The 112,975-nt window shown below is 72.0% G+C and carries 102 protein-coding genes and 3 pseudogenes (1 of these 105 cut by a window edge); 50 read left to right on the top strand and 55 right to left on the bottom strand.

All coding sequences use genetic code 11. The features are described 5' to 3' along the window. Positions 1–540: the 3' portion of a TerD family protein gene (locus AB0E05_RS26770; protein ID WP_361967904.1), read on the top strand. Its footprint begins 36 nt before the window's first position; 540 of the gene's 576 nt are visible here — the last part of the coding sequence; the start codon falls outside the window, past its left edge; the stop codon is at positions 538–540. A gap of 197 nt (positions 541–737) precedes the next feature. Beyond that, a complete protein-coding gene (locus AB0E05_RS26765; protein WP_361967902.1) occupies positions 738–1,028 on the top strand; it encodes a DUF6191 domain-containing protein in 291 nt (96 codons plus the stop codon). Between the two features lie 19 nt (positions 1,029–1,047). Here AB0E05_RS26765 and AB0E05_RS26760 read toward each other — a convergent pair whose 3' ends face one another. Next, positions 1,048–1,872, bottom strand: coding sequence for a class I SAM-dependent methyltransferase (locus tag AB0E05_RS26760; RefSeq protein WP_361967900.1), 825 nt, complete (start codon positions 1,870–1,872; stop codon positions 1,048–1,050). Positions 1,873–1,942: 70 nt separating this feature from the next. Here AB0E05_RS26760 and AB0E05_RS26755 point away from each other — a divergent pair, with 70 nt between their 5' ends. Further along, positions 1,943–3,835 (top strand): prolyl oligopeptidase family serine peptidase, encoded by a 1,893-nt coding sequence (locus tag AB0E05_RS26755; RefSeq protein ID WP_361967898.1) that lies wholly within the window; start codon positions 1,943–1,945, stop codon positions 3,833–3,835. 27 nt (positions 3,836–3,862) lie between these two features. Continuing rightward, positions 3,863–4,672 carry an SURF1 family protein gene (locus tag AB0E05_RS26750; RefSeq protein WP_361967896.1) on the top strand — a complete coding sequence of 270 codons (810 nt, stop codon included), beginning with the start codon at positions 3,863–3,865 and terminating at the stop codon, positions 4,670–4,672. 422 nt (positions 4,673–5,094) lie between these two features. Here the strand turns inward: AB0E05_RS26750 and AB0E05_RS26745 are convergent, their stop codons facing one another. From AB0E05_RS26745 to AB0E05_RS26710, 8 genes are all read right to left on the bottom strand, one after another. Further along, a complete protein-coding gene (locus AB0E05_RS26745) occupies positions 5,095–5,376 on the bottom strand; it encodes a hypothetical protein (RefSeq protein WP_361967894.1) in 282 nt (93 codons plus the stop codon). Between the two features lie 5 nt (positions 5,377–5,381). After that, positions 5,382–6,431 carry a hypothetical protein gene (locus tag AB0E05_RS26740; protein ID WP_361967892.1) on the bottom strand — a complete coding sequence of 350 codons (1,050 nt, stop codon included), beginning with the start codon at positions 6,429–6,431 and terminating at the stop codon, positions 5,382–5,384. Between the two features lie 71 nt (positions 6,432–6,502). Continuing rightward, a complete protein-coding gene (locus tag AB0E05_RS26735) occupies positions 6,503–7,252 on the bottom strand; it encodes a SigE family RNA polymerase sigma factor (RefSeq protein ID WP_361967890.1) in 750 nt (249 codons plus the stop codon). Positions 7,253–7,727: 475 nt separating this feature from the next. Continuing rightward, complete coding sequence (locus tag AB0E05_RS26730; protein WP_361967888.1) at positions 7,728–8,795, bottom strand: aspartate-semialdehyde dehydrogenase; 1,068 nt, start codon at positions 8,793–8,795, stop codon at positions 7,728–7,730. Next, on the bottom strand, positions 8,792–10,063 hold the full coding sequence (locus AB0E05_RS26725; RefSeq protein ID WP_361967886.1) for an aspartate kinase: 1,272 nt from the start codon (positions 10,061–10,063) through the stop codon (positions 8,792–8,794). Before AB0E05_RS26725 ends, AB0E05_RS26730 begins: the two co-directional genes overlap by 4 nt. Before the next feature lie 444 nt (positions 10,064–10,507). Next, positions 10,508–11,164, bottom strand: coding sequence for a DUF5063 domain-containing protein (locus AB0E05_RS26720; RefSeq protein ID WP_361967884.1), 657 nt, complete (start codon positions 11,162–11,164; stop codon positions 10,508–10,510). Further along, complete coding sequence (gene recR / locus AB0E05_RS26715) at positions 11,157–11,756, bottom strand: recombination mediator RecR (RefSeq protein WP_361967882.1); 600 nt, start codon at positions 11,754–11,756, stop codon at positions 11,157–11,159. The genes AB0E05_RS26720 and recR overlap by 8 nt, the downstream gene beginning before the upstream one ends. 142 nt (positions 11,757–11,898) lie before the next feature. Beyond that, positions 11,899–12,234, bottom strand: a complete 336-nt coding sequence (locus AB0E05_RS26710; protein WP_361542918.1) for a YbaB/EbfC family nucleoid-associated protein — start codon at positions 12,232–12,234, stop codon at positions 11,899–11,901. Between the two features lie 304 nt (positions 12,235–12,538). Here AB0E05_RS26710 and AB0E05_RS26705 point away from each other — a divergent pair, with 304 nt between their 5' ends. Continuing rightward, entirely contained in the window at positions 12,539–13,288 is a 750-nt protein-coding gene (locus tag AB0E05_RS26705; protein ID WP_361967880.1) for an SLATT domain-containing protein, read from the top strand. Positions 13,289–13,523: 235 nt separating this feature from the next. Here the strand turns inward: AB0E05_RS26705 and AB0E05_RS26700 are convergent, their stop codons facing one another. From AB0E05_RS26700 to AB0E05_RS26685, 4 genes are all read right to left on the bottom strand, one after another. Continuing rightward, positions 13,524–14,417: a GNAT family N-acetyltransferase gene (locus AB0E05_RS26700; protein WP_361967878.1), complete on the bottom strand. Its 894-nt coding sequence runs from the start codon at positions 14,415–14,417 to the stop codon at positions 13,524–13,526. Positions 14,418–14,522: 105 nt separating this feature from the next. Then, positions 14,523–15,173, bottom strand: coding sequence for a hypothetical protein (locus AB0E05_RS26695; RefSeq protein ID WP_361967876.1), 651 nt, complete (start codon positions 15,171–15,173; stop codon positions 14,523–14,525). A gap of 85 nt (positions 15,174–15,258) precedes the next feature. Further along, positions 15,259–17,880, bottom strand: a complete 2,622-nt coding sequence (locus AB0E05_RS26690; protein WP_361967874.1) for a dolichyl-phosphate beta-glucosyltransferase — start codon at positions 17,878–17,880, stop codon at positions 15,259–15,261. Further along, on the bottom strand, positions 17,877–18,566 hold the full coding sequence (locus tag AB0E05_RS26685; RefSeq protein ID WP_361967872.1) for a GntR family transcriptional regulator: 690 nt from the start codon (positions 18,564–18,566) through the stop codon (positions 17,877–17,879). Before AB0E05_RS26685 ends, AB0E05_RS26690 begins: the two co-directional genes overlap by 4 nt. A 95-nt stretch (positions 18,567–18,661) precedes the next feature. On the opposite strand from AB0E05_RS26685, the gene AB0E05_RS26680 reads away from it, so the two are divergent. Both AB0E05_RS26680 and AB0E05_RS26675 read left to right on the top strand, forming a co-directional pair. Then, on the top strand, positions 18,662–19,114 hold the full coding sequence (locus AB0E05_RS26680; RefSeq protein ID WP_361967870.1) for a hypothetical protein: 453 nt from the start codon (positions 18,662–18,664) through the stop codon (positions 19,112–19,114). Between the two features lie 951 nt (positions 19,115–20,065). Continuing rightward, entirely contained in the window at positions 20,066–21,571 is a 1,506-nt protein-coding gene (locus AB0E05_RS26675; protein ID WP_361967868.1) for a TerD family protein, read from the top strand. A gap of 48 nt (positions 21,572–21,619) precedes the next feature. On the opposite strand, the gene AB0E05_RS26670 is transcribed toward AB0E05_RS26675, so the two are convergent. Then, positions 21,620–23,008: an aspartate aminotransferase family protein gene (locus tag AB0E05_RS26670; RefSeq protein WP_361967866.1), complete on the bottom strand. Its 1,389-nt coding sequence runs from the start codon at positions 23,006–23,008 to the stop codon at positions 21,620–21,622. A 423-nt stretch (positions 23,009–23,431) separates the two neighbouring features. Further along, positions 23,432–23,980 (bottom strand): RICIN domain-containing protein, encoded by a 549-nt coding sequence (locus tag AB0E05_RS26665; protein WP_361967864.1) that lies wholly within the window; start codon positions 23,978–23,980, stop codon positions 23,432–23,434. 247 nt (positions 23,981–24,227) lie between these two features. Between AB0E05_RS26665 and AB0E05_RS26660 the strand changes: the two genes are divergently transcribed. The 4 genes from AB0E05_RS26660 to AB0E05_RS26645 all read left to right on the top strand — a co-directional run bounded on the left by AB0E05_RS26660 (position 24,228) and on the right by AB0E05_RS26645 (position 28,973). Beyond that, positions 24,228–25,919, top strand: a complete 1,692-nt coding sequence (locus tag AB0E05_RS26660) for a serine/threonine-protein kinase (RefSeq protein ID WP_361967862.1) — start codon at positions 24,228–24,230, stop codon at positions 25,917–25,919. Between the two features lie 86 nt (positions 25,920–26,005). Beyond that, positions 26,006–26,776 carry a hypothetical protein gene (locus AB0E05_RS26655; RefSeq protein ID WP_361967860.1) on the top strand — a complete coding sequence of 257 codons (771 nt, stop codon included), beginning with the start codon at positions 26,006–26,008 and terminating at the stop codon, positions 26,774–26,776. 323 nt (positions 26,777–27,099) lie between these two features. Then, on the top strand, positions 27,100–27,888 hold the full coding sequence (locus AB0E05_RS26650) for a hypothetical protein (protein ID WP_361967858.1): 789 nt from the start codon (positions 27,100–27,102) through the stop codon (positions 27,886–27,888). A 32-nt stretch (positions 27,889–27,920) separates the two neighbouring features. Next, positions 27,921–28,973 (top strand): HD domain-containing protein, encoded by a 1,053-nt coding sequence (locus AB0E05_RS26645; RefSeq protein ID WP_361967854.1) that lies wholly within the window; start codon positions 27,921–27,923, stop codon positions 28,971–28,973. A 97-nt stretch (positions 28,974–29,070) separates the two neighbouring features. Here AB0E05_RS26645 and AB0E05_RS26640 read toward each other — a convergent pair whose 3' ends face one another. Then, the gene (locus AB0E05_RS26640; RefSeq protein ID WP_361967852.1) at positions 29,071–29,658 is read right to left on the bottom strand and encodes a 3'-5' exonuclease; all 588 of its coding nucleotides are present in this window, start codon (positions 29,656–29,658) and stop codon (positions 29,071–29,073) included. A 232-nt stretch (positions 29,659–29,890) separates the two neighbouring features. Here AB0E05_RS26640 and AB0E05_RS26635 point away from each other — a divergent pair, with 232 nt between their 5' ends. Both AB0E05_RS26635 and AB0E05_RS26630 read left to right on the top strand, forming a co-directional pair. Continuing rightward, the gene (locus AB0E05_RS26635) at positions 29,891–34,591 is read left to right on the top strand and encodes an RHS repeat-associated core domain-containing protein (protein WP_361967850.1); all 4,701 of its coding nucleotides are present in this window, start codon (positions 29,891–29,893) and stop codon (positions 34,589–34,591) included. Between the two features lie 28 nt (positions 34,592–34,619). After that, entirely contained in the window at positions 34,620–35,168 is a 549-nt protein-coding gene (locus AB0E05_RS26630) for an SMI1/KNR4 family protein (RefSeq protein WP_361967848.1), read from the top strand. Positions 35,169–35,836: 668 nt separating this feature from the next. Here AB0E05_RS26630 and AB0E05_RS26625 read toward each other — a convergent pair. Continuing rightward, the gene (locus AB0E05_RS26625) at positions 35,837–36,214 is read right to left on the bottom strand and encodes a helix-turn-helix transcriptional regulator (RefSeq protein WP_361967846.1); all 378 of its coding nucleotides are present in this window, start codon (positions 36,212–36,214) and stop codon (positions 35,837–35,839) included. Positions 36,215–36,349: 135 nt separating this feature from the next. Continuing rightward, positions 36,350–36,664 (bottom strand): hypothetical protein, encoded by a 315-nt coding sequence (locus AB0E05_RS26620; protein ID WP_361967844.1) that lies wholly within the window; start codon positions 36,662–36,664, stop codon positions 36,350–36,352. 266 nt (positions 36,665–36,930) lie between these two features. Between AB0E05_RS26620 and AB0E05_RS26615 the strand changes: the two genes are divergently transcribed. From AB0E05_RS26615 to AB0E05_RS26605, 3 genes are all read left to right on the top strand, one after another. Then, positions 36,931–37,770 (top strand): helix-turn-helix transcriptional regulator, encoded by an 840-nt coding sequence (locus AB0E05_RS26615; RefSeq protein ID WP_361967842.1) that lies wholly within the window; start codon positions 36,931–36,933, stop codon positions 37,768–37,770. Then, positions 37,767–38,003, top strand: a complete 237-nt coding sequence (locus tag AB0E05_RS26610) for a DUF397 domain-containing protein (RefSeq protein WP_361967840.1) — start codon at positions 37,767–37,769, stop codon at positions 38,001–38,003. Before AB0E05_RS26615 ends, AB0E05_RS26610 begins: the two co-directional genes overlap by 4 nt. 156 nt (positions 38,004–38,159) lie before the next feature. Beyond that, entirely contained in the window at positions 38,160–39,251 is a 1,092-nt protein-coding gene (locus AB0E05_RS26605) for a methyltransferase domain-containing protein (protein WP_361967838.1), read from the top strand. 14 nt (positions 39,252–39,265) lie between these two features. On the opposite strand, the gene AB0E05_RS26600 is transcribed toward AB0E05_RS26605, so the two are convergent. Then, positions 39,266–39,865, bottom strand: coding sequence for a hypothetical protein (locus AB0E05_RS26600; protein ID WP_361967836.1), 600 nt, complete (start codon positions 39,863–39,865; stop codon positions 39,266–39,268). On the opposite strand from AB0E05_RS26600, the gene AB0E05_RS26595 reads away from it, so the two are divergent. The 5 genes from AB0E05_RS26595 to AB0E05_RS26575 all read left to right on the top strand — a co-directional run bounded on the left by AB0E05_RS26595 (position 39,848) and on the right by AB0E05_RS26575 (position 47,938). Next, positions 39,848–40,237, top strand: coding sequence for a TetR/AcrR family transcriptional regulator C-terminal domain-containing protein (locus AB0E05_RS26595; RefSeq protein ID WP_361967834.1), 390 nt, complete (start codon positions 39,848–39,850; stop codon positions 40,235–40,237). The genes AB0E05_RS26600 and AB0E05_RS26595 overlap by 18 nt on opposite strands. A 40-nt stretch (positions 40,238–40,277) precedes the next feature. Next, positions 40,278–42,152, top strand: a complete 1,875-nt coding sequence (locus AB0E05_RS26590) for an ABC transporter ATP-binding protein (protein WP_361967943.1) — start codon at positions 40,278–40,280, stop codon at positions 42,150–42,152. A 241-nt stretch (positions 42,153–42,393) separates the two neighbouring features. After that, entirely contained in the window at positions 42,394–43,320 is a 927-nt protein-coding gene (locus tag AB0E05_RS26585) for a DMT family transporter (protein ID WP_361967832.1), read from the top strand. 266 nt (positions 43,321–43,586) lie between these two features. Continuing rightward, positions 43,587–47,063 carry a hypothetical protein gene (locus AB0E05_RS26580; protein ID WP_361967830.1) on the top strand — a complete coding sequence of 1,159 codons (3,477 nt, stop codon included), beginning with the start codon at positions 43,587–43,589 and terminating at the stop codon, positions 47,061–47,063. Positions 47,064–47,095: 32 nt separating this feature from the next. After that, positions 47,096–47,938: a hypothetical protein gene (locus AB0E05_RS26575; RefSeq protein ID WP_361967828.1), complete on the top strand. Its 843-nt coding sequence runs from the start codon at positions 47,096–47,098 to the stop codon at positions 47,936–47,938. A 103-nt stretch (positions 47,939–48,041) separates the two neighbouring features. Here AB0E05_RS26575 and AB0E05_RS26570 read toward each other — a convergent pair whose 3' ends face one another. Then, positions 48,042–48,902 (bottom strand): NAD(P)-dependent oxidoreductase, encoded by an 861-nt coding sequence (locus tag AB0E05_RS26570; protein WP_361967826.1) that lies wholly within the window; start codon positions 48,900–48,902, stop codon positions 48,042–48,044. Next, positions 48,899–49,408: a RidA family protein gene (locus AB0E05_RS26565; RefSeq protein ID WP_361967824.1), complete on the bottom strand. Its 510-nt coding sequence runs from the start codon at positions 49,406–49,408 to the stop codon at positions 48,899–48,901. The genes AB0E05_RS26570 and AB0E05_RS26565 overlap by 4 nt, the downstream gene beginning before the upstream one ends. Positions 49,409–49,500: 92 nt before the next feature. Between AB0E05_RS26565 and AB0E05_RS26560 the strand changes: the two genes are divergently transcribed. The 3 genes from AB0E05_RS26560 (at position 49,501) to AB0E05_RS26550 (ending at position 51,758) form a co-directional block, all read left to right on the top strand. After that, positions 49,501–50,487, top strand: a complete 987-nt coding sequence (locus AB0E05_RS26560) for a LysR family transcriptional regulator (RefSeq protein ID WP_361967822.1) — start codon at positions 49,501–49,503, stop codon at positions 50,485–50,487. A gap of 176 nt (positions 50,488–50,663) precedes the next feature. Then, entirely contained in the window at positions 50,664–50,960 is a 297-nt protein-coding gene (locus tag AB0E05_RS26555) for a hypothetical protein (protein WP_361967820.1), read from the top strand. A gap of 99 nt (positions 50,961–51,059) precedes the next feature. Next, positions 51,060–51,758, top strand: a complete 699-nt coding sequence (locus tag AB0E05_RS26550) for a DUF998 domain-containing protein (protein ID WP_361967818.1) — start codon at positions 51,060–51,062, stop codon at positions 51,756–51,758. 193 nt (positions 51,759–51,951) lie between these two features. Here AB0E05_RS26550 and AB0E05_RS26545 read toward each other — a convergent pair whose 3' ends face one another. Further along, entirely contained in the window at positions 51,952–53,007 is a 1,056-nt protein-coding gene (locus tag AB0E05_RS26545) for a helix-turn-helix domain-containing protein (protein ID WP_361967816.1), read from the bottom strand. 117 nt (positions 53,008–53,124) lie between these two features. Between AB0E05_RS26545 and AB0E05_RS26540 the strand changes: the two genes are divergently transcribed. Beyond that, positions 53,125–54,021 (top strand): alpha/beta hydrolase, encoded by an 897-nt coding sequence (locus tag AB0E05_RS26540; RefSeq protein WP_361967814.1) that lies wholly within the window; start codon positions 53,125–53,127, stop codon positions 54,019–54,021. An 8-nt stretch (positions 54,022–54,029) separates the two neighbouring features. Then, positions 54,030–54,419, top strand: coding sequence for a cupin (locus AB0E05_RS26535; RefSeq protein ID WP_361967812.1), 390 nt, complete (start codon positions 54,030–54,032; stop codon positions 54,417–54,419). A 7-nt stretch (positions 54,420–54,426) separates the two neighbouring features. On the opposite strand, the gene AB0E05_RS26530 is transcribed toward AB0E05_RS26535, so the two are convergent. Further along, the gene (locus AB0E05_RS26530) at positions 54,427–55,938 is read right to left on the bottom strand and encodes an MFS transporter (RefSeq protein WP_361967810.1); all 1,512 of its coding nucleotides are present in this window, start codon (positions 55,936–55,938) and stop codon (positions 54,427–54,429) included. 50 nt (positions 55,939–55,988) lie between these two features. On the opposite strand from AB0E05_RS26530, the gene AB0E05_RS26525 reads away from it, so the two are divergent. After that, a complete protein-coding gene (locus tag AB0E05_RS26525) occupies positions 55,989–56,732 on the top strand; it encodes a TetR/AcrR family transcriptional regulator C-terminal domain-containing protein (protein WP_361967808.1) in 744 nt (247 codons plus the stop codon). Between the two features lie 68 nt (positions 56,733–56,800). On the opposite strand, the gene AB0E05_RS26520 is transcribed toward AB0E05_RS26525, so the two are convergent. The 3 genes from AB0E05_RS26520 to AB0E05_RS26510 all read right to left on the bottom strand — a co-directional run bounded on the left by AB0E05_RS26520 (position 56,801) and on the right by AB0E05_RS26510 (position 60,966). Further along, positions 56,801–58,474, bottom strand: a complete 1,674-nt coding sequence (locus AB0E05_RS26520; protein WP_361967806.1) for a TlrC/CarA/OleB/SrmB family ABC-F type ribosomal protection protein — start codon at positions 58,472–58,474, stop codon at positions 56,801–56,803. 281 nt (positions 58,475–58,755) lie between these two features. Then, positions 58,756–59,331: an RICIN domain-containing protein gene (locus AB0E05_RS26515; RefSeq protein ID WP_361967804.1), complete on the bottom strand. Its 576-nt coding sequence runs from the start codon at positions 59,329–59,331 to the stop codon at positions 58,756–58,758. Between the two features lie 351 nt (positions 59,332–59,682). Beyond that, positions 59,683–60,966 (bottom strand): adenylosuccinate synthase, encoded by a 1,284-nt coding sequence (locus AB0E05_RS26510; RefSeq protein ID WP_361539398.1) that lies wholly within the window; start codon positions 60,964–60,966, stop codon positions 59,683–59,685. Positions 60,967–61,130: 164 nt separating this feature from the next. Here AB0E05_RS26510 and AB0E05_RS26505 point away from each other — a divergent pair, with 164 nt between their 5' ends. From AB0E05_RS26505 to AB0E05_RS26495, 3 genes are all read left to right on the top strand, one after another. Next, positions 61,131–61,994, top strand: a complete 864-nt coding sequence (locus AB0E05_RS26505) for a diacylglycerol kinase (protein WP_361967802.1) — start codon at positions 61,131–61,133, stop codon at positions 61,992–61,994. A gap of 237 nt (positions 61,995–62,231) precedes the next feature. Then, complete coding sequence (locus AB0E05_RS26500) at positions 62,232–62,597, top strand: hypothetical protein (protein WP_361967800.1); 366 nt, start codon at positions 62,232–62,234, stop codon at positions 62,595–62,597. Beyond that, positions 62,594–63,256 (top strand): nucleotidyl transferase AbiEii/AbiGii toxin family protein, encoded by a 663-nt coding sequence (locus tag AB0E05_RS26495; protein WP_361967798.1) that lies wholly within the window; start codon positions 62,594–62,596, stop codon positions 63,254–63,256. Before AB0E05_RS26500 ends, AB0E05_RS26495 begins: the two co-directional genes overlap by 4 nt. 260 nt (positions 63,257–63,516) lie before the next feature. Here AB0E05_RS26495 and AB0E05_RS26490 read toward each other — a convergent pair whose 3' ends face one another. Continuing rightward, on the bottom strand, positions 63,517–64,164 hold the full coding sequence (locus AB0E05_RS26490; protein ID WP_361967796.1) for an isochorismatase family protein: 648 nt from the start codon (positions 64,162–64,164) through the stop codon (positions 63,517–63,519). Positions 64,165–64,307: 143 nt separating this feature from the next. Then, positions 64,308–64,781: a MarR family winged helix-turn-helix transcriptional regulator gene (locus tag AB0E05_RS26485; protein WP_361967794.1), complete on the bottom strand. Its 474-nt coding sequence runs from the start codon at positions 64,779–64,781 to the stop codon at positions 64,308–64,310. Positions 64,782–65,101: 320 nt separating this feature from the next. Here AB0E05_RS26485 and AB0E05_RS26480 point away from each other — a divergent pair, with 320 nt between their 5' ends. The 7 genes and pseudogenes from AB0E05_RS26480 to AB0E05_RS26450 all read left to right on the top strand — a co-directional run bounded on the left by AB0E05_RS26480 (position 65,102) and on the right by AB0E05_RS26450 (position 71,886). Then, on the top strand, positions 65,102–65,767 hold the full coding sequence (locus AB0E05_RS26480) for a helix-turn-helix domain-containing protein (RefSeq protein ID WP_361967791.1): 666 nt from the start codon (positions 65,102–65,104) through the stop codon (positions 65,765–65,767). Beyond that, on the top strand, positions 65,764–67,119 hold the full coding sequence (locus tag AB0E05_RS26475; RefSeq protein WP_361967789.1) for an MFS transporter: 1,356 nt from the start codon (positions 65,764–65,766) through the stop codon (positions 67,117–67,119). The genes AB0E05_RS26480 and AB0E05_RS26475 overlap by 4 nt, the downstream gene beginning before the upstream one ends. Before the next feature lie 412 nt (positions 67,120–67,531). Then, entirely contained in the window at positions 67,532–68,326 is a 795-nt protein-coding gene (locus AB0E05_RS26470) for an SAM-dependent methyltransferase (RefSeq protein ID WP_361967787.1), read from the top strand. Then, a pseudogene (locus AB0E05_RS26465) lies at positions 68,323–68,922 on the top strand (HAD family phosphatase); the annotation flags it as partial. The gene AB0E05_RS26470 and the pseudogene AB0E05_RS26465, both read left to right, overlap by 4 nt. 730 nt (positions 68,923–69,652) lie before the next feature. Further along, entirely contained in the window at positions 69,653–70,264 is a 612-nt protein-coding gene (locus tag AB0E05_RS26460) for a hypothetical protein (protein ID WP_361967785.1), read from the top strand. A 13-nt stretch (positions 70,265–70,277) separates the two neighbouring features. Further along, complete coding sequence (gene cyaB / locus AB0E05_RS26455) at positions 70,278–70,838, top strand: class IV adenylate cyclase (protein ID WP_361967783.1); 561 nt, start codon at positions 70,278–70,280, stop codon at positions 70,836–70,838. 203 nt (positions 70,839–71,041) lie between these two features. Next, positions 71,042–71,886 (top strand): annotated as a pseudogene (locus AB0E05_RS26450) (glycosyltransferase family 2 protein). A gap of 464 nt (positions 71,887–72,350) precedes the next feature. Here the strand turns inward: AB0E05_RS26450 and AB0E05_RS26445 are convergent. The 4 genes from AB0E05_RS26445 to AB0E05_RS26430 form a co-directional block, all read right to left on the bottom strand. Continuing rightward, positions 72,351–72,935 carry a DUF4352 domain-containing protein gene (locus AB0E05_RS26445; RefSeq protein WP_361967781.1) on the bottom strand — a complete coding sequence of 195 codons (585 nt, stop codon included), beginning with the start codon at positions 72,933–72,935 and terminating at the stop codon, positions 72,351–72,353. A gap of 219 nt (positions 72,936–73,154) precedes the next feature. Then, positions 73,155–73,469, bottom strand: coding sequence for a hypothetical protein (locus tag AB0E05_RS26440; RefSeq protein ID WP_361967779.1), 315 nt, complete (start codon positions 73,467–73,469; stop codon positions 73,155–73,157). A gap of 121 nt (positions 73,470–73,590) precedes the next feature. Then, positions 73,591–73,827 (bottom strand): hypothetical protein, encoded by a 237-nt coding sequence (locus AB0E05_RS26435; RefSeq protein WP_361967777.1) that lies wholly within the window; start codon positions 73,825–73,827, stop codon positions 73,591–73,593. Positions 73,828–74,243: 416 nt separating this feature from the next. Then, positions 74,244–75,413, bottom strand: a complete 1,170-nt coding sequence (locus AB0E05_RS26430; protein ID WP_361967776.1) for a helix-turn-helix domain-containing protein — start codon at positions 75,411–75,413, stop codon at positions 74,244–74,246. 118 nt (positions 75,414–75,531) lie between these two features. On the opposite strand from AB0E05_RS26430, the gene AB0E05_RS26425 reads away from it, so the two are divergent. Continuing rightward, the gene (locus AB0E05_RS26425) at positions 75,532–76,068 is read left to right on the top strand and encodes a flavoprotein (protein ID WP_361967774.1); all 537 of its coding nucleotides are present in this window, start codon (positions 75,532–75,534) and stop codon (positions 76,066–76,068) included. Between the two features lie 597 nt (positions 76,069–76,665). Here AB0E05_RS26425 and AB0E05_RS26420 read toward each other — a convergent pair. Then, positions 76,666–76,944: a hypothetical protein gene (locus AB0E05_RS26420; protein ID WP_361967772.1), complete on the bottom strand. Its 279-nt coding sequence runs from the start codon at positions 76,942–76,944 to the stop codon at positions 76,666–76,668. A 182-nt stretch (positions 76,945–77,126) separates the two neighbouring features. Between AB0E05_RS26420 and AB0E05_RS26415 the strand changes: the two genes are divergently transcribed. From AB0E05_RS26415 to AB0E05_RS26390, 6 genes are all read left to right on the top strand, one after another. Next, positions 77,127–77,654 carry a hypothetical protein gene (locus AB0E05_RS26415; RefSeq protein WP_361967770.1) on the top strand — a complete coding sequence of 176 codons (528 nt, stop codon included), beginning with the start codon at positions 77,127–77,129 and terminating at the stop codon, positions 77,652–77,654. 106 nt (positions 77,655–77,760) lie between these two features. Further along, entirely contained in the window at positions 77,761–79,116 is a 1,356-nt protein-coding gene (locus AB0E05_RS26410) for a histidine kinase (RefSeq protein WP_361967768.1), read from the top strand. Next, on the top strand, positions 79,113–79,781 hold the full coding sequence (locus AB0E05_RS26405) for a response regulator transcription factor (protein ID WP_361967766.1): 669 nt from the start codon (positions 79,113–79,115) through the stop codon (positions 79,779–79,781). The genes AB0E05_RS26410 and AB0E05_RS26405 overlap by 4 nt, the downstream gene beginning before the upstream one ends. A 197-nt stretch (positions 79,782–79,978) precedes the next feature. Beyond that, positions 79,979–81,184 (top strand): cytochrome P450, encoded by a 1,206-nt coding sequence (locus AB0E05_RS26400; protein ID WP_361967764.1) that lies wholly within the window; start codon positions 79,979–79,981, stop codon positions 81,182–81,184. Between the two features lie 150 nt (positions 81,185–81,334). Beyond that, positions 81,335–82,318 (top strand): DUF1648 domain-containing protein, encoded by a 984-nt coding sequence (locus tag AB0E05_RS26395; protein WP_361967762.1) that lies wholly within the window; start codon positions 81,335–81,337, stop codon positions 82,316–82,318. 1 nt (position 82,319) lies between these two features. Next, the gene (locus AB0E05_RS26390) at positions 82,320–82,676 is read left to right on the top strand and encodes a GntR family transcriptional regulator (protein WP_361967760.1); all 357 of its coding nucleotides are present in this window, start codon (positions 82,320–82,322) and stop codon (positions 82,674–82,676) included. A 47-nt stretch (positions 82,677–82,723) separates the two neighbouring features. Here the strand turns inward: AB0E05_RS26390 and AB0E05_RS26385 are convergent, their stop codons facing one another. Continuing rightward, the gene (locus AB0E05_RS26385) at positions 82,724–84,241 is read right to left on the bottom strand and encodes an ABC transporter permease (protein ID WP_361967941.1); all 1,518 of its coding nucleotides are present in this window, start codon (positions 84,239–84,241) and stop codon (positions 82,724–82,726) included. A 92-nt stretch (positions 84,242–84,333) separates the two neighbouring features. Continuing rightward, entirely contained in the window at positions 84,334–85,278 is a 945-nt protein-coding gene (locus AB0E05_RS26380; RefSeq protein ID WP_361967758.1) for an ABC transporter ATP-binding protein, read from the bottom strand. Positions 85,279–85,383: 105 nt separating this feature from the next. On the opposite strand from AB0E05_RS26380, the gene AB0E05_RS26375 reads away from it, so the two are divergent. Then, positions 85,384–85,878 carry a MarR family transcriptional regulator gene (locus tag AB0E05_RS26375; RefSeq protein ID WP_361967756.1) on the top strand — a complete coding sequence of 165 codons (495 nt, stop codon included), beginning with the start codon at positions 85,384–85,386 and terminating at the stop codon, positions 85,876–85,878. A 92-nt stretch (positions 85,879–85,970) separates the two neighbouring features. Here AB0E05_RS26375 and AB0E05_RS26370 read toward each other — a convergent pair whose 3' ends face one another. The 10 genes and pseudogenes from AB0E05_RS26370 to AB0E05_RS26325 all read right to left on the bottom strand — a co-directional run bounded on the left by AB0E05_RS26370 (position 85,971) and on the right by AB0E05_RS26325 (position 97,137). After that, the gene (locus tag AB0E05_RS26370; RefSeq protein WP_361967754.1) at positions 85,971–87,587 is read right to left on the bottom strand and encodes a HAMP domain-containing sensor histidine kinase; all 1,617 of its coding nucleotides are present in this window, start codon (positions 87,585–87,587) and stop codon (positions 85,971–85,973) included. Then, positions 87,584–88,300, bottom strand: coding sequence for a response regulator transcription factor (locus tag AB0E05_RS26365; protein ID WP_361967752.1), 717 nt, complete (start codon positions 88,298–88,300; stop codon positions 87,584–87,586). Before AB0E05_RS26365 ends, AB0E05_RS26370 begins: the two co-directional genes overlap by 4 nt. Before the next feature lie 300 nt (positions 88,301–88,600). Then, entirely contained in the window at positions 88,601–89,437 is an 837-nt protein-coding gene (locus AB0E05_RS26360; protein ID WP_361967750.1) for an NAD(P)H-binding protein, read from the bottom strand. A gap of 69 nt (positions 89,438–89,506) precedes the next feature. Continuing rightward, a complete protein-coding gene (locus AB0E05_RS26355) occupies positions 89,507–90,421 on the bottom strand; it encodes an alpha/beta hydrolase (RefSeq protein ID WP_361967748.1) in 915 nt (304 codons plus the stop codon). A 624-nt stretch (positions 90,422–91,045) separates the two neighbouring features. Next, positions 91,046–92,293, bottom strand: coding sequence for a kynureninase (kynU, locus tag AB0E05_RS26350; RefSeq protein ID WP_361967746.1), 1,248 nt, complete (start codon positions 92,291–92,293; stop codon positions 91,046–91,048). After that, the gene (locus tag AB0E05_RS26345) at positions 92,286–93,146 is read right to left on the bottom strand and encodes a tryptophan 2,3-dioxygenase family protein (RefSeq protein WP_361967744.1); all 861 of its coding nucleotides are present in this window, start codon (positions 93,144–93,146) and stop codon (positions 92,286–92,288) included. The genes kynU and AB0E05_RS26345 overlap by 8 nt, the downstream gene beginning before the upstream one ends. Before the next feature lie 176 nt (positions 93,147–93,322). After that, positions 93,323–93,751 carry a DUF3151 domain-containing protein gene (locus tag AB0E05_RS26340; protein WP_361967742.1) on the bottom strand — a complete coding sequence of 143 codons (429 nt, stop codon included), beginning with the start codon at positions 93,749–93,751 and terminating at the stop codon, positions 93,323–93,325. A gap of 54 nt (positions 93,752–93,805) precedes the next feature. Beyond that, positions 93,806–94,828, bottom strand: coding sequence for a transcriptional regulator (locus AB0E05_RS26335; RefSeq protein ID WP_361967740.1), 1,023 nt, complete (start codon positions 94,826–94,828; stop codon positions 93,806–93,808). Position 94,829: 1 nt separating this feature from the next. Next, positions 94,830–95,734: pseudogene (locus tag AB0E05_RS26330) on the bottom strand (XRE family transcriptional regulator). A gap of 62 nt (positions 95,735–95,796) precedes the next feature. Next, positions 95,797–97,137 carry a tetratricopeptide repeat protein gene (locus tag AB0E05_RS26325; protein WP_361967738.1) on the bottom strand — a complete coding sequence of 447 codons (1,341 nt, stop codon included), beginning with the start codon at positions 97,135–97,137 and terminating at the stop codon, positions 95,797–95,799. A 350-nt stretch (positions 97,138–97,487) separates the two neighbouring features. Between AB0E05_RS26325 and AB0E05_RS26320 the strand changes: the two genes are divergently transcribed. Further along, positions 97,488–97,706 carry a hypothetical protein gene (locus tag AB0E05_RS26320; protein WP_361967736.1) on the top strand — a complete coding sequence of 73 codons (219 nt, stop codon included), beginning with the start codon at positions 97,488–97,490 and terminating at the stop codon, positions 97,704–97,706. After that, on the top strand, positions 97,706–97,960 hold the full coding sequence (locus AB0E05_RS26315) for a hypothetical protein (RefSeq protein ID WP_361967734.1): 255 nt from the start codon (positions 97,706–97,708) through the stop codon (positions 97,958–97,960). Before AB0E05_RS26320 ends, AB0E05_RS26315 begins: the two co-directional genes overlap by 1 nt. A 251-nt stretch (positions 97,961–98,211) precedes the next feature. On the opposite strand, the gene AB0E05_RS26310 is transcribed toward AB0E05_RS26315, so the two are convergent. From AB0E05_RS26310 to AB0E05_RS26300, 3 genes are all read right to left on the bottom strand, one after another. Further along, positions 98,212–98,823 (bottom strand): dihydrofolate reductase family protein, encoded by a 612-nt coding sequence (locus AB0E05_RS26310; RefSeq protein WP_361967732.1) that lies wholly within the window; start codon positions 98,821–98,823, stop codon positions 98,212–98,214. 81 nt (positions 98,824–98,904) lie between these two features. Beyond that, the gene (locus AB0E05_RS26305) at positions 98,905–99,546 is read right to left on the bottom strand and encodes a response regulator transcription factor (protein ID WP_361967730.1); all 642 of its coding nucleotides are present in this window, start codon (positions 99,544–99,546) and stop codon (positions 98,905–98,907) included. Then, a complete protein-coding gene (locus AB0E05_RS26300) occupies positions 99,543–100,703 on the bottom strand; it encodes a histidine kinase (RefSeq protein WP_361967728.1) in 1,161 nt (386 codons plus the stop codon). The genes AB0E05_RS26305 and AB0E05_RS26300 overlap by 4 nt, the downstream gene beginning before the upstream one ends. Before the next feature lie 216 nt (positions 100,704–100,919). Here AB0E05_RS26300 and AB0E05_RS26295 point away from each other — a divergent pair, with 216 nt between their 5' ends. Next, entirely contained in the window at positions 100,920–101,582 is a 663-nt protein-coding gene (locus AB0E05_RS26295) for a hypothetical protein (RefSeq protein WP_361967726.1), read from the top strand. 432 nt (positions 101,583–102,014) lie between these two features. Here the strand turns inward: AB0E05_RS26295 and AB0E05_RS26290 are convergent, their stop codons facing one another. The 4 genes from AB0E05_RS26290 to AB0E05_RS26275 form a co-directional block, all read right to left on the bottom strand. Beyond that, the gene (locus AB0E05_RS26290; RefSeq protein ID WP_361967724.1) at positions 102,015–103,547 is read right to left on the bottom strand and encodes an MFS transporter; all 1,533 of its coding nucleotides are present in this window, start codon (positions 103,545–103,547) and stop codon (positions 102,015–102,017) included. Positions 103,548–103,688: 141 nt separating this feature from the next. Further along, the gene (gene fbaA, locus AB0E05_RS26285) at positions 103,689–104,798 is read right to left on the bottom strand and encodes a class II fructose-bisphosphate aldolase (protein ID WP_361967722.1); all 1,110 of its coding nucleotides are present in this window, start codon (positions 104,796–104,798) and stop codon (positions 103,689–103,691) included. Positions 104,799–105,124: 326 nt separating this feature from the next. Next, on the bottom strand, positions 105,125–105,673 hold the full coding sequence (gene pyrE, locus AB0E05_RS26280; protein WP_361967720.1) for an orotate phosphoribosyltransferase: 549 nt from the start codon (positions 105,671–105,673) through the stop codon (positions 105,125–105,127). A 45-nt stretch (positions 105,674–105,718) separates the two neighbouring features. Then, positions 105,719–106,525, bottom strand: a complete 807-nt coding sequence (locus tag AB0E05_RS26275) for an aldose 1-epimerase (protein ID WP_361967718.1) — start codon at positions 106,523–106,525, stop codon at positions 105,719–105,721. 87 nt (positions 106,526–106,612) lie between these two features. Here AB0E05_RS26275 and AB0E05_RS26270 point away from each other — a divergent pair, with 87 nt between their 5' ends. Continuing rightward, the gene (locus AB0E05_RS26270) at positions 106,613–107,428 is read left to right on the top strand and encodes an SRPBCC domain-containing protein (protein WP_361967716.1); all 816 of its coding nucleotides are present in this window, start codon (positions 106,613–106,615) and stop codon (positions 107,426–107,428) included. Between the two features lie 512 nt (positions 107,429–107,940). Here the strand turns inward: AB0E05_RS26270 and AB0E05_RS26265 are convergent. The 3 genes from AB0E05_RS26265 to AB0E05_RS26255 all read right to left on the bottom strand — a co-directional run bounded on the left by AB0E05_RS26265 (position 107,941) and on the right by AB0E05_RS26255 (position 111,116). Beyond that, entirely contained in the window at positions 107,941–109,566 is a 1,626-nt protein-coding gene (locus AB0E05_RS26265) for a polyamine aminopropyltransferase (protein ID WP_361967714.1), read from the bottom strand. Positions 109,567–109,909: 343 nt separating this feature from the next. Beyond that, positions 109,910–110,467, bottom strand: a complete 558-nt coding sequence (locus tag AB0E05_RS26260; protein ID WP_361967712.1) for a DUF2617 family protein — start codon at positions 110,465–110,467, stop codon at positions 109,910–109,912. Between the two features lie 421 nt (positions 110,468–110,888). Next, positions 110,889–111,116 (bottom strand): hypothetical protein, encoded by a 228-nt coding sequence (locus AB0E05_RS26255; protein WP_361967710.1) that lies wholly within the window; start codon positions 111,114–111,116, stop codon positions 110,889–110,891. 171 nt (positions 111,117–111,287) lie between these two features. Here AB0E05_RS26255 and AB0E05_RS26250 point away from each other — a divergent pair, with 171 nt between their 5' ends. Then, entirely contained in the window at positions 111,288–112,514 is a 1,227-nt protein-coding gene (locus AB0E05_RS26250; protein ID WP_361967939.1) for a pyridoxal phosphate-dependent aminotransferase, read from the top strand. Positions 112,515–112,975 lie beyond the last annotated feature (461 nt).

Here is a 112,975-nt window from a genome sequence, read left to right as displayed (position 1 = left end):
CTGAGCAAGGAGGCCCCGGGCCTGACTGCGGTGGTCGTGGGCCTCGGTTGGGACGTCCGCACCACCACCGGCACCGACTTCGACCTGGACGCCAGCGCGCTGCTGATCGACGGGAACGGCAAGGTGCTGTCCGACGGCCACTTCGTCTTCTTCAACAACCTCAAGAGCCCCGACGGCTCCGTCGAGCACACCGGTGACAACCTCACCGGTGAGGGCGAGGGCGACGACGAGCAGATCAAGGTGAACCTCGCGGGCGTGCCCGCCGAGGTCCAGAAGATCGTCTTCCCGGTCTCGATCCACGAGGGCGAGAGCCGCAGCCAGTCCTTCGGCCAGGTGCGGAACGCCTTCATCCGCGTCGTCAACCAGGCCGACAACAACGAACTGGCCCGCTACGACCTCAGCGAGGACGCCTCGACCGAGACCGCGATGGTCTTCGGCGAGCTGTACCGCCACGGCGCCGAGTGGAAGTTCCGCGCGGTCGGCCAGGGTTACGCCTCGGGCCTGCGCGGCATCGCCCAGGACTTCGGCGTCAACGTCTGAGCTCCGCTGTAGTGCTGTGACCGGGCCGTCGGGCCATCGGCCGACCGGTCCAAGGCGTTTGCGCGACGCCCCGGGAGACGTCCTGCTCCCGGGGCGTCGCGCGTTCCCGCCGCCTTACGGTGCCCGTCCGCCCGTTGCCCGTCGCGCCCCGCTTCGGACCCTGGTGTCGCCGCTCGCCCCTGAAGGAGACTGACGGCATGGAGTTCATCGTCTTCATGACGCTGCCGGGCCTGGTGATCCTGCTGACGGTCATCGCCTTCTTCGACCAGATCCTGCGGGCCGTGGGGCTCGGGAAGCGGTCCGGTCAGGTGTCGTCCACCGGCTTCGAGCAGTTGCACGCCACCTTCTCGCCGGGGAAGCAGAGCGAGTTGAAGGAACGTCAGAGCGCGCTGCTGCTGAAGGACGACGAGGAGGACGGCGCCCCGCCGCACCGCACGGCCGTCGACCTGGATGCCGGACGCGCGACAGTGCGGCTGCCCCGGGGCTGACCGCAGCACCTCAAGGGCGTCAGACCTTCGACGCCTTGAGCGAGTACATCAGCGGGATGCGCGGCCGGTCGGCCGGGAAGCGGTAGTAGTCGCCCTTGTCCTCCAGCGTGCCGAACCTCGGGAAGAGCGACACGTCGTGCTCGTGGAGGAACTCCAGCCGCAGCCCGTTCGCACAGAGCGCGGAGACGACCTCGCTGACGGGGTGCTGCCACTCGACCGTGCGCTTGTTGGCGATCTGGGCGTCCGCGTCGGTGTACGTGCCGTCGACCTCCTCCACCCACGCGTCCCGGGAGAAGTAGTCGTGCACGATCCGGGAACCGGTCTCGTCGTCCAGGATGTCGGTCAGCGGGTGGAACTCGGCGAGGTAGAGGAAGCCGCCGGGCGCGACGAGCGACGCGACGACCTCGGCCCAGCGGTCGACGTCCGGGAGCCAGCCGAGGGCGCCGACACCGGTGTAGACGATGTCGTACGACTCCTCGGGCACGGCGGCGACCGCGTCGTACACGTCGGACGTCACGAAGGTCGCCCGCTCCGGGCCGAGGCCGACCTCGCCGGCGATCCTGCCCGCGGCCGCCACGGCCGGCTCCGAGAAGTCGAGCCCCACGACGCGGGCGCCGCGCCGGGCCCAACTCAGCGTGTCGAGGCCGATGTGGCACTGGAGGTGCAGCAGGCTGCGACCGCTGACGTCACCGACCTCGGCGATCTCGAAGTCGCGCAGCGGGTCCTTGCCCGCGCGGAAGGAGTCGAGGTCGTAGAAGTCGCTGGCGACGTGGACGGGGACGCGGTCGTCCCAGTTGGCCCGATTGAGCTCGCGCCAGTCCTCGGGATGGGTGGATGCATACATGACCTCGAAGTTATCCACAGGCTGAGGACGAAGCGAACGGTTTGTCGGGGCTTCGGCGCAGAATGGGGTCATGACTGAGACCACGCCCGCCGCGCAGGCGACGAACGCCCCGTCCGTGACGGACGCCGCGACCGAGCCGGCCGCGCCGGCCACCGGGCCCACCTGGGAGCGGCGCTTCCGCGCCCCGCGCGTCTCCCTGCCCGACTGGGCCGAGGACGCCCCGGACCGCTCGCTCTTCGTGTCGAACGCCACCGGGACCTTCGAGCTGTACGCCTGGAACCGCGCGACGGACGAGCAGCGCCAGGTCACGGACCGGCCGAACGGCACGACGGACGGCGTCCTCGCGCCCGACGGCGCCACGATCTGGTGGTTCTCGGACACGGACGGGGACGAGTTCGGGATATGGCTGCGGCAGCCCTTCGGCGGCGGGCCCGACGAGCCCGCCGCCCCCGGGCTCGACCCCTCCTATCCCGCCGGGCTCGCCATCGGACGGCAGGGCGTCGCGGTCGTCGGACGCTCCACGGACGAGCACGGCACGACGATCCACGTGGTGCGCGACGACGCCCCCGAAGGCCCGGTGGAGATCTACCGGCACCGTGAGGCGGCCGGCGTGGGCGCCCTGTCGCACGACGGCACCCTGATCGCCGTCGAGCACACCGAGCACGGCGACGCGATGCACTCGGCGCTGCGCGTCGTCCGCCTCGACGGCTCCCCGGTCGCGGAGTTGGACGACACCGCCGGCGGCACCGAGGAGCTGGGGCTTGAGGCCCTCGGGTTCGCCCCGGTCGAGGGGGACACCCGGCTGCTCGTGGGGCACCAGCGCCGGGGCCGCTGGGAGCCCATGGTGTGGGACGTGGCGACCGGCGAGCAGACCGCGCTAGCGATCGACCTGCCGGGCGACGTCAGCGCGGACTGGTTCCCGGACGGCTCCGCGCTGCTGATCGCGCACAGCTTCAAGGCCCGCGGCGAGCTGTGGCGCTACGACCTCGCGTCCAGCGAGCTGGTGCGGATCGAGACGCCCGCGGGCTCGGTCTCCGGCGCGACCGCCCGCCCCGACGGCTCGGTGGAGTACATGTGGTCGTCCGCCGCGCTGCCGCCGCAGGTGCGGTCGACGGCGGGCGGGGCCGTGCTGGACCCGCCGGGCGCGCGGGCGCCGGAGTCCGTGGCCGTGGAGGACGCCTGGGTGGAGGGGCCCGGGGGCCTGATCCACGCGCTGGTGCAGCGGCCGGCGGGGACGACGGGCCCGCTGCCGACGGTCTTCGAGATCCACGGCGGCCCGACGTGGCACGACGGCGACGCCTTCGCGGCCGGCCCCGCCGCCTGGGTCGACCACGGCTATGCGGTCGTCCGGGTCAATTACCGCGGCTCGACCGGGTACGGCCGCGCGTGGACGGACGCGCTCAAGCACCGGGTGGGCCTGATCGAGCTGGAGGACATCGACGCGGTCCGCGCCTGGGCGGTGGAGTCCGGTCTCGCCGATCCGCAGCGCCTCGTCCTGTCCGGCGGCTCCTGGGGCGGGTACCTCACCCTCCTCGGCCTCGGCACCCAGCCCGACGTGTGGGCGCTGGGCCTGGCCGCGGTGCCCGTCGCGGACTACGTCACGGCGTACCACGACGAGATCGAGGCGCTGAAGGCGCTGGACCGCACCCTGTTCGGCGGCACGCCCGAGGAGGTGCCGGAGCGGTTCGCCGCGTCCTCCCCACTGACGTACGTGGACGCGGTCCGCGCCCCGGTGTACGTCTCCGCCGGGGTCAACGACCCCCGTTGCCCCATCCGCCAGGTGGACAACTACGTGGACCGCCTCGCCGCCCGCGGCGCCGTCCACGAGGTGTACCGCTTCGACGCGGGGCACGGCTCGCTGGTGGTCGAGGAGCGGATCAAGCAGGTCGCGCAGGAGATCGCCTTCGCGGCGAAGCACCTGCCGGGCCCGGACGGGTCCGGAGAGGGGGGCGCGCAGGAGTAGCACGGGGGCGTTCCGTACCGTGGAGGGGTGTATCGGTTCCTGCTGACGCCCCGCTGGTGGGGGATCAATGTCTTCGTCGTGCTGGCGATCCCGTTCTGCATCTTCATGGGGACCTGGCAGCTCGGCAGGTTCGAGGACCGCGCCGCCACGCAGAAGGAGGCGGAGCGGGCCCCCACGGCGGCCGAGCTGAAGCCGACGCCGCTGGGTGAGTTGCTGCCCGTCGACAAGGAGACGTCCGGCCGGACGGCGACGGCGACCGGGCGGTACGGCGAGCAGTTCCTCGTGCCGGGGCGGGAGCTGGAGGGCGAGCGCGGTTCGTACGTGCTGACCCTGCTGAAGACGGACGGCGCGGGCGGGAAGACCCTGCCGGTGGTCCGCGGCTGGCTCCCCGAGGGCGCCGCGGCGCCCGCCGCGCCGACGGGCCCGGTCGCCGTGGAGGGCGCCCTCCAGGCGTCCGAGACCGTCGGCAAGGACGGGGTCCACTCGGCGGGCGGGCTGCCGCCGGGGCAGCTGGCGATGATCAGCGCGGCGTCGCTGGTGAACGTCGTCCCCGACGACGTGTACGACGCGTGGGTCACGCTCACCACGGCGGACTCCGGCCTGCGCGCGGTCCCGGCGACGCTCCCGGAGGGCAGCGGGCTGGACCTGAAGGCGTTCCAGAACCTGGGCTACTCCGGGGAGTGGTTCGCGGGGGTGGCCTTCATCCTCTTCATGTGGTTCCGCTTCTTCCGTCGCGACGTGGAGCTGGTGAAGGACCAGGCGCTGGGCCTGGACCCGTCGAACGCGCCCGAGCCCGCCCCGGCCCCCGCGCCGGACCGCGAGCCCGCCCACCAGTAGCCCGAGCGGGCTCCTCGGGCGGGGACTCCTGCCATTGCCTGCGGCCTGGTGGTGCGTGCCTCCCGTTCCTCCCCCCGTGCCCTGCGGGCACGGGGGGCCCAGCGCCACCTGGACAACACCGCCGTTTCCCTGCGGGAACATTGGTCTCTGCGGTCCGGTGGTGGGCTGGTCGCGCAGTTCCCCGCGCCCCTGACCCCTCGTTCGTCCGCGGGTCGTGGTGGGCTCGCCGCGCAGTGCCTCCCCCTGTGCCTTCAGGCACGGGGGCACCTCCACCTACGCCCAGAGGGTGTGGCGCCCCTGCACTCCTCCGCCTGCCCCCACAGATGAGTGACGGGGGAGCGAACAGGGGTGCGAGGTCCTGCGCGGACGGGCCCGGCTCCGGGTCGCAGAGGGCAGCGGCCCGGAGCGCCGGCGTGGAGACGTCAGGGGGACCGGGTGAAGGGGATCCATGACCCCTGCGCGCGGGAGTAGTGCGCGGGGGTGGTGGGGGTGATCTCGGTCAGGGGGATGCGTTCGTCGTCCGGCTGCCACTCCTCGCCGTCCGTCGCCTGCGCGTGGAACGGGCTCGGTGCCCAGGTCACCAGGGCGTGGTCGTCGGAGACCTCCACCAGCCAGCCGAGGAACTCCCGGCCGTCCCGGAGGGTGAAGCTGACCTTGTCGACCCGGGAGGCGCACTCCGTGAGGTACTCGCGCAGGGCTCGCATCGCGGTCAGCCCCCCAGGACGCCGGTGCGGTAGATCGTGCCGGCGCAGGCGTTCGGGATGGTCGTCTCGGCCGTCGGGGCGCCCGGCTGGGCGGTGTGGGTGACCGCGACGCTGCCATCGCTCCCGGCGCTCTCGAAGGTGCTGACCGGGGGCTCGCCGGGGGGCGTGCCGGCGCCGCCGCCGTTGCCGCCGGAAGCGCCGCCGTCCGAGGGGGTCGGGGTCGGGGACGGACCGGTGGGCGCGCACGTCTCGTTCGGCACCCAGGCGAAGCGCACCTCGTACGCGGAATCCGGCTTCAGCAGCAGCGCGGGCTTCTCCTCCGAGGGGTCGGGCAGGCCCGGCACCTGGTCGCCCGCGGTGTGGTCGACGACCTTGATCTTCGCCTTGTCGGCCGCGCCGCGCGCCTGGAAGTCGACCGAGCCGCGCCCGTTGACCTCGCAGTCCGTGGCGGAGACGTTGGCGACGCGGAAGGTGCCGTAGACCCGGCCGTCGGAGTCGGGCCTGTCCGCCCGTGCCGTGGTGACGTCGAGTTGGCCGGCGGCGCAGGCCCGTGCCTGGGCGGCGGGCTCGTTCGAGGGGGACGCGGAGTCGTCCGTGTCGCCGTCGCCGCTGCTGGCCTCGGAGGGGTCGACGGGCGAGCGGCTGGGGTCGGTGTCGCGGCCGGGCCGGTCGCCGTCGGTGGGCCCGCCCGGGCCGTGGTCCCCGCCGGTCGCGCCGGGGCCCTCGCCCCGGCCACCGTCGGAGACCTCGCCGTGGCCGGTGTTGACGGTGTTGGTGCTGCTGTCCCCGCCGGAGTTCGCCACGGTGACGAAGGCGGGCACGGCGGTGGCGGTGAGGACGGCCGTGGCGACCGCGCCGATCAGCAGTTGGCGCTTGCGGGCCCGGCGCGCGGGTACCGCGACGCGCAGGTGGTCCAGTGCTCCGGCCGAGGGCTGGAGGTCGCCCACCGCGCCCTGGAAGAGCTGCCGCAGGTCCTGCTCCTCCGAACAGGGGCCGTCGTCGGGGCCGTGGGCCGGCGCCTCGTCGCCGTGTCGGTCTTCCGGCGCGTTGTTCACAGTTCCGTTTCCAGTCAGGTCGTCAAACGGCCCGTCCGACCGCGGTCGCTCGGGCGTCGTGTCGTGCCCGCTCATGACGTGGCCTCCATCGCGACGCGCAGCGCCGCGATGCCCCGGGAACCGTACGCCTTCACCGAACCGAGCGATATGCCCAGGGCCTGGGCGACCTGGGCCTCCGTCATGTCGGCGAAGTACCGCAGCACCAGCACCTCGCGCTGGCGGCGCTGGAGTCCGCGCATCGCCTTGATCAGGGCGTCCCGCTCCAGTTGGTCGTACGCCCCCTCCTCCGCGCTCGCCATGTCCGGCATCGGCTTGGAGAGCAGCTTCAGGCCGAGGATGCGGCGGCGCAGCGCGGACCGGGAGAGGTTGACCACCGTCTGTCGCAGGTAGGCGAGGGTCTTCTCCGGGTCGCGCACGCGCTTGCGCGCCGAGTGGACGCGGATGAACGCCTCCTGCACGACGTCCTCGCAGGAGGCGGTGTCGTCGAGGAGCAGCGCGGCGAGGCCCAGCAGCGAGCGGTAGTGGGCGCGGTAGGTCTCGGTGAGGTGGTCGACGGTGGTGCCCGCGGCCGTCGTCTCGTCAGCGCCGCGCTGGGTGGGGATGGCGGCGGTGGTCGCCGCCGACCTCACGGGGGACGCAGGAGACGCAGGGGACGCAGAAGGCCCAGCCGACGGCGAGGACGGCCGGGACGGCGAGGGACCGGAAGGCGTCGACGGCACGGGCGCGATCACCGGCATGCCCCCGCGGGGACGGGGCCTGCGGAGGGGACGCACCGGAACGCCGGGCGCCGTCGCCCTCGTGAAGTCGAGTACCTCTGCCACGCCAGTTGGACACGCTCCCCCCTGCCGGGGTTGTACGCGCACGCCAGCGGTTTTGACAGTGGGTGGATTCCAGCCATGCGTACTTGCCTGCCCCAAGTCTGCGGCACCGGTCGGTGGCGGTGCCCGCAAAGACGTTCCTGGCCCGACTGGCGGTTGCAGGCCGGGGAAAAGGAACTGTCGATCATCGTCCCGCCCCCGGACCGAAACGGTACGGACCTGCGACGTTCTCACGGGGCGTTCACGAATCCTACAAAGTTCGCGGGCCACTTAGACAGGGCTCAACCGCAAATCGGGGAAGAAAACCGATCTTGGGACGCCCGGACACGCAGGCAGGCGCGCAAGGGCACCGAGCGGGTGCCGAAGAGGGTACGGAGCAGACGTCGAACGGGTACGGAGCGAGCACCGCGCAGGTGCGGGGCAGAGCACCGGGCAGGTGCGGAACGGGCGTCGAGCGCGGTGCGGGTGCGGAACGGGCTCAGCCGTGCAGCTCCGCGGCGATCGCCTCGGCGATCTGCACCGTGTTCAGCGCAGCGCCCTTGCGGAGGTTGTCCCCGCACACGAACAGCTCCAGCGCACAGGGGTCGTCCAGCGCCCTGCGCACCCGCCCCACCCACGTCGGATCGGTCCCCACCACGTCCGCCGGCGTCGGGAACTCCCCCGCCGCCGGGTCGTCGAAGAGCACCACGCCCGGCGAGGTCGCCAGGATCTCGTGCGCCCGCGCGACCGTCACCTCGGCCTCGAAGCGGGCGTGCACCGAGAGCGAGTGCGCGGTCAGCACCGGGACCCGTACGCAGGTCGCGGTCACCGGCAGCGCGGGCAGGTCGAGGACCTTGCGCAGTTCGGCGCGGAGCCCCAGCTCCTCGGACGACCAGCCGTCCTCGGCGAGTTCGCCCGCCCAGGGCACCACGTTGAGGGCGACGGGCGCGGGGAAGGGCCCGAAGCCGTTGCCGAAGGAGTCGCCCACGGCCCGCCGCACGTCGCCGGTGGTCGACCCCAACTCCGTACCGGCGACCAGCGACAGCTGCTCGCGCAGTGCGGTGACCGCGTCGCGGCCGACGCCGCTGACGGCCTGGTACGAGGAGACCACCAGCTCCCGCAGCCCGAACTCGGCGTGCAGGGCGCCCACCGCGGGCGCCATGGCGAGCGTGGTGTCGTGCGGCCCGGCAACGATGCCGCGCGGGCGCACCCGGGCGGCGTGCGGATTGACCTCCGGCACGACCAGCGGGACGTCCGCGTCCCGTCGGAAGGCGGCGGAGGCGTCCACGACCACCGCGCCCTTGGCGGCGGCGATCGGCGCCCACTGGGCGGAGACCTCCGCGGGCACCAGGAAGAGGGCCACGTCGACGCCGGCCAGCGCCTCCTCGGCCAGCGGCACCACCTCGCACTCCTCCCCGCGCACCGCCAGCTTGCGGCCGGCCGAGCGCGGGGAGGCGACGAGTCGTATCTCGCCCCAGACGTCCGCGTGCTGGGACAGGTACTGGAGCAGTACGGTGCCGACGGCTCCGGTCGCTCCGACGACCGCGAGCGCCGGCTTGCGGGTCATCGGCCGGTGCCTCCGTAGACCACGGCCTCGTCGGACTCGCTGTCGAGGCCGAACCGGGTGTGCACGGCGCGCACCGCCTCGTTGACGTCGTCGGCGCGGGTGACGACCGAGATGCGGATCTCGGAGGTCGAGATCAGCTCGATGTTCACGCCCGCGTCCGTGAGCGCCTCGAAGAAGGAGGCCGTGACGCCCGGGTTGGTCTTCATGCCGGCGCCGACCAGCGAGATCTTCCCGATCTGGTCGTCGTAGCGCAGCGACTCGAAGCCGATGCGGTCCTTCGCCTTCTCCAGCTTCTCGATCGCCCGCGCGCCGTCCGTCTTGGGCAGCGTGAAGGAGATGTCGGTGAGCGCGGTGGCGGCTGCGGACACGTTCTGGACGATCATGTCGAGGTTGATGTCGGCGTCCGCGATCGCACGGAAGATGGCCGCGGCCTCGCCCGGCTTGTCGGGCACCCCGACGACCGTGATCTTGGCCTCGGAGACGTCGTGGGCGACTCCGGAGATGATCGCGTGCTCCATCTTCTGGTCTCCCTGCGGTTCGTTGCTGACCCAGGTGCCGCGCAGTCCCGAGAAGGACGAGCGGACGTGGATCGGAATGTTGTATCGGCGGGCGTACTCCACGCAGCGGTGGAGCAGCACCTTGGAGCCGGAGGACGCCAGCTCCAGCATGTCCTCGAAGGAGATCCAGTCGATCTTCCGGGCCTTGCTGACCACCCGGGGGTCGGCGGTGAAGACGCCGTCCACGTCGGTGTAGATCTCGCAGACCTCGGCGTCCAGCGCCGCGGCCAGGGCGACGGCGGTGGTGTCGGAGCCGCCGCGGCCCAGGGTGGTGATGTCCTTCTTGTCCTGGGACACGCCCTGGAAGCCCGCGACGATGGCGATGTTGCCCTCGTCCAGCGCGGTGCGGATCCGGCCCGGCGTCACATCGATGATGCGCGCTTTGTTGTGGACCGAGTCGGTGATGACGCCCGCTTGGCTACCGGTGAACGACTGGGCCTCGTGGCCCAGGTTTTTGATCGCCATGGCCAGCAGTGCCATGGAGATGCGCTCTCCGGCGGTCAGCAGCATGTCGAATTCGCGCCCGGCAGGGATGGGGGATACCTGCTCGGCGAGATCGATCAACTCGTCCGTCGTGTCGCCCATCGCGGAAACCACGACGACCACCTGGTGGCCGTTCTTCTTGGCGTCCACGATCCGCTTGGCGACACGCTTGATGCCTTCGGCATCGGCGACGGAGGAGCCGCCGTACTTCTGCACGACAAGGCCCACGTGCGCTCCTCGCTCGGTTCTCCACCGCAGTCCATGAGTGCTGCGGTCGGCTCAGTTTAACGAGCGGTACCGCGCCGGCCCCCGGCACATCACATGCTGAGATACGCCGCTCACCTGGTGATCAGCCCCGCTCGGCTCACTACCTGCCCGGCGAACGGCCCGATACGCGACATGTGTGCGGCGTCACAGTGAGTGCGCAGGCCCCAGGGTCTTTCGTTTGGATCAGGCTGGGTGAGTGAGCGGGCTCTGGTGTCGTGGATCGCAAGGCGGAGGACGGGGGTACTCCCCCACCGCTTCGCGTGGGGGCACCCCCACCCGTGCCCGCAGGGCACAGGGGGCCATTCGCGACCGACGACAACGCGGAGTGGGGGCACCTCCCGGGCCGAAGGCCCAGGGGGAATGGTGCCAGGGCACGCGAGCCCAGCAAGATCCGAACGAGAGGCCCTAGCTGGTGCGCAGGCCGAGCGGTGCGGCGATCTCGGCCGCCATCACCTTGCCGGCCTCCTCCGCCAGCGCCTCCTCGGTCAGGTCCTCGTCCGTGTCCAGGCCGTCCAACTCCTGGAGCGGCTGGTCCAGCCGGACGTGGGAGACCAGGGACTGGAGGGCGCGCAGGGTCGCGGACGCGGTCGGCCCCCAGTTGGAGAAGTACGAGAACTGCCACCACCACAGCGCCTCGGTGGTCCGGTCGCTGCGGTAGTGGGCGAGGCCGTGCCGCAGGTCCGTGACGATGTCCGCGAGGTTGTCCGAGATGCGGAACGCCACCGGGGCCTTCCGCGGCTCGTACGGGTCGAAGACCTCGGAGAACACGTCCACCGGGTCCAGCAGCCGGGCGAAGCGTTCCCGCAGCTCGTCCACGTCGGGCTCGGGGCCCGTGTCCGGCTCGTAGCGCTCGTCGGGGACGATGTCCTCGTGCGCGCCCAGCCGGCCGCCGGTGAGCAGCAGCTGGGAGATCTCCAGCAGCAGGAACGGTACGGCGCTGTCCGGCTCGTCGCCCTTGGCGACCTCGGTCACGGCGACGATGAAGGACTCGATCGAGTCCGCGATCTGGACCGCGAAGTCGGCCGGGTCCTGGTTCACGGCGTGCAGCATGGCGTCAGACATCGAGAAGTCGTCTCCCCTCGAAGGCACGCCCCAGCGTGACCTCGTCGGCGTATTCCAAGTCTCCCCCCACGGGCAGACCGCTGGCCAGCCGGGTGACCTTCAGCCCCATCGGCTTGATCATGCGTGCCAGGTATGTGGCGGTGGCCTCGCCCTCCAGATTGGGGTCCGTGGCGAGGATCAGCTCGGTGACGGCGCCGTCCGCGAGGCGGGCCAGCAGCTCCCGGATCCGCAGGTCGTCGGGGCCGACGCCCTCGATGGGGCTGATCGCCCCGCCGAGCACGTGGTAGCGCCCCCGGAACTCCCGGGTCCGCTCGATCGCCACGACGTCCTTCGACTCCTCCACCACGCAGATCACGGCGGGGTCGCGGCGCGGGTCGCGGCAGATGTTGCAGTGCTCCTGCTGGGCGACGTTCCCGCACACCGCGCAGAAGCGCACCTTGTCCTTCACTTCCAGCAGCGTCTGGGCGAGGCGGCGCACGTCCGTCGGCTCGGCCTGGAGGATGTGGAAGGCGATCCGCTGCGCGCTCTTGGGACCGACGCCGGGCAGCCTGCCCAACTCGTCGATGAGGTCCTGGACCACGCCTTCGTACAACGGACTGCCTTTCCTCCGGCTCGGGTCGTACGACTCCTACGGCTCGTACGGTAGTGGCTGAACCGCCCAGTTCAGAAGGGTTCAGCAGGGTACAGAAGGGGCCAACGGGCCGGACGGGCCCGCAGAAGGCCCGGCGACGGGCTCAGAAGGGCAGGCCCGGCATGCCGCCGAGACCCTGGGCGAGCGGGCCGAGCTTCTGCTGCGCGAGCTGCTGGGCGTTCTCGTTCGCGGCCTGGACGGCGGCGACGACGAGGTCGGCGAGGGTCTCGGTGTCCTCGGGGTCCACCGCCTTGGGGTCGATCACCAGGGCGCGCAGCTCGCCGGAGCCGGTCACCGTGGCCTTCACGAGGCCCCCGCCGGACTGGCCCTCGACCTCGGTACGGGCCAGTTCCTCCTGCGCCTGCGCGAGGTCCTGCTGCATCTTCTGGGCCTGCTGGAGGAGCTGCTGCATGTTGGGCTGGCCACCACCGGGGAACACGGTCACTCCTGGCACGTCGACGACACTTGCGCGTACTTCCACGGGCAGCACCGCTGCGGCACCGCTCCGGTAGCGAGCCTACGTGGTCGGGCACCGGGGCGCCGGGTCGGGCGGAGATCGCCGCCGCCGGGCGGCGGGGACCCGTTCGAGGGACTAGGCTGCGGGGCCTCTACCTGATCAAGGCCGTTCCGGGGACGGAAATACCGGGATTTCCACCACACGGCCCAGCATTCGACGGTAAGAAGTGGTTGCAGACAGTGCAGTGCAACATGCAACGGATACGGACGCGTAGAGGAGTGCCCCGGTGAGCCAGCCGGAGATGCAGCCCGGGGGGCCGGCCCGGGAGGAGCGGGGCGAGGTGCCGCGCGGCGATCTGACCGGCCGGCCCTTCCCGCTGGGCGACTGGGGCGAGCCGGCGGACCGGCTCGACGAACTGTTCCGCTGGGTCGAGACCGCGGCGCTGCGCACGGTCGACTGGTACCTGGCGGACCGCCGCTGGAAGCGGCGCACCGGCCGCGTGCTGCGCATCGGTACGGCCCTGGGCACCATCGCCGGCGCGGCGCTCCCGCTGCTGGACGTCACGGGCGTGGTGGACGGCGCCGCGGGGTGGGGTTACGTCTCCCTGCTCCTGGGCGCGGCCTGTCTGGGGTGCGACCGGTACTTCGGCGTGACGGCCGGGTGGATGCGGAACATGGCGACGGCGCAGGCGGTGCAACGGCGGTTGCAGACGCTCCAGTTCGACTGGGCGGCGGAGAGCGTGCGGGAGGTGCTGGGCCCGGCGGAGGGCACGGCGAGCGAGGCGGCGGAGCGGTGCCTGGGGGTGCTGCGGAAGTTCTCCGAGGACGTGCAGGAGTTGGTGCGGGCGGAGACGGCGGACTGGATGCGGTCGTTCCACGGGGGTCTGGACGCGTTGGTGCTCCAGTCGACGGCACTGCCGCCGCTGGGTGGGGCGGGTGGCGCGGGCCGCCCCGGGGAGCCGGGTGCGCCCGCGCGGCCGGGCCTCCCCTCGACCCGCCCGAACATGCCCCGCCAACGCCCGCCGGAGCGTCCGTAACGCTTCTGTCCGCTGCGCGACGGCAGTTCGTCCGCGCCCTGCCCTGCCCCGGGCGACCACCCGCCGTGCCCCTGCTGAAGCGTTTGCCCCTGCGGCCCGGTGGTGGGCTTGTCGCGCAGTTCCTCCCCCTGTGCCCTGAAGGCGCGGGGGGGACCCCAGCGCGCCTGAAACCCCTTCCACCTGCGGTCCGCGCAGACCACCGCAGCCACGAGGCAACGGCGCGGGTGTCAGGGGTTCAACCCTGCGGAGTCGGGCTCGGTGGGCGGTGGAGGTCGCGGGTTTCCGGGCGGGGGTGGAAGCCCGCGGACCGGTACGTGGCGACCGCCGGCGCGTTCGCGCTGGGGGTCGCCACGAGCGCACTCGACGCCCCCATCGCCCGAAGCGCACCCGCCGCCGCCAGCGTGACCGTCCTGCCGTGACCGCGCCCGCGGTGCTCCGCGTGGACGCCGACCGGTTCGAGGAGGCCGGGGCGTCCAGGGCCGGCCGACCAGACCGTGGCCACGGCGACCGCGTTGCCGTCCGCGTCGTGGGCGAGCAGGCAGCGCGCGTCCTCGTACGGGAAGCCCGTCGCCATCGCGTGCCAGCGCTCGGAGGTGAACCTCGGGCTGCCGAACGCCGACCGGTGGACCTCGGTGAACACGTCCACCCGCTCCGGGCCGACCGTCTCGACCCAGACGCCCGGGTCCTCCACCGGCGCCGTCAAGTCGCGACGCAGCGGCGTCCAGGGCTCGTCCGCGCGCCAGCCCGCGCCGGACAGCACGTCCAGGAGCACCGCGTCCCGCGGGGCCTCCACGTTCGCCTCGCCCGCGGGCAGCACCCCGCGCTCCGGCGCGGTGGCGTCCGCGGCCAACTGCCGCGCGAGTTCCTCGTCGCGCCGGACGTCCGGCGCGGTCGTCAGCCGCAGCAGCCGGGGGCCGTCCAGCAGCCCGACGGCCAGGATCCGACCGTTGCGGCGCCACGTCCTGACCGCCGCGACGGTCGTCTCCGCGCCCGTCCGCCAGTACCAGCCGATGTCTCCCGGGTGGAGCTGCATCGGCGCTGCGTCGTCCTGCCACTCGCTCAGCGCGGCCACGGCCTCGCGCAGCCCGTCGATGCCCCGCTCGTCCGGCGCGTCCAACATGATCACCATGTCCCGATCACACACCATCGCGCCGGCGGACCGCATCCGGTTTCCCGTCGGGCGGACGGTGGAGCCGGCCGAAGCGGAACCAGGTCCTGTCTCACGGACCACGCCCTAGCTGAAGAGGATCATGGAGCCTTGGCCCAGGCTTCGGGTGGCTGCGGCGTGGAGGCCGAGCCAGACGTGGCGTTCGCGGGCGAAGGGGCTCTCGTCGTACGGGACGGGGGCCGCCGGCTCCTCCAGGGCCGTGCCGCGTTCCGGCGGGCGGGGCGCCGGGGGCGGGTTCGCGGGGTCGATGCCGATCGCGGGGGCGACGTACTCCAGTTCGCGCAGCAGGCCCTGGCTGGAGCCCAGCGGGCCGCCGCCGGCCAGGAGTTCGTCGTTCGCCAGGGGCGCGGCGAAGTCGACCGGGACGTACGCGCCCGCGTGGTCGTAGTGCCACACCAGGTGGGACTGCTGCGCGGTGGGCTCGAACATCTCCAGCAGCTGCTCGTAGTCGCCGCCGAGTTCGTCGACGGGCGTGACCGCGAGGCCGCAGAGCTGGAGCAGGTACGCCCGGCGCAGGAAGTGCAGGGCGTCGTAGTCGAACCCGGCGACCGGGGCCACGTCCCCGGAGAGCCCCGGCATGTACGCGAACACGGGCACCGTGGGCAGGCCCGCCTCCGTCAGTGCCTTGTCGTACGAGGCGAGCTCTTCCGCGAAGGGGTTGTCGGGGCTGTGACAGAGCACATCGACGAGGGGGACCAGCCACAGGTCACATGCCAAGGGACGCTCGCTCTCCAACGGGGATGCGTCGTACCAGCGTAGGTGTCGGCGGGGCGGTGGCGAAGGGGCAGTGGCGAGGTAGGGGTTACGGACGGGGGGCGCCCGGGGGGTCGAGGTCCCACACCAGCACTCCCCCGACCCACTGCCCGGGCCGGCCCAGCAGGCGTTCCACGGTGGTTTGCAGCGCTTCTTCGTTGTACTGGGGCGGCAGCACGACCACGCCCGCCTTCCACGACGCCAGGTCGACGCGGGCTTGTTCTCGTTCCGCGGGGCCGATGTCGGGGACGTCTCCGCTGCCGCGGACGTCGTCGAGGAGGGCGGAGGTGCGGGTCGGCGCGACGCCGTAGATGCCGACGTCGTCGGGGCCCCAGGGGCCGTTGAAGTAGCCGCCCGCGATCGGGAAGTCCAGTTCGGTGGAGGACTGCCAGTACAGCGCGTCCGCGGCGCCCGGGTTCGGCAGCGGGACGATCGCCAGCGACTCGCCCGGGCCGAGGTACGTGCGGTACAGACCCTCGGTGATGAAGGCCGGCACCTCGGCGCGCTCGCGCACCGGGTAGGGGGTGGGGACGACGGGCAGCAGCGCCGCGGCGACGGCGACCAGGCCCGCGGTGCGGAAGGCCCGGGCGGACCCGTCCGACAGCCGGTCGACGGCGAGGGCGACGAGCATGCCGAACAGCGGTGCGCAGATCAGGGCCGTACGGGACTCGATGACGGCCTCGAAGAGCGGCGCCTTGCCGAGCAGCGCCCAGGGGCCGGGGAAGGAGAGGTCCATGAAGGGGACGTGCACGTCCTTGCCGAGGGAGAGCAGCGCGGCCCCGGCGGCGGTGAGCGCGAGCGCCCGGACGAGGGTGCGCCGCCACAGCTGGACGACGACCACCAGCGCGAGCACGAGCAGCGGCCAGCCGTAGAAGGCGTTCTGCTCGGTGCGGTTCATCGCGAGCGGGTCGGCGACGGCGTCCGTGCCGAAGAGCGAACGGCCGGCGAACTCGACGAAGGCCCGCGGGCTGTTGAAGGTGTTCGACCCGTGCATGACGTCGGAGTAGCTCTGCGGGCCGAAGAACTGCCAGCCCAGCGGGAACGCGACCAGCGGCAGACAGACGGCGAGGGCCCAGCCGAGCCCCTGGAGCAGGGGGCGCCAGCAGCGGCGCGCGGCGTCCCGGTCGAGCAGTGCGTAGCAGGCGGCGAAGAGCAGCATGCCCATCGCGGCGAGCAGCAGCGGCTCCTCGCCGAGGAAGATCTGGTACGTGGCGAAGAGGCCGAGGAGCACCCCGTCCCGGACGACGGCCCGGCCCTCGCACAGCCGCAGCGCCCGGTCCAGGATCACCGGGATCATGAAGAGGACGAGGAAGTTGGGGTGCGCGTTGCCGTGCGAGATCATCGGCGGCGCGAAGGCGGCGACGGCCGCGCCGAGCACGGCAGCCCCGCGGTGGGCGACCAGCCAACGGGCGAGCAGCCAGTACCAGGCGAACGCGGTGGCGGCGAGGCCGAAGGTCAGCACCAGCGCCCAGGTGACGGTCGGCCCGAGGAGCAGCGTCACGGGGGCGAGCGGCACGGAGAGGCCGAGCATCACCGTGTTCGCCATCAGGTTCACGCCGTCCGGGTGGCCCTGGAGGGTGGTGAACAGCGGATTGCGCAGGTTGGCGACGTTGTCGGCGGTGACGGCGAAGAACCACTCCCACTGGTTCTGGTCCTGGCCGGCGTCGGCCAGATAGCCGCGGTCGAGGTCCTGCCACAGGTTCTGGTAGAGGACGAACGAGGCGACGCAGAACAGCAGGGCGACGAGCAGGTGTGTGCGGCGGGCGGCGGCGCGCGGCGCGGTCTCGCCGTCGAGCGCCGGGGCCGCGGCCGGGGTGGGGACGCCGGTGGCACGTGCGCTGCGGGCGGTGCGGACGCGCAACCGGACGAGTTCGCCGAGGACCCGCCCGTAATCCAGCGGGCGCACCTTGGAGCCGGAGCGGTGCGACCAGTTCACCGGCGCCTCGACCACCGGCCAGCCCGCGCGCTGGAAGTGCCGCAGGATCTCCACGTCGATCGCCCAGCCGTCGAGCTGCGACGCGGCGAAGGCGGTGCGCGCCCGGTCGCCGTCGAAGAGCTTGAACCCGCACTGGGTGTCGTGGATCCCGGGGACGGCGGCCAGCCGTATCAGCCGGTTGCCGGCGCGGCCCAGCCACTCCCGGCCGCGCCACTGGTGGACGTCGATCCGGGAGTCCGGGTGGGCGCGGGAGCCGATGGCCGCGCAGACGTCGTCGGCGGCGAGCAGCTTGTCGAGGTGGTCCAGCTCCTCGATGGGCGTGGCGAGGTCGGCGTCGGTGAGCAGGACGCGCCGCCCGTACGAGGCGAGCACGCCGCTGCGCACGGCGTGGCCCTTGCCGCGGTTGCGGGGGCTGGTGATGACGTGGATGCGGGGCTCTTCGGCGGCGGCCTCGCGCGCGACGCGGACGGTCTCGTCGGTGGAGCCGTCGTCGACGACGATCAGCTCCCAGACGCCCCAGCGCTCGGGTTCGGCGTCGAGGTGGGCGCGGATGGCGTCGAGGGTGGGGCGGAGGCGGTGCTCTTCGTTGTACGCGGGGACGACGATGCTGAGGCCGACGTCGCTGGTGGTGCGGGGGTCGTCGGCAGTGCGGGGGGCGTCGGCGGGGGTGGGCGGCTGCGGTTGCGGCTTCGCCTGTGACTGCGATTGCGATTGCGATTGCGACTGCGGGCTCATGAGCCGATCCGTTCGTCCAGCCGGTCCGCCCAGGAGAGCGAGAGTTCGGTGTAGCCGCACAGCACGTCGCGCGCCTCGGTGATCTCGCCCCTGACGAGCGCGTCGACCAGGTCCTCGTACCGGCTGAAGAGCCAGCGCCGGCAGTCCGCCTCGCCCTTGAGGTGCGGGACGGCGAACACCCAGGTCTGCACGCGTAGCTGATGAAGGAAGTCTGAAATGTAGCGATTGGAGACTATCGTCCCGAGTTCATGCCAGAACCGCAGGTCGTAGCCGATCAGGATGTCCAGGTCCCCGCTGCGGGCGGCCCGGCCCGCCTCCTCGGCGCGACGGCGCACCGGCACGACCGCGCTGGCGTTCACCTGCGTCCGCCCCAACCGCTCGGCGTACTGGATGATCCCGTCGACGACCAGCGACCGGGTCTCCACCATGTCCCGGTAGTCGGTGACGGAGAACTGGTGCACCCTAAAGCCGCGGTGCTGGTCGGATTCGAGCAGCCCCTGCGCGGAGAGGTCGACCAGGGCTTCGCGCACGGGCGTCGCGGAGACGCCGTACTGGTCGGCGATCTGCTTGACCGTGAACTCCTGCCCGGGCTGGAGGCGCCCGGCCAGCACCTCGTCACGCAGTGCGTCCGCGATCTGTTGTCGCAGCGTGCTGCGGGTGACAGAGGTGCTGCCGGGACCGGGCATCGATGGCTTCTCCTTCGCCAGGGGCTCCCGACACGATAGGCCAGCGAGGAGCGCGGAGCGGATCACGGGAGTTCGGGAGAGAGGGGAGCGCAGCGGTGGGCGAGGTCTTCGAAGCGGCGTACGGGGACGAGGTGGCCGACGGCCCGGGCACGGCCTTCGGCGACCGGGCTGCGGAGGTGCGCGCCGCGTACGCCGGGCTGCGGCAGATCCGGCAGGTCACGGGCGCGGTGCCGGCGGCGTGGGAGCGGAACCAGCCGACCCGCGCGGTCGCGATCACCCTGGAGGCGTCGGGCCTCCCGCCGTCCGCGCTGGACGCGTCCGGCGCCCGCGTCGCCACGGGTTACCGCGTGACCCCCGGCGACCGCCCGCACGTCGTCCGCGTGGACTGGCTGGGCGCACCGGGCAGCGGCGCGACGTCCGAAACGGAAGGGAAGCTACGGGAGTGCGCCGGGGTGCTGGAGGGTTCGGGCGGCTGGGAGGTGCTGGTGTACCGGGCGGGACGGGGGAGGTGGTTCCTGGAGGTGGAGATCCAGCGGCCACCGCGGTGAGCTCACGGCGGACGACCGGGGCTGCGGCCTGGCGCACGGGCCGCATGTGCCTGGAGGAACCGATGGCGCGGGGCTGCGGCGGGTGTGTTCGGGGGCACGGGAGGTGGAACTGCGCGAACAGCCCACCACCGGGCCCCATGTGCCAAGGCTGCGGCGGGGATGTCAGGGGGCGCGGCCCGCAGGACGCAGGGCAGGGGCAGCCCCCCGCCCAGGTTTCCGTCCGCGCCGTCGCCGGACGGCACCGCGGGGGCCACACGACCGGGCGGATTCATGTCGGGTCGCTTGACCCCAGGGGAAGTTCTCGGTTGACGGCACGAGGGGTGACGGCGACAAGAGCCGGCCGCGCCCGCGCAACCGCACCCGCCGCCGCCTGGAAACGCCGCACACGCAGCACACACCGCAGCGTTCAGCCCAGGTCGCCCGCCCGCACCGCCCCCGGTCGGCCGCCGCACTGATGTCCGCGCATCCGCCGCCACCCCCGTCCGACGGGGAAGACGGGCGCTGACGCCCGCCCTTCCGCCGGAAGGTCGCACGCTGGCGCACGGCACCGGGGCCGTCCGAATCCGGCGTTGGAACACGGCGATGCCGCACTCCCCCGACGCGCCCCACTCGCGACCCGACCCACCGCACCGGCACGGCGGACGCGCATGTTCCTCTTGCCCGGGCGGGAGTTGCAGGTCATCGACCCGCACCCCACCCACCGGGCGGTTCCATTGGCGCCCCGGCGCGGCGGCGCGCGGCGCGCGCCCCCCGCTCGACGGCGGGCTCGGCCACGGCCGGCAGCGCACCTGCCCGCCGAACGTGCCCCGACAGGGCGCCTGTTGACTCCGGCCGCCCCCACCGACCCCCCTCCGGCACATCGTGCCCTGATGCCGCCCGTTGACACCTCCCCGAGAACACAGGCGGAGTAATCGTCGACGACGTCCTGTCCCGGATGTCAGCATGTGCACCATGGCGAACATCCCGTGGGGCGCGAACGCCCCCGTACCGACCGCGCCGTTGCGCCTGGCCGTGGGACACGCACTGTCCCCCGCGGTCCCGGCGTTCGACGCGCTCGTGCTGCTGCTGGACGCCGGCGGCACCACCCGCCCCGGCCGCGGCGACGTGGTGGCCGCGTCCCAAACCCCGCACCCCTCGGGCACGGTGGCGTACGCGGGTCGCACGGAGGGGAACGGTCAGGTCGCGGTCTGGCTGGACGTGAACCTGCCCGTCGTGGAGCCCGAGGTACAGCGCCTCGTGGTGGTCGCCGCGGTCGAGGGCACCGCCTTCGGCGCGGTGCCGGGGCTGTACGTACAGGTGCAGGGGTACGACGGCGTGCCCGTCGCCCGTTACGACGTGATGAACGCCACCACCGAGACGGCGATCGTGCTGGGCGAGCTGTACCGGCGGGACGGCACGTGGAAGTTCCGCGCGGTGGGTCAGGGGTACGCCGGCGGGCTGGCCGCCGTGGCCGCGGAGTTCGGGCTGCCGGGGGCGGCGTCCCGGTTCCTGTCCGCGGTGCCCGCGCCCCCGCCGCCCCCGCCCGCCTTCCAGGCGCCCGCGTACCAACCCCAGGCCGCCTATCAGGCGCAGACCGGCTACCAGCCGTCGAACGGCTACCCCCCGCAGGTCGGTTACGCGACCCAGGGCTATCTCGCGCCGGTGCCGCAGCAGGTCGGGTCCCCGCGGCCACCCGTGTCGGGGCACTCGTACTCCCCCGGGCACCGCATCATCGACCCCGTCGCGCCCGTGCACCTGCCCGAAGGGGCCGTGCCCACGCAGGGGTACGCGCCCGCGGTCGACTACCAGACCGCCGCCTACGACCAGCAGCCGGCGGTGCGGAACGCGCCCGCCGCGGACGATCCGTTCGAGCGCTTCCCCTCCTTCGCGCCGCAGACCGTGCACGGCCGCGGTTACGGCACGGTCGCCTTCCCCGAGGGCTTCGCCCGCGGCCCGGTGATCCTGGAGGCGACGTACAACAACGACGACTGGGTGAAGGTGCAGCAGCTCAACCTGCGCCGCGAGCCCGGCTACGACCTGCTGAGCGAGTCCGGCCCCGCGGTCACCAGCCGCGCCCCGGCCGTCGCCCCCGGCACGTACGCCCTGTGCTTGAACGTTCTGGCGGGCGACGCCGACTGGTCGGTGACCGCGCTGCCGGTGTCGGCGGCCCGCCGGCTGCTGCCGGGGCAGCCGGTGCACGGGGAGTCGTACGACGTCCTCGCGTACGCGGGTCCGGACGCGGAGTTGGAGGTGGCGATCGAGGACGCGCCCGGCATGGCCGGCGGCTTCATCACGCTCGTCGCCATGTCGCCGCACGACATCGACGAGCCGGCGGCGGACTTCGAGGGCGTGGAGTTCCTGCTGTCCGGGGCGACCGGGCCGTTCCGCCAGACGGTCCGGCTCCAAGGTGGCACGCGGCTGCTGACCGTGCAGGCGACGGAGTGCCGCTGGTCGATCACGGCGCGGCCCACCCACTGACGGCCGGGACGGCGTGCGGGCGCCCCGACGGGGTCGGGGCGCCGGCTCTCAGGCCACGTACTCGTCGGCCACGGACAGCGCCGCGTCCAACACCGCCAGGCCCTCCTTCGCCTCGGCCTCGGTGACGGTGCACGGCGGGACGACGTGGGTCCGGTTCATGTTGACGAACGGCCACAGCCCGTTCTCCTTGCAGGCCGCGGCGAAGGCCGCCATCGGCCGGTTCTGCTCCCCGGCGGCGTTGTACGGCACCAGCGGCTCGCGCGTCTGCGGGTCGCGCACCAGCTCCAGCGCCCAGAAGACGCCGGTGCCGCGCACCTCGCCCACGCACGGGTGGCGCTCGGCGATCTCCCGCAACCCCGGGCCGAGCACGTTCGCCCCGAGGTCGGCCGCGCGCTCCACGACCCGCTCCTCGGCCATCACCTCGATCGTGGCGACGGCGGCGGCGCAGGCCAGCGGGTGGCCGGAGTAGGTCAGCCCGCCCGGGTACAGCCGGGTCTCGAAGGTGGCCGCGATCTCGGGCGAGATGGCGACGCCACCCAACGGCACGTACCCCGAGTTCACGCCCTTGGCGAAGGTGAGCAGGTCCGGTACGACGTCGAAGTGCTCGGCGGCGAACCAGGCGCCGGTGCGTCCGAAGCCGGCCATCACCTCGTCGAGGACGAAGACGATGCCGTGGCGGTCGCAGATCTCCCGCACCCCGGCGAGGTACCCGGGCGGCGGGACCATGATCCCCGCGGTGCCCGGGATCGTCTCCAGGACGATCGCGGCGATCGTCCCCGGCCCCTCGAAGGCGACGGTGTCCTCCAGGTGCCGCAGGGCGCGCGCCGCTTCCTCCTCCTCGGTGCCCGCGTGGAACGGCGACCGGTAGAGGAAGGGCGCCCAGAAGTGCACGACCCCGGCGGTGCCGTTGTCCGACGGCCAGCGGCGGGGGTCGCCGGTGACGTTCACCGCGGTCTGCGTGCCGCCGTGGTACGAGCGGTACGCGGAGAGCACCTTGGGCCGGCCCGTGTGCAGCCGCGCCATGCGCACCGCGTTCTCGACGGCCTCCGCGCCCCCGTTGGTGAAGAAGATCTTGTCGAGGTCGCCCGGGGTGCGCTCGGCGATCAGCCGGGCGGCCTCGGAGCGGGACTCGATCGCGAAGGCGGGCGCGAAGGTCGTGAGCTTCGCGGCCTGCTCCTGGATCGCGGCGACGACCTTCGGGTGCTGGTAGCCGATGTTCGTGTAGACGAGGGCGCTGCAGAAGTCGAGGTAGCGCTTGCCCTCGTAGTCCCAGAAGTACGAGCCCTCGGCGCCGGCGACCGCGAGCGGGTCGATCAGCCCCTGGGCGGACCACGAGTGGAACACGTGCGCCCGGTCCGCGGCGCGTACGGCTGCGCCTCGGGCGGGGTCCGGAGCGGGGCGCTGGGCGGGCGGCTGGGGAGCGTCATGAGGGGTCATGGGCGCCAGGGTAGGGAGGGGCGGGCGAGGACGAACAGGTACATGTTGTCTGGGGTGCGGCGGTGCGCCGCGTCGTTCTGTCCACCGCGTGCCCTGCGGTGCGCCCTGCGGGCGGCTCGGCGCACTGGCGACCCCGCCGTTTCCCTGCGGGCGCATCGGCCCCTGCGGGCCGGTGGTGGGCTTGTCGCGCAGTTCCCCGCGCCCCTGATGGGCCGACCTCCGCTTTTCGTCTGCGGGTCACGGACGGGGTTTTTAGGGGCGCGGGGAACTGCGCGAACAGCCCCCACCGGGCCGCAGAGACCACCGCACCGCAGGGAACACGGCGGGTTCGTCGGGGCCGCAGAGACCACCGCAGCCCGCAGGGGCACGGCGGCGGGGCCGCCACCTCGCCCCGCACCGCTCCCCCGCAGCGCAAGCGCCGCGCTACGGCTGGATGACCTCGATGACGAACATCTGGTTTTCCTTGGCGAGGGCGCAGTCCGACTGGACGATCGGCGCGCCCGCCGTCGTGCTCACGCCCCGAACGTCCAGGCACTTGTCGGCGAAGGTGCGGATCTCGTACCCCTCCAGGTTCTGCACCACCTCGAACCGCTGGCTCGGCGCCGCCCCGCACGCCGCGCCCACGATCCTCGCCCCGCTCTCCGCGCTCGCGTTCTTCACGTCCAGGCACAGCTCGGTGTCGAGGTTGCGGATCTGGAACAGCCGGCTGCCGGCGGGCAGGAACTCGAACTGCTGGTTCGCCAGGGACGAGCAGCTCTCCTGCACCAGCACGGCCTCCGCCGCCGCCCCCGGCGCTCCCGGCGTGCCCGCGCGCATCTCGAAGCACAGGTCAGCGAAGGTCTGCACGGCGTACAGCTCGGGCTGCGCCGCCTGCGCACCCGGCGCCGTCAGGAGGCCCGCCGCCACGGCGCCGGTCGCCGCCAGGCCCAGCAGCGACCTCTTCACCTTCATGCCCGCACGCACCGCACGCATAGGAACACCTTTCGGAATCGCGGGCGACCCGTTCGCCCCGCCCGCAAAGTGTTCGTCCGCACGGGGCCAAGGGAAAGGCACGACGGGGGATCTTCCCGCCAACGGATGAAAGCGGGATCGCTCCCGTTAACCCCGGTCATATGAACCGACCTTCATGCGGCCCTGACCAGGGTTGGCGGACGCACCGACGCGATCGGCGCCTATCCTCTTCCCAGCCAGCAACGCGGGACGGGTCGGGGGGATGGCGATGGAACAGCTCGCGCCGGGTGATCCGACCCGCATAGGCGCCTACCGGCTGCTCGCCCGCCTCGGCGCCGGCGGCATGGGCCAGGTCTATCTCGCCCGCAACGACCGCGGTCGCACCGTCGCGGTGAAGCTCGTACGGACGGAACTCGCCGCGCAGGAGTCCTTCCGCGAGCGCTTCCGGCACGAGGTGACCGCGGCGCGCAAGGTCGGCGGCGAGTGGACCGCGCCGGTGCTGGACGCGGACACGGAAGCCGCCGTGCCGTGGGTGGCGACGGGTTACGTCGCCGGGCCCGCGCTGAGTTCGGTGGTGACCGGGGCCCACGGCCCGCTGCCGGAGCGCACCGTGCGCATCCTGGGGTCGGGCCTCGCGCACGCCCTGCGGTCGATCCACGGCGCCGGGCTGATCCACCGCGACCTCAAGCCGTCGAACATCCTCATCGGCATCGACGGACCGCGCGTCATCGACTTCGGGATCGCCCGCGCCCTGGAGACCGCGACGGACACGGGCCTGACGCGCACCGGCGCGATCGTCGGCTCCCCCGGCTACATGTCGCCCGAGCAGGTCCGCGGCCGGCGGGTCACGCCCGCCGCGGACGTGTTCTGCCTGGGGTCGATCCTGGCGTTCGCGGCGACCGGGCGGCTGCCGTTCGGCGCGGCGGACAGCAGCGGTCACGCGGTGATGTACCGGATCGCGCAGGAGGAGCCGGACCTGACGGGCGTGCCCGACGGGCTCGTCGACCTCGTACGGGACTGTCTGCGCAAGGACCCCGCCGAGCGGCCGGACCCGGCCGACGTCCTGGCGCGCACGGCGACGGAGCCGAGCGCGGAGCCGTGGCTGCCGGGGGCGCTGGTGGCGGAGTTGGGCCGGCACGCCGTACGGCTGCTGGAGGTGGAGCACACCGGGCCGCAGCAGCGGGTCACGGCGGAAGCGGCGGCACGGTACGCGGCGTCCCTGCCGGCGCAGGCGCCTCCGGCCCCGGCCCACGTACCGCCGACCCACGTGCCTCCGACGCCCGTCCAGCCGTTCCCGGTGGTCGTCCAGGCGCCCACGCCGCCGATGCAGGTGTCCGCGCTGCCGCTCCGGGAGCCCACCGCGGCGGGTTCCGCCCCGCCGCCCCCGCGGGGGCCCCGTCGCCGGAAGGTGGTCAACGCCCTGGTGGCCGTCGCCGCGGTCGTGGGCCTCGCCGCGGTCGGCGGCGTGCTGTACGCCGCGTACCCCGACTCCAACCCCGGATCAGGCTCCGACTCCGGAGCCGACGACGCCTCAGGATCCGGCCCGGACGGCGGGGCGGTCGACGGGGAGGACCGGGCGTCGCCGCAGGCGTCCGCGAGCGCCCCGCCCGCGGGCGGCGGCACCGGCGGCGCGGTCCCTGATGCGTACCTCGGCACCTGGCGGGCGAAATTCGAAACCGCAGGCGGTCAGAACGACCGTACGATGACCATCACAGCCGGTTCGTCCGGCGAGAAGGTCATGGAGCTCACCGGCACGGGCCCCGACTACAGCTGCACGTGGTCGGCGGTCCTGAAGTCGGGTCGCACCCCCCTCGAACTCGGCCCCACGAAGGTCGAGTCCGGCGATCCGGCGAAGTGCTCCCCGGGGCAGTGGAGCCGTCTGGTGATGCCCGACGACGCCACCGTCATCCGGGAACTGGTCGGTTCCAGCGGAGCTCCGCTCCGCTACACCAAGCAGTAGCAGGCGGCAGCCGGCAGCTCCGGCGCCGACCTCCGTGACCGTCCCCACGCCGCAGATCCCTGTAACTCCGCTAGAAGGACCTGATAGTGCACAGAACCCCCGTCCGCAGGGCCGCCGTCGCCGCGTCCGTCGTCTCCCTCAGCCTGGTGCTCGCCGCGTGCGGCGGCAGCGAGGACGACAAGAAGGACAGCAAGGGCGACGCGAAGGGCTCGTCGTCGGCCGCCGCCCCCTCGGCGAAGGCGCTGACGCAGGCCGAGCTGGAGAAGCTCGCCCTGACCAAGGACGACCTGAAGGACCACGAGTTCAACACCCCGAAGGCGGCCGACCTCGCGAAGACGAAGGGCGCCACCTCGGACAAGCCGGAGTGCAAGCCCCTGTCCTCGGCCCTCATCGAGGGCGCCCCGGCGCCCTCCACCGCCGCGGTGATGCGCCAGATCATGCCGATGCCGGCGGGCTCGTCCACCGGCCAGACGGAGGAGCAGAAGGCGGAAGCCGCGCTGAAGGCGCTCAGCACCCTGTCCTTCACCGCCACCACGCTCAACTCGTACGAGGGCAAGGGCGCCGAGGACGCGATGGCGGCCCTCAAGAAGGCGGGCTCGGAGTGCGCCGGCGGCTTCAGCGTGTCCGCGGCGGGCGAGACGACCAAGGTCACGAAGGTGGCGCCGGCCACGTACAGCGGCGGGGACGAGGCGCTCGCCTACACCCTGACGATGGACATGGACGGCAAGCCATCCGAGACCCACCTCGTGACGGTCCGCAAGGGCTCCACGGTCGCGAACTTCTACACCCTGAGCATCGGCGGCAAGACGGAGCAGCCGAAGGCGATCGCCGACGCGCAGCTGAAGAAGCTGGGCTGACCCGTGCCCGGCCGGCCGCGAGGCCGCCGGCTCTGCTGGGCACTTCCCCTCGCTCCGGCAGCCGTGCACCACGGCTGCCGGAGCGAGGGCTTTCGACGCCCGCCCGCCGCGTCGCCCCAGGTCACCTCCAGATCGCCGCCGGGTCACCGTCAGGCCAGTCCAGGTCAGGTTTACGACGTGATAGGCCCGAATACCGCGAAGCGCCCTGGCTCGTCCGTCCGTTCGAGTAAGAAGGTCACGGCAACTCCGTCGGCTGCCCGCCGACCCGGGGCACGGCCCGAGGCCGTCCCTCCCGCCGCACCAGAACTCTCGAAGGAACCGAAGTGTCGAAGGTCCCCGTACGAAGAACTGCCGTCGCCGCGTCCCTGATCTCCCTGAGCCTCGCCCTCACCGCCTGCGGCAGCGCGGACGAGGAGAAGGACGCCAAGAGCGACCCGCAGGGCTCCCCGTCGGCCGCCGCCGCACCCACGGCGAAGGCGCTGACCCAGGCCGAGCTGGAGAAGCTCGCCCTGACCAAGACCGATCTCAAGGACCACGACTTCAAGGAACCGGAGCCGGGTGACGCCCTGAAGCCGGGGAGCGCCGTCGCGGACAAGCCGGACTGCCGGCCCGTAGCCGCTGCCGCCACCGAGGGCACGCCCGCCACCGCCGTCGCCCAGGTGACACGCATGGGCATGCCGGTGCCGAAGACGGCCCCGACGCCCTCCGGCGCCTCGACGGACCAGAAGATCGAAACCGGGCTCAAGAACGCGGCCGACTCCCTCGACAGCGCCACCATGACCTTCACGACGCTCAGCTCGTACGACGGCACCGGCGCGGCGGACGCGATGGCGGCCCTGAAGAAGGCGGCCACGACGTGCGCCGACGGCTTCACCGTGACCGTGGGAGGCGACAAGACCAAGATGGCGAAGGTGACCCCGGCTGCGTACAGCGGCGGGGACGAGGCCCTCGCCTACACCCTGATGATGGACGTCGACGGCGAGCTCACCGACACCCACCTGGTGACGGTCCGCAAGGGCGCGACCATCGCGAACTTCTACACCATGCTGATCGGCGAGAAGGCGACGCCGTCGACGGCGATCCCGGACGCGCAGCTGAAGAAACTGGGCTGAATCAGGGCGGCGGCACCGCCTAGAGTGCGCCGATGGACCCGAGCGCACTTCACGGTTCCGGCGCCGCCGCACCCGCCGCACCGACCGTTCCGACGAACGTCGTGGGCCTCGCGCCCGAGTTCACCGACCCGCTCTGGCGGATCGCCGTCCGCCTCGCGCCCGTGGAAGTCGAGCTGCTGCGCACCGGGCCGTTGCGGCGGCTGCACTTCGTCACCCACGGCGGTGCGTCGACGCTGACCACGCTCCAGTCGTACTCCCGGCTCGAACACACCCTCGGCGTCTTCGCGCTGGTCGCGCACTTCCGACCGGACGACGAACTCCTTCGCGTCGCCGCCCTGCTGCACGACATCGGGCATCTGCCGCTGAGCCACACCTTCGAGGGCGTGGCCGGGCTCGACCACCACGCCATCGGCGCACGGCTGCTGCACGAGGACCCGGTCCGGCCGGTGTTGGAGAAGTACGGCGTCTGCGTGGACGCGGTCGCCGCGGTGCTCGGGAACGAGCCGGTCTCGCCGCTGACGAACCGTGCCGGCGGCCTGTTGAACCTCGACCATCTCGATTCGTACGTACGCAGCGGCCGGGCCGCCGGGCGACTCGACATGGATCCGGCGGCGCTGTTGGGCCGGCTGGACGTCGTGGACGCCGCGGTCTCCACCGACCGCGCGACCGCCGCGGTCCTCGTCGGCCTGGTCGCCGCGGAGGCGCGGCTGCACACCGCGTGGGACAACGTGGGCCCGGTGTCCGTACTCCGCCGGCTGGTGGTCCGGCTGCTCGACGACCCGGCCGCGCCGAGCCCCGAACGGCTCGCGCGGATGACCGATCCACAGCTGTGGACGACGCTGGACGCCTGCGCGGCCACGCGGGAGGAGAGCGCGCGGATCCGCTACGAGCCGCATCGGCTGGAGGTCACGACGGGCAGGACGGAGCGGGACGGGTGGGACGGGTGGGGCTTCGCCCTGCGCAAGATCTACCGTTCCGCACCGCTGGTGGCCGGCGCCCGGCTGGAGACCTCGGCCCCCGACCTGGCCGCGGAGCTGGCGGCGTTGGGCACGCTCCCGCTCGCGTTCCGCGTCCGCTGGACCTGACCGTCCAGCGCCCCCTTGCGTCCCCCCGACCATCGGATCGCCGTCTCCGGGAAGCCCATCTGGCAGTCCCGGCCGGTTCGCCGCCGAGGCCCGGGGCTCACCCCGGACCGCTCGCGGACGGCCAGGCGTCCCGTTCCACCAGGTCCAGGACGAGCGCGGCGATGTTCCACGCGTCGTCCTCCCCCGAGTGGTGCCGTCCTTCGAGCGGCAGTTCGGCGATCTGGAGCGCCTGCGCCATCCCCGGCCGGCGGCGCAGCCCGTACGCCTCGGTGAAGACGGCCTTGGCGTTGGTGTGCAGCCGCTCCGGCGGGAACCCGAAGGGGTACGTCACCGAGTCGGCGCGGGCCTGCCGGACGAACTGCCGGCGGTCGTAGTCGCCCCAGCTCGTCCAGGACCGCCGCCCCGCCGCGTGCTCTTCGACCAGGATCCGGCACGCCTCCGCGAAGCTCACGCCCCGCGCCACCTCGTCCTGCGTCAGCCCGGTCAACTCGCGACAGAACTCACTGACCACGGACCGCGTGGGTCGCACCAGCACCCGGTGCCGGGAGACGCGGCGCCGCTCCCGCACGTCGACGACCGTCAGCCCGATCTCGATGATCTCGCTGACCGAACCCGGCGGCGGCTGCCCGTCCCAACAGGTCGCTTCGACGTCGATGACGTTGAGGAGCGCCGCGTCGGTTCGCATGCGCCGAGGGTAGGCCGCGCCACCGCGGCCGGGCATCCGGGTTTTCGACGGGCGGACACCCCAACGGGTCCGCGTCAGCCAGGGTTGTTCCCCGCCGAGAGCTGTTCCTGGCCGGGTACGGGCTGCACCACCGCGCCCGAGCCCCGCATCCGCGACGCATGGGTACCGCAACGAGTTCGTGCGATGCTGGATGCGTTCCAAGCAAAGGCGATTCAACGGGGGTTGATGAGTCGTGGGTTACACGATTCCAGAGGGCGTCGACACGATGTTGGACGTCGTGGGCGTGGGCTGGCCGAACGTCGACGAGGACGCGTACCGCGACATGGCGGACGCCCTGCGGGAGTTCGCGACGGACGCGGACGACGACGCCGGCACCGCCCACGGACACATCCAACGTCTGCTGTCGACCGGGCAGAGCGAGTCCCTGACGGCGCTCGACAAGCACTGGAAGAAGGTCCAGGGGAAGAACAAGGACCTCGCGGGCGCGGCCCGCATCATCGCCGGGGCGCTCGACCGGGTCGCGGACATCATCGTGGCGCGGAAGATCGCGGCCGTCGGTGAGTTGGCAGACCTGTGTGCCACGGTCGGGATCGCCCTGGCGGCGGCCCCGTTCACCATGGGACTCACCACCCTCCTCGCCGGTGGGAAGATCGTCGCCACCCGGATCGCGTTCAAGAAGATCCTCAAGGAGATGGCGGAGGCGGCGGTCGCGGAGATCACCGCCACCCTCACCCAGCCCGCCGTGGCCGCGCTGGAAAGCATCGTCACCGATCTGGCGATCCAGACCGCGATGGACGTGACCGGCGCGGACGGCAGCACCCAGATCAACTCGGCGGGAGGCGGCGGCAGCGGCCCCGGCGGGACCCTCGGGATCGATCACGACGCGCACGGCTCGACCGGCAGCAGGCTGGCGAACGTCCAGGTGTCGATGGACGGCCGCGCGAAAGGCAAGATCGACAAGGCCAAGGGGCACCACGGCCGCGCCAAGGGCAAGGACTCCCTCACCGCCGTCCTCGACGGCACCATCGAAGGCGTCGTCGAGAAACTCATCAAGGGCCACAAGCACCTCGGCGACCACGTGGGCAAGAAGCTCCCCGACGCCCTCGGGCAGAGCTCCAAAACCCACCGCAACACCGACAAAGACATCGACGACCGCATCAAAAAGATCACCGGCAGCGGCAAACGCGACGACGACGACCTCACCAACAAACGCACCAACCCCAGCGACCCCGCCCGCAAACACCCCGACGACACCCGCACCAAACCCAACTCCCTCAACGGAGCGCAGCTCAACGCGCGGGCGAACAGCATCCCGCCGTCGAAGCGGACCTGTGAGACCGACCCCGTCGACGTCGCCACGGGTGAGATGCAGCTCGCGCAGACGGACCTCTCGCTGCCCGGCGTGCTCCCGCTGGTGTTGAGCCGTACGCATCTGTCGGGGTACCGCTACGGGCACTGGTTCGGCCGCAGTTGGGCCTCCACCCTGGACGAGCGCATCGAACTCGACCCGCGCGGCCAGGGTGCGCTGTGGGCGCGCGACGACGGCACCGTCCTGCTGTACCCGCGGCTGCCGACCCCCGACGACCCCGACGGCGTCCTCCCGCTGGAGGGCGAGCAGTTGCCCCTCACCCACGCCGGCGTGGCCGGCGACGTCACGACCTACGCGGTCACCGACCCGCAGTCGGGCCTGGTCCGCAGCTTCTCCGGCAGCCCCTACCACGCCTCCACCGCGTACTGGCTGACCGAGGTCGAAGACCGGCACGGCAACGGCATCACCCTCCACCGCACGCCCGACGGCGCCCCGACCCGGGTGGTCCACGACGGCGGCTACCACGTCGCCCTCACCACCCGCAGCGGTCGAGTACACGGACTGTCCCTGCGCACCCCCGACGGCCCCGTCACCGTCCTCACCTACGGCTACGACCACGACGGCAACCTTGACGCCGTCACCAACTCCTCCGGGCTGCCGCTGCGCTTCGGCTACGACACCGACGCCCGCATGACCTCGTGGACCGACCGCAACGACTCCACCTACCGCTACGCGTACGACCCCGCCGGCCGCGTCACCCGCACCGTCGGCCCCGACGGCTACCTCTCGTCCTCCTTCACGTACGAACCCGTCCCGGACTCCACCCACACGGTCACCCGCTACACGAACGCGCTCGGCGCCACGACCGTCTACCGCGTCAACGACCGGCTCCAGGTCGTCGCCGTGACCGATCCCCTCGGGCACACCTTCCTGACCGGGTACGACGCCGACGACCGCGTCGTGTCGGTGACGGACCCGCTGGGGAGGACGGCGCAGGTCGCCTACGACGGGGCGGGCCGCCCCACCGCCGTGACGAGGGCGGACGGCCACCGCACCACGGCCGAATACACCCGCCTCGGCCAACTCGCCGTCCTCACCGAACCCGACGGCGCCACCTGGCACCACGGCTACGACGGTCAGGGCAACCGCGTCTCGCTGACCGATCCGGCCGGCGAGACCACGGAGTTCACCTACGACGGGCGCGGCGGTCTGACGTCCGTCACCGACCCGGTGGGGCGGACGATCCGTGTCGAGCGCAGTCCGGCGGGGCTCGCCACGGCGATCACCGACCCTGCGGGATCGACGACCCGCCAGGAGCACGACCCCTTCGGCCGTCCCTCGACGCTCACCACCCCGCTCGGCGGCCCGACGCGGCTGGCCTGGTCGGTCGAAGGTCGACTGGTCGCCCGTACGGGTCCGGAGGGAAGCACCGAACAGTGGACCTATGACGGCGAGGGCAACTGCGTCACGCACACCGATCCCCAAGGGCGGGTGACGACCTACGAGTACACGCACTTCGACCTGCCCGTCGCGGTCGTCACACCCGCCGGCGTTCGCCACACGTACGCGTTCGACGGCGAACGCCGGCTCACCCACGTCACCGATCCCCTCGGTTCGACCTGGACGTACCGGTACGACGCAGCGGGACGGTTGACGGGTGAGACGGACTACGACGGCAGCTCCAGCGGCTACGCCTACGACCCGGTCGGCCAGCTCACGTCCCGGACGAACGCCGCGGGCCAGGAGACCACCTACGGCTACGACACCGTCGGCAACCTCATCGAGAAGTCGGTCGACGGGGCTCGGATCCGTTACGAGAACGACCCGTGCGGACGCCTTCTGCACGCGACGGGCCCCGACGCGGCCCTGACGTTCTCCTACGACCCCGCCGGACGCGTCGTCGGCGAGGCCGTCGACGGCCGGACGCTGAGCACGGCGTGCGACCCGTCAGGGCGACGCACTCGGCGCACCACCCCGTCCGGCACGGTGACGACCTACGCGTACGACGACGCCGGCCAGCTCGCGACGCTCACCGCGGCGGGCCGCGCCCTCGCCTTCGAGTACAACGCCACGGGCCGCGAGGTGCACCGTCGGATCACGGACTCCCTCTCGCTGACGCACACCTGGGACACCGCCGGCCGGCTGACCGAGCAGACCCTCCTCTCCCCCGCATCGCCGGACCCGCTCCAGCAGCGCACGTACGCGTACCGCGGCGACGGCCCCGTCACCGCGGTCACGGACCGCAACGGGGAGCGTACCTACACCCTGGACGAGGTCGGGCGCGTGACGGGGGTGAGCGCCCCGGGCTGGACCGAGACCTACCGTTACGACGAACGGGGCAACCAGACCTTCGCCGACTGGCCGGCCTCGCACCCCGGGAACGAAGCGCGGGGTGACCGCTCCTACCGGGGAAGCCGCCTGGCCCGGGCGGGGAACGTCCGCTACGAGTACGACGCCCAGGGCAGGGTGGTGCTCCGGCAGAAGGCACGGCTCTCCCGCAAGCCCGACACCTGGCGCTACGAATGGGACGCCGAGGACCACCTCACCGCGGTCACCACGCCCGACGGAACACGCTGGCGCTACCGCTACGACCCCCTGGGCCGCCGGATCGCCAAACAGCGCCTCGCCCCCGACGGGACGACCGTCGCCGAGGAGACCCGGTTCGTCTGGGACGGATCGACCCTCGTCGAGCAGACGACGCACCTCGACGGAGTCCCCGAAGCGATCACGCTCACCTGGGACCACAGGGACTACACCCCACTGACCCAGATCGAGACCAAGGCACTGGCCACCGCGCCGCAGGAGGTCATCGACCAGCGGTTCTTCGCGATCGTCACCGACCGGATCGGAACGCCCACCGAACTCGTCGACGAGGCGACCGGCGCCGTGGCCTGGTACACCCGGTCCACGCTCTGGGGCGCCACGGTGTGGAACAGCGACGCCACCGCGCACACGCCCCTGCGCTTCCCCGGCCAGTACTTCGACCCCGAGACCGGCCTCCACCACAACTACTTCCGGCACTACGACCCGGAAACCGCCCGCTACCTCACCACCGACCCCCTCGGGCTGGCCGCGGCCCTCAACCCGACCGCCTACGTCGACAACCCGCTCACCCTCTCCGACCCCCTCGGCCTCGCGCCCTGCGACGAAGCCGACGTGTCCTGGGGCGGACGCGTCATCTACGGCACCCCCGGTCCCGGAGGCCGGGCCACCACCATGCACGCCACCATCGGGCTGGACATGACCGGAGGCAGGACGAACCCGTCGGCGAAGGTCCCCGGCTACCAGAAGTACAAGAAGCTGAACAAGACCCACCTGCTCGGAGCGCAGATCGGGGGCTCGAACAAGGACGCCCGGAACTTCGTCACCATGCACCGGTACGCGAACAGCCCGGTGATGCGGAAGATCGAGGACCAGATCCGCAAAGCCGTCGACGACGACAAGGAGACCATCCAGTACACCGTGAAGCCGGTCTACCGGACCGACGACCCCACCGACGTCGTGCCCGTGGCGCTGACCATCGAGGTCTACGGCAACAAGGGTTTCCAGTTCGAGCCCTACGAAGGCGGCAGCCGCACCAACGAGATCACTATCCTGAACGTCCCCAAGCCGGCCAACCGGTAGATCGCCACCAGAACCGGAGAAGCAACCCGTGACCCACCCGTCCGTCACCCGGCTCACCCACCTCGTCCCCCCGCCGGAGGACCGTCCCGCGGCTCCGGACTGGCAGCAGGTCGAAGCCGCCCTGGAAACCGCGCTGCCCGACGACTACAAGCAACTCGTCGAGGCGTACGGCGGCGGAGTGTTCGACGAAACCATCTGGCTCCTCGAACCCGGCTGCGTCGACACCGACTACGACCTCGTGGCCCAGACCAGCGAACGCGCCGCAGAGCTGGCGGAGTTGTGGGGTTCGGGCGAGCCGAAACCCACCGAGGTCGAGAGCCCCGACGCCGCCAGGCTCATCCCCTGGGCCTACGTCGAAGGCAGCGGCGCCTACCTGTACTGGCTGGCACGACCGGACCAGGCACCCGCCGAGTGGTCCGTCATGCTCAACGAAGGCCGCGGTCCCGCATGGGAGCGACACCCCCAAGGGTGCGCGGACTTCGTCGTCGGAATCCTCACCGGCGAGATCCAGAGCTTCTACTTCGACGACTTCCCGCCCCCCAGCCACGCCTTCGACCCCAACAGCGAAATCCTCTGAGCGGCACCACGCCGGCCACGCCGGTCACGCCCCGTTGACGACCACGAGGCGTGAACTCCACGTCCGCCTGAGCCCGGCACACTGCGTGAACCATGCGCTGGAGTACGGTGCTGGAACCGACGTGCCAGGGGAGAGGCATTGGATACGAGGGTTCGCACTGGGGAACGGGTCGCAACAGGTAGCAGGTCGCTCGCCCACTGTCCGGACCGTCGATGAGCGCCCGCTCTTGGTTCGTGGCCTTCTGGGCGGTGTTATGCGTCGGCGGGCTCATGGCCACCACGCTCCTGAACGGCGAGAGCCGGGCGCCTGGGAAACCGGCGCCCTCCATCAGGCCGCCCCTGAAGGTGGATTGCGAGCTGCTGGCACTGTGGATTGCGGAGGACAAGGCCCTCGCGGAGGCCGCTCGGCAGTCCGACAAAAGATCCGGCATTACTCATCGCACGTACGGAGTGCCGGAAGAGTGCGCGGGTCACATGTGAGGTTCCCGTGCTCCCGATGGCCCCGGGTGAGGGCTGCGCTCCCGGGGTCTTCGCCGAGGTCACGCTCGCGTCCGGGTCCTGAACGTGACCGGTCACGCCGGGCCGGGCGGCGGCCGACCGTCCTGTGCCCGCCCCGCTACCGGTCTCCCGGTCCGTGGTCGGACCGGGAGACCGTGCTTGGTCAGAGCATCAGGAGGCGACCAGGGACGCGTGCGTCCGGTATTCGCGCGGCGAGAGGCCGTAGACCGTGCGGAACGTGCGGGTGAAGACGGCCGGATGGGAGAAGCCCCACCGGGTGGCGATCGCGTGGATCGGGCGGTGCGACTGCATCGGGTCGGCGAGGTCGCGACGCGCTGCGTCCAGGCGTTCGTGGCGGATAAATGCGGCGACGGTGTAACCGTGGTGCTGATACACCCGCTGTAAATGGCGGGTGGACACATGGTGCGCCGCGGCCACCGCGTCGGGGCAGAGGTCAGGGTCCTTCAAATTCTGTCGGACGAATTCCTGAGACCTTTTGAACAGGCTCGACTGGTGATACGCGGGCATGCTGTAGAGCTTCTGGAGCATCGTTCATTCCCCCTGTTTGGGCGAGCTGCAACACCGCTGTGTGTTGGACAGCGCCCGAGGGGAAATCTAACCGCGTGGGAACCCTTTTGGGGTCGTGGAGCCTGTCCGGGACGCGTCCCGGACAGGCTTCCGTCGTCACTTGAGCACGGCCAAGCCTGCGTTACGCAGGAGCAACGGGTGCACGAAGTCGTCCGGCCCGGTCGGCGGGAACCACCAGGCCAAGGGCCAGGTGCCGCCGCCGACGGCGGGCAGCGGGACGTAACACACCCGGTTCGGCCCCCGGTTGAAGCACGTCATCCCGTCGGGCCAGTCGCTCAGCTTCGTACTCCCGGGCGCCAGGAGGAAGTAGACCGCGCGGTTCCCGGACGAACGGACGTAGATGGGGCCGGGATCGCCGACGGTCACGCCTTCGAGGAGGGTCGCGAGGCGGCGGCCGGGGTCGCCGTCCACGCGGATGGCATCGAAATGGAGCCCGGCCTTCCGGATGTCGATTCCAGCGTGCGGAAGCCAGTTCACACCGGCACCAAGGAGGCAACTTTCTCTGTTCACGGGGACATTGTCGAGATGCACGGATAGCGTTTTCCATGGCTGCGCGGATTGTCCGGGGCCTCTGTAGGGCGGCCTGAATGCCGTTTGTTGTTCCCTGGAAATCCGCCGAAGAAATTTGAGTCCGTTTGAGTCCATTGGAGCCCGAACCCGACAAGGAGTGATCGAAGATGACTGGTTCTGAGGGCGTCAGGAGCACCGTGGGGCCGACCGCGCGCATGATCGCCGAGATGGCCAGGAAGCTGCGCCTGAAGAAGGGCTGGACGCAGGAGCAACTCGGCGATGCGATGGGGTACAGCGCGCAGGCGGTGAGCGGGATGGAGAGGTACACACAGGCCGTGAGCGACCAGATGCTCCAGAAGCTGGAGGAACACCTTGGGGAAGGCATGGGCTTCTTCGCGGCGGCCCGGGTGCCGGTGCGGCTGGAGAAGTTGCCGAAGCAGTTCAAGGACTGGTCGCTGGCTGAGCAGAAGGTTCTGAGCTTGCTCCTGTACACGACGACGGTCGTACACGGGTTGTTCCAGACGGAGGACTACGCAAGGGCGGTGATCGGTGGCGGCTACCCGCCGCTCACCCAGCAGCAGGTCAACGAACTGGTCGAGATCCGGATGGAGCGGAAGGCACTGTTCGACCGCAAGCCTCTACCGCATATCGAACTCATCTTGGACGAAGCTGTGTTGAGGCGCACGATCGGGAGCGCGGAGACCATGCGGCAACAACTGCTGTTCCTCCTAGAGGCCGTCAAGCGAGACAACGTCACGATCCAAGTGCTCCCACTCGACTGCGGGCTCAGCGGTAAGCACGCTGGAGTCGATGGTGGACTGACACTGGCGGAGACGCCGGATCACGATCACGTGGTCTATGTAGAAATCCAGGAGGAGAGCGTCCTGGTCAGCGATCCAGGGAAGGCCAGCATGTACGCCCAGCGCTATGCGAAGATCCGATCACAGGCCCTGGATACCCGAGCATCGCTGGGCCTCATCGAGCAGTTGGCAGGAGAGCATCAATGACCGAGTCCCTCCGGTGGTTCAAGTCCAGCTACAGCGGCTCCAGCGGTGGCGAGTGCATCGAGGTCGCCTTCGACTGGCGCAAGTCCTCGTACAGCAACGCCAGCGGCGGCAACTGCGTCGAGGTCGCCGCCTGCCCCCACACCGTCCACGTCCGTGACTCCAAGCTCGCCGACAGCCCCGTCTTCACCGTCGACACGACGGCCTGGGACGCCTTCCTCACCTGGACCAAGTAAGGCGCCGCACACAGGTGCGTACGCGCCCTCCTTCGATCCAGACGGGGGCGTACGCACCTGTGGTCGCCTCCATCTGATGTATCTGAACCGTCTGGCAGGCACGGGAAAGTGATCGCAAACGCACTCCCGGCCCGACGCGCGATGCTTGATCGGGTCATGGAGCAGCACGGGGGCTGGCCCGGCCGGTCCCCGTGGATCAGGGAAGCCGTCGCCGGGCTACCGCGAGATCTGTTCGCTCCGGACCGGCTGTGGCACTGGGACGGGAACGCCTACGTCCCCGTGGACCGGGCCGTGGACCCCTCCCCGTGGGTCGAGTTGCTCTACGCCGACCCCGACGCGGCGGCCATCACCCAGGTCATTGACGGTCTTGCGACGTCGAGTTTGTCGTGCCAGGCCGTCGTGGTGGACATGCTCGACTCCCTCCTTCTGGAGCCCGGACACCGGGTGCTCGAACTCGGGACCGGCACCGGATGGAACGCCGCGCTGCTCGCGGAGCGGGTCGGTGCCGAGCGGGTCACCACAGTGGAGACGGACCCGACGGTGGCTCAGACCGCACGCGTACGGCTGCGGGAACACGCGCCGGGAGTCCGGGGCCGCGTCGGTGACGGGTCGCTCGGGGCCTCCGACCCCATCGCGCCCGCCACCGCTCCGTACGACCGGGTCATTGCCACATACGCCGTGGATCGCGTGCCCTGGGCGTGGGTGGCGCAGACCCGGCCCGGTGGGCGCATCGTGCTGCCGTGGGGTCGGCTCGGGCACGTCGCGCTCACCGTCGCCGACGACGGTCGTTCGGCGTCGGGGTGGGTGCAGGGGCTCGCGCAGTTCATGCCCGACCGCAACGCCGCCGCCACCGCGTCACCGGACTTCGTCGCCGTGCGCGGTCACGGCGAACCCCAGCACGAGGGGCCGTGGCGGCGCGACTTGGCGCCGTTGCGTGACGACTGGGACCTTCGCTTCACCTTGCGCGTCGCCCTTCCCGATCTCCACGTCACCGTCGCGGCCGATGACGACGGGCTGAACGCGTGGCTGTACGACGACGCCTCCTGGGCCGTGATCGCCGCGAACGGCGACGGGACCGCCACGGCCCACCAGGGCGGTACCCGTCGGCTGGCCGACGAACTCGACCGCGCCTGGGAGGCGTGGAGCGCGCTCGGGTGCCCCTCACGGTACGACTTCGGGCTGACGGTCGAGGAGCACCGGCAGTACGCGTGGGCGAAGGACCCCGTGACGGGGCCCCGCTGGCCGTAGGGCCCGCAGAAGAGTCAGCCCACGTCCGCCGGCAGCAACTGCTCCGTGAGCAGCCGGCGCACCCGCACCTCACGTTCAGGACCGGAGAGCCAGGTGTCCAGGAGGCGCCAGCCGTGGAAGTAGCCGAGGACGTACAGGGCCATGCCCGTGGACCGCAGGGTGGTCAGGGCCGTAGGCGTCTCGGTGTCGGCGAGCAGCGCCCAGCGGGAGAGGTACGCGGCCAGTTCCGAGTCCGGGCGGCCCTCGGCGGCCAGGAACGCCGCGTTCGCCCAGACGCCGAACAGCATGTTCTGGGCCCGGTGGACCGCGGCGAAGTCGCTGCCGTCCGGGGCGATGTCGTTCGGCCTCAGCACGTGGTCGGTCAGCCACGCCTGGGCCTGGTCGTCCGGGAAGACGATGTCCTGCGCGTGCAGGCCGAGCCCTTCGCTGATGACGAAGCTGGGGCCGAGCATGAACCGGACCTGTTGGTCGAGGAAGCCGCGTTCCTCGACCAGCTCCCGCTCCTTGAGCAGGGATTCGGCGATGTGGCCGGGGTGCCCCTCGTGGGCGACGACGTACAGCAGGTCGGCCAGGTTGAACGGCAGGTCGCGGTTGATGTGCAGGGTGGAGCGCACCCCGCCCTCGTACTCCCCGGCCGCCCGCTGCTCGGCCCGCACGCCCTCGCCCGTTCGGAACGGGTGTACGCCCTGCTCCACCGAGCCGGGCTCGACGGGCCCCGGCTCACCACCGCCGTCGGCGCCCTGACCTACTTCGTCCAGGGCTACACGGCCGCGGAGAACGTGTGGCGCACCCGCCAGCGCGACCCCGCCGCGGAGGGCGCGCTGCGGCGCCGGACCCAGGAGTACCTGGACCGCCGGGCGGAGCTGTATCCCACGCTCGCCCAGCACGCCGCACCGAGCGGCAGCGGCGGCGACTTCGACGCGTCCTTCCGGCTCGGCCTGGAGACCGTTCTCGACGGAATCGCGGCCCACACGCCCACCACTTGACCTCAAGATTGGTTGAGGTCATAGCGTTCCGGCCATGAGCATGGAGACCACGGCCTGGACGCAGGCATACCAAGCGATGCACGCCGAACAGGACCGGCGCCCCTTCAACCCCGCGACCATGCGTCGCATCTGGGCCTTCGCCCGCCCCCACCGCCGCGCGATCGGCGTCTTCCTCGTCCTCAGCGTGCTGACCGCGCTGCTCGCCGTCGCCACCCCCGTACTCGCCGGCCGCGTCGTCAACGCGATCGTGTCCGACGGCGCCGCCGAGACCGTCGTGCGACTCGCGCTGCTGATCGCCCTCATCGCCGTCGCCGAAGCCGGCCTCGGACTCGTCGAGCGCTGGTACTCCGCGCGACTCGGCGAAGGGCTCATCCTCGACCTGCGGCGGGCCGTCTTCGACCACGTGCAGAAGATGCCCGTCGCCTTCTTCACCCGCACCCGCACCGGCGCGCTCGTCAGCCGGCTGAACAACGACGTCATCGGCGCGCAGCGGGCGTTCAGCACCACGCTGTCGGGGGTCGCGGGGGACCTCGTCACGCTCGTGCTGACCCTCGTCGTGATGCTGACGCTGTCCTGGCAGATCACCCTGCTCGCCCTCGTCCTGCTGCCCCTCTTCGTCGTCCCGGCGCGCCGCATGGGGACCCGGATGGCCGCGCTCCAGCGCGAAGGGGCCCAGCTCGACGCCGAGATGGGGACGCGGATGACGGAGCGTTTCTCCGCGCCGGGCGCGACGCTGGTGAAGCTGTTCGGGCGGCCCGACGACGAGTCGCGGGAGTTCAGCGCGCGGGCGGCGCGGGTGCGGGACATCGGGGTGCGGACGGCGATGGTGCAGACCGTCTTCATCACCGCGCTGACCCTGGTGTCCGCACTCGCGCTGGCGCTGGTGTACGGACTCGGCGGCTGGTACGCGCTGCGCGGCAGCCTGGAGCCCGGCTCCGTCGTCGCGCTCGCGCTGCTGCTGACCCGGCTGTACGCACCGCTGACCTCGCTCGCCGGTGCGCGGGTGGAGGTGATGGGTGCGCTCGTCAGCTTCGAGCGGGTCTTCGAGGTGCTGGACCTCAAGCCGCTGATCGACGAGCGGGCGGACGCCCGGAAGGCGCCGGAGGGGCCGGTGTCGGTGGAGTTCGCGGACGTGACGTTCGCGTACCCGTCGGCGGACAAGGTCTCGCTCGCGTCGTTGGAGGAGGTCGCCGCGCTCGACACCCACGGCGGCGAGGACGTCCTGCGCGGGATCTCCTTCCGCGCGGAGGCCGGGCAGACGGTGGCGCTCGTCGGCACCTCGGGCGCGGGCAAGTCGACGATCGCGAGCCTGCTGCCGCGGCTGTACGACGTGGACGGCGGCGCGATCCGCGTCGGCGGGGAGGACGTGCGCGACCTGTCCGCGGCCTCGCTGCGCGGCACGGTGGGCATGGTCACCCAGGACGGGCACCTCTTCCACGAGTCCGTGCGCGCGAACCTGCTGCTGGCGCGGCCGGACGCGACGGAGGACGAGCTGTGGTCGGCGCTGGAGCGGGCCCGCTTGACCGACCTCGTACGGTCCCTGCCGGAAGGGCTCGACACCGTCGTCGGCGAGCGCGGCTACCGGCTGTCGGGCGGCGAGCGCCAGCGGATGACGATCGCGCGGCTGCTGCTGGCGCGGCAGCGGGTGGTGATCCTCGACGAGGCGACGGCACACCTGGACAACACGTCGGAGTCGGCGGTGCAGGCGGCCCTCACGGAGGCGCTGGCGGACCGTACGGCGCTGGTCATCGCGCACCGGCTGTCCACGATCCGCTCGGCGGACCTGATCCTGGTGGTGGAGGCCGGCGAGATCGTGGAACGCGGTACGCACGAGGGGCTGTTGGCGCAGGACGGGCGGTACGCGGAGCTGTACCGCACGCAGTTCGCACGCGGCGAGAAGGCTGCCGTCAGCTGACCGCGAACTGTTTCGGCACGGCCGGCGCCCGGGGTGGGTGCCGGCCGTGCCGTAGCCTGTGCCGCATGCATCGATGGCGTACCAGCACCCCGCCGCCCCGCGGCTGAGCGGGGTGACCTCCGGGCCCGGCCGATGAGCGAAGTCCGCTCGGCCGAGGCCCTGTTCGCGCATGTCCGCGCGACCGCGACGCGCCCCGCTTCTGGCGACCTCTGAACACGCCTCGAAGACGGAGCTTCCTTTCATGTCTGCAACAAGGACCTCACCCTCCCCTGCCCGAACGCCGCTCAACGGCACCGCACTCCTCGTCGTCGCGGGCGTCCTGTGGGGCGCGGGCGGCCTCGCCGGGTCGTACCTCGCGGACCGCGCCGGCCTCGGCCCCGTGGCGGTGGCCGCCTACCGACTGCTGTGCGGGGGCACGCTGATCGTGCTGTACGCGATGGCCACGGGCACCCGGCCGGCGGGGGCCGGCAGGGCGGTGTGGCTACGGGTCGGGTTCTCCGGGCTGCTGCTCGCCACCTTCCAGGCGGCGTACTTCGCGGCGGTGGTCGCGACGTCGGTGGGCCTCGCCACGCTCACCACGATGGTGGCGGCTCCGGTGATGATCACCGCGGGCGCGGCACTGCTCGACCGGCGGCTGCCGGACGCCCGCACGGCCGGCGCGGTCGCTTTGGCCGTCGTCGGACTCTTCCTGCTGCTGGGCGGCGACGACGTGCCCGGTGGCCCCGTGCTCGCCGGGACGGCGCTCGCGCTGCTGGCCGCGGCGAGCTTCGCGACGTTCTCCCTCTGGTTCGCCCGCCGCACCACCCCCGCGAACGCGGCCGACCTGGGCCTCGGCTTCCTGACGGGCGGCCTGGTGCTGCTCCCCTCCGCCGCGGCGTCCGGCATGACGCTCCCGCTGCGCCCCGACGCGGTCGGCGCCCTGGCCTTCCTGGTCCTCCTGCCGACCGCGGTGGCGTACGTCGCGTACTTCACGGCCCTCCGCGTCGTGCGCCCGACGGCGGCGGTGATCGGCGTGCTGCTGGAGCCCCTGACGGCGACGGTGCTGTCGGTCGCGTTCGCGGGGGAGCGGTTGGCCACGGCGCAGGTGTGCGGCGCGGTGGTGGTCCTCGCGTCCATCGCGTTCCAGTCCTCGGGGCCACGCCCCGAGCGCCCCGCCGTCTCGGGCTAGCCCACGCCCCGCCCCCTACGCCCTGAGGGCGTGGGGGGACCCCAGCGCCCCTGTTTCGCTTCCCCCGCCATTCGCCTACGGGCTGCGGCGGAGGTTTGAGGGACGCAGGGGATTCCCGTGCCCGCGAGGCGCAGGGGCGGGGCAGCACGGGCGCCCCTGCGCAGTCACCGCGCACCCCGCATGCGCAAACCCCGTTCGCGCGCCGCGTCCCGCGCCTACAGTGGCTGACCGCGGACGCGCGCGCGGGCGGATCGGGGGAGCGCATCATGGACGGGCAGCAACAGCACGCGGCGCATCGCGCGTTGGTCGTGGGGATCGAAGGTGCGGCCGACGCCGACGACCTCGACGACCTCGACCGCGCCGGCACGCCCCCACGCGCCCACCTCCCTTACGCCCCCGCCTACGCCACCCGCATCCAAGACGCCCTGCGCGCCTTCGGCTACCGCACCCCCGACCACCCCCACGACCCCGCCTCCACCGCACCCGCGCTCCAGAGCGCCGTCGAGCGCGTCCTCGCCTCCGGGCCCGGGTACGTCGTCGTGCACCTCCTCACACATGGCGAACTCGGCAGGAGCGGCGCCCTGTACGCCGTCGGCGGAGACGGCGCGCGGACCGGGACCGGCGTCGAGCAGTGGCTGAGGTCCGTCGAGGACGCCGAGCCCGCCGACTCCGCGCCGTACGTGCTGTTCCTGTTGGACCTGTGCTTCGCGGGCGGCACGGCCCGGCTGCCGTGGCAGCACGCGCTGCGCGCGGAGGAGCGCCGGACGTGGGTGATGTCCGCGAACGAGATCGACGAACCGGCCTGGGAGGGCTGGCTGTCGCGGGCCGTCGCCGAGGTCCTGGAGTCGTTCGTCGACGGCCGGCTCCGGGTCGACCCGTCCGTGTCGCACGTCCCGTTGGACTTCTTCTCCCGCGAGGTGCGGCAGCGCGTCGCGGCGTACGTGGCGGAGGGCGCCGGCCAGGTGCAGCGGGTGCTGCCGCCCGCCCCGGAGTCCGGCGCCGACCTGCCGCACTTCGCCTTCTTCCCCAATCCCCGTTACGGAACGGGCACCGTCGAGGGGCCGCGCGCCGAGTTGGACCGGCTGGCCGCGCCGCTCTTCGACGAGGTGGCGGACGTACGGCACTTCACGGGGCGGGCGTCCGGCACCGAGGGCGTCTTCGGGGACGACCGGAAGGGCCTGTTCCGGGGCCGGGACGCGGAAGTGCAGGCGCTGTCCGCGTGGCTGCGGGGCGAGGGCGGGGACCTGTGCGTGCTCACGGGGAAGGCGGGCGTGGGCAAGTCGGCGCTGCTCGGGATGCTGGTGTGCGCGGCGCACCCGCTCCTGCGGGCCGAGGCGCACTGGCTGTGGCAGTCGCTCAGCGAACCGCCGCCGGTGGTCGACCGGCTGGCGGTGGTGCACGCGCGGCAGCGCTCGGTGGCCGACGTGATGGGCGCACTGGGGCGGCAGTGGGAGCTGGGACGGGTGAGCACCGCAGAGGAGGTCGTGTCCGCGCTCGACGGCCAGCGGGCCGTGCTGGTGCTGGACGCGTTGGACGAGGCCGAGCACCCGCGCGAGCTGGCGGCGGCGCTGCTCACCCTCGCGCCGGTGTGCCGGATGCTCGTCGGCGTCCGTCCCGAGCTCCGGTTCCGGGCGCTGTTCCGGCGGGCCGGCCGCGCGGGACGCGTCGACCTGAACAAGGTGTCGCGGCGTCGGCTCCACGGCGAGCTTCGCGCCTACGTGCGCGATGTCCTGCGGGTGTCGCCGCGGTACTCGGCCGCGGGCCTCGAAGCGACCGTCGACGAACTCGCCGACGGCATCGCCCGGACGCTGACCCGCAGGAAGAACAAGCAGTACGGCGAGTTCCTGGTGGCCGCGCTGTATCTGCGGCACCTGGTGCTGCGGGCGGCCCCGGTCGACCCCGGCGAAGTGCACCGGCTCAGCACCGCCGTACCGCGCGACCTGGGACAGCTGCTCCACCTCGACCTGGGCTTGGACCTCGACGGCGACGAGGGGCCGCAGGACACGCCGTGGCTGCGGGAGGTGCTGTCGGCGCTCGCGTACGCACGGGGCGCGGGGATGCCGGAGGAGGTCGTACGGGCGACGGCACCGGCCTTCCGCAAGGACGGTGGAGATCCCGACACAGACGGGGGTCCCGACATCGGTGGCGACACGGGTGGGGGTCCCGACATCGAGGAAGTCCGCACGGTCCTGGAAGCCGCGCGCTTCTACCTGCGGCGGGACGTCGACGCCGAGGGACGCACCGTGTACCGCCTCTTCCACCAGGGGCTCGCGGACCGACTGCGGGCCGCCGCCGGCCCCACGCGCACGGACGCCGTCCTCACCCGGCTGCTCGCGCTCGCCGGCACGCCCCGCCACTGGCACACGGCCGAACCGTACGTCCTGCGGCACGCGGCCCGGCACGCCGCCGAGGCGGACCGGCTGGCGGAGCTGCTGGGCGACACCCAGTTCCTGGTGCACTCCCCGCCGGAGCACCTGATGCCGCTGCTCGCACCGTTGGGCTGGGCGGCCCTGCGCCTGCACGAGGTGCCGCCGTCCGCCGAGTCGTACGCCAAGCACGTCGACTCGCTGCGCGATCTGGACCCCTCGCAGCGCCATCTGTTCCTGGCCGTCGCAGCCGCGGCCAAGGGGAAGTCGAAGGCGGTCGAAGCGCTGTCCCCGGGGTGCCCGTGGCGCGTGCGGCAGATCGGGTCCATGCCGCTGAGCCAGGCCCATGTGCAGATGCCCGACAACGAATGGGCCACGGTGGACCGGCGCTCCCCCATCCACACGACGGTGACGGCGGACGTCGACGGACGACCCCATTTGTTGGTCGGTTCGGCGGGCGGGCACGTCCACCTGTGGGACCTGGTCGAGGGGCGCGAGTCAGTCGGGTACAGCGGCGGAGGGAACGCCGAGCACGCGGCCGACGCGAGCCTCACCTCCTTGGACGGGAACCCCTTCGCGGTCACCGTGCACACGTACTCCCTCCCCGGCACACCCTCTTCCCAGCTGCGCCTGTGGCAGTTGCCGAAGATGCAGACGGTCCGGCACGAGAGGTTCGGCGATCGGCTGGACCTCGGCAGCGTCACCTGCACCACGGTGGACGGCCGTGAGGTGGCCGTGCTGTGCGGCAGCCAGGAACCGCGGTGGCGCACCCCGGACGGCGTGCTGCTGATGTGGGACCTGCGGGAACACCGGGCGATCGGGGAGCCGTTGGTGTCCGAAGGCGCGCCGCTGGGCTGTGTGGCGGCGGCACCGGACGGCACGGCGCACGTGGTCACCGGCGCCCACGACGGCACGGTGGGCCTGTGGGACCTGTCCGCGCGGACCCGGGTCCGGACGTTCACGGGCCACAAGGGGCCCGTCTTGGCGGCCACGACCGTCGCCGTCGACGGCCGCCCCCACGCCGTGACCGGCGGCGCGGACGGCACCGTACGCGTCTGGGACCTGGCGACGGGCGCGGCCGTGCACACCCTCGCGGGCCACGGCCAGACCGTGTGGTGCGTGGCCTCCGCCGCCCTGGGCGACCGCCCCCACGCCGTCACGGGCGGCGCGGACCGGACCGTACGCGTCTGGGACCTGGCGACGGGCGCCGTGCGGGAGACGCTCCGGCTGCCGAGCGTGCCGCGGAGCCTCGCCGTCGCGTCCGACGGCAGCCTCCTCGTCGCCTTGAAGGACACCGTCGTCGCCCTGAAGCCCGGCCCCCACCTGCCGCCTCTGGCACCCGGCCCCCACCTGCCGCCTTTGACGCCCTGCCCCTGACCCGTACGGCCAACACCCGGGAGCACATCGTCATGTCCCTCGTCGTCGCAGTCCACGGCATCGGCAACCACAAGGCCGGCCGCGCGCCGGAAGAGGTCGCCGCCCACCGGGCGGGCGAATGGAGCGCGCACCTCGCGCAGGGGTCGGGCGCCGAACTGCCCGCAGGTGCACTGGCCTTCGCGTACTACGCGCACCATCTGCACGCGGCGATGCCGGTGTCCCAGGGCCGGTCCGATGACGCGCTGGACCGGCTCACCCCGGAGGAGGTCGCGCTGGTGACCCGGTGGACGGCGGAGCTGGACCTGCCCCGGATCACCGCGCAGGGGCGTCTCGCGGTGCCGCTGCGGCAGCTCGCCTCCGTGGTGGCCAAGCGCTTCTCCCTGGACGGCCGGCTCACCCGCGCCTTCATCGCGCTGGCCGCCCGCGAGGTCAACACCTATCTGCGGGCCCCGGACGCGCCGGCCCGGCTGGCGGCGCGCGAGGAGGTCGCCGCGGTGATCGCGGCGCACCGGCCGCGGGTGGTGCTCGCGCACTCGCTGGGCACGGTCGTCGCGTACGAGGCGCTGCACGCCCACCCGGAGCTGGAGGTGGAGCTGCTGGTGACGTTGGGGTCGCCGCTCGCCCTGCCGCACGGGGTCTTCCACCGGCTGCTGCCGGCCCCGGTCGACGGCCGCGGCAGCCGACCGCCGGGGGTGGCCCGCTGGGTGAACCTGGCCGACCACGGGGATCCGGTCGCCGTCCCCCGCCCGTTGAAGCGCTACTTCCCCGACATCGACCTGGACCTGCCGGAGAGCGTGCGGCTCGTGGACTTCCACTGCGCGCGGAGCTATCTGCGCAGCCCGGCGCTGGCGGCGACGCTCGCGCCGTACCTGTGAGGCGGGGCGGGCCGCACACTCCTTCGCGGCCCGGCCCGCCCCGTCCCCGCTCGGTGCGTGGCATCCGGGTGGGTGAACGGGTCCAGGGCAGCGGCCCCGCGGGCTAACGCAGGTCGGGCGTACGAGCCAGGACCGCCAGGTCCAGACTGCCGGCGCCGTCGCCCCGGGCCGCCGCCCGCTTCGCCAGCCCGGCCGCAGCTTCGGCCATCGGCAACACCCCCGTGGCTGCCGATGCGTCCTCCACCACCGACACCGCCAGCGTCAGGTCCTTCACCAGCCCGTCGACGGTGAAGTCGGCGTCCTCGTAGGCGTCCTGGTCCAGTCGCTCGCGCTTGCGGCCCACGACGTGGCCGAGCGGCCCCATCTGGAGGACGTCCAGCACCTGCGTGCGGGGCAGTTCGAGTACGGCGCCGAGCTGTACGGCGTCGTGCAGCGCGCCCATCGCCGTGCCGAGCGTCAGATTGGCGATCAGCTTGAAGCCGGCCGCGGTGCCCACGGGCCCGGTGTGGCGCCGGCTGCCCTCGCGCGACCAGGCCAGCAGTACGGGCTCGGCGGCGCGCGCGTCGTCCTCGTCGCCCGCGGTCAGGACGTGCAGCGCCTTCTTCCGTACGGCCGGCACCGAGCCGAGGACCGGCGCCTCCAGATAGCGCAGGCCCGCCGCGCGCACCCCGCTCTCCAACCGGCGCGCCTCGTGGGGCGCGAGGGTGGTCGCATTGACGACGAGCGCGCCAGGGCACGCGCCGGAGGCGACGCCGTGCGGCCCGAGCAGCACCGCGTCCGCCGCCGGCCCGTCGAAGACCATGACCACGACGACCTCGGCGTCCCGCACCGCCTCGGCCGGGGTCGCGGCGGTCGACTCCGGCTTCGGCGTACGGTTCCAGGCGCTCACCTCGTGGCCGTCGGCGGCGAGGGCGGCGGCGAACGCCGCGCCCATCCGGCCGAGGCCGCACACCGCGACCTTCATCGGACGCCCTCCCCTTGCGCCGGCGCGCCACCCGCCCGCTCCTCCGGGAGCACCGCGAACGCCTCGACTTCCAGGAGGAGTTCGGGCCTGAAGAGCGCGGCCACCTGCACGGCACTGCTGGCGGGCAGGCGGTCGGCGCTCACGTACGCGTCGCGCGCGGCGCGCACCGCCGGCAGATGGGCGATGTCGGTGACGAAGTACGTCAGCTTGATGACGTCGCCGAAGTCCGCGCCGACGTGGGCGAGGCAGCGGCGCAGGTTCTCGAAGACCTGGCGCGCCTGGGCCGCGGGGTCGCCCTCCCCCACGATGTCGCCGTTCTCGTCGTTGGCGATCTGCCCGGAGATCGCGACGAGGCGGCCGGTGCCCATGACGACGTTGGTGTAGCCGGTGCCGGGGGCGACGCCCCGGGGGTTGGGCACGTACGTGAGCCGACTCGATGATGCGGGTGCGGTGGGTGTCGTGCTGCTCGTGTCGTTCGTGTCGCTGGTGTCGTTCCTGTTGCTCATGCGGGAATCCTGACCCGCACCGCACCATTCCACTAGCGCATATCCCGCAGATCACCCATGCGCCAGCCGCATACCCTGACACGGTGCCCCTCATGGACGTCATCGCTCTCCGCTCCTTCCGCGAGGTCTGCCGACTGGGCTCGATCAGCGCAGCCGCGCAGGCGCTGGGCTACACGCAGTCCGCGCTGTCCCGCCAGATCGCCGCGCTGGAGTCCCGGCTGTCCGCCCCCCTGCTGGAGCGCCACGCCCGTGGCGTCCGCCCCACCCCGGCGGGCTCGGTGCTGCTGGAGCACGCGGTGGCGATCCTCCAGCGCGTGGAGCGTGCGGAACGCGACGTCGCGGCGTCCCGGGAGCGGCCCGTGACCACCCTCCGGGTGGGCGGCGTCCCCACGGCGTCGGCGACGCTGCTCCCCCGGGCGCTGAGCCTGTTCCTCGCCGACGACGGGCCGGACGGCTCCGCGTCGGACCGTGCCGCACCGACGCCACGCGCGGACGTACGCGTCGTCTTCGTCGAGGACTTCACGCCGCGGCTGCTCGGCCGGCTCCGGGAGGGCGAGTTGGACGTCGCCGTCGTCACGGACTACCCGCCCGGGCTGCCCGCCGAAGCCCACGACCGCGACGGCGGCCGGGACGGCATCGCGCTGACCCACCTCCTCGACGACGCGTTGCGGTGCGCGCTCCCCCGCGGCCACCGGCTCGCCGCCCACGACGACATCCACGGCGACGGCAGCCACGGCGCGGGCACCCCGCTCGACCTCGCCGAACTCGCCGACGAGACCTGGGTCGAGGACTACGAGGGCGCCGCGGCCGTGCTGTCCGCCGCCTGCGCCCGCGCCGGCTTCGCACCCCGCGTCGACATCGCCTGCGGCAGTTGGCTGGGGAAGCAGGCGTTCGTGGCCGCGGGCCACGGCGTGATGCTGGTGCCGGGTCTGCTCGTCCCGGCGCTGCGGCCCGACCTGCTGATCCGGCCGCTCGTCGACCCGCCGTACCGGGGCGTGTACGCGGCGACGGGCCCGCGCCCGTCGGCGTCCGCCGGACGGTTCGTACGGGCGCTCCGCAGGGCCGGGTCCAAGTCGTAGCCCCAGGCATCGGCATCATGGAGGGAACGGCCGGGCACCAGAACGCTCCCGGCCCGCACCCCCACCCCGTCCCCGACCCCCTAGGCAGGAAAATGAGAGCCTGCGAACCACCCCCCCATCCCGCCCAACGCAGCCCCTTGTGGGCCGCCTTCAGTTGGTCCTTCATCGCACTGAGCGTGGCGTACGCGACCGCGCTGCTCATGCTCCTTCCCGAGTCGAACGACTGCCGCTACGCCGCCTCGGCGAACGGCGACATGACCGACACGGGTTACGACGTCTTCCCGCCCGACCAGTGGTGCGAGTACGAGAACTCCGGCCGGGTCTCCAAGGCGTCGTCGGCCCCGCCGTGGGTCCCTCCGGTGCTGTGGACCGCAACGGCGCTGACGGTGCTCTTCGCCGTCTGGGCCCTGGCGGACAAGCGCCTCGGCGGGCGCAGCCGGGCCCCGAACCGCCCCGCGCCTGACGGGGCCTGATCACGGGATCCTCCCGTACGCACGTCAATCGGGGTTGACATCGGCCCAGATGTCAACCCAGGATGACGGCACGCGGTCCGTCGCCCTCCGGAGGTCCCCGTGCGCTTGCCCGTGCGCTTTCCGCTGCCCGTCCCCCCGCCCGCTCGACGCGGCCGGTCGCGCACGTCCCGCGTCCGCGCGCTGCTCGCCACCGGGGTGGCAGCCGGACCCCTCTTCGTCTCGGCCTTCGCCGTCCAGGGCGCCCTGCGCGCGCACTACGACGGGCGGCGCCACCCCGTCAGTTCGCTCGCGCTCGGCCCGTACGGCCGGGTGCAGACGGCGAACTTCCTGACCACCGGCGCCCTCACCCTCGCCCTCGCGGAAGGGCTGCGCCGAACGCCCGGCCACGGCTCGACGTGGGGACCGCGGCTCGTCGCGGGCTGGGGCGTCGGCCTGCTGGGCGCCGGCGCCTTCGTCACCGACCCCGTCGGCGACTATCCGCCCGGCGCTCCACAGGACCCGGACATCACCGTCCCGGGCGGCCTGCACGACGCGTTCTCGCTCCTCGCCTTCGGCTCGCTGATCGCGGCCGAGGCGAGCTACGCCCGCGCCTGCCGCGCCAGCGGCGAGCACGGCTGGGCGGCCGGCTCCGCCGCGGCGGCGACCGTCACCGCGGCGACCTTCCTCTACTCCGGCTGGGCCTTCGGCCGCCCCGACGCCCCGGGCCGCCGGGCCGGCCTCGCCCAACGCACCTCGATCACAACGGGCTGCGCCTGGCTGACGCTCCTGGCCCTACGCACCCTGAAGACCACGCGCTAGGCCCGCTCTTCCGGATCTTGCCGGGTCGCGTGCCCCTGGCACCGCTCCCCCTGGGCCTTCGGCCCGGGAGGTACCCCCAAGCCCTCGGGGTGTGGGGGGAGGAACTACGCGACAAGCCACAGACGGCCCGCAGAGGCCAACGCACCCCGCAGGGAGACGGCGAGGCTGCCCCACGGCCCACCCGCACCGCGGGCTACGCGTCGCCGAGGAGGCGCCACGCCGTGAGCGCCAACCTCGCCCGCAGCAGCCCGCGCGGCGAGGTGAGTTCGACGCCCAGCACCTCGCCAACGCGCTCCACGCGGCGCGCGACGCTGCTGTGGTGCAGGTGCAGCAGCTCCGCGGCGCGGCGGAGGGAGCCGGTGGTGCAGTACGCGTCCAGCGTCGCCAGGTCGTCCGGGCCGTCGGGAGCGGCGGCCAGCGCCGCGACCGCGGCCACGTCGGCGTCCGCCCGCACCGCACCGGCCGGCACCTGCGCGAGCAGCGCCAGCGCGCCCAACTCGGCGTATTCGACGAACGGTTCGCGCTCCGTGGTGAAGCGCAGGGCGGTACGGGCCTGCCACCACGACCGGTCCGGGCTGCCCGTACCCCCCACACCCGCCCGCACCCCCGCCGGAAGCACCGCGAGCGCGGCCCGGTCGACCGCGGTGGCCAGCACCACGCCCGCGTCCGCGAGCGGCGCCGCCTTCACCAGGCCGGCCGGGCACAGCAGCGCGCCGATCCGGTCGAGCGGCAGCCGCGACCGGACGGCGACGACGCGTACGGGCGCCTCGACCGCGAACCCCAGCAGCCGCAGCGCCCGCGCCCGCGCCGCCTCGTCGCAGTCGGTGCTGATCACCAGCTCGACGAGGGCGGGGTCCGCCATGGTCGTACGGGCCGGCCCGTACCGTTCGACGACGGACGTGACCGCGATCGCGAGCCGGTCGAGGACTTCCTCGTCGAGGGGTCCGGGCGCCTCGGGCCGTTCCAGCCAGACCGTGCCGATGGCCTCCTCGTCGAGGGTGACCGGCAGTTCGGCCGACACGACGGAGGACGGCTGCGACAGCTCGCGTCCGTCGGGGCCGACCCGGACCGTCCACCCCGTGCCGTGCAGCCGGATCCCCACCACGCACTCGGCCAGCCCCGCCGTCGCCCGGGCGAGCGCCGGCAGGTCCACCCGACGGCGCATCAGGGTGTCGTAGAACATGACGATGCGGATCGCGCCCTCGGCCTGCGCGTCCAGGTGCGACAACCGTGCAGCGAGTGCCTCCATGGCTGGAGGATAGGGCGCGGCCCCGGACCGGCGGCGCGCCGATCGGCGCGCGACCCGGCCCGGACGCCCGACGGTCGGCGGACGGCTCCGCGGCCCGCACCGGCGAGGATCGTCGGCATGGATCCCGAACTCGAAGCCTTCCTGCCCCTGTTCGCCCGCCCCGACCTGTCCGACCCGTTCGCGATGCGCAAGGACTACGCCGACCGCTCCGCGTCCCGGCCCGCGCCCGACACCTCGGGCATGACCGTCGAGGACCGCACGGTCCCCGGGGACCCGGACGTGCCCGTACGGGTCTACGTGCCGCACCAGGCGCGCGGCGCCGTCGTCTGGATGCACGGCGGCGGGTGGGTCATGGGCGACCTGGAGACCGAGCAGCACTGGGCCGCCCGGATCGCCGCGGGGTCCGGCGCGGTGGTGGTCTCGGTGGGGTACCGGGTGTCGCCCGAACACCGCTTCCCCGCCGCGCTGGACGACGCATACGCCGCACTTGAGTGGACGGCCGCGCACGCCGCCGACTTCGGCGTCGACCCGGAGCGCGTCGCGGTCGGCGGCCACAGCGCCGGCGGCAACCTCGCCGCGGCGCTCGCGCTGCGCGCCCGGGACGAACAGGGCCCGCGGATCCACTTCCAGCTCCTGAACGAGCCCTCGCTCGACGACCGCCAGGAGACCTGGTCGCAGCGGAACTTCACCGACACCCCGTGGGCGAACCGGGAGATGGTGGGCGCGTGCTGGCGGCACTACCTGGGGACGACGCCCGCCACGCCGTACGCCGCACCGGGGCGCGCCACCGACCTGTCCGGGCTGCCGCCCGCGTACGTCTCGTCCGCGGAGTTCTGCCCGAACCGGGACGAGAACGTCGACTACGCGGTGCGCCTGCTCCAGGCGGGCGTCTCCGTCGAACTGCACCAGTGGGCGGGGACGTTCCACGGCTCGCAGGCGGTGCTGTCCGCGGACGTCTCCCAGCGGCAGATCGCCGGCGTGTGCGCGGCCCTGCGCCGGGCCCTGGCGGAGTGAGCCCCGCCATGACCGCGACGACCGTGACCCCGATCGACCTCTTCGCCTCCTTCCTCCGCCTCCACCGCGACGGCCACGTGAGCGTCACACCACAGGAGTTCGACCCCGCGTGGGACGCCTGGCAGGTGATGGCCTTCCACGCGGAGACCGACGCCGACGTCCACGCCGACCACTGGGAGGTGCACGAGGAGGCGGACGAGGTCGTCGCCTGCCTCAGCGGCGGCATCCGCCTCCACCTCCGCCCCCGGGAGGCGGCGGAGGCGGAATCCGTCGAGCTGCCGGCCGGCACCGCGGTCGTCGTCCCGCGCGGACGCTGGCACCGCATCGAGCTCACCGCCCCCAGCGACATCCTGTCCGTGACGCTGCCGCACGGCAGCCGTCTGGAGCCGCGAATCTGACTACCTGTCATTCTTTCGGCTGCTGCGGATGATCGGGCGCCAGAGCCCGCCAGGCGATGGCGCCACCGGCGACGGCGAACGCGGCGCAGACGAGCATCGCGACGCTCTGGGCCCGGGTGAACGCGAGGTGCGCGGCGTCGATCACGTCCCGCTGTCCGTCAGCGAGTTCGCTCAGCGTGCTGCCGAGGGACGAGCCGGACCGTACGTCCAGCGCCGCGGGCGCGAAGTGCCGGTAGCCCGCGGCGACGGTGGAGCCGACGAACGCCACGCCCAGGGCGACGCCCAGTTGCTGATGGGTGTCGTTGAGGGCCGACCCCATGCCCGCGCGGTCCGGCGGCACCGCCCCGAGGACGGTGGTGTGCACGGCCGGCGACGCGAGCCCCGAGCCGACGCCGGCCAGCAGCAGCCCCGTCGCGACGAGCGCGTAATGACTGGTGGGCGTCAGCAGGGCGAGCACGGCGAAGCCGGCCGCGGTGACGGTGAAGCCCGCGACGATCGCGCGCCGGTGGCCGATCCGGGCCGGCAACCGGGCGCCGACGGGCGAGCCGGCGACCACCCCGACGGCCAGCGGCACGACCGCGAGGCCCGCCCGCACCGGTGAATAGCCCATGACGTGTTGGAGGTGCTGGGTCAGCACGAACAGCACGCTGCCGGTGCCGACGGCGAGGACCGCGACCGCGGCGCTGGCCCCGACGAACCGACGGTCCCGGTACAGCCCCGTGTCGACCATCGGCGACGGTGCGCGACGCTGTCGCGCCCGGAACACCACGGCGCCGACGACCGTCGCGGCGAGGGAGCCGAGCACGGTCGGCGACAGCGGGCCGTGGTCGGCGACGAAGGTCACCGCGGCCACGAACGCCCCCATGGCCAGCGTCATCGCCGCCGCGCCGACCACGTCGACCGGCCGGTTCCGCCGGTCGCGGGACTCCGGGACCAGCCAGCCGACGAGCACGATCGCGACCGCGGCGAGGACGGCGTTGATGACGAAGACCCCGGGCCAGCCCCACTCGTCCACCAGCACCCCGCCGACCAGCGGCCCGGCCGCCATCGCGGCCGAGCCGACCGCCGACCAGACCGCGAACGCCTTGACGCGCTCCTCGGGGTCGAAGACGTGCACGAGGATCGCCAGCGTCCCCGGCATGACCAGCGCCGCACCGGCGCCCATGACCGTGCGGGCCGCGATCAGCCAGCCCGTGGACGGCGCGAAGGCCGCGCCCAGCGAGGTCAGGAGGAGGATCGCGAGCCCGACGACGACCGTCAGTCGGCGTCCGTAGCGGTCCGAGAGCAGCCCGGCGGCGACCAGCAGCCCGGCGAAGACGACGACGTACGCGTTGACCACCGCCTGCAACTCGGCCGGGCCGGCGCCGAGGTCGTCCTCGATGGTCGGTATCGCGACGTTGAGGACGGTGTTGTCGACGACGATCACCGTCAGCGCGACGCAGACCGCACCCAGGATCACCCACCGCCGCGGATCGCGTCCCTCGCTCACCACGCCCTTTGCTTCTTCTCCTACAGCCATGACTAAACCCTACAGTGTTGGATTCATCCAGTGTCGATAGACTGCGACGCGTGGTGGAGAAGGCGAAGAACGACGCGAAGGACAGCGACAAGGGCAAGGGCAAGGACGGGGCGCCCGGCGCGGTGTGGTTCCGCGAGCCGCAGCGCCGCCGCAGGTCCCCCGGGCTGAGCCGGGAGCGGATCGTCGCGACGGCCGTCGACCGGCTCGACCGCGAGGGCGTGGACGGGCTGAGCCTGCGCAAGATCGCCGCCGATCTCGACGCGCACGCCACCAGCCTGTACTGGCACGTCCCGACCAAGGGTGACGTGCTCGACCTCGCGATCGACGAGGTGTTCGCGGAAATCTCCCTCCCGGACGACCACCGCGCCCTGGACTGGCGGGAGGTCGTCCTCGCCTACATGCGGGAGCTACGGGCCATGCTGCTGCGCCACCCGTGGGCGGCGTCGCTCGCCGGCACCCGGCCGCTGGCCGGACCGCACGCGCTGGAACGCTCCGAGGCCGTGTACGCGGCGCTCACCCGGGCCGGCTTCGCGGGCCCCGTGCTCGCGGCGACCGCCGCGGCGGTGTCGAACCTCGTCATCGCCACCGCCTCGACCCAGGCCGCCTGGGCGGAACGGGCCGAGGCCGGCAGCCGGGACGCGCTGCGCGGGCTGATCACCGAACGGCACGAGCTGTACCCGACGTTGGCCGCGCACCTGGAGGACTTCCTCGGCGACTGGGACACCCAGTTCGAGATCGCGGCACGGACCCTCGTCAAGGGCCTCGCCGCCCAGCGCACGGAGGGGCAGGCGTAAGGACACGTGCCGGGCGTCACGGGCGGAGCCCCGAGGCCCCCGCCCGTCATGCCCGTGCACGCACCGGCTCAGCCCGCCACCGGCACCTCCGTACGATCGGCGACGCGGCCGGCGGCCAGTTCCAGGCGCGTTCCGGTGAACCGGGCCCGTACGCGGCGGTCGTGGGTGACGACCACGACCGTGCCCGGGTAGTCCACCAGCGCCTCCTCCACCTCCTCCACCAGGGCGGGCGAGAGGTGGTTCGTCGGCTCGTCCAGCAGCAGGAGGTCCACCGGGTCGCCGACCAGGCGGGCCAGCTCGATCCGGCGCTGCTGCCCGTACGACAGCTCGCCCACCCGCAGCCGCAGGTCGGCCGGCCCGAACAGGCCCAGCGACAGCAACTCGTCGACGTGCTCGTCCGGATGGCCCGGCCGGCCGTGGGCGAACGCCTGCGGCAGCGTCAGCCCCGGCGGCCAGGTCGTCGCCTCCTGCCGCAGGTGCCCGACCCGGCCGCGGGTGCGCACCGTTCCGGCGTCCGGGCGCAGTTCGCCGGCGAGCACCCGCAGCAGCGTCGTCTTGCCCGCGCCGTTGGGCCCGGTGACCAGCAGCCGCTCGCCGCGGCCGATCAGCAGCCGCGGCACGTCGAGCCGATCCCCGACCCGTACGCCGACGAGTTCGGCCGCCGGCTGCGGCGCTTCCCCCTCGTCCCCGGCCGCGGTGGTGAGGCGGCCGGTGAACACCAGCGGGTCGGGCGGCGGTGCGACGGGGTTCGCCGTCAGCCGCGCGACACGCTCCTTCGCGTTGCGGATGCGGCCCGTCGCGCCGTGCCCGCGGCTGCGGGGGCGGAACCCGGCCAGCGGCAGCTTCCGCGGGATGGCGTCGAGCCGGTCCGCGTTGGCCGCGGCCAGCCGCCTGCTGCGGGCGAGTTCCGCGCTCCACTGCTCGTACTCCTCAAGCCGGCGCCGGCGTTCGGCGGCCTTCGCGGCGAGGTGGCCGTCGTAGCCGTCGCCGTACCGCGTCACCCGCCCCTCGCCGACCTCCAGGACCGTGGGGGTGACCCGCTCCAGGAACACCCGGTCGTGGGTGACCGCGAGGACGGTCCCGCGGTGCGCCCGCAGATGCGTCTCCAGCCAGCCCACGGCCCGGTCGTCCAGGTCGTTGGTGGGCTCGTCCAGCAACAGCAGTTCGGGCCGCGCGGCCAAGGTGGCGGCCAGCGCGAGCCGCGCCCGCTCGCCGCCGGACAGCGCGCCCAGCGCCCTGGTGCGCGCCAGCCCCGGCAGCCCGAGCCCGTGCAGCGCGACGTCGACGCGGGCGTCCGCCTCGTAACCGCCGCGCGCCTCGAAGCGGGCGACGAGCCCGGCGTACGCGTCCAACGCGGCCGACAGCTCCGCCCCGTCGAGGTCGCGCAGCTCGGCCTCGGCGCGCCGCATCCGCGCGGCCAGCTCCCGCAGATCGGCGAGGGCGAGGTCGACGGCGTCCTGGACGTCGGCCTCCGGCGGCAGCGCCAGCGTCTGGGCGAGGTGCCCGACGCCGCCGGGCGCGACGACGGTCACTTCGCCGCTGTCGGCCCGGTCCACCCCGGCGACGAGTCGGAGCAGGGTGGACTTGCCGGCGCCGTTGTCGCCGATGACGCCGACCTTTTCGCCCGGTTTGACGGTGAAGGAGACGCCGTCCAGGACGATGTGGTCGCCATAGCGGCGGGTGACGTGGTGAAGGGACAGCTGCGCGGGAAACGCAGCACGTGCGGGAAGCGCAGAAAGCATGGAGCAGTCCCCCTGTTCTCGGCCGGGCCGGTGGGAACGGGCAGATGGACGCATCCGCGCCCGCCGGAGAGCGAGTCCGGCGCAGGAGTGCGCAGAACTCAACAGGTCAGGAAGGGGCGTACGGCGCGGATGAGAACGCGCGACGGCGGAGCCGAATGCTCGACGCGGTCACGCGGGGACTGTCACAGGGAACCCATGCACAGCACCGTACGGAAGGGCGCCCGGGCCCGCCACCTCATTTCACGGGCGGCGGGCGCGGGCACCCGGCGGAGCGCCTTGGATCAGAGGGTTTCCCAGACCGGCAGCCAGACGTCGTTGGCGGCGCCGTCAGCGGTGCAGGTGTACTGGATCAGGTTGCGACCCTGCCCCACGCCGCCCTGGACGTTCAGGCACTTGCCGCTGGAGCGGGCCACGATCTGGTAGCCCGTGCCCTTGGGGACGAACTTCCACTGCTCGTTCGCCGCGGCACCGCAGGTCCACTGGATGATCTGGGCCCCGTCGTCGTTGCCGCCGCCCTTGACGTTCAGACACAGGCCGCTGTTCACCGACTCGAAGCGGTAGTAGCCGTCGCTGGTGGCCTCCGGCTCCCACAGCTGGTTCGCCGCCCGCGACAGGGCCCACTGGATGACCTCGGCGCCGTTCGCGGTCGAGGCGCCCTTGCCGTCGGCCGCCTGGCCGGGGTCGCTCGCCAGCCGCAGCGTCACCTTCTGGACGAAGGCGGCGGCTGCCCGCTCTTCGGTCGGCACCGGTGCACCGGTGTGGGCGCCGGCACCCGCCGTCGCCGTGCCGGGCAGCCCCAGGGCCAGGGCGGCACCGACCGCGGTCAGCACCGCGGCCGTCTTCAGGACAGGACGCATGGGATGAACTCCTCACACTGACGCGCTCACGGAAAGAGCGCGGATCGCCACCATGCGTAACCAGCAAGTGCCGTGCGTAGGCGGGAGTTCGAGCGGACGGCGCAACGTCCCGGCGCCCCGAAAGGACGCTTCGGGCCGGGGGTCCGCTCAGACCCCCGGCCCGGATAAACGGTTCAGCAGGGTTCGGCGGAGTCGTACCCCCTCGGGCGTACGACCCCACCCCCACTCGGCCCAGGGCGACGACCGCCGCCCGGGGAGTCCGTGGAAGGCCCGGGCCGGCCCGAAGAATCGGGCCGGCCCGGGCAAACGAGTCGAGCTGAGGGAACGAGCTGGCCTACAGGACCGACCGGCCTACAGGAACGAGTTGATCTCGATCGTCTCCGTACGGCCCGGGCCGACGCCGATCGCCGAGATCGGCGCCCCGGACATCTCCTCCAGCGCCTTCACGTACCCCTGCGCGTTCTTCGGCAGGTCGGCGAAGGTCTTCGCCTTCGTGATGTCCTCGGACCAGCCCGGCAGCATCTCGTAGATCGGCTGAGCATGGTGGAAGTCGGTCTGCGAGTACGGCAGCTCCTCGACCCGCTTCCCGTCGATCTCGTACGCCACGCAGACCGGGATCTGCTCCCAGCCGGTCAGCACGTCGAGCTTGGTGAGGAAGAAGTCGGTGAGGCCGTTGACCCGGGTCGCGTACCGCGCGATCACCGCGTCGAACCAGCCGCAGCGCCGGTCGCGACCGGTGGTCACGCCGCGCTCGCCGCCGATGCGCCGCAGCGCCTCGCCGTCCTCGTCGAACAGCTCCGTCGGGAACGGGCCGGCGCCGACGCGGGTGGTGTACGCCTTCAGGATGCCGATGACCCGGCTGATCTTGGTGGGCCCGACGCCCGCACCCGTGCACGCGCCGCCGGCCGTCGGGTTCGACGAGGTGACGAAGGGGTACGTGCCGTGGTCCACGTCGAGCAGCGTGCCCTGGCCGCCCTCGAAGAGGACGACCTTGCCCGCGTCGATGGCGTCGTTCAGGACGAGGGTGGTGTCCGCGACGTACGGCTTGATCTGGTCCGCGTACTGGAGCAGCTCGTCGACGATCCGGCCGGTCTCGATGGCGCGCCGGTTGAAGACCTTGGCGAGGAGCTGGTTCTTGGACTCCAGCGCCGCCTCGACCTTCTGGGTGAGGATGGACTCGTCGTACAGGTCCTGGACGCGGACGCCGACGCGGTTGATCTTGTCCGCGTAGGTCGGGCCGATGCCCCGGCCCGTCGTCCCGATCTTGCGCTTTCCGAGGAACCGTTCCGTCACCTTGTCGAGCGTGACGTTGTACGGGGTGATCAGGTGGGCGTTTCCGCTGATCAGGAGCTTGGAGGTGTCCACGCCCCGATCATTGAGCCCGCTCAGCTCGGACAGCAGGACGGCCGGGTCGACGACCACGCCGTTGCCGATGACCGGGGTGCACCCCGGTGAGAGGATCCCGGAGGGGAGGAGATGTAGTGCGTACTTCTGGTCGCCGACGACGACCGTGTGGCCGGCGTTGTTGCCACCCTGGTAACGCACCACGTAGTCAACGGATCCACCGAGCAGGTCGGTGGCCTTTCCCTTGCCCTCGTCACCCCACTGAGCACCGAGCAGCACAAGTGCGGGCACAGGCGTACACCCCTTCCGGGCGGGGCATGTCCAAGGTCAGGGGGATCAGTGCGTCCCTTGTTGTTCCTGGATCCGTTGGACCGGTTGCCCCGGAATAGACGAAGCCCCTGGCGCAATAGCGCAAGGGGCTCTTGCACAAAGATGCTACCCGAGGAAGGACCGAGGTGTCGGCTCACGACCAGCTGCTGGTGGTCATCGACCCGGTCGCCCGCCGAATCGACGGCGAGTCCGTGCGGATCGCGAAGGACGTGCTGTGTGGTGGCTCAGCAGCGAAAATCAGCCTGCCGGAGAGTCCTGAGGAGTTCGCGCGGGCCCTGGCCCGCAGGGGCCCGCGGCGGCCCGTGATCGTCGGCGACGACCGGGCGCTGCTGCGTGCGGTGTCCCTGCTGCACCGGGACCGCTGGCTGGGCGACGGCGCACTCGGCCACGTCCCGGTGGGCTCCGGCGTCCGCCTCGCCCACGCCCTGGGCGTCCCGCCCGGCCCGGTCGCGGCGGCGCGGGCGGTGCTGGACGGGGGCGTACGCCGCCTCGACCTGCTGGTGGACGAGAGCGACGGCGTGGTCGTCGGCGACGTGACGATCCCGGCGGTCGCCCCGGGGCCTCCCCCGCCCGAGGTGGCGGCGTACGGCCCCGCCCCGCTCGACCCGCCCCCCGCGGTGCCGGTCGCGGCGGGCGGCCTGCGCCACGCGTACCGCACCCTCCTGCGCGGCCTGGTCCGCACCCCCGCCCGCCTCTCCACCGTCCCCCGCCCCCACCGCCTCCGGGTGGAGGCGGACGGCGCGCTCCTGTGCGACCTCGACCAGGAGGTCGACGCGGTCACCCTCCGCACCCTCCACGCCGACGCCCCCGGCCGCGCCGAAGTCACCGTCCACCCCCGCACCCCCGGCCCCCCGCTCACCGCGACGGCCACGACGGTCACGGTCTCCGGCCCCGACTTCCGCTACCACGCCGACACCCAGCCCACGGGCCCGGTCCGCACGCGGACGTGGGTGCTGAGGGCGGGGGCGTGGGGGTTGACGCTGCCGTGAGGGGTGGGGCGGGTGTCCCGCTTCGCCGCGTGCCGCCTCCGCGCGGAGACGGCCGGTTCGCAGGGCCGGGCGCATGATGCTCATGCGTTGGTCTCCGCACCCGCGGAGGTGATCCGATGCGGGTCCAGGGGCCGAACCGGCACTCGGTGCGGTCTCGTCCTCGCCCATGCGGAGGAAGCGAGCACACCTCATCGTTGAGGCGTGCTCGGTTTGAGGGGCCGAGCCATAATGACGGGCATGGCCCCGGCATCCCCCGCACCATCGACGCCGACCGCAGCCGAGATCCTGAGCGCGCGGTACCGTTCCCGACTGCCCGCTTCCCTCGAAGAACTCGACGGCCCCGAGCACGGGACCGTCACCCTCCCCCTGCACGTGGTCTGGTCCGGGCTTCGCACCTACGACCTCGACCGGCCACGCTCTCGAATGAGCCTGTACCGGACCGTTCTCGCCGAGGGGCAACGCGACGACCTCGTTGCCTACCTCAACACGGACCTGCTGACCTCGCAGTGGCCCGTCCTGCGCACCCTCATCAGTCGAAACGTACGGGACGTCTGGGAAAACGCCTTCCTCACGCTCCGGCCGGCCACCACGTCCGCCGCATGAACCTCAGCAGTCTCCACCGCCGGCTCCTCGCCGATGTCCTCGCCCTCGGCGCCCCCTATCCGCTGGTCATCACCGGCGGCTACGCCGTCCAGGCCCACCGCCTCGTCGACCGTCTCAGCCAGGACCTCGACCTCGCCACCCAGAACCCAGCACCCATGGTCGAGATCGTCGAGGCCCTCCGCACCGGGCTCCACGACCGCGGCTGGCACGTACGAGAGATCGGGACCGACCCGCTGTCCGGACGCCTGATCGTCACTGACCCGGACAACGGCGAGCAGTGCGAGGTCGACATCCTCAAGGAGGCGTTCTGGGCCCCGCCGGCCACCACCGAACACGGCCCCGTCCTCGCCCTCGACGACGTCGTCGGCACCAAGGTCCGCGCCCTCGCCGACCGGGGCGCCGTCCGCGACCTCATCGATGTCCACGCGGCTTCCCGGCTCTACACCACCACCGAGCTCGAACACCTCGGCCGCCGCCACGCCCGCGTTGATTTCGACCTCCAGGACCTCCACGACCGGCTCGTCGGTGCGGATTGGTACGAGGACGACGAGTTCACCGCCTACAACCTCACCGACGACCAGACCGCCGACCTGCGTGCATGGGCCGTGGCCTGGGCCACGGACCTCAACATCCGCCTCCACGACGAACTCCACGACTGAGGTTGGTAGGCAGCTGGCAAGGGTGGTGGCACCGCCGACATCGTGCTCGCCGCAGCCCGAGCGGCCGGCATCCCCATGGACGTCGCGTTCCCCGAAGGCCGGCCGTGCTCCGCGTCCGCGGAGGTGGCCCCTGGTCCGTGCCCTCGGTGGTGAGGTGGAACGTGCGGTCTCCGCGTCCGCGGAGGTGCCCCTGCGAGGGGCGGGCGCTGTGGCCCGCCCCCGCGGGGCTGTGGCTGCTCCGGTCCAGCAGATTCGGCAGGTCAGCCGTTGTTGCCGCTCGCCGAGGCGTGGCTGGCGCTGACCGCGCCGTAGAACGGCATCGCGAGGTTGCTGAAGATGTCCGCGGTGCCGGGGCCGCCGGGGTTCTTCCAGTCGCGCAGCAGCTCGGATATCACGCCGACCGTGCTGTTGAGCGTCGCGCCGGCGTTCTGGAGGCGCAGCAGGGAGGTCTCACGGGCGAGCTTGTTCGTGGTGCCCGACGCGTCGGTGACGGCGTGGACCTCGTAGCCGCGGCCGAGCGCGGAGAGGGAGGCGAACATCAAGCAGACGTCGGTGATGACGCCCGCGATGACCAGGTTGGGCCGGTCCATCGCACGGACGGCGGCGTCGAACGCCGGGTCGTCGAAGGCGTCGACCTCACCGCTGCGGTGGATGATCGGGGCGCCCGCGGGCAGCTCGTTGACCAGCTCCGGGAGGAGGGGGCCGTTCGGGCCCTGGGGGGCGGAGGTGGTGGCCACGATCGGGAGGCCGAAGACCTTGGCGGTACGGGCCAGGGCCTGCGCGTTGCGGCGGACCTCGTTCTGGTCGTGGTCCTGGACGCCGAGGATCAGCCCGGCCTGGTGGTCGACCAGCAGGATGCCGGTGTTCTCGGGGGTGAGGCGGTTGGTGATGTAGCTGTTGCTGCTCATGTTGCTGTGTCCCTTGGAAGGGGCCGCGGTGACGGCCGTCTCAGGTGCGCTTTTTGTTGCGTGCGCATACATCCAAACCGTCAAGAGTGGGGTCCCATTCCAGCCAAGCCGGGTTTCAGGCGTGAGCTACGCCACAGGTCGCGTCACTGCGGGGTGTCGCACTGCTCGTCGCCGGACTCCGGGGCGAGCCGGCCGAGCACCGCGTTCAGGGCCACGAGGTCGTCGTCGGAGAGGTGGGAGGTGAAGTTCTCCTCGACCACCTCGGCATTGGTCCGTACGGCTTCCCTGAGCAGGGTCCGCCCCTCGTCGGTGAGCCGTACGAGCGCGCCCCGCTGGTCCTCCGCGACGGGGGTCCGGGTCACCAGCCCGCGCCTGGCCAGCCGGTCGCACATCCGACTGACGGCGCTCTGCGTCAGCACCGTGCGCTCACCGAGGACCTTGAGCCGTACGCCGTCCAGAGGAATGTTCACGAGCGTGTCGAACTCGCTCACCGACAGCCGGTGCCGCTCGTCGAGGGCGCGCGCGATCTCCGCCAGCACCCGCTGGTGGATCTCCATGTACGACCGCCACACCCCGACCTTGAACGCCCGGGACATGACCGGCTTGCTTTCCGGCATCTGCGTCTCTCCTCGCACGGTTGAACGACACCATTCTCAGTCACGGAGCCCGCCGAGGGGCCGGCTTGAAGTGAGAAGCTGCCGCGGTCCCCGCGCGGGTGGGGGTGACCCGTCCAGGGCCAGCGCGTACGCGCCCAGGAACCCGTGGTCTCCGCACTCCGCGGAGTTGGTCCGACGATGCAGTCGGCGTCCGTGATCCGCACGACGTGGTCTCCGCCGCAGCGGAGGTGAACACGGCCACGCCCCCTCGCTCCCCCACTCCCAAAGAAATTTTGCAAAATTCCTTTGGGAAACTCTCCCCGCGGCCCTACCCTCCCGTCATGGCCGGTGAACAGCACGAACACGACCGGGGTGACAGCGACAGCGTCCGGAGCAGCGTCCGCGACGGCGAACGCGTACTCGACCCCGGACAAGACGCCGCCGCCCTCAAGGCCCTCACCCACCCCCTCCGCATCCGCCTCCTCGGCTACCTCCGGCAGGACGGCCCCGCGACCGCCAGCGAGCTCGCCGCCAGGACCGGGGAGTCGTCCGCGTCCACCAGCTATCACCTGCGGGTGCTGGCGAAGTACGCGTTCGTCGCCGAGGCCGAACACCGCGACGGGCGGGAGCGCCGCTGGCGGGCGGTGCACGCCGTCACCTCCTGGAGCAACAAGGCCATGGAGGCGTCGCCCGGGAGCCGCGCCTACGTCACCGTGACGCGCCGGGTCCAGGTCGAGCACCTGGAGGCTTCGCTCGTCCAGCACGAGGCGGACATGGCCGACGGACGACTCGATCCGGCATGGACGGAGCCGTCCGGGATCAGCGACCTGGTGCCCCGCCTGACCCCCGAGTCCCTCACCGAACTCTGGGACGTGATCGACCGGACGCTGAACGAGCTGACCGCCCGCGACGCGGACGACCCGCGCGCCGCGCAGGTCATGTTCCTCGCCGCGGGCCTGCCGCTGGCTCCGCGCGCCCCCGGACCGGACGCCGAGGACGCGTCGTGACCACGCCGCTGGACGTACGCACCGCGCGCCGCCGGTACGTCACCGTCAGCGCCCTGTTCTGGCTCCCGCTCGGGCTGAGCATCGCCCCCCTCGTCCTGCTGTTCACCGAACGCGGCATGGCCATGGCAGCCATCGCGGCCTTCTTCGCCGCGCACTCCCTCACCACCGCCGCGCTCGAACTCCCCACCGGAGGACTCTCCGACGTCCTCGGCCGCCGCGCCGTCCTCGCCGCCGCGGGCCTGCTGAACCTCGCTTCCCTCACCCTCCTCGGCCTGGCCGGCACCCCCGTACTCCTCGGCCTCGGCATGGCCCTGATGGGCGCGGCCCGCGCCCTGTCCAGCGGGCCGGCGGAAGCCTGGTACGTCGACACCGTCCACGCCCACGCCGGCCCCGACGCCGACCTCCGCACCGGCCTGGCCCGCGGCTCCTCCGCAACGGACGCCGCCCTCGCCGCCGGCACCCTCCTCGGCGGCGCCCTGCCCTGGCTGCTCGGCCTCGGCCCCGACCTCGGGGCGCGACTGGCCGAGGCGACATCCGGTCTGGTGGTACCGCTCTCCGTACCGCTGCTGCTCGGCGCGGCGGTCGAGATCGCCTTCGTGGCGTACGCCCTGACCGCGCTCCCGGAACCGCCCCGCCCGCCGGCCACCCTGCGCGGCGTCCTCCGCGACGTCCCGACCACGGTCGCGGCCGGCCTCCGTCTGGGCGGACGCGACGCCCTGGTCCGCCGCGTCCTCCTCAGCGCCGCCGCCGCGGGCAGCGCCCTCGCCACGGTCGAACTCCTCACCCCCGGCCGCGCCGCGGACCTCACCGGCGCCTCGGAATCGGGCGCGGTCCTCTTCGCCGCCCTCGCCTGCGCCGGCTTCGCCTGCGCCGCGATCGGCGGCCACCTCGCACCACTGACGGCCCGACTGGCCGGCAGCGGCGAACGCGCGATCGTGGCGAGCCTCGGCACGAGCGCGGCCGGACTGCTGCTCCTCGGCTTGACGACGGCGTTCCCGGGCCCGCTCTCCATGTCCCTCGCCGCCATCGGATACGCCCTGATCTACCTCGGCCTCGGCGCAACGGGCCCCAACGAGAACGACCTCCTCCACCGCCGCGTGACCAGTGGGTGCCGCGCCACCGCACTGTCGGTCCAGTCCCTCGCCCTCCAACTGACCGCGGCCCTCACCGGCTTGATCGTCACCGCCCTGCCATCGGGCCCACTGCCATGGCTGCTGGCGTGCGGGGCGCTGCTGGTCGGGGCGCTGTTGTGGGGGTCGCGGGGCAGGCCCGTGTCCGCCGAGTCGTACGCCGTCTCTGGTGACTCCGACGGGGCTCGGGAGCGGGAGGGGCAGGCAGTCACACGCGAGTGAGCCCGTGGCCTAACTGACGCGGTGTAGCCATTCGGGAGGGCTACGCACCACGGCTCCGGCTCATGTTGCCCGGCTGCAACTCCAGGGTGTGCGAAGGCTGTTCCCCCTGGCATCATGCGTTCATGACCCTGGGTCCTGATGCAGGCAAAGGAAGAGCAAAGCCCTCTTGACGCCGCAGGTCGGGAAGGGTGTTCCCCGCGCGGGCGGGGGTGGTCCGTTTGTTTCGCGAACAAGCGGTGTCAGCCCGGAGTGTTCCCCGCGCAGGCGGGGGTGGTCCGCAGTCGTCGGGGTTGTCCAGGTTGCGGGTGCCGTGGTCCCCGCGCGGGCGGGGCTGGCCATCAAGTCGGCGTACACCCGTGAATCACGCATGCATTCTTGCGTCATAACCCCGACCAGCCGAAGGCTAGTCCTCATGGCACATGACCAGCAGCCCCCCGCAATTGACACCTCCGTCGCCCACAGCGCACGCGTCTGGAACTACTGGCTCGGCGGAAAGGACCACTACGCCGCCGACCAAGTCGCCGGTGACGCCTACCGGGAGAAGTTCCCGCTCATCGAGCCGATGGCGCGTGAGTCGCGGGACTTCCTGGTGCGGACGGTGACGTACCTGGCGCGGGAGGCCGGCGTACGGCAGTTCCTCGACGTGGGGGCGGGGCTGCCGACCGCCAACAACACCCACCAGGTGGTGCAGCGGATCGCGCCCGAGTCGCGGGTGGTGTACGTCGACCACGACCGGCTGGTCCTCATGCACGTGGAGGCCATGGGCGAGAGCACGTCCGAGGGGTCCATGGACTACGTGCTCACGGACATGCGGGACACGGACGCGGTCGTCGAAGGGGCCGCCAAGACGCTCGACTTCACGCAGCCGATCGGGCTGGTGATCAATGACGTGCTCGGGCACATCGTGGACTGGGACGACGCCCTGTCCCTCGTACGACGGCTGGTCGACCGACTGCCGTCGGGAAGCTATCTGTCGCTGAGCCACGCCACCGCGGACGACGAGACTCACCGACTGGTGCAGGAGGAGTACAACAACAGCGGTGCCATCCCCTACATCTTCCGCGACCCCGAGGTGACGCGCGCCTTCTTCGACGGACTCGAACTGGTCGACCCCGGCTTCGTCTCCTGGCCCAACTGGCGCCCCGAGCCCACGACCGGCACGCTGACCGTACGGGCCGGATGGGGCGGCGTTGCCCGCAAGCCATGACGACGCGGGGTACGCATACGAGCCCTTGGTCCGCGGTGCTGTGCGACCTGGACAACGTCATCCGCTACTACGACCTGACCCGCGTGACCGAACTCGAACGACGCACGGGACTGGCCGAAGGAACGACCGCGGACGTCGCGTACTCGCCGGAGGCGGACGGCCCGCTGCTCCTCGGCCGGATCACCACGGGCCAGTGGGTGGACGCCATCGCGCGGGCGCTGGAGCACCACGTCTCGCCCTCACAGGTACGTGAGTTGGGGACAGCCTTCGCCCACGTGCCCTTCCACGCAGACGAGACGGTCGTCGCCCTCCTCCGTCGGGCCAAGGAGCACGTGCCGCTGATCCTGGTGACCAACGCGACGCTCGACCTGGAACGGGACTTGGAGTACCTGGGACTCACGGACCTCGCGGACCACGTCGTCAGCAGCGCGCGCGTGGGCCTGGCCAAACCCGACCCCGCAATCTACGAACTCGCGGCCGAGCGGGCGGGGGTGCCTGCGGAACGGTGCCTCTTCGTAGACGACAGGTTGGAGAACGTGGAGGCGGCGATCGGCCTGGGGATGACAGGGGTCCACTACCGCGGGCACGAGGATCTTGAGGCAGTGTTGGCTCCCGTGCTGGATGGGGGTGTTCGCACCTGGAGCAGGCAAAGAACCAGCAAAGCGCCTGTGACACCGCAGTTCAGGAAGGGTGGTCTCCGCACCCGCGGAGGTGGTCCACCCTGTCAGAGAGCACCCTTGCCGGCGAAGTGGTCGTCTCCGCACGCGGAGGTGGCCCGTGGCCGACGCCGGCGCGCAGCTGCTTGTCGCCGTGGTCTCCGCCCACGCGGAGATGGCCCCCACGCATCCCGCTGGTCATGCTCGTCGCCGACGAACGGTGGGCCGTCCTCTACACCGGGGGTACGCCGGGAGTGGGCCCCGGTCGGGTGGCATCTGTGGGGTCGGTTTCCCGTGCTTGCCGGCTTCGAGCCGACGGCGGGTGAGGCGGTAGATCCCGAGCGGCGGTAACAGTTCGACGCGTACCGGGTTGCCCTCGGTGGCGCAGGTGTCGCACAGCAGGTCGCGAACGCAGGATGCGGTGCAGATCGTGGTGACGTGCTGGCGCCAACACGCCTCGCACGTGGCGACGTCGGTCGCGGTCAGCTTGGCAGCGCTGACGGGGAACTGGGGCAACATGCCGTTCTCCTCAGGATGGTGGACCTGGCCCTGTCGCAGGGGATCGGAGATGCAGGGCAGGGGCCGGTTCACCCCGTGTGCCAGCGCGGTGGCCCCTTGCCCGTGCGCCGGCACACGGAGATCAAGCGCTGTGGCGGGGCTTACGCGAGGTGTGCATAAGCAGCGCCTTGACGTACTCGGCCAAGAGCAGCAGTTCCTCATCGATGCGAATGCCGGGCTCGACGGAGCAGCCTTCGACCTGGCGGCTCTTCCGGAAGTGGTCCGGGTGCACTCCGCACAGTCGTCGGCGCGGGACGAGATTCAGCAGCACGTCCGCGCAGCGTCCGAGTTGGACATCCTCGCGGTGCGCGGACTGGGTCTGATCGGGTTGAACGATTCAATGCTCCGCTCCTGCCTGGGCCGCGACGAGCAGCGCCTGAGGGTACGCGCTCTGCTCCTGGACCCGAAGTCACCGGCCCTGCCGCGACGTGCGGCGGAGATCGGGGAGTCCGCAGAATCCCTGGCGGGGGGTGTCAAGTTGACCGAAGCACGCTTGCGGGAACTGAGCGACACCTGCGACGTGGAGATCTACCGGTACGACATTCTGCCCACTTGGCGTGTCATCCGTGCGGGCGGCACGATGTTCGTCGGCGCCTTCGACGCTGGGTGGGAGGGCCACGAGTCCGCCACGTACAAGATCATGGAGACGCCGCACGGGCCCTTGTTCCGGGGGTTCAAACGGATGGTCGACGCGATGATCGACGGAGCGCAGCGCACGGTCTGAGAGGGGCGTCCACGTGATCGAGGCAGAGTTGAAGGCCCGCGTCCACGTGCCGGAAGCAGTGTTGCGGAAGTTGGACGATCGCGCCGTGGGGCGTCCCGAGGTGTACCAGGACACCTACTACGACACACCGGACCGCGCCCTCGAAGTCGCGGACAAGGAGCTGCGGGTCCGCACCGTCCGCGGCGCCGACGAGACCCGCACCGTGATCACCTTCAAGGGCGCGCGCGTGGACGACGACTCCGGGTCCAAGCCCGAGCACGAAACCCGCGTCGACGACCCCGAGGCGGTCCACGCCCTGCTGCGGGGCCTCGGCTACGTACCGCTGATCCAGTTCGAGAAGCGCTGCCGGAACTACGCCTTCGACGCCGACGGACGCCGCATGCTCGCAACCCTCGTACGAGTGCCGGAGATCGAGGGCACCTTCCTCGAAGTGGAGACCCTGGCCGAGGAGTCCGACGTGGCGGCGGCACTCACGGACGTACGCACGGTCCTGACGAGCCTCGGCATCGCCGAGTCCGACCTGACGCGCGAGCTGTACACCGACGCAGTCCGGACGCGCCGGGCAACGCGATAACGGAGTGAGAGGAAGAGGGAAGCCGTGGCTCTATGGGCCAGATTCCTGAATGTGATGGACGGCGTGGTCTCCAATCGTGGCCGGCAGGAAGTCAAGGACATCCAATCGGCGGCGGCCCGATACCGCAGTCGCGGAGTGACCGGCGCCCAGGGCCTGTACCAGCGAGCCACCGAACTCCTGCGAGCCACCGCGTGAAAGAAGACATGAACCCCTCGACCCTCGGCGTCGTCGTGCTGACCATGGGCGACCGCGAGCCGGAACTGCTCGCCCTCCTGGAGTCCGTGGCCGCGCAGGAAGGTGACGCCCCGACGGTCGTCGTCCTGGGGCAGGGCACCGGGCTGCCCGAACTCTCGACCTCGGAATCCCCGGCGGTCGGAACGCCGGCGTCACATGGCTGCGGGACCACGGCGGCGTGGACATCGTCGTGGTCCTGGACGACGACGGTCTCCTACCCCGGACCGACACCATGCAACTGGTGCGGGAGGCGTTCACCGCCGAGCCCCGGCTGGGGATCGTGAGCTTCCGCATCGCCGACGAGCAGGGGCTGACCCAACGCCGGCACGTCCCCCGTCTGGGCGCCTCCGACCCTCTCAAATCCGGGCCCGTCACCACCTACCTCGGCGGCGTCCACGCCATCCGCATGAGCGTCATCGACGAAGTCGGCGACTTCCCCACCCCGTTCTTCTACGCACACGAAGAAACCGACTTCGCCTGGCGCGCCCTCGACGCCGGATGGGACATCCACTACCGCGCAGACCTCGTCCTCCAACACCCCCGCACAGCGCCCTCCCGCCACGCCGTCTACTACCGCAACACCGGCCGCAACCGCGTCTGGCTGGCCAAACGCCACCTACCCGCGGTCCTGGTGCCCGTGTACCTGATGACGTGGGCGGCGTACACGATCAAGCAGAAGCCACCACTGAGCGGGCTCAAGGCATGGTGGGCCGGCTTCTTCGAAGGGTTGCGCGTCCCGTGCCCGCCGCGGAAGCCCATGCGGTGGCGCACGGTGTGGCGCATGACGCGCCTTGGACGCCCGCCGGTGATCTGACCGCCCAACGCCAAGGGTATGCGGGGGCGGTTCCTCGCTGACATCATGCACCCATGTTCCGGATCTGACGTAGGCAAAGGGACAGCAAAGCCTCCCCAACGGCTCAGGTCAGGAAGGGTGTTCTCCGCGCACGCGGAAGTGATCCGGTCACGAACTGGCCCACGGGCATTGGTGCGATGCCGATCGTGGCGTCTCCGGGGAAGTCGGGCGGTGCTTCTTGACGTACCGGGGGAGATCTCGCTACCGGTCCACCGGACGCCCACATGGACGGGGCGAAACTGCTTGGCGTAGCTGCCTTCGCCGGGGTGGGCGTCGGTGATGGTCAGGAGGTGGTTGCGACAGCATTCGAGGGACCGCTCCTTGACCTCTGCGTCGCTGGTCGACAAGGTCTGTCCCTCCTGAGGAGCGGTGTGGGTGCGCCCCGGCACCGCGGTGGATGTCGGGGCGCGAGATGGCGGGCGTCGTCAGCCGAGTTTCCATTCGGCAGTTTCGTCAGCAAAGCCGCTGTTCATGCTGAACTGGATGCTGGCGAGCTTCGCGCCCTTGGGCACTTCGTAGACGAGCCAGCCAAGGACCTTGGCGCCGGGCTTGACCTTCGCGGAGGAGGTCATCGACGGCCCGGCTGTGATCTCGGCGAACGTGGTCTCGAACCGTTGCCCTTGCGCGTCAGCGATTTGGGAGCCGTTGCCGGGACTGTCGTCGTAGTCGGCGGTACCGGTGTTGACGATCTCGAACTGGGCGCCAACCCACCGCTTCCCTGCGTCGGGCTTGAAGAACTCGTCGGCCGACTTCGCCGGGTCGGCGACCTTCTTCAGAGTGACCTGGACCTGCTCGCCGTCGCTCTGCCCCGTGATGGTGATGGCATCGCCGACCTTCGCAGCCTTCGCCGGGGCCGGGGTGGTGGCGGTTGCGCTCGGGCTGTCGGCCGGCTGCGACGCGGCGCTGCGGTCGGGCTTGTCAACGACGCCGGTCGTCTTGTCGTCGTCGGTACAGGCGGTGAGCGTGAGGCCGAGGACGGCAACGGCGGTGACGACGGCGGCGCGTTTCATGATCCCCCCAGGGATGGTGCTGGTGTAAGCCGCCATCATCTGCGGGACCATCGAATCACGTGGGAGTTGTGGCTGTTTCGTGATGGTGATGTGGTGTTCGCCCTCCTTGGTCTGGAGGCAGAAGGGCGGCAGAACGGTGCACCCCGGGTGGCAGCCCCTCGGGCCGGGTGGACGTGAACGGTCCTTCTCATAGCGAAGTGCAGGAGTAGGGCCCGTCTTCTATACCGGGGGTAGGCCGGGTGTGGGCGTCGGCGCCGGTCGTGGTGGGTGCGGGCCCTGGTCGGGTGGCATCTGTGGGGTCGGTTTCCCGTGCTTGCCGGCTTCGAGCCGACGGTGGGTGAGGCGGTAGTTCCCGAGGGGCGGGAAGAGTTCGACGCGTACGGGGTTGCCTTCTGTGGCGCAGGTGTCGCACAGCAGGTCCCGGACGCCGGGTGCGGTGCGGATCGTGGTGACGGGTTGGCGCCAGCACGCCTCGCACGTCGTGACGTCGGTCGCGGTCAGCTTGGCGGCGCTGACGGGGGTCAGGGTGAGCATGGTGTTCTCCTGCGGGTGGGAGGCCCCGGCCCTGTCGCGGGGGATCGGAAACCAGGGCCGGGGCCGGTCGGACCCGTGTGCCAGCGCGTTGGTCCCTTGCCCGTGCGCCGGCACACGGAGATCAAGCGCTGTGCCGCGGCTTGCGCGAGGTGTACATGAGCAGCGTCTTGACGTACTCGGCCAGAAGCAGCAGTTCCTCATCAATGCGTACGCCGGGCTCGACCCCGGCCGCCGCCTCCCGCGCGCTCGCGACACAGGCCAGGACGTGCTGCCCGTACCACTCCCCGCTGAGGCTGCGCCCGTACGCCTCAGCAGGCCCGGCCAACATGACGATGTGGGCCCGCAATCGATCCCGCAACGCACCAACAGCAGCACTCGCCGGCTGAGTCAGGCACACGGCACCCGCGAGACGTACGTCCCGGGTCACGTCCACCAAGCTCACACGCAGGCTCACCGAACACCCCGCACACACCGCGGGCAGGAACACGGCGGAAACTTCATCGGCTCAACCGGCACGTCCTTCCCCGCCACCACACAGACCTCACGCTCCACCGGCCACCGCGTCCCATCCACACCGACGCGATACACCCGCATCGTCATCGCAGGCGCGGGTACGGGCGTCACACCCGGCTGCTCGCGCAGGTCACCCGCCCTCAGATACTTCTCGTGATCGGCCATGCTCTACCCCACGCTCGTCGTCGACTGGGCCGACAACCAGCGTGGGGTCGTGGGAAGGGTCCAACGCTCACACTTCTGTGAGCGCTGTGAGCGTGGTCAGATACCAAGCCAACGGGCCATGTGGTCGAGCGTGTCGGGCGTGCGGCGACTGAGGTGCACCAGCCCCGTGATCGTCTCTCGGGTGCCCGGGTAGTGCCGGGTCTGCTCGGGTGCGGCTCGGCGCGCGGCGGCGACGTGCTTCAGGGCCGCGTCGAGGTGGCCGGTCTCCATCTCAGCACGGGCGCGGTCCACCAGGAAGCGCGCACGGCGGGAGGTCAAGGTCGAGGCCGGAAGCTTCATCTGACGCGCTTTGGTCAGCGCGTCGTCGTACTGGCGCATGGCGACGGCCGCGCCGAAGGCGTGGAGGTCTGCGTTGCGGTGGCCGAATGACAGCCAGTGAACCTCGGGCGCCTCTCCGCCAATGCGGCCTGCGAGTTCACGAGCAGCGGCGACGTGGTTTTCAACCGCCGTCGCGTCCTCCACCCGCGCGGCAAGAGCGGACGCACCGAGGTGTAGTTGTCCGGCAACGGCCAGCGCCTCTCGGGACGCCTCACCGGTAAGAAGGACCTGACCGGCTGCAACGAGGCGGCGCCCGGTGGCACCGTCGTCCTTCCCCTTGTAGAGGAGGCCGCGCTTGTACTGACGGATCGCGGCCAGGATCGGATCGGATGCGCGGTCGGCGGCCCAGGCCATCCGGTCGAGAGCAACCTGGGAGAGGTCGAGGTGCCCGAGCTTGAGGGAGATGTCGGCGGCGCTTCGGTACGTGGACGCCAGGGCCTGCCACCCGGGCGTGGAGGCAGTGGTGTGGACGCTGTGCGTCAACTCCGTGATCAGAGGTGCCAGGTCGGCCGCTGCTGCCCTGAGGCGTGTTGCTCGTACCTGCTGGCACAGAGCGTCCGCCGCTGCGGCCAGCACGGGCACCGGCCGTGCGGTGACGGGCCCGTCAGCGCCGATGTCGTAGAGGTCGAGTGCCATCCGGAGCGGCGCGAGTACAGCATGGTCGGGAGTCGTCACGGGCTGACCCGTCAGGGTGGTGACGTCGACTCCCAGAGCGCGGGCTACAGCAGTGCAGAAGTCGGCTGTGGCCTCGCGCGCGCCGCACTCGACCTGGTTGAGCAGGCTGTACGAGTAGGGGATGCGGGCGGCGAGACCGCGCTGTGTCAGTCCGGCGAGCCGCCGTTGGGCGCGGATGCGGTGGCCGGTGCGTTCGTCGTCGGGGAAGGACATACTGACGTCTCCGTTCCTGACTCGTCATCCGGAACCGTACCCGCGCCAAAGGGCGTTGGACCCCGGATCGCCCACGGCCCACCCGGCTCGGAGGAATCGGATGTGGTCGGATGGGCGCATGACGAAGACGCTGTACCTGTTCGGGTCCGCCGCGCCGCCCGTCTTCCAGGTGTCCGAGGTCATCCGGTCCGCGCAGGCGCGCGGATGGGACGTGTGCCTCGGGTTGACGCCGACGGCCGCGGACTGGCTCCGGGACGAGCTACCCGCGCTGGAGGAACTGACCGGGCACCCGGTGCGGTCCCGCTACAAGCGTCCGGGGGAGCCCGACGTGTGGCCGAGGGCCGACGTGATCCTCTTCGCTCCCGTCACCGCGAACTCCCTCAACAACTGGGCACTCTGTCTCACCGGGACCTTCGTCGTCGGAGTGGTCGCCGAGGGTATCGGGAAGGGCATCCCGATCGTCGCGATGCCGTGCGTGAACAGCGCGTACGCCGCCCACCCCAGAGTGGACCAGAGCGTTACAGAACTCCGAGCCATGGGCGTGACAATGCTCTACGGCCACGACGGCTTCGTCCCCAACGCACCGGGCGAACGCCGCCCGTACCCCTGGGACATCGCACTGACCAGGGTCGAGGGCGCGGTGGCCAGGTCGTAGGACGTCGGCCATGGCTGGTGCCGCACCAACCAGCGAGGCCGATCACCCCGGACACCCGTGCCGGGTCGTCCGGGCAGTGCCCACAGAGCTGCGCTGGAATCCGCGAGCTGTTACGGACGATTCCAGACGGCGTCTGACCGGCTGACGAGCTCTCGGAGCTCGCGGGCGCTTCGGGGGGACACGGCCTGCATCACGGTGTCGAGGAGGGCTCGGGCTTCGAAGGGGTCGCCGCAGCAGTACCGGAGCACGTTGCCCCACTCGTCGTCGTGCCACACGTCCCGCTCGGGCTGCTGGACGTAGTTCTTCCACCGGTCCACAGCCCGGCTGACATCGCCTGGTTGTAGATAGTTACGAGTGTGCTCAAGGCGGGTGATCTCGGACAGTGCACGCGAGGACAGGCCGTCGATGACCGGCCTTGCGTCTGTTGCCTGATGGCTGCCGGGGGCGCCCGCACGAACCTGGCATGGCCGTCTACGCGGCATGGGCCTTTCGGGTCGTCGTCATGCGGTGCATCGTGCCACGGCCGCGGCGGACGTCTCGAACGGTTTACTAGCTGCGGGTTCGCCGGTCCCGCGGGGGAGAAGCGCCGATCGCCGGTCAGCCCCCGTTCCGCTCCGGCAGGGGCGAGTACCGCGTCGGACCCGGAGTGCGGCCCTCCGGCGGGTAGTCGCAGTCGAGGCTGGAGACCTGGTAGTCGGCGCCCTCGTTCTGCTCCTGGTCGACGACGACCGCCGCCGTGCAGACGCGGCCGTGTTCGTCGGTGAAGGTGACGATCTCGCTGTAGTCCGTCGGCTGGCTGCATCCCGCGAGCAGCAGCGCCGCCGCGCCGGCGGCCACCCCCACGGCGGCCACCCGCATCCCCCGTAACCGTCTCATTCCCCGCCCCCGTCGAATCGGCTCACCGGACCAGCCCACCTCTGCCGAACGGCATAAGCGTGCCCCTCCTCGGCAGGATCCATGTACCGATCGGCGGATGGGGGCGAGGGGGTGCCGGGGACGAGGCTGGAGCCGTTCAGCCAACCCGTTCCACCAGCCCCCTCCGGAACACGGGAGTCCGCATGTCCACGAGCACACTCGCCCCCACCGCCTCCCCCGCCATCCGCCTCGCCGCGCACGCCGCCGCGCTCACGCTCGTGCCGTCCGGGCTGTGGCGGGTCGCCATCGCCTTCGGGTGGGACGCCGGGTTCGGCAGTGGGCCCCTCGAAGTGGAGAACTTTCCCGGCGCCGGGTCCTTCTACCTGATCGGGCTCAGCGTGCTCGCCGAGGTGCTCGGGCTGCTCACGTTGGGGCTGGTGCACCGGTGGGGGGAGGTGCTGCCGGAGTGGGTGCCGGTCCTCGGCGGGCGGCGGATACCCGTGCTCGCCGCGGTCGTGCCCGCCGCGATCGGTGCGGTGCTCGTCACGCTCGTCACGTTCCGAGGGGCGTTCGACTGGAACGGCGCGGACAACATGGGCGCTGCCGGGTCCCCCGAGGGCCTGCATTACTGGATCATGACCGCCAGCTATCTGCCGCTGCTGGCCTGGGGTCCGCTCCTCGCGGTGGTCACCGTCGCCTACTACCGTCGTCGGCGCCAGCAGCGCCTGTGACCTGCGACTAGGTCGTAAGACCACACCTGTAGTCCTCAAGGCGGACCTCTCAGGATCCATATCTGTGCGGACGACCCGGGCCCCTTGCCCCCGTACCGTTCAACCTGTGACTGAGACGACCCGCAGCCCCGAATACCGCCTTGCCGTCGGGGTCCTCCAGGGCCTCCGGCAGGATCTCTTCCACGACGCCTTCGCCTACCGGCCGCTGGCGCCGATGCGCACCGACGGGCCCCTGATGCGCAAGCTGCCCGAGCGGATACGGGAGCGCGCCCAGTGGGGGCCGCACGCCCTGATCATCACGGTCGCCGTCGTCATGTGCCTCAGTGCGGCTACCTTCATCGGCGGGGACTACGTCCGGGTGCTGTCGCAGGCCCTGGTGCCCGCGGCGATCACCCTCATGTTGCTGGTGCGGCCCGTCGGTGCCTTCTGGTGTTCGCTGCTGGCCGCGCCCGTGCTGTCGTCGCTCGAATCGTGGGGGCTCTGGCCCTGGACCCCGGCGGCGTTCACCGCGCATCTGCTGATCATGTTCGTGGTGACCGTGCGGACCCGACCGCGCACCGCCGTGTGGATGTGGGTGCTGACCGCCTTCACGGGGCTGCTCGCCGACATCTTCATGGCGCGCTACTACGACAGCATCATCCCGCAGATGCTGCTGTTCTCCGCGCTGGTGCTGCTCGGCGCGACCGTGATCAACGTCCGGCACTCCGCCGAACAGGAGGTCCGCGCCGCCGAGCAGGAAGTGCAGGCCGAGCGGACCGTGACCGCCGTCGAGCGGGACAAGCGGACGCTGCTGGAGGAGCGCACCACCATCGCCCGCGAGCTGCACGACGTCGTCGCGCACCACATGTCCGTCGTCGCCATCCAGGCCGAGGCCGCGCCCTACCGGGTGGAGAACCCGCCGGAGGAGTTGGAGAAGGCGTTCGCGACCATCCGGGAGAACGCGGTGGCCGCACTCACCGAGCTGCGGCGCATCCTCGGGGTGGTGCGCGCGGAGGACTACGAGGCGCCCGACGCGCCGCAGCCCGTGCTCGCCGACCTCGACAACCTGCTCTCCAACGTCCGCGACGCCGGACTCGACGTGACGCAGACGGTCACGGGCGCGGTCCGGCCGCTGCCGCCGGGGGTCGAGCTGTCCGCGTACCGCATCGTGCAGGAGGCGCTGAGCAACGCGTTGCGGCACGCGCCCGGGTCGTCGGCCAAGGTGGAGGTCTCGTACGTGCTCGGCGGGCTCGGGCTGCGGGTGGTCAACACCGCGCCCAGCGGGCTGGTCAAGCCGTCGCCGGGCGCCGGGCACGGCATCACCGGGATGCGGGAGCGGGTGAGCATGCTCAACGGCGAGCTGACCGCGGGGACGACGGAGGACGGCGGGTACGAGGTGACCGCGTTCGTGCCCGTGCCGCTGCCCGAGCCCGCACCGCTGCCCGAGAACCCGCAGGCGCACGACAAGGAGGGCACGGCGTGAGCGAGCGCACCATCCGCGTGATGATCGTCGACGACCAGATGATGGTCCGGGAGGGCTTCTCCGTCCTGCTGAACGCGATGCCGGACATCGAGGTCGTCGGCGAGGCGGTGAACGGTCGGGAGGCCGTCGCCAAGGTCGCCGAGCTGACGCCGGACGTCGTCCTGATGGACATCCGCATGCCGGAGCTGAACGGCATCGAGGCCACCCGCGAGATCGTCGCCGCGCACGCCGACTCCAAGGTGCTCGTCCTGACCACCTTCGACCTCGACGAGTACGTGTACCAGGCGCTGCGCGCCGGGGCCTCCGGCTTCCTCCTCAAGGACGCCTCCGCACGGCAGCTCGCGGAGGGCGTACGGGTCGTCGCGGCCGGCGAGGCGCTGCTCGCGCCGACCGTGACGCGTCGGCTGATCACCGAGTTCTCCCGGCTCAGCCAGGCGCCGAAGGTGGGCGCGCCCGCGCAGGTCGGGGAGCTGACGGAGCGCGAGACCGAGGTGCTGGTGCTGATCGCGCAGGGGCTGTCGAACGCGGAGATCGCCGCGCACCTGGTCGTCGCCGAGTCGACGATCAAGACGCACGTGAGCCGGGTGCTGGTGAAGCTGGGGCTGCGCGACCGCACGCAGGCCGCGGTCTTCGCGTACGAGGCGCGGCTCGTCACGCCCGCGTAGCGGCCACCGCTCCGGGCCGGCCCGCGTAGCAGCCACCGCTCCGGGCCGGCCCGCGTAGCAGCCACCGGTCCCGGCCCGGCCGACCGTCGTAGCGGCCACCCGTCCCCGCCCGCGCGACCCGCCCGCCGCCCGTCACGCACGTCACGCTCCGGTTGCAACCCTGGTCAGACGGGCATTTCGGGGGTTAGCGTCCGGATATGGACGCAACATTCGAGCCGTGGTCACCCGCCTTCGTCGCCGATCCCTACCCGGCGTACGACGCGCTGCGGGCCGCCGGGCGGGTGCACTGGTTCGAGCCGACCCGGCAATGGCTCGTACCCCACTACGCGGACGTGTCGGCGCTGCTGCGCGACCGCCGCCTGGGGCGGACGTATCTGCACCGCTTCACGCACGAGGAGTTCGGGCGCACTCCCCCGCCGCCGGAGCACGAGCCCTTCCACACCCTCAACGACCACGGCATCCTCGATCTGGAGGCGCCGGACCACACCCGCATCCGGCGGCTGGTGACGAAGGCGTTCACCCCGCGGACCGTCGCCGCGCTGGAGCCCACGGTGCGGCGGCTGGCCGCGGAGCTGGTGGCCGGGCTCGTCGAGCGCGGCGGCGGGGACCTGCTGGCGGACGTCGCCGAGCCGCTGCCGGTGGCGGTGATCGCGGAGATGTTGGGCGTTCCGGAGCCGGACCGGCACCTGCTGCGGCCGTGGTCCGCGGGCATCTGCGGGATGTTCGAGCTGAACCCCTCGCGGGAGACGGCGCAGAAGGCCGTCACGGCGTCGCTGGAGTTCTCCGCGTATCTGCGGGAGCTGATCGCGAAGCGGCGCACCGACCCGGGGGACGACCTGATCTCGGCGCTGATCGCCGCGCACGACGAGGGCGACCGGCTGAACGAGCAGGAGATGATCTCCACCTGCGTGCTGCTGCTGAACGCGGGGCACGAGGCGACCGTCAACACCACCGCGAACGGCTGGTGGACGCTCTTCCGCCACCCCGAGCAGCTCGCCGCCCTGCGGGCGGACCACTCGCTGCTGCCGACGGCGGTGGAGGAGCTGATGCGGTACGACACCCCGTTGCAGATGTTCGAACGCTGGGTGCTGGACGACATCGAGATCGACGGCACCGTGGTGCCGCGCGGCTCGGAGCTGGCGCTGCTGTTCGGCGCGGCGAACCGGGACCCGGCGCGGTTCACCGCGCCGCACGTGCTGGACCTGGGGCGGCAGGACAATCCGCACCTCACCTTCGGGGCCGGCATCCACTTCTGCCTGGGCGCACCGCTGGCGCGGATCGAACTGGCCGCTTCGTTCGGGGAGTTGCTGCGCGAGGCGCCGACGATGCGGATGGTCGGGGAGCCGGAGTGGAAGCCGGGGTACGTGATCCGGGGCGTGACGGAGCTGCGCGTGGAGCTGTGAGACGCGACGAACTGGCAGGGCGCAGGCCCCGGGTCCGTACGGACCCGGGGCCTGCGCCTCGTGCGGGGTGCAAAGACTGGGTTATCCTCTAGTTGTTCTAGTCCTATACAAACAATGCTGAGCCTGGCGCTCTGCCGAAGAGGAGGCAGTATGGACCGCCCCGACCACACCTCCCACGCCCCGCCGTCCGCCCCGCTGCGCTGGTCCGCCGGACTGCCCTGCCTGCTGGCCGCCCTGGTGGTGGCCGCGGTGTTCGCCGCGTCGTGGTCGGACCTGCCGGACCCCATGGCCGTCCACTTCGACGACCGCGGCGACGTGAACCGCTCGGCGTCCCCGGCGCAGCTCCTGCTCCTGTCCGAGCTGGTGCTGCTCGGCCTCGGCGCGCTGCTGGTCCGCGGTGCGCTGCGGCGGGCGCTCGACCTGCGGGTGCTGTACGCGGCGTCCGCGGCCACGGCCGTCGTTCTCGGGTACCTCTTCACGGTCGCGGTGCTGGTGAACGCCGACGCCGCCAGCGCGGACGAGGCGCGGCTGCCGCTGTGGCACCTGGCCGTGGCCGCGGGGGCGGCCGTGGTCGCCGCCGTCGGGGTGCGGGCACTGGTGCCCCGGAAGCAGGAGACGCCAGCGCGGATCGACCGTCCGGCGGTCACCTCCTCCGTCGGGCTGCGGCAGGGTGAGCGGGCCGTGTGGGTACGGAGCGTCGGCCCGCGGTGGTTGACCGCCGCCGCGGTCCTGGGCGCGGTCGCCGCCGTGGCCGCCGGCGCGTTCGGCTGGAGCCCCGGCTTCTGGCTGGCGCCGGTGGGGCTGCTGGTCGCGGCGCTGCCCGGCTCCCGGGTGATCGTCGACGGCAGCGGGCTGACCGTACGGCCGCCGGTGCTGCCGGGGCCGCGGATCCACGTGCCGCTGGAGCGGATCGTGCGGGCGTGGACCGCTGAGGCCCGGCCGCTGGCGGACCTCGGGGGCTGGGGGTACCGGGTCGCGCCGGGGCGGCGCGGGCTCGCTCTGCGGTCCGGGCCCGCGGTGTGGCTGGAGTTGGCGGACGGCAAGGAGTTCGTCGTGGTCGTGGACGACGCGGCGACCGCGGCCGGGCTGCTGACCGACCTGCTGGGCGACGCAGCACGACGGGACGTCCGTTGACATGCTGATCCGCATCGACGCGAGCTCCGCCGTGCCGCTGGCGGAGCAGGTCGCCTCCTCCGTGCGCCGGGCGCTGTCCGACGGCGCGCTGCACCCCGGCGACCGGCTGCCCGCCGCCCGGGAAGTGGCGCGCCTGCTGGACGTCAACGTCCACACCGTCCTGCGCGGCTACCAACAGCTGCGCGAGGAAGGGCTGATCGACCTGCGGCGCGGCCGGGGCGCCGTCGTCGTCGCCGCCCCGGCGCAGGCCCGGCTCCGCGAGGCCGCCCGCCAGCTCGTGGCGGCGGCCCGCGAAGCCGGCTTCTCGCAGGACAAGACCGTCGACCTGCTGCGTACGAGCTGGTCAGAGGAGCCGTAAGACCTCCGGCTCGCCGACCGGTCACGTCGACCGGTCACGTCGTCCGGTCACGTCGTCTCGATGTCGCGCCGGCGCAGCGCCACCAGTCCCGTGCCCACCAGCGCGACGGCCAGCGCCGTGAGCACCAGCACCGGCGGCCAGCTCATCTCGGCGCCCGGCATCTTCGGCAGGTGGGCGTACGGCGACAGGTCCAGCACCGCGTCCGGCAGGTCCAGCGCCGGGCCGATCCAGCCGATCGCCAGGCACAGGCCGGCCAGGGCCCAGGCCACGGCGGCGAAGCGGGGCAGCAGCCCGTACAACGCCACCGCGACGCCGCCCACCAGCCAGACCGCCGGGATCAGCACCAGGGCGCCGCCGAGCACGGAGCCGAAGGACTCCCCGTGTCCGATGCCGACGCCGAGGCCGCCGGCCACGACGATGACGGCGCCGCCGCCGAAGGCGATCAACAGGTGTCCGACCGCCCAGCCGGAGCGGCTGACCGCGTTCGCCAGGATCGGCTCGGCGCGCTGCGAGGTCTCCTCGCCGTGCAGCCGCAGCACCGCGGAGACGACGTACACCGCGGCGACCATGCCCAACATGCCGATCATCGAGGCGAGGAACGCGTTGGTGAGACCGGTCTGACCGCCCAGGCGCTCGAAGATCTGGCGGGTGTTCTCGTTGTCGCCGACGAGGTCCGAAGCGCCGCTGGCCATGCCGCCGAAGACGATCCCGATGACCAGGAACGCGGCCGTCCACGCCAGGAACGTGCCGCGCTGGAGCCGCCAGGCGAGTCCGGTCGCGGTGGTCAGCCGTCCGACGGCCGGCCCCGGCCGGGTCGCCAGGAAGCTCATGCCGACGTCGCGCCGGCCGGCGAGGGCGTACGCGACCAGGCCCTGCACCACCACGGCCGCGGCCAGCAGCAGGAGCAGCCACCAGCGTTCGCCGGCGAAGGGCCGCACCTGCGAGGCCCAGCCCAGCGGGGACAGCCAGGTCAGCACCGAGTTCCCGTCCGCCTCGGCGGAGTCGCCGGCCGACCTGAGTGCGAACGCCAGGCCGAGTGCGCCGCCGGCCATGCCCCGGGCCAGCCGGGCGCTCTCGGTGAGCTGGGCCGTGATGCCCGCGGCGCCGGCGAAGAGCATGCCGACCGCGCCGACGGTCAGCCCGAGCGCGAGCGCGCCGCTCGTCGAACCGGTCGGCCCGGCGGTGCCGAGCGTGATCAGCAGGGCGAGTCCGGTGTTGGCGACGAGCGCGGTCAGCAGCGCGGCCGTGAGGGAGGCGCGGCGGCCCACCGCCATGGACGACAGCATCTCCTGCCGGCCGGTCTCCTCCTCCTCGCGGGTGTGCCGCACCACGATCAGCACGCTCATCAGCGCGGCCATGGTGAGGGTGAACATCCCGAACCGCCAGGCGACCAGCCCGCCGAGGGTGTCGTCGAAGGCCGGGCCGGTGATCGCCCGCAGCGAGCCGTTCGTCAGCAGCGAGTCGACGATGTCGGCGCGCTTCTCCGGGGTGTCGTACAGGTTCTCCAAGGAGCCGACCCCGCCCACCACGACCAGGCCGAGGGTGAGCACCCACGCCGGCACCATCACCCGGTCCTGGCGCAGGGCGAGCCGGAAGAGGGGGCCGGTGCCGGCGAAGGGCTGTGGGCCGCGGTCGGCGATGGACGCGTACGCGGTGGTCACCGGGCCACCGCCGTCGAGTCGTACGCGGCGGAGTCCGGGCCCTCGCCGTCCGCGCCGCCGTCCGCCGCGTAGTGGCGCAGGAACAGCTCCTCCAGCGTGGGCGGGGTGCTGACCAGGGACCGTACGCCGGAGTCGGTCAGCGCCCGCAGCACCGCGTCCAGCTTGTCCGTGTCGACCTGGAGCTTGACCCGGTGGCCCGCGACCTCCAGGTCGTGCACGCCGGGCAGGCCGGAGATGCCGTTCGGCGGCCCGGCCAACTCGGCGGTGATGCTGGTGCGGGTGAGGTGGCGCAGGTCGGCGAGGGTGCCGGTCTCCACGGTGCGGCCCTTGCGGATGATGCTGACCCGGTCGCAGAGCGTCTCGACCTCGCTGAGGATGTGCGAGGAGAGCAGGACGGTGCGCCCGCGGTCGCGCTCCTCGGCGACGCAGCTCTGGAAGACCTCCTCCATCAGCGGGTCCAACCCGGACGTCGGCTCGTCGAGGATCAGCACCTCCGCCTCGGAGGCGAAGGCGGCCACCAGGGCGACCTTCTGGCGGTTGCCCTTGGAGTACGTACGACCCTTCTTCGTCGGATCCAGCTCGAAGCGTTCGATGAGTTCGGTCCGGCGGGTGGCGTTGAGGTGACCGCGCAGCCTGCCGTACAGGTCGATGACCTCCCCGCCGGAGAGGTTGCGCCACAGGGTCACGTCACCGGGGACGTACGCGAGGTGGCGGTGCAGGTCGACGGCGTCCCGCCAGGGGTCCTTGCCGAGCATCTGCGCCGCGCCGGCGTCGGCACGCAGCAGTCCGAGCAGCACCCGGATGGTGGTCGACTTGCCGGAGCCGTTGGGCCCCAGGAAGCCGTGGACCTCGCCGGTCTCGACCGTGAGGTCGAGCCCGTCCAGCGCGTGCGTCCGCCCGAACGACTTGTGCAGCCCGGAGACGGTGATGGCCTTCGTCATGGTTTTGAGCGTACGGTTTCTTCAGAAATTTGTGAAGTTAAGAAACCGTATAAAGTCGGGAGGGGACGGCATGGGTACGGCGACCAGGGGAGATGAGGTCGAGCCATGGAGCAGAAGCAGGACGAACGGCGGGACGAAGCGGTGGTCTCAGCGTTCGTCGAGCGCTTCGCCGCGCAGTTGGTGGACGCGGGCATGGCCCGGATGCCCTCGCGCGTCTTCGCCGCGATCCTCGTCTCCGACAGCGGCGTGATGACCTCGACGGAGATCGGGGAGCAGCTCAAGGTCAGCCCGGCGGCGGTGTCGGGCGCGGTGCGCTACCTCTCCCACGTCGCGATGCTCTCGCGCGAGCGCGAGCCCGGCTCGCGGCGGGAGCGCTACCGGGTCCACTCGGACCAGTGGTACGAGGCGATCGGCAGCCGCGAGCAGATCCTCAAGCGCTGGGAGGACACCCTGCGCGACGGCGTCGCGTCGGTGGGCCGGGACTCCCCGGCCGGGCAGCGGCTGGCGGAGACGCTGGCGTTCTTCGAGTTCGTCAAGACCGAGCTGCCGCTGATGATGGACCGGTGGCGCGAGCACCGTGAGGAACTCTTCGGCAGCTGAGGTCCGAGGGACGAGTTCGGAGGCCGGGGGTCACGCAGCGGTCGTCACGAGCGCTCCCGGGCCGCCGTCACAGGCGTTCCAGTGCCGTCGTCTCACAGGCGTTCCAGGGTCACCGTGAACGTGGTCCCCTTGCCGACCGTGCTCGTCACGTCCACCCACCCCCCGTGGTCCCGGACGATCTGCCGCACGATCGACAGCCCCAGCCCGCTCCCCCCGGTCCGCCGACCGCGCGACGCGTCCCCGCGCCAGAACCGGTCGAAGAGGTACGGCAGGTTCTCCTGCGGTATCCCGGCACCCGTGTCCCGCACCCGCACCAGCGCGCGCTCGCCGACTCCGGCCAGCTCCAGGGTCACCGCGCCGCCCGGCGCAGTGGCCCGTACCGCATTGCTGACGAGGTTCCCCACGGCCTGCCGCAGCCGGTACTGGTCGGCGCTCACCGACACCGGCCGGGCACCGACCGACACCTCAAGCCGCACCCCCGCCTCCTCGGCGCGGGCCCGGTGCGCGACGCGGCACGTCTCCAGCAGGTCGCCCAGGTCCACGGCGGCGAAGTGGTACGTCAGGGCGCCCGCCTCCGCGAGCGCCAGGTCCTGGAGGTCGTCCACGATGCGCTGCTGGAGCATCACCTCCTCGTGCAGGGACGCCAACAGCTCGGACGTGGGCTCCAGATAGCCGTCCTGGAACGCCTCCACGTAACCGCGGATGTTCGCCAGCGGGGTGCGCAACTCGTGGGCGATGTCCCCGGTCAGCCGGCGCTGACGCTCCTCGCCGGCCTGGATCGACCCGGCCATCCGGTTGAAGGCGCGCCCCAGCCTGGCGATCTCGTCCCGCCCCTCGACGGGCACGCGCCGCCCCAGGTCGCCCTGACCGAGGGAGCTGGTCGCGGCGGTGAGGGTGCGGACGGGCCGCAGGACGGTCCGGGTGAGGAGGACGGCGGCGAGGGCGACGACGACGGCGACGCTGGCGGCAAGGCCGGCGACCGGGGCCACCGACAGCCGGGGAGGGGGAGGGTTCCCCACCCCGAGGTAGATCTCGGCGCGTTGTGGGCTGCCCTTCTCCACGCTCTCGCGAAAGGCGAGTTGCAGACAGTCGTTGAGCTTGTCCCGGGGCGCAGCGGCGCACGCTTCGGTGGCCTTGCGGTCGGACGCCTCGGCGGGCGGTGTGCGACGGACCTCGCACCCGTCGGAGATGGAGATGGTCGTTCGCAGGGTGGGCATGCCGTACTTGTTCGGCATCGCCAAGAGCTCCTTGCCCGCACGGGTGAGGCACTGCACCTGGATCAAGTAGGCCCGGTAATTGGCGACGTGCTCCGTCGTGCGCGCGATCCTCGTCATCATGGCGCTGTCGTACGGAATCAGTTGGGGAACCGGATCGACGATGGCCACGGGCCGCGAACTGAAGTCACGCGGCTTCCGTCCCGTGAGCGCGTCCGAGTCGGCGATCGCCAACTCCTCCCCCACGGTGAGACGAATACGCTGACCCGTGTCCTTGGACAGTTGCAGCACCCTCGGCGCAACGCCGTCCCACGTGCCGTGCGAGAAGGCGTACTGCTTCAGACTGTCGGCGATCCTGTCGACCTCCGCCATGTCCGACGTAGCCATCTCCGCGACCTGCCCCGCCGCCTGACGCCAGGTCATCCATGTGCTCAAGGCCGCCGAGACGACCGCCACGACCACCAGCAGCCCGACGACCCTCAGCCGGAAACTCACGGCTGCGGCACGGACACGTGTCGAACCGACAGGCGGTACCCCCGCCCGTACACGGTCTCCACGAAGCGCCGGCGGCGGCCGTCCGCCTCCAACTTGCGGCGCAGGTTGACCACGTGGACGTCCACGGTCCGCTCCAGGACGCCCTCCTCGGCGCTGAAGGCCCGTTCGATGATCTCCCGCCGGGTGAACACCCGCCCCGGCTCCAGTGCGAGCACCTGGAGGATCGCGAACTCCTTGGCCGTGAGCGGCACCGCCTCCCCAGCGATCCGCACCTCGAATCGGTGCGGGTCGATCACCATGTCGTCGCCGCCGACCGCGCCGGGGAGGCTCGCCGCGCCCCCGGACGTCACCCGGGAGCGCCGCAGCAGCGCCCGGACCCGCGCCGCCAACTCCCGCGGGCTGTAGGGCTTCGTCATGTAGTCGTCGGCCCCGAGGTCCAGTCCGAGCAGGACGTCCTCCTCGGTGGTGCGCGCGGTGAGCAGCAGGATCGGGACCTGGGACTCGGCGCGCAGGACGCGGCAGACGTCGAGCCCGTCCACGAGCGGCATCATCAGGTCCAGCACGATGAGGTCGGGCCGGTGCATGCGGGCGTGGTCGATGGCGGCCCTGCCGTTGGAGACGAGATGGACCTCGTTGCCTTCGCGTTCCAGGTAGACGCGTATCAACGATGCCTGTTTGGCGTCGTCCTCGGCGACCAGGATGCGAGGGTTCAAGGGAACTCCTTCGACGTGAATTCCGTGCTCTCCCGGACCTTACGCCGAAATGACTTAAGGCTTCCTTTCATCGGGCATAGAACTTCGCTTCATATTCTCTTCATCATTTGGCCAGGTGGGAGCGGTTTTTGGCCAACTGGAGACAGGGCGCGTCGAGGCATGCCGTACGACCTCGGCAGTGGGCGGGGTGGCGCGATTCACCACCGGTCATCACGCAGTGATAGCCGGCCGGAACTTTCCCGCGCCCGCCCCGTTCACCGCCTACTGATCGCCACTCAGTTGATACTCAGTTGCTGCCCGTCACTGCTCACCTGTTCCTGCGCGAAACGCATCGGCGTGGTCGCGGGCCCATTCCGCGAAGGTGCGGGCGGGGCGGCCCGTGACCTGCTCGACGGTGGGGTTGACCGTACGCCCGACTTCGGGGGTGTCGCGGTACACCTCCAGCAGGAAGTCGACGACCTCGTCCGAGTGCCCGGCCGCCCGCCACTCGGCCAGCGCCTCCGCCTCGCTCAACTCCACCAGCGCCACCGCCCGTCCGCGGGCCGCGGCGAGCACGTCCACCTTCTCCCGTACGGTCAGCACCTCGGGTCCGCTCAGCACGTACGTACGGCCGCCGTGCCCGTCCTCGGTGAGCGCGACCGCCGCGACGGCGCCGATGTCGCCCTCGTGCACCATCGCGCTGAGCCGGTCCACGAAGGGCTCGCGCACCTCGTCCCGTGCGCGGACGCCGTCGGCCCAGGCGAGCGCGTTCGCCATGAACTCCACCGGCATGACCACGGTCCAGGTCAGGTCGCCGGCGCGCACCGCGTTCTCCAGCGGGGTCTCGCCACCGCCGTTGAGCACGGTGACCCGCTGCACCCCGGCCGCCCGCGCCAGCTCCACGATGCGCGGCCCGGTGTCCAGCGGCACCAGGTACTCGCCGCCGAAGGTGATCAGATGGAGCCCGGTCACGCCCTTGAGCGCGTCCACGAGCGAGTCGGGGTCGGTCAGGTCGCCCTGGACGACCTCGACGCCGTCGGGGAAGTCGGCCCGCGCCGCGTCCCTGGTCAGCGCGCGGACGGCGTGCCCGCCGCGCAAGAGTTCGGCGACGACCTGTCGTCCGACGGTACCGGTCGCTCCTGCCACAAGATTCGTCATGGCTTCACCGTAGGAAGCCTTGCGGACAGCTACGGTCCGCAAGTGGCCGTGGGGCGAGCCGTACGCACCTCACCAGGCCAGTTGGGCGATCTCCTCCACGACCACCGCGCACGCGTCCGTCGCCGGATCGATCAACGGGAAGTGGCCGACGTCCTCCAGCAGCGTCAGCCCCACCATCTCCCCCGCCTTCGCCGCGGCCGTGACGAAGGACTCCGAGACGGCGACCGGCACCACGATGTCGTCCCGGCCGTGCACCACGGCCGTCGCCATGCCCGTCGGCAACAGCCGCGCCGGGTCGACGACGGCGGACCGCTGGACGAAGTCCCCCTCACCGCCCATGAGTTGGCCCACCGCGCCGCCGCACACGTCCAGCTCGACGGAGAGCGCGAGGTCCGCGATGGGAGCCAGCGCCACCGCGCCGCGCAGCCGCGGCGGCTGCGCCAGGCGCCACGGCGCGTCCACGGGCAGGACGTGCCGGGCCACGGCCCACAGCGCGAGTTGACCGCCGGCCGAGTGGCCGGTCACCACCGTGCGCCGCAGATCGACGCCGGGCAGCGCGCGCGGCGCGAGCTGCGGCAGCGCGTCCATCACCGCTGCGACGTCGTCGAACGTTTCCGGCCAGCGCCCCGCGACCGGGGCGTCCTGCCCCGCGGCCCGCTGCTGCGGGAGCGCGCCCTCCCGCCCCCTGCGGTACTCCACGCTCGCGACCGCGAAGCCGCGCCGCGCCAGGAAGTCCGCGAACGGGCTCACGTGTACCCGGTCGTACGGCGCACGCCACGCCCCGCCGTGCAGCAGCACGACGAGCGGGGCGCCCTCGGTGGGCACGTCGCGCGGCACGTAGAAGTCGACGAGCTGGTCCGGGTGTTCGCCGTACGCCGCGGTCGCGTCCGGCGCGACCGCGGGATGGGCGAACACGGACGCCGACTCGACCGCGTCACGGGCCGCCGCGGCGGCACCCGGGTCCGGCGCGCTTGCGTCCGGCATGCGGATCCCAACCTTCCGATGGAGCCGCGGACTTACCGCGGAAACTATCTGACCAGCGCGGACGCTACCAGGCGCCCGGGGCGCGCCCGCGCGCCCGGCGCCCCGCGAGTGCGCCCCGCGCCGCGCCGGCGGCCCGTCCGTGACGGTTTCCCTGCGGGACCGTTGGCCTGCGCGTCCCGTGGCGGGTTCTCGCGCGGTTCCCTCCCGCTGTGCCCTGCGAGCACGCCCCCAGAGGGCGCGGGCCCCCGCCCCTGGACATACCCGCCGTAGCGCTACGGGAGCGTTGGCCTCCGCGGCCCGGTGGTGGGCTTGTCGCGCAGTTCCCCGCGCCCCTGTTTCGCTGCCCCCGTCACTTACCTGCGGGCCGGTGCCCGCAGAGCACAGGGAGGGACTCCGCGAGAAGCCCACCACGGTCCGCAGACGACTGACGGGGCAGCGAAACAGGGGCGCTGGGGGTCCCCCCGTGCCCGCAGGGCACAGGGGGCGGAACTGCGCGAACAACCACAGCGCACCCGCAGAGACCTTCGCGCCCTCAGGGCTACGGCGGCCACGTCAGGTGGCGCTGAGGTGCCCCCTCGTACCCGCAGGGCACAGGGGGGCATCCGCACACGGCAACGCGCGCCGTCAGGCGCGCGCCTCCGTGAGGACCTCTGCGAGCACCGCCGCCGCGCGTTCCGCGTCGGCGTAGCGGACGTACAGCGGGGCGAAGCCGAAGCGCAGGAGGTCGGGGCGGCGCAGGTCGCCCACCACGCCGTGGGCGATCAGGCGGTCCATGACCGCCGGCGCCTGCCCGCACCGCAGCGCGACCTGGCTGCCGCGGGCCGCGTGCTCCGCCGGCGTCACCGACGTCACCGACGACCCGCCCGCGTACTCCGCCACGCACCGCAGGAAGAAGTCCGTCAGCGCCAGGCTCTTCGCCCGTACGTCCTCGATCGTCACGCCCTCCCACACGTCCAGCGCCGCCTCCAGAGCCAGCATCGAGAGGATGTCGGGCGTCCCGACCCGGCCGCGGCGCGCGCCGTCGACCGCGGCGTAGTCGCGGCTCATCGCGAACGGGTCGGCGTGGGAGTTCCAGCCGGGCAGCGGCGAGTCGAAGGCGGCCTGGTGGTGCTCGGCGACGTACAGGAAGGCCGGCGAACCGGGCCCGCCGTTCAGGTACTTGTACGTGCAGCCGACCGCGAGGTCCACGCCGTGCGCGTCCAGCCCCACCGGCAGCGCGCCCGCGCTGTGGCACAGGTCCCAGACCACGACCGCGCCGGCGTCGTGCACCGCCGCCGTCAGGGCCGGCAGGTCGTGCAGCCGGCCGGAGCGGAAGTCGACGTGGTTGAGGAGGACGACCGCGGTCGTGGGACCGAGCGCGGCCCGCAGCGCGGCGGGGTCCGCGGGGTCCACGGGCACGATCCGGTGCCCGGTGAGCCGGGCGGCGGACTCGGCGACGTACCCGTCCGTGGGGAACGTCGTCGCGTCGACCACGACGTCCGTACGGCGCGGGTCGCCCACCAGCCGTACGCCCGCCACGACCGCCTTGAAGACGTTCACGCTGGTCGAGTCGGCGACCACGACCTGCCCCGGCGCCGCACCGACCAGCGGCGCGATCCGGTCCCCGATCCGCTCGGGCGCGGTCCACCAGCCGCTCTCCGTCCACGAGCGGATGCGCAATTCGCCCCACTGGCGCTGGACGACGTCCGCGACGCGGGCGGGCACGTGCGCGGGCAGGGCGCCCAGGGAGTTGCCGTCGAGATAGACCACGCCGTCGTCGAGGGCGAACAGGTCGCGCCGGGCGGCGAGCGGGTCGACGGCGTCGAGCGCGGCGGCGCGCTCCCGCAGCGAGCGGATGCCTTCGTAGGCGGTCTCGGAAGTGGTCTCAGACATGGCTACGGGCCGTCCACAGCTCGGGGAAGACGTTCTTGCGGGCCCGCTTCTCCAGCCAGGCCACGCCGGCGGAGCCGCCCGTGCCGGCCTTCGCGCCCATCGCGCGCCGGGTCGCCACCAGGTGGTCGTTGCGCCAGCGCCACACCAGTTCGCCGACGTCGGTGAGCGCTTCGCCGAGGCGGAGCAGTTCGCCGTTGGCGTCGGGATCGCCGTAGATCTCCGCCCACACGGCCTCGACGCCGGCGTCCGCTTCGTACCGCTGCGAGAGGTCCCGCTCCAGCACGGCCTGCGGCACCGCCTTGCCGCGGCGGGCGAGCAGCCGCAGCACCTCGTCGTACAGGCTCGGCTGCGCGAGGGCCTTCTCCAGCTCGGCGTGCACCCGGGGCGCGCCCTTGTGCGGCACCAGCATGGACGCGGACTTCTCACCGAGCAGGAACTCCATGCGCCGGTACATCGCCGACTGGAAGCCGGACCCCTCGCCGAGCGCGCTGCGGTACGCGTTGAACTGCGCGGGCGTGAGCTGTCCGAGGGGTCGCCAGGAGGCGTTCAGCGCCTCCAGTTCGCGCACGGAGCGCTTCAGGGCGTCTATCGCCACGGGAACGCGGTCCTCGCGCAGGGCGCCGGTCGCGGTCTCCCACTCGTGGACGATGACGGTGAACCACAGCTCCATCACCTGGGTGGTGACCAGGAAGACCATCTCTCCCGGGTCGTCGGAGAGGGTGTGCTGGAGGTGGGTGAGGACGTCGGCCTGGACGTAGTCCTCGTAAGGGGTCGTACCCGCGAAGTCGAGGTGCGGGACGGCGGTCGCGTCGCGCGCGTCATGCGCGGCGGCGGCTGCTGCGGACTGGGACATCGCTGTCTCCTGACTGTCCGGGTAGCGGTCCGCTCCTTCCTGTTGGCTCGGGAGCCCCGGTCCCCTACGGCGCATTTTAGGGCCTGACCCGTGCCCCCTCCAGGCATCTGGACCTGAAGATCGTCGGGCACGGGTCGGGGCCGGGACCGTCCGGGTGACGGCCGCGGTCGTCCGGCTCAGCCGGTCGTGCTGGCGTCGAGGGTGTCCGCGGCGAGCGGCGAGGAGTCCCGCAGGAAGGTCGAGCAGCGCTCGTACTCCTCCTGCTCCCCGATGGCACCCGCGGCGCGCGCGAGCGCGTTCAGGGCCCGCAGGAACCCGCGGTTCGGCTCGTGCTCCCAGGGCACGGGCCCGTGCCCCTTCCAGCCGCTGCGCCGCAGCGCGTCCAGCCCGCGGTGGTACCCCGTCCGGGCGTACGCGTACGACTCGACGGCCCGCCCCTTCGCGAACGCGTCGTCGGCGAGCTGCGCCCAGGCCAGGGACGACGTCGGGTACTTCGCGGCGACCTCGGAGGGGTCGGTCCCGGAGGCGAGCAGCTCGCGCGGTTCGGGGTCGTCGGGCAGGTGGGTCGGAGGGGGTCCCCCGAGCAGGTTCTCGTGAATGGACATGCGCCCCAGTCTCGCGCATGCGGGGTGCGTGCCGTGCGGGGTGCCCGGCGGCGCCTACGCGAGGAGTGACGGCGGAATCACGGTTCGCGCCCGCTCGTAGAGGGATCGCGCGTGCTGGTTTTCGAGGTGCGGTCGAATCATGCCGACCATTCGCTGCATCCTCCGGTCGACCCGCCCGCTCTTCACCAGCGAATACTCGTCCAGCGCCTGATTCCACGTCGCGCACGCCGACTCCAGGTGCCCGTGCTGGATCTGGAATTCGGCGAGCGTTGCGCGCTCCTTGACGCGGGAGCGTCGGTAGATCTCGTAGCAGAGCTTGTCGGATTCCTTCATCGCGTCGATCGCGCCGGGGAGGTCGCCCAGCTCATATCGCACATGGCTGATGTGGTAGTGGAGCGAAGCGGGATCGTACGACCCGAAGGACTTTTCCCGGGACTCCGCCTTGTCCATGGCGGCTTCGGCTTCCTTGAGATAGCGCAGCGCGTCCGACGTGTCCCCGCTCTGCGCCGCCGCGTGCGCCTGCTGCCCCGCGAGGAATGCCCGCATCCGGGGGCCGGCCTGGGGAGAGGCCGAGGCAGCGGAATTCGCCAACCGCAACGCCGAACTTCCGTGACCGAGATCGACGGCCTGCACACTCATTCCGCGCAGTGTGGTGCAGTACGTCAGGTGGTCCTCGGACGCACCGGCCAACTCCAGCGCCTTCAGGTAGTACTTCTGCCCCAGCCCTTCAAGTCCTTCGTCGACGGCCATGTACCCGGTGAGGTAACAGAGGTCGGACGCCGCGGCCATCATCGCTTTGCGCACCGCGTCCGTCGCGTCCGCACGCAGATACGGCGCAACCGTGTTGACGAGAAAAGCCGCCGCCATCGGACGGGCGTGCCGACCCCCGAACTGGTCATCCAGCTCGGAGATCCGCTCCGTCATCGCGATGACCGTTTCCACATCGGACATCCCCATCCGCGGCGACGAACCCCGCCGAACCATCTCCATCCGCCCCACGACATCGGGCCAGTTCGGAATCGTCAGCGCAACGGAGAAAAGACCGGCAGTGACTGCGCTGCGACGAGATAGGAACATGTCAGGACGCCTCCACCTCGGTCATGAGGAGACGGAGGGTGAGCGATTGCTTCTCCTCGGGCAGCGCGCTCAAGGCGTTCCTTGCATACGCAACCCCTTCGGACACGTCGCCGGAGCGAGCGAGCATGAGCCCGCGGTGCATCTCAAGATGAGTGGCGAACCGCGGGAGTTCGCCGGGCAGCTCCCGCCTGGCCGCTTCCTGTGCAGCAACCGCCGCGCTCTCGTCTCCGAGCCGAGCAGCCAGCAGCCAGATGAACACGTTGAGCCGCCACCACGGAACCGCGTAGTCGCTGGTCTGCTCGTACGAGTGGGCCTTGTCGAAGACTCTGCGCCCTTGCTCCATGAGGTCGCCGTGGTCGCGTCCCCTCGGATCGCCGCCGCGTGTGCCTTTCCGAAGATGGCGTTCAGGAGCCCCAGGGACGGTCGTTTGCCGATCGCCAACGCCTGGTCTGCAAGGATGTCGGCGATGCCGAGTGACGCACCTTCGTAGCCAAGTGCGATCGCCGCCCGCCCGCGAACCCACACCCGCGTCTCGTCATCGCCCGAGCGATCCGCCGCTTCCGCCGCCGTCCGGTACCAGTGCACCGCCTTGGAGCCGTCGGAGCCCGGGAACGTCTTGGCGTACAGCGTCATGAGGCGAGCGGCCACCGACCACAACTGCGGGCGTTCCAACTGCTGTTGCACGACGACGAGTTCACGAGCCACGCGCCGCTGGATGTCCGCGGGACCCAAGCTCATGTACTCCGCGCCGTACGTGGCCAGCTTGGCTTCCCAGGATTCGACGGACGGGCCCCCTTGCAATCGGGCCGTGAATCCAGCGCTGAGCAATTCAGAGGTGACGGCTGGAGCTATGGCAGCTCCAGCGGCATCGGTGAGGAATGTACGACGTTTCACTTCGCACTCCAGAACAACCGAGGTTTCGTCGGGCGGGGTGAGGCGGAGGCTAGCCTCCGCGGCGCCTGCGCCGGCTACGCTAGGAGTGACGGCGGAGTTACGGCTTGGGCACGCTCGTGAAGGTCCCGCGCATACTTGTTCTTGAGGTACGGACGAATTCGGCTGTGCATCCCTGCAATCCTCTCGTCACACTGTCCAGACTGAACCTTGGGATAGATGTCAATCACCCGCCCCCACGTTTCACACGCCGCTTCTAGGTGCCCGACTTCAAGTTGACGCTCCGCAAGCATGGAGAGATAGCGGACTCGACTCCTGCGAAGTGAACTGTGTCGCAGCTTGTCGGACTCCTCCAGCGCCGCGATGGAACCCTTGATGTCGCCGAATTCATATCGAACCTGGCCCACGTGATATGTCAACGACGACGGGTTGTAGGAACCGAACGTCTTCGCTTGGGCTTCCGCCTTCTCCATGGCGACTTCGGCTTCGCGGAGGTACCTGTGCGAGTTGAGCCGATCTCCGACTTGGGCGTACGCGTGCGCTTGCTGACCGGCGAGGAAGGCTCGCATCCTCGGTCCAGCCTGTGGGGACGCGGCAGCAGCGGCATCTGCAAGACGGACGGCTTTCCCGCTGTGTCCCAGGTCGACAGCCTGCACGCTCATTCCACGCAGCGTCGTGCAGTAGGTGAGGTGGTCCTCGGACGCGCCGGCCAGTTCGAGCGCCTTCAGATAGTAACGCTGTGCCAACCCGTGAAGTCCTTCGTCGACGGCCATGTATCCGGTGAGGTAGCAGAGATCAGACGCCGCCGCCATCATCGCCTTACGCACCACGTCCGTCGCATCCGCACGCAAATACGGCGCCACCGTGTTGACAAGAAAAGCCGCCGCCATCGGACGGGCGTGCCGCCCCCCGAACTGGTCATCCAGCTCAGAAATCCGCTCCGTCATGGCAATGACCGTCTCCACATCGGACATCCCTATCCGCGGCGACGAACCCTTCTGAACATTCTCCATCCGCCCCACAACATCAGGCCAGTTCGGAATCGTCAACGCAACAGAGAAAAGACTGGCATTGACGACGCTGCGTCGGGACGGCGACATGTCGCTGCTCCCGAGGTCGACCACCTGTTGCGTCAGACCGGAGTCGTCCTGCGCCGCGAGAGGCGTCGGGAATCCGGCGTCGCGCTCGGTGACCGGGCGCTTGAACCTGCGTGCGAGCGCTTCCAGGATCAGCGGGCGGGCTTCCTTCTTCGGGACGTAGCCCTTCAACCACTGGTGGACGGATTGTTCGCGGTACTGAACAGGGGTTCCCCGTTCGGTACCGATCCTGTTCACCGCCTGCGCGAACTGCCGCAGGTTCCACCCGGTCTCCCGGTACAACCGCGCGAGCGGTTCGTTCGGCTCTCGCTTCGTCGTCACGGATCTTCAACTCCTGGCGCTGAGGGGCCGTTTGAGTCTTTTGAAAGCTACTGCCGCTTCAACGGTACCTCCGAGAGTGACCAGCCGGTTGCCTAGAGCGAAGAGAGACCACGGCAGGCGACGACGAGAGGGCACGGCTGACGAACATGGGCAACGACACCGGACACCAGGGCGAAGACACGGCCTTACTGCTGGCCCGATCCCCCGCCGGAGAGTCCTGCGCGCTGTGCGGACTGGCGACGCGAAAGCTCGCCCGAGTCGGACTTTCCCCGGGCACGCAGCACGTACTGCGGACGATCAGGCGCGAGCACCCGCATCGGCGTTCGACGGACACGAAGGAGGTGCCGTAAGTGGGGTCCCCCGAATTCGCGAACGGCACCGTGGTCCGTGACGCCGCCACCAAAAAGGTCGGCGTGGTGATGGACCGGTTCGGGGACCGGTACTGCCTTCGCCCGCACGGCGGGGGAATTGAGTGGTACGCGTCCCGCGACGACCTCAGCGCCATACTGTCCGACGTCCTGCGCCCGGACGTCGCCGAGTTGACGGCGAACAGTCGGAAGGGCGTGTGATGCCGGAAAGCCGCCCGTACGGGAACTGGGCTCCGCACCCCGTCCCTTCCGAGGGAATCACGGTATCGGTCGCATGCGCGCTCAAGGCGCCGGAATGCGGGGAGAAATCGCCCGCCCCCGGCATGGAAGAAGCCGATCACGAACGCGCCGAAGACTGGATGGCGTATCACCTGGAGCAAACGGGGCACGCGCTGTACAAGCGCGTGGTCCACGACACCGTGCAGTGGCGCCCGGACGGACGCACCGCGCAGTGAGACGGCTGGGACAGGCTCTGTTCTTCGGCGCCGTCGGCTTCTGTCTCGGGCTGATGCTCCTCAGCCTGATCAGGCGGTAAGAGACTCCCGCCGCCCGCACACCCGCAAGGGAATCCACGGCGGCGGACCGAGTTCCCCTCCCGGCCGCGAGCCCTGCCCCGGCCGGCCGGAAGGGAAGGGGGAGCGAGCTTGGTCGCCCCGCTCCCCGGCCCCGGTCACCTGCTCACACCGATGGTGACCGGGGCCCTCCCTTACGCTCCCGCGCCGTACGTCCCGAACTCCGGCCGGCCCGTCGACTCGAAGACGTTCACCGTCAGGCCGCCGGGGGTGGTCTCGTGGCTGACGAGGCGGAGGCCGGCGGGGGCGCCGCCGGCGGGGAAGAGGCGGCGGCCCTGGCCGATCACGACCGGGGCGATCGCGAGGCGGAACGTGTCGACCAGGCCCGCGGCCAGCAGGGACTGGGCCAACCGGGCGCTGCCGTGGATCTGGAGTTCCCGGCCGGGCCGCCGCTTCACCTCGGCCACCTGGGCGGGGACGTCGCCGGAGAGGATCGTGGTCGGGTTCCACTCGGCCGTGGTCAGGCTGTGGGAGGCCACGTACTTCGGCAGGCCGTTCAGGATGCTCGCGCCGGGGTGGTCGGTCATCTTCGGCCAGTCCCGCGCGAAGTTCTGGTACGTGCGACGGCCGAAGAGGAACGCGTCCGCCTCGCCGAGCCACCGGGCGGCCAGGCGCTCGAACTCCTCGTCCAGGTGCGGGACGAACCAGCCGCCCGCGGTGAAACCGTCGCTGGTGTCCTCGTCCGGGGACCCCGGCCCCTGGGAGACACCGTCGAGCGTCAGGAACTGCTGCACAACCAGCTTCATGGAGTACCACTCACTTCGGCCGCTGAAAGGACGTCTCTCCCTGGGGACCGCGGGGCGCCCGCAAACTCATCGCCCGCGGCGCTACCGGGCCCGGGACCAGGACCAGGCCGCGATGCCCACGCGGTTCCGCGCCCCCAGTTTCGTCTGGATGTTCGCGACGTGCGTCTTCACCGTGCCCGCCGCGATGAACAGCGCCGCGCCGACCTCCGCGTTCGTCAGGCCCTCGGCCACCAGCCGGGCGATCTCCTCCTCCCGCGCCGTCAACGGGGACACCCCTTCCGAAGGCGCCCCCGCCTCCGGCTCGCCCCCGCTCAACAGCCGCACCGTCAGCTGCGGGCTGATCAGCACGTCCCCTGCCATCGCCGCCCGCACCCCCTCGATCAGCAGCCCGGGGCCCGAGCGCTTCAGCAGGAAGCCGCACGCGCCGTCCCGCAGCGCCGTACGGACGTAGTCGTCGTGGTCGAACGTGGTCACCACCAGCACCCGCACCGGGTCGGCGACCCCGGGGCCGGCCAGCCGACGGGTGACCTCCAGGCCGTCCAGGCCCGGCATGCGGATGTCCGCGACCACCAGGTCCGGGCGCAGTTCGCGCGCCGACGCGACCGCGGCGAGGCCGTCCGCCGCCTCGCCGACCACCGTCATGTCGGGCTGGGAGTCGAGGATCAGCCGGAAGCCGTTGCGTACGTCGTCCTGGTCGTCGGCGAGGAGGATACGGGTGGTCACATCGACTCTTTCCGGTGCGTGGGGAGGGTGTCGGGGAACGTGACGGCCAGCCGCCAGCCCCCGTCCGCGGTCGGGCCGGCGGCGAGGGTGCCGCCGGCGGCCATGGCGTGTTCGGTGAGCGCGGGGATGCCGAGGCCGCCGCTGCCGCGCGCCCGGCGCGACAGCAGCGGCCTTCGACCACCCGCACCAAGGTCGTTGGTGACGCTGACCTCGACCGCTGCGGCCGTACGGTCGACCCGTACGTCCACCCGACGCGCACCGGGCGCGTGCCGGCGCACGTTCGTCAGCGCCTCCACCACCACGCGGTACGCGACCGCGCCCGTCTCCCGCGGCAGGGCGTCGACCGCGGCCGGCGACACCTCCAGGCGGGCGTCCGGGCCGCCCGGCGCGCCGAACTCCGACACCAGCGCGGGCAGCGCGTCGAGCCCGGGGAGCGCCGCCCGCGCGGCGGTGTCGTCGTCTCCGTCGCCGTCGCCGAGCATCGCGACCGTACGGTCCATCGCCGCCAGTGCGCTCAGCCCGGCGCGCTCGATGCGCTCCAACGCGGGCACCGCCTGCGCGGGGTCGCTCGCCGCGACGAACAGCGCCGCCTGCGCCTGCACCACGATCCCGCTGATGTCGTGCGCCACGAAGTCGTGCAGGTCGCGCGAGAGCTGGAGCTGCTGGGCGCGCCGGGCGCGGGCGACCTCGGCCGCGCGCCGCTGGGCCGCCAGCCGCGGGTACGTGCCCGTCGCCACCGCGCCCGCCACCGGCAACAGCCAGAACGCCGCGGCGCCCGCCCGCTCCAGGAACGACCCCTCGATCAGGGCCGCGGGCCACACCGCCACCGCGATCCCGGCGAGCGCGACCGCGTACCGCCGTTCCCGCAGCGGCGACCAGCGGACCACGGCCACGATCAACAACAGCAGTACGCCGGCCTCCACCAGGCCCCAGTAACCCCGGGCCTCCTCGGGCGGGCCGGCACCCACGGCGACGGCGGACGCGACGGTGGCGGCCAGCGAGGCCAGGGCGCAGCCCGCGGTCGGGAGCGCGAGCCGGGTCCGTACGTCCCGGTCCGTACGCGACCGCAGCAGCGCCCACGCGACGACCACCGTGCCCGCCACCGCGGGCAGGGCGCTGACCGCGCTCCACGGCGCTGCGCCGGCAGCCGACTCCATGGGTCCCCCCGATCCCCTGTGCGTGATCATCAGCGTACGGGGGCGGGCCGCGGTCAGCGGATCCCCCGATCGGCAGAGCGCATCCACCGGAGGCACCCGTTCTTTCTGCCGATCGGTGGATGGTCGTGGACGGGGACGGACGGCGAGGCTGGTGATCGTTCGAGCGGCGCTCCGAGCACCGCCACCACCAGCACGTTCTTCCGACAGGGGGCAGTCATGCGCTTCACCGCCACCACCCGCACCGTCGCCACCCTCGGCGCCGCCACCGCGCTGCTCGCCGGCATCGCCACCGCCACCACCGCGCACGCCGGGCCGGCACAGACGACGAAGCCCCAACAGTGGGAGCCGCAGAAGTGGGAGCCCCAGAAGGCGGACGAGGTCGCGAGCGTCCGCGGCTCGGCGCAGATCTTCTACGCGTACTCCGCCAACGACACCATCCGCTTCACGGTCGACGCGAAGGCCGCCCCCTTCACCAACCCGATCCCCGGCGCGCCCAAGGGCCTGCCGACCGACGCCGGCGGCACCCTCAAGTTCAGCCACTACGACCCGGACACCGACCGGACCGGGTGGGCGATGGCCGACGTGGACTGCCTGGTCACGGGCGGCAAGACGGCCACGCTCTCCGCGGTCGTCCGCAAGTCCAACACCGGCGAGGACGGCAAGCGCATCGGCATCAGCATCCAGCAGGGCGAGAAGGGCCGGCCGGACCGGCTCGGCTTCAGCTGGGGCGTCGTCAACGTCGGCGGCGTCCCGAACGGCGGCGTCGGCACCTGCCTCGCCCCCGCGCCCTTCGCTCCCGTCGTCAAGGGCGGGTACAAGGTCGTCCACACCGACCTGCCCCCGCTGCCGGCCGGCGCGATCCCGACGCCCAAGCGCTAGCCCGCGCGTGCGCCTTCGCGGGAGGCCGCCCTCAGGGCCCTCGCACCCCAGCTGCCCCTCGCCGTTCCCCTGCCGGACCACTGCCTCCTGCGGCCCGGTGGGTGGCTTGTCGCGCAGTTCCCCGCGCCCCTGTCTCGCTGCCCCCGTCACTCGCCTGCGGGCCGGTCTGGGGTTTTAGGAGCGCGAGGAACTACGCGAACAACCCCCACCGGCCGGTAGAGAGCGACACGCCCGCAGGGGAACGGCGGAGGCTTTCAGGGGCGCGGGGAACTGCGCGACAAGCCCACCACCGGGCCGCAGAGACCAACACGCCCGCAGGGGCACGGCGGGTATGTCAGGGGCGCTGGCCCCTACGGGCGGAACCGTGCGAGCAGCCCACCACCAAGCCGCGGGCGGCATAGCACCAGCCAGGGCCGGCATCATCAGCCCGCCCTACGGAGGATCCGCAGGGCCCGCCTCCAGTGGCGGCGCACCCACCCCGCAGTTCACCTTGCACTGCGGATGCGCGCACGGGCGCGCCGGGCGGCGGATCCAGATCGCCGCCACCGCCGCGCCCACCACCAGCACCCCCGCACAGATCGGCATCGCCTTGTCGAACGTCGCGTTGAACTCGGTCGCCGAGCGGTACGCCTCCGGGCCCATGCCCACCAGCAGCGGCAGCGCCGCCACCGCCAGCAGCCCGGCCGCGCGGGCGGCGGCGTTGTTGATGCCGCTGGCGATGCCCGCCCGGCTGGTGGGCACGGACGCCAGCACCGTCGCGGTCAGCGGCGCCACCAGCGTCACCATGCCCAGCCCCATCACCAGCAGCGCCGGCAGCACGTCCCGCACGTACGCGGCGTGCGGACCGACCCGCAGCATCAGCAGCATGCCCGCGGCACACAGCAGCGGGCCCACCGTCAGCGGGATCCGCGGGCCGATGCGCTGGGCCAGTTCCCCGGAGCGCGCGGAGAACAGCAGCATCAGCACCGTCGTCGGCAGCAGCGCCAGACCGGCCTGGAGCGCCGAGTAGCCGGACACCACCTGGAGCTGGAGCGCGGCGAGGAAGAAGAAGCCGCCGAACGCCGCGTACACGCACAGCGTCACCACGTTCACCACGGAGAACATCCGCGACGTGAAGATCGACAGCGGCATCATCGGGTCCGGGGTGCGCCGTTCCACCCGGACGAAGGCGAGCGCCACCAGGACGCCGAGCACCCCGGGCCACCACACGGCCGCGATCAGCGCGTACGTCACCAGGGTGAGTGCACCGGCGCCCAGCACCGCGCCGAGGACGTCGAAGCGCCCGCGCTCCCGGGCCTCGGGGTCACGCGACTCGGGCACGTGCCGCAGGGCGATCGGTACGCACAGCGCCGCGAGCGGCACGTTGATCAGGAACACCCAGCGCCAGCCGGGCCCGTCCACCAGCCAGCCGCCGACGAACGGCCCGATCGCCGCGCCCACGCCGCCGAAGCCGGACCAGAGGCCGACCGCGCGCGCCCGGTCGTCGGGGTGGAAGCTGGCCTGGATGATCGCCAGCGAGCCGGGGGTGAGCAGTGCGCCGCCGATGCCCTGGAGGGCGCGCGCCACGATCAGCGAGATGCCGTTCGGCGCGAGCCCGCACAGCAGCGAACCCAGCGCGAACCACACCACGCCGATGACGAAGACCTTCCGCCGCCCGTAGCGGTCGCCGAGCGAGCCGCCCAGCAGGATCAGGCCCGCCAGGGTGAGCATGTACGCGTTGACGGTCCACTGGAGGGTGGCCAGGTCGGCGTTCAGGTCGTCGCCGATGTGCGGCAGGGCGACGTTCACGACGGTGGAGTCCAGCAGCGCCATGGTGGAGCCGAGGACGGTCGTCAGGACCACCCAGCGGCCCGTGGGCGAGGCCAGCCGGATGCCGCCGACACCGTCCGCGCCCGCGCCGGTGTCGGGACCCTCGCCCCGGCCCGTGCCCGTATTCGCGTCCGTACCGGCGTCGTCCGCGCTCATGGAACGGATCATCCCAGCGTGCGGGCGCGCGGGCGACCCCACGGACAGCCCCGCCGACGCGCGAGGGCCCGGCGCCCCCGAGGGGAGCACCGGGCCCTGACCCGTAAGAACCCGTACTAAGCAGTACGGAACGGTACGGAACTACTTCAGCTTCGTGCCCGTGGAGCGCAGCGCCCCGCACGCCTCCACGACGCGCTGGGCCATGCTCGCCTCGGCCAGCTTGCCCCAGGTCCGCGGGTCGTACAGCTTCTTGTTGCCGACCTCGCCGTCGACCTTCAGGACGCCGTCGTAGTTCTGGAACATGTGGGCGGCGACCGGACGGGTGAAGGCGTACTGCGTGTCCGTGTCGAGGTTCATCTTCACGACGCCGTTGTCCAGCGCGGTGGCGATCTCCTCGGCCGTGGAGCCGGAGCCGCCGTGGAAGACGAAGTCGAACGGCGCGACCTTGCCGTACTTCTCGCCGACGCCCTGCTGGAGGTCCTTGAGCAGCTCGGGACGGAGGACGACGTTGCCCGGCTTGTAGACGCCGTGCACGTTGCCGAAGGACGCGGCCAGCAGGTAGCGGCCCTTCTCGCCCAGGCCGAGCGCCTCGGCGGTGCGCAGCGCGTCGTCGACGGTGGTGTACAGCTCGTCGTTGATCTCGTGCGTGACGCCGTCCTCCTCGCCGCCGGTCGGGGTGATCTCGACCTCAAGGATGATCTTGGCGGCGGCGGCCTGCGGCAGCAGCTCCTGCGCGATGGACAGGTTGTCGGCCAGGTTCTCCGCGGAACCGTCCCACATGTGCGACTGGAAGAGCGGGTTCCGCCCGGCCGCGACGCGCTCGGCGGAGATCGCGACCAGCGGGCGGACGTACGTGTCCAGCTTGTCCTTCGGGCAGTGGTCCGTGTGCAGCGCGATGTTGACGTCGTACTTCGCGGCGACGATGTGCGCGAACTCGGCGAGGGCGACCGCGCCCGTGACCATGTCCTTGCTGTGCTGACCGCCCAGGAACTCCGCACCGCCGGTGGAGATCTGGACGATGCCGTCGCTCTCGGCCTCCGCGAAGCCGCGCAGCGCGGCGTGGAGGGTCTGGGAGGAGGTCACGTTGATGGCCGGGTAGGCGAACTTGCCTGCCTTCGCCCGGTCGAGCATCTCGTTGTAGACCTCGGGGGTTGCGATGGGCATCTGTCCGCTCCTTGTGATCTGCGGTTCGGCGGTTTCGGCGATATGCCAGGGCCCTGACCTTGGGGCGACGTCATCGTCGGCCCCCATCTTTCCAGACTCCCGACGGGAGATGTCTGCCCGGTCTGGGGCCTGTCTTATGGATCAGGCTGGGTGAGTGAGCGGGGTCTGGTGCCGTGGATCGCAAGGCGGAGGAGGGAGTCAATGCGGTGGGGGTACCGCCCGTGCCCGCAGGGCACAGGGGGCTATTGGCGACCGACGACAACGCGGCGAGGTGCGGTGCCAGGGCACGCGAGCCCAGCAAGATCCATAAGACAGGCCCCAGGGGCATACGTACGAGCTGGCAGGGGCCCAAAAGAGCAGCCCGGCCCGGGCCCGGGCGCCGGCGCGCGCCGACCCGTGCGAGCCCCCGTCCGTCAGCTCAGGCCCAGCTCGTCCAGGGAGTACGCGAAGAGGTACGGCACCCCCGCCGTCGAGCTGATCTTCTCGCCCGCGCCCGTGGCCCGGTCCACGATCGTCGCCACCGCGACCACCTCGCCGCCGGCCTCGCGCACCGCCTCCACCGCGGTCAGCGGGGAGCCGCCGGTGGTGGAGGTGTCCTCCACGACCAGGCAGCGCCGGCCCTTGATGTCGGGTCCCTCGACGCGCCGCTGCATGCCGTGCGCCTTGGCCGCCTTGCGCACGACGAAGGCGTCCACGCGCCGCCCGTCGGCCGCGGCGGCGTGCAGGACCGCGGCGGCGACGGGGTCGGCGCCGAGGGTGAGCCCGCCGACGCAGTCGAAGTCGAGTTCGGCGGTGAGGTCGGACATGACCCGGCCGACCAGCGGGGCCGCGGCGCCGTCGAGCGTGATCCGGCGAAGGTCCACGTAGTAGTCGGCCTCGATGCCCGAGGAGAGGGTCACCTTGCCGTGCACCACGGCCTTGTCCTTGATCTGCTGGAGCAGGTCAGCGCGTACGTCAGTCATGTTCACGAGCTTATGTCGTGCCCCGGGGTGCTCAGGGCTCACCGCTCACGGGGTGCGCCAGGTCCAGGTGGTGGAGACCTCCAGCGGGTCGATCGGGGTGACCAGCCGCGGGAGGGTGTTCAGCCCGTTCGGCGGCCCGGACTGCGGCTCGACGCAGACGGCCTCGGCCTGCTCGTCGTACACGACGACCCACTCGGCGCGGCTGGTGACCTTCAGCTCCAGCTGTCCGGGCCAGGTCAGGGTGACGTCCACCCCGTCGGGCATGCCGAAGCAGTCGTCCCAGGGGCCCGGCTTCGGGTCGATGCGCCGCCCGGTCGGCAGGTGGTCGTCGCCGCGCTCCTCCTGCCACGCCGCGTCGAAGCCGATCCGGACGTCGGCGCCGCCGATGGTGCGCAGGAACCAGGGGTGCCAGCCGGCCTGCGCCGGGAAGGAGTCCTCGTACGCCTCCACCCCGAGGGTGAGCGTCAGCGCGGTCTCCGTCAGCTCGAAGAGCTGCGTGACGCGCCCCGGGGACGGCCAGGGCGCCGCCAGCTCGTAGGTGAACGCGGCCTCGGCGTCCCCGGCCCGCCGCGTCCGCCAGGCGGTGTCGCGGCCGGTGCCGTGGATGGCGTGGGGCTCGGCGTTGATCGGCAGCTCGTGCAGGTCGGCGCCGTTGCGGAAGCGCCCGTGATCGACGCGCCCGCACCAGGGCACCATCGGGAACGAGCCGTACCGCTCGCCCTGTCGCAGCACTTCGGTCCCACCGATGGTGAGACCGGCGATGCGGCAGCCGTTGCGGGGGTCGATGGTCAACTGGGCGTCGCCGGCGGTGAGCCGGACGTGATCTTCACTGCGGGTCACGTGGGAGGTCACGTGGGAGACAGTACGCCTGTGCCCGAACGCTCCTGCCTCGGGGCGAAGGGCAGACGGGGCGGGGCTGCCTGAGTAGGCTCGGTTTCCATGGACCACGAGGTGTTCGTTCCGGTTCCGGTAGAGACCGTGCGCCAGACGCTCGGGGACCCCGCACGGGTCGCCCGGTGCGTCCCCGGGCTCCAGCGGAGCGCCGCCGACGGCCCGCTGGCCGGCCGGCTCAAGGTGCGGATCGGCAACCACAGCATCACCTACCGCGGCACGCTGCGGATCTCCGAGGTCGACGGGGTGTTCGCGGTCGACGCGGAAGGCACGGAGGTACGGGGTACGGGCTCGGCCGCGGTGGCGCTGACGATCCGCACCACCGCGGCGGCCGAGGGCGGTACGACGCTGGGCTTCTCCGGCACGGCGCACGGCGAGGGCCGCCTGACGGAACTGCCGGAGTCCGCGACCGTGCAGGCGGCGCACCGTCTGCTGGACCGTTTCGCCGAACGGTTGGCCGAGGTGGCGGCGGAGCCGCCGGAGCCGGCTGGCGGCGTGTTCGACACGGCGGTGCCGCCGTCGTCCCTGGGCAGGGAGTCGGACGATGGCTTCGCCGACGCCGACGCCGATACCGACGACGCCGAGGGCTTGGAGGGCCTCGACGACATCGAGTCGCTCGGTGACTTCGGCGACGTGGACGACGTCTCCGAGGAGCCGCCGGCGGAGGCCGCCCACGCGCGCCGCACGATGATCGGCCGCAGCGCGGAAGAGGTCGACCACGCCCCGCCCCGGGGCCGCTACGCCCCCCAACCGGCCCCCGACGCCGGCGCCCCCACCCTCCCCCTCCGCTGGCTGGCCCCCGCGGCGGCGCTGGCAGTGGTCTCGGCGGTGGCGGTCTCCCGCGCCCTCCGCCGCCGCAAGTAGCCTCCCGCAGGGCCAGCCACCCACCACCGGGTCGCCCCGGAGTACCCCTGACGTTTTCGCCGTTTCCCTGTGGGCGCGTTGGTCTCCGCGGCCCGGTGGTGGGCTGTTCGCGCAGTTCCTCCCCCTGTGCCCTGCGTGCACGGGGGCACCCCCACCTACGCCCGGAGGGCGTGGGGACCCCCAGCGCCCCTGAAGACCCCGATCCTCCGCAGACCGCGAATGGTGCCGGCAGTACTGCGAGAAGGCGGTCCGCAGACGACTGATGAGGGTAGCGAAACAGGGGCGCTGGGGGTACCTCCCATGCCCTCCGGGCATAGGGGGCGGAACTGCGCGACCAGCCACCCACCGGGCCACGGAGACCAACGCACCCGCAGGGAAACGGCGAGTACGTCAGGGGCGCTGGGAACTGCGCGAGCAACCGTCCACCAGGCCACGGAGACCAACGCACCCGCAGGGAAACGGCGCGGGTGCGAGGGGGCACGCGGCAGCGGGACGCGCAGGCCGCGCCCCGCTCACTCGTAGCGCGGATGCACCAGCGTCGAGGGGGGCACGCCCGTCACGCGTGTCGCCTCCGCCGCCTCCGCGTCCACCGCCAGGACCTCACCCGTCAACGACCTCAGCGGCGGCGCGTCCGACGGCAGGTCCAGGTGGGGCGCCGAGCCGGGGGACGCCAGGAGGAGGCCCCAGTCCTCCGGCGCGGACTCCGCGCCCAGCGCGTCGAAGTGCTCGTTCAGCTCGCCCTCGGGCGCCGAACCGTCCGTGGACACCGGACCCGCCCGGTACGGACTCGTCCCGTACCCCGCAGCCCGCAGCGTCGCCTCCACCGTCCAGTACGTCTCCCCGCGGCCCTCCAACGGGCCGGCGTGCACCACCAGTCGGCCCTCGGGCGCCAGGATGCCCGCGACGAGTCCGTAGAACTCCAGCGAGTAGAACTTCGCGCCCTCCGTCGCCCCGGGGTCCGGGAGGTCCGCGATCACCACGTCGTACGCCCCGGGGACCGCCCGCCCGGGATCCCGCAGCCAGGCGAAGGCGTCCTCGTGGACGACCCGTACGCGCGGGTCGCCGTACGCGTGGTCGTTCAGGTCGGACAGCGCGGGGTCGGTGCGGGCCAGGTCGACGACGCCGGGGTCCAGCTCGACGACGGTCACCGAGTCCACGTCCGCGTACCGCAGCACCTCGCGCGCCGCGAGCCCGTCGCCGCCGCCGAGGATCAGCACGCGCGCGTGCGGGCCGAGCATCGCGGGGTGCACCAGCGCTTCGTGGTACAGGTACTCGTCGCGCCCGCTGACCCGGAGGCGGCCGTCGAGGAAGAGGTCGGGCGGCTCGGAGCCCTCGCCGGTGAGGACGACCTCCTGGACGTCGGTCTGCACGGCGACCCGGACCCGGTCGCCGTACACCGCCTCGCGCGCGGCCCGTTCGAAGTCGTCGACCAGCACCGCCGCGGTGCCCAGCAGGAGCAGCACCAGGCCGTTGGCGACCAGCAGCCAGCGGCGGGAGCGCACGGTCAGCTCGCGGCGGAAGAGACCGAGGACCAGCAGCCCGCCCGCGACCGCGTTCACCGCGCCCGTGAGCAGGCCGCTGCTGATCTGCCCGAGCCAGGGCAACAGCAGGAAGGGGAAGGCGAGTCCACCGACGAGCGCGCCCACGTAGTCCGCCGCGAACAGGTCCGCGACGGTGCCCTCCGCGTCGCGCCGCGAGATGCGTTGGATCAGGGACATCAGCAACGGGATCTCCGCGCCGATCAGGACGCCGATGGCGAGCGAGAACGCCACCAGGACCGTGTGCGACTCGCCGAGCCAGGCGAAGGACGCGTACAGCACCATCGCCGAGCAGCCGCCGATCGCCGCGAGCGCCAACTCCAGCACCCCGAAGCCGAAGGCGGCCCGGCAGCGCAGGTGTTTGGCGAGCAGGGAGCCGACGCCCATCGCGAAGACCATCAGGGAGAGCACGACGGACGCCTGGGTGACCGAGTCGCCGATCAGATACGAAGCGAGGGCGACGAGCTCCAACTCGTACACCAAACCGCAGGCGGCGCAGATGAAGACCACCAGCAGCACCAGGAACCGGCCCGCGCCCGGGCGCACCGGCAGGGGCAGCGCGCCCGGTGGCGGAGACAGCAACGGCGGGTGGTCGATCATGCAGTAACGCTACGTCACGCTCTGCACACATCTTGTCACCCACACGTGTGCACCTGGCGCGCACACGGCGACGGCCCCTTTCGCGCCCCCCGCGGGACGTGTAAGGGGACGCGCGCGCCGCGCACGGGCCGCCTGCGGATGCGTCCCGAGCGCCGCGGACGCACGCCGTCGCGCGGGGAGACGGCCGACGGGAGGACGGACGAAACCGCGTGAACTGACGAGGACTTGGGCGGTGCAGTGCGTACGACGAGGGCGCACGGCAGTGCAACGAGGGCGCGGACGCGGCCGGTTCAGCGCACGAGGCATGACGGGCGCGCCGCGAACGGCCGGGCGCTCCCGGCGGCTACAGCAGCACCTGCTCGGGACAACAGGACACCCCTGCGCCCCGGGTGACCGCGGCGACGGCGCCCACGCGGGTGCGCGTCACCACCAGACGCCCCTCCTGCGGATAGGCGTGCCAGGTGCGCCACAGCACCTGTCGCCCCTGCCGCTGGGCCATCATCGCGGTGAAGGCGTGCGGGTCCCCCGGAAACGTTCCGGCGAGGGAGTGCGGATGGTCGGCGACCAGGGCCAGCAGCTCCTGGGCGCGCCCGGCGAACGAGCCCTGGGACAGGGTCTCCACGCGGGCGGCGAACTCGTACTCCCAGTCCCCGAGCTTCTTGGACACCCCCAGCGGGAGGGGCGTGCTGCTGCCGGGCATGCAGGCCACGGTCTCGGAGCAGGTGCCCTGCTCCTCCTCCAGCAGCACCTGGTGGGAGGCGCCGAGCAGCCTGAGTTGGAGCTTCGCTCCGGAGAGTTCGAGGTCGAGGACGGCGAGGGCGGGCAGGGGCTCCCTGTCGAGCGCCCACGCCAGGTCGTCTGCACGGGTGTCGGTGTAGGCGGTATGGAGGGTCGTGAGCATGGATGGGCTCCGCAAGCACGCTTCGGCGGTGGATACGTGGACCTGAAGGCGCCCCTGGGCGGCGGTGATGTACGGAAGGGGGGCGCCTGCTTGGGCTCTAGACCGCGGCTGGCCTAGGGCTTGTCGCCCGGAGTGGGACCGTTCCAACAGGTTCCGTCGTCAACGGAATCATGAAACACGCGGGGCTGACAGTGATTTTTCCCCAAGTTGGCGGGGTTTCCATCTTCGGGGGTGCGTTGCGGTTCACCTGTTCAACAAAATCCGCACAAGGTAGCGAGAAACGGGTCGCGCCAGATCGGGTCGCGCCCCCGGGACCGGCACCTGGCGGGAGTCGTGCGCCCCGCCAGGTGCCCCTGCACCGCGGATCGGCTGCCCCGTGTCAGCCGCTTCCGCCGCCGTGCCCCCGGCACGGCGAATGACGTCAGCTGCCCCCTCCGCCGCAGCCGCCGCCACAACTGCTGCCGCCGCCCCCGCAGCTGCTTCCACCGTCGACACCACCACCGCCACCGCCGCCGCCCGACCCCCACGAGCGACGGCCGCGGTGCCGCCCGGGCACCCCGCCGGCCCGACGCCGCGCGCCGACGATGGCCGCGGCCAACGCCCCCACGAACACGAACAGCACGATCGTCATGATCAGCTCGAACGCCATGCTTCCCCCCGGGTTCTCCCCCGTCCTACGCGCCCCGACCCTCGGTCGCCCCGGAAACTCCTTCGTCACCGGGCGGGACGCCTTGCGAGTGGGGGATGCCCCTCGCCACTCCCGGCGAAAGCAGACTTGAGCAAGTCCAGAGGTTCCACCCAGGATGGCGCCATGGCGACCATGGACGAAGGCACTGCCGCAGCGGCCGGCGACGGCGCGGGACCTCCGCGCCGAGCAGGCCGACCGCTGCTGAACCGCCGGCTCGCGGAGTTCGGCACCACGATCTTCGCCGAGATGTCGGCGCTGGCGACCGAGACCGGCGCGATCAACCTCGGCCAGGGCTTCCCCGACACCGACGGCCCCGAGTCGGTGCGCGAAGCGGCGGTGCGCGCGGTGCGCGACGGCCGCGGCAACCAGTACCCGCCCGGCCCCGGCGTCCCCGAACTGCGCACCGCCATCGCCGACCACCAGCGCACCCGCTACGGCCTGGACCACGACCCCGACACCGAGGTCCTGGTCACCACGGGCGCCACGGAGGCCATCGCGGCGGCACTGCTCGCGCTCGTCGAACCGGGCGACGAGGTCATCGCGTTGGAGCCGTACTACGACTCGTACGCGGCGTGCGTCGCGATGGCCGGCGGACGCCGCGTCCCGGTCACCCTCCGCCCCCGCGACGGCGCGTACCACCTCGACCTCGACGAGCTGCGGGACGCGGTGACCGACCGCACCCGGCTCATCCTCCTCAACTCCCCCCACAACCCCACCGGCACGGTCCTCTCCCGCGCGGAACTCGCGGCGGTCGCGGAGCTGGCGGTGGAACGCGACCTGCTCGTCGTCACCGACGAGGTGTACGAGCACCTCGTCTTCGACGGCGAACACCTCCCCGTCGCCACCTTCCCCGGCATGCGCGAACGCACCCTCACCATCAGCAGCGCCGGCAAGACGTTCTCCCTGACGGGCTGGAAGGTCGGTTGGGTGACCGGCGCGCCGGCGCTGGTGAGCGCGGTGCGCTCGGCGAAGCAGTTCCTGACGTACGTCTCGGCGGGCCCCTTCCAGTACGCGATCGCCGAAGCGCTCCGGCTGCCGTCGGCCTACTTCGACGACCTGCGGTCGCAGCTGCGGGCCGGCCGCGACCTCCTGACGGACGGCCTCGCCGACGTCGGCTTCGAGGTGTACCGCCCGGCGGGCACGTACTTCGTGACGACGGACATCCGCCCGCTGGGAGCGGTCGACGGCGTCGCGTTCTGCCGGGAGCTGCCGCGCAGGTGCGGCGTGGTGGCGATCCCCAACGCGGTCTTCTACGACCACGCGGACGCGGGCGCGCCCTTCATCCGCTTCGCCTTCTGCAAGCAGGAGCCGGTCCTGAGAGAAGCCGTCTCCCGCCTGAAGCTCCTCCGGAGCGGTTAGCCGGGGCACGCGCCGCTCCCCTCTGAGTGCGTTGGGCACTGCGGCCCGGTGATCGGTTCTCGCGCAGTTCCTCCCCCTAACACCCAGAGGGTGTGGGGCCCCCACCTGTGCCCTGCGGGCACGGGGCCCCAGCGCCCCTGACATGCCCGCCGTTTCCCTGCGGGGGCATTGGTCTCCGCGGATCGTGGTGGGCTTGTCGCGCAGTTCCCCGCGCCCCTGAACCCCTGCGCCAGCAGGCTGTCGGTTGGCTGCGGGAGCGTCCGTGTTTGCTGGCGCACCATGCACAGTCCGCAGACGAACGGGGGTTTCAGGGGCGCTGGGGGTCCCCCCGTGCCCGCAGGGCACAGGTGGGGATCCCCCACACCCTCTGGGCTTGATCCTTAACATCGGGCTTGATTTCGTTCGGTTAGTGTCGCGGGGCGTTTGACGGTTTTGCCCACGTCCTGGTGGGTGGCGGGGTG

This window comes from Streptomyces sp. NPDC048057, from assembly GCF_040653095.1.
GTDB lineage: Bacteria > Actinomycetota > Actinomycetes > Streptomycetales > Streptomycetaceae > Streptomyces.
This window is presented reverse-complemented; position numbering and strand designations above follow the sequence as displayed.

Bases quoted from the DNA above. Each gene is read 5' to 3' on its own strand.
- AB0E05_RS26765 (WP_361967902.1), top strand. From the start codon at position 738: ATGGAGTTCATCGTCTTCATGACGCTGCCGGGCCTGGTGATCCTGCTG.
- AB0E05_RS26760 (WP_361967900.1), bottom strand. From the start codon at position 1,872: ATGTATGCATCCACCCATCCCGAGGACTGGCGCGAGCTCAATCGGGCC.
- AB0E05_RS26755 (WP_361967898.1), top strand. From the start codon at position 1,943: ATGACTGAGACCACGCCCGCCGCGCAGGCGACGAACGCCCCGTCCGTG.
- AB0E05_RS26745 (WP_361967894.1), bottom strand. From the start codon at position 5,376: ATGCGAGCCCTGCGCGAGTACCTCACGGAGTGCGCCTCCCGGGTCGAC.
- AB0E05_RS26730 (WP_361967888.1), bottom strand. From the start codon at position 8,795: ATGACCCGCAAGCCGGCGCTCGCGGTCGTCGGAGCGACCGGAGCCGTC.
- AB0E05_RS26720 (WP_361967884.1), bottom strand. From the start codon at position 11,164: ATGTCTGACGCCATGCTGCACGCCGTGAACCAGGACCCGGCCGACTTC.
- AB0E05_RS26700 (WP_361967878.1), bottom strand. From the start codon at position 14,417: ATGGTGATCATGTTGGACGCGCCGGACGAGCGGGGCATCGACGGGCTG.
- AB0E05_RS26690 (WP_361967874.1), bottom strand. From the start codon at position 17,880: ATGAGCCCGCAGTCGCAATCGCAATCGCAATCGCAGTCACAGGCGAAG.
- AB0E05_RS26685 (WP_361967872.1), bottom strand. From the start codon at position 18,566: ATGCCCGGTCCCGGCAGCACCTCTGTCACCCGCAGCACGCTGCGACAA.
- AB0E05_RS26675 (WP_361967868.1), top strand. From the start codon at position 20,066: ATGGCGAACATCCCGTGGGGCGCGAACGCCCCCGTACCGACCGCGCCG.
- AB0E05_RS26670 (WP_361967866.1), bottom strand. From the start codon at position 23,008: ATGACCCCTCATGACGCTCCCCAGCCGCCCGCCCAGCGCCCCGCTCCG.
- AB0E05_RS26665 (WP_361967864.1), bottom strand. From the start codon at position 23,980: ATGCGTGCGGTGCGTGCGGGCATGAAGGTGAAGAGGTCGCTGCTGGGC.
- AB0E05_RS26660 (WP_361967862.1), top strand. From the start codon at position 24,228: ATGGAACAGCTCGCGCCGGGTGATCCGACCCGCATAGGCGCCTACCGG.
- AB0E05_RS26645 (WP_361967854.1), top strand. From the start codon at position 27,921: ATGGACCCGAGCGCACTTCACGGTTCCGGCGCCGCCGCACCCGCCGCA.
- AB0E05_RS26640 (WP_361967852.1), bottom strand. From the start codon at position 29,658: ATGCGAACCGACGCGGCGCTCCTCAACGTCATCGACGTCGAAGCGACC.
- AB0E05_RS26625 (WP_361967846.1), bottom strand. From the start codon at position 36,214: ATGCTCCAGAAGCTCTACAGCATGCCCGCGTATCACCAGTCGAGCCTG.
- AB0E05_RS26615 (WP_361967842.1), top strand. From the start codon at position 36,931: ATGACTGGTTCTGAGGGCGTCAGGAGCACCGTGGGGCCGACCGCGCGC.
- AB0E05_RS26610 (WP_361967840.1), top strand. From the start codon at position 37,767: ATGACCGAGTCCCTCCGGTGGTTCAAGTCCAGCTACAGCGGCTCCAGC.
- AB0E05_RS26605 (WP_361967838.1), top strand. From the start codon at position 38,160: ATGGAGCAGCACGGGGGCTGGCCCGGCCGGTCCCCGTGGATCAGGGAA.
- AB0E05_RS26590 (WP_361967943.1), top strand. From the start codon at position 40,278: ATGGAGACCACGGCCTGGACGCAGGCATACCAAGCGATGCACGCCGAA.
- AB0E05_RS26585 (WP_361967832.1), top strand. From the start codon at position 42,394: ATGTCTGCAACAAGGACCTCACCCTCCCCTGCCCGAACGCCGCTCAAC.
- AB0E05_RS26580 (WP_361967830.1), top strand. From the start codon at position 43,587: ATGGACGGGCAGCAACAGCACGCGGCGCATCGCGCGTTGGTCGTGGGG.
- AB0E05_RS26575 (WP_361967828.1), top strand. From the start codon at position 47,096: ATGTCCCTCGTCGTCGCAGTCCACGGCATCGGCAACCACAAGGCCGGC.
- AB0E05_RS26570 (WP_361967826.1), bottom strand. From the start codon at position 48,902: ATGAAGGTCGCGGTGTGCGGCCTCGGCCGGATGGGCGCGGCGTTCGCC.
- AB0E05_RS26565 (WP_361967824.1), bottom strand. From the start codon at position 49,408: ATGAGCAACAGGAACGACACCAGCGACACGAACGACACGAGCAGCACG.
- AB0E05_RS26560 (WP_361967822.1), top strand. From the start codon at position 49,501: ATGGACGTCATCGCTCTCCGCTCCTTCCGCGAGGTCTGCCGACTGGGC.
- AB0E05_RS26545 (WP_361967816.1), bottom strand. From the start codon at position 53,007: ATGGAGGCACTCGCTGCACGGTTGTCGCACCTGGACGCGCAGGCCGAG.
- AB0E05_RS26540 (WP_361967814.1), top strand. From the start codon at position 53,125: ATGGATCCCGAACTCGAAGCCTTCCTGCCCCTGTTCGCCCGCCCCGAC.
- AB0E05_RS26535 (WP_361967812.1), top strand. From the start codon at position 54,030: ATGACCGCGACGACCGTGACCCCGATCGACCTCTTCGCCTCCTTCCTC.
- AB0E05_RS26530 (WP_361967810.1), bottom strand. From the start codon at position 55,938: ATGGCTGTAGGAGAAGAAGCAAAGGGCGTGGTGAGCGAGGGACGCGAT.
- AB0E05_RS26520 (WP_361967806.1), bottom strand. From the start codon at position 58,474: ATGCTTTCTGCGCTTCCCGCACGTGCTGCGTTTCCCGCGCAGCTGTCC.
- AB0E05_RS26515 (WP_361967804.1), bottom strand. From the start codon at position 59,331: ATGCGTCCTGTCCTGAAGACGGCCGCGGTGCTGACCGCGGTCGGTGCC.
- AB0E05_RS26500 (WP_361967800.1), top strand. From the start codon at position 62,232: ATGGCCCCGGCATCCCCCGCACCATCGACGCCGACCGCAGCCGAGATC.
- AB0E05_RS26495 (WP_361967798.1), top strand. From the start codon at position 62,594: ATGAACCTCAGCAGTCTCCACCGCCGGCTCCTCGCCGATGTCCTCGCC.
- AB0E05_RS26490 (WP_361967796.1), bottom strand. From the start codon at position 64,164: ATGAGCAGCAACAGCTACATCACCAACCGCCTCACCCCCGAGAACACC.
- AB0E05_RS26485 (WP_361967794.1), bottom strand. From the start codon at position 64,781: ATGCCGGAAAGCAAGCCGGTCATGTCCCGGGCGTTCAAGGTCGGGGTG.
- AB0E05_RS26480 (WP_361967791.1), top strand. From the start codon at position 65,102: ATGGCCGGTGAACAGCACGAACACGACCGGGGTGACAGCGACAGCGTC.
- AB0E05_RS26470 (WP_361967787.1), top strand. From the start codon at position 67,532: ATGGCACATGACCAGCAGCCCCCCGCAATTGACACCTCCGTCGCCCAC.
- AB0E05_RS26445 (WP_361967781.1), bottom strand. From the start codon at position 72,935: ATGAAACGCGCCGCCGTCGTCACCGCCGTTGCCGTCCTCGGCCTCACG.
- AB0E05_RS26440 (WP_361967779.1), bottom strand. From the start codon at position 73,469: ATGCTCACCCTGACCCCCGTCAGCGCCGCCAAGCTGACCGCGACCGAC.
- AB0E05_RS26430 (WP_361967776.1), bottom strand. From the start codon at position 75,413: ATGTCCTTCCCCGACGACGAACGCACCGGCCACCGCATCCGCGCCCAA.
- AB0E05_RS26425 (WP_361967774.1), top strand. From the start codon at position 75,532: ATGACGAAGACGCTGTACCTGTTCGGGTCCGCCGCGCCGCCCGTCTTC.
- AB0E05_RS26420 (WP_361967772.1), bottom strand. From the start codon at position 76,944: ATGAGACGGTTACGGGGGATGCGGGTGGCCGCCGTGGGGGTGGCCGCC.
- AB0E05_RS26415 (WP_361967770.1), top strand. From the start codon at position 77,127: ATGTCCACGAGCACACTCGCCCCCACCGCCTCCCCCGCCATCCGCCTC.
- AB0E05_RS26400 (WP_361967764.1), top strand. From the start codon at position 79,979: ATGGACGCAACATTCGAGCCGTGGTCACCCGCCTTCGTCGCCGATCCC.
- AB0E05_RS26395 (WP_361967762.1), top strand. From the start codon at position 81,335: ATGGACCGCCCCGACCACACCTCCCACGCCCCGCCGTCCGCCCCGCTG.
- AB0E05_RS26390 (WP_361967760.1), top strand. From the start codon at position 82,320: ATGCTGATCCGCATCGACGCGAGCTCCGCCGTGCCGCTGGCGGAGCAG.
- AB0E05_RS26385 (WP_361967941.1), bottom strand. From the start codon at position 84,241: ATGGTGCCGGCGTGGGTGCTCACCCTCGGCCTGGTCGTGGTGGGCGGG.
- AB0E05_RS26380 (WP_361967758.1), bottom strand. From the start codon at position 85,278: ATGACGAAGGCCATCACCGTCTCCGGGCTGCACAAGTCGTTCGGGCGG.
- AB0E05_RS26375 (WP_361967756.1), top strand. From the start codon at position 85,384: ATGGAGCAGAAGCAGGACGAACGGCGGGACGAAGCGGTGGTCTCAGCG.
- AB0E05_RS26360 (WP_361967750.1), bottom strand. From the start codon at position 89,437: ATGACGAATCTTGTGGCAGGAGCGACCGGTACCGTCGGACGACAGGTC.
- AB0E05_RS26355 (WP_361967748.1), bottom strand. From the start codon at position 90,421: ATGCCGGACGCAAGCGCGCCGGACCCGGGTGCCGCCGCGGCGGCCCGT.
- kynU (WP_361967746.1), bottom strand. From the start codon at position 92,293: ATGTCTGAGACCACTTCCGAGACCGCCTACGAAGGCATCCGCTCGCTG.
- AB0E05_RS26345 (WP_361967744.1), bottom strand. From the start codon at position 93,146: ATGTCCCAGTCCGCAGCAGCCGCCGCCGCGCATGACGCGCGCGACGCG.
- AB0E05_RS26340 (WP_361967742.1), bottom strand. From the start codon at position 93,751: ATGTCCATTCACGAGAACCTGCTCGGGGGACCCCCTCCGACCCACCTG.
- AB0E05_RS26335 (WP_361967740.1), bottom strand. From the start codon at position 94,828: ATGTTCCTATCTCGTCGCAGCGCAGTCACTGCCGGTCTTTTCTCCGTT.
- AB0E05_RS26315 (WP_361967734.1), top strand. From the start codon at position 97,706: ATGCCGGAAAGCCGCCCGTACGGGAACTGGGCTCCGCACCCCGTCCCT.
- AB0E05_RS26310 (WP_361967732.1), bottom strand. From the start codon at position 98,823: ATGAAGCTGGTTGTGCAGCAGTTCCTGACGCTCGACGGTGTCTCCCAG.
- AB0E05_RS26300 (WP_361967728.1), bottom strand. From the start codon at position 100,703: ATGGAGTCGGCTGCCGGCGCAGCGCCGTGGAGCGCGGTCAGCGCCCTG.
- AB0E05_RS26295 (WP_361967726.1), top strand. From the start codon at position 100,920: ATGCGCTTCACCGCCACCACCCGCACCGTCGCCACCCTCGGCGCCGCC.
- AB0E05_RS26290 (WP_361967724.1), bottom strand. From the start codon at position 103,547: ATGAGCGCGGACGACGCCGGTACGGACGCGAATACGGGCACGGGCCGG.
- fbaA (WP_361967722.1), bottom strand. From the start codon at position 104,798: ATGGGGGCCGACGATGACGTCGCCCCAAGGTCAGGGCCCTGGCATATC.
- pyrE (WP_361967720.1), bottom strand. From the start codon at position 105,673: ATGACTGACGTACGCGCTGACCTGCTCCAGCAGATCAAGGACAAGGCC.
- AB0E05_RS26270 (WP_361967716.1), top strand. From the start codon at position 106,613: ATGGACCACGAGGTGTTCGTTCCGGTTCCGGTAGAGACCGTGCGCCAG.
- AB0E05_RS26265 (WP_361967714.1), bottom strand. From the start codon at position 109,566: ATGATCGACCACCCGCCGTTGCTGTCTCCGCCACCGGGCGCGCTGCCC.
- AB0E05_RS26260 (WP_361967712.1), bottom strand. From the start codon at position 110,467: ATGCTCACGACCCTCCATACCGCCTACACCGACACCCGTGCAGACGAC.
- AB0E05_RS26255 (WP_361967710.1), bottom strand. From the start codon at position 111,116: ATGGCGTTCGAGCTGATCATGACGATCGTGCTGTTCGTGTTCGTGGGG.
- AB0E05_RS26250 (WP_361967939.1), top strand. From the start codon at position 111,288: ATGGACGAAGGCACTGCCGCAGCGGCCGGCGACGGCGCGGGACCTCCG.